111 protein-coding genes, 1 tRNA gene and 2 pseudogenes (2 of these 114 cut by a window edge) are annotated in these 111550 nt (G+C 62.2%); 63 read left to right on the forward strand and 51 right to left on the reverse strand.

The genetic code is table 11. The features are described 5' to 3' along the window. The 4 genes in view from ACSH0F_RS13165 to ACSH0F_RS13180 are tightly spaced (at most 24 nt apart) and all read right to left on the reverse strand, a layout consistent with a single transcriptional unit that may run on beyond the window. On the reverse strand, positions 1-485 hold the 5' portion of the coding sequence (locus tag ACSH0F_RS13165) for a ribose-phosphate diphosphokinase (protein ID WP_435203531.1). The gene continues 406 nt to the left of window position 1, outside the view; the window shows 485 of its 891 coding nt (coding positions 1-485); the start codon lies at positions 483-485; its stop codon lies beyond the left edge, outside the window. After that, positions 482-1993 carry a thymidine phosphorylase family protein gene (locus tag ACSH0F_RS13170; protein ID WP_222553341.1) on the reverse strand — a complete coding sequence of 504 codons (1512 nt, stop codon included), beginning with the start codon at positions 1991-1993 and terminating at the stop codon, positions 482-484. The genes ACSH0F_RS13165 and ACSH0F_RS13170 overlap by 4 nt, the downstream gene beginning before the upstream one ends. Continuing rightward, on the reverse strand, positions 1990-3372 hold the full coding sequence (locus ACSH0F_RS13175) for an MBL fold metallo-hydrolase RNA specificity domain-containing protein (RefSeq protein ID WP_435203533.1): 1383 nt from the start codon (positions 3370-3372) through the stop codon (positions 1990-1992). Before ACSH0F_RS13175 ends, ACSH0F_RS13170 begins: the two co-directional genes overlap by 4 nt. A gap of 24 nt (positions 3373-3396) precedes the next feature. Next, complete coding sequence (locus tag ACSH0F_RS13180; protein WP_435203535.1) at positions 3397-3669, reverse strand: hypothetical protein; 273 nt, start codon at positions 3667-3669, stop codon at positions 3397-3399. Positions 3670-3775: 106 nt separating this feature from the next. Here ACSH0F_RS13180 and ACSH0F_RS13185 point away from each other — a divergent pair, with 106 nt between their 5' ends. After that, on the forward strand, positions 3776-4060 hold the full coding sequence (locus ACSH0F_RS13185) for a metal-sensitive transcriptional regulator (protein WP_435203537.1): 285 nt from the start codon (positions 3776-3778) through the stop codon (positions 4058-4060). A gap of 45 nt (positions 4061-4105) precedes the next feature. On the opposite strand, the gene ACSH0F_RS13190 is transcribed toward ACSH0F_RS13185, so the two are convergent. From ACSH0F_RS13190 to ACSH0F_RS13200, 3 genes are all read right to left on the reverse strand, one after another. After that, entirely contained in the window at positions 4106-4429 is a 324-nt protein-coding gene (locus tag ACSH0F_RS13190; RefSeq protein WP_435203539.1) for a hypothetical protein, read from the reverse strand. A gap of 20 nt (positions 4430-4449) precedes the next feature. Then, entirely contained in the window at positions 4450-4911 is a 462-nt protein-coding gene (locus tag ACSH0F_RS13195; protein WP_435203540.1) for a DUF411 domain-containing protein, read from the reverse strand. 396 nt (positions 4912-5307) lie between these two features. Next, on the reverse strand, positions 5308-6003 hold the full coding sequence (locus tag ACSH0F_RS13200; RefSeq protein ID WP_435203542.1) for a DUF2231 domain-containing protein: 696 nt from the start codon (positions 6001-6003) through the stop codon (positions 5308-5310). A 94-nt stretch (positions 6004-6097) separates the two neighbouring features. Between ACSH0F_RS13200 and ACSH0F_RS13205 the strand changes: the two genes are divergently transcribed. The 7 genes from ACSH0F_RS13205 to ACSH0F_RS13235 are packed head-to-tail and all read left to right on the forward strand — an operon-like array spanning position 6098 to position 11699. After that, a complete protein-coding gene (locus tag ACSH0F_RS13205; RefSeq protein WP_435203544.1) occupies positions 6098-6382 on the forward strand; it encodes a hypothetical protein in 285 nt (94 codons plus the stop codon). Next, positions 6379-6819 carry a Spy/CpxP family protein refolding chaperone gene (locus ACSH0F_RS13210; protein ID WP_435203546.1) on the forward strand — a complete coding sequence of 147 codons (441 nt, stop codon included), beginning with the start codon at positions 6379-6381 and terminating at the stop codon, positions 6817-6819. Before ACSH0F_RS13205 ends, ACSH0F_RS13210 begins: the two co-directional genes overlap by 4 nt. Before the next feature lie 6 nt (positions 6820-6825). Then, on the forward strand, positions 6826-7395 hold the full coding sequence (locus ACSH0F_RS13215; RefSeq protein WP_435203548.1) for an RNA polymerase sigma factor: 570 nt from the start codon (positions 6826-6828) through the stop codon (positions 7393-7395). A gap of 25 nt (positions 7396-7420) precedes the next feature. Next, positions 7421-9268: a copper resistance system multicopper oxidase gene (locus tag ACSH0F_RS13220; RefSeq protein WP_435203550.1), complete on the forward strand. Its 1848-nt coding sequence runs from the start codon at positions 7421-7423 to the stop codon at positions 9266-9268. Next, a complete protein-coding gene (locus ACSH0F_RS13225; RefSeq protein WP_435203552.1) occupies positions 9268-10422 on the forward strand; it encodes a copper resistance protein B in 1155 nt (384 codons plus the stop codon). Before ACSH0F_RS13220 ends, ACSH0F_RS13225 begins: the two co-directional genes overlap by 1 nt. A gap of 13 nt (positions 10423-10435) precedes the next feature. Then, positions 10436-10951, forward strand: coding sequence for a YybH family protein (locus ACSH0F_RS13230; RefSeq protein WP_435203554.1), 516 nt, complete (start codon positions 10436-10438; stop codon positions 10949-10951). 19 nt (positions 10952-10970) lie between these two features. Next, on the forward strand, positions 10971-11699 hold the full coding sequence (locus ACSH0F_RS13235; RefSeq protein ID WP_435203556.1) for a PepSY domain-containing protein: 729 nt from the start codon (positions 10971-10973) through the stop codon (positions 11697-11699). Positions 11700-11820: 121 nt separating this feature from the next. On the opposite strand, the gene ACSH0F_RS13240 is transcribed toward ACSH0F_RS13235, so the two are convergent. From ACSH0F_RS13240 to ACSH0F_RS13250, 3 genes are all read right to left on the reverse strand, one after another. After that, positions 11821-12471 carry a cation diffusion facilitator family transporter gene (locus tag ACSH0F_RS13240; protein ID WP_435203558.1) on the reverse strand — a complete coding sequence of 217 codons (651 nt, stop codon included), beginning with the start codon at positions 12469-12471 and terminating at the stop codon, positions 11821-11823. A 202-nt stretch (positions 12472-12673) separates the two neighbouring features. Beyond that, positions 12674-12943: a hypothetical protein gene (locus ACSH0F_RS13245; protein ID WP_119512645.1), complete on the reverse strand. Its 270-nt coding sequence runs from the start codon at positions 12941-12943 to the stop codon at positions 12674-12676. A 312-nt stretch (positions 12944-13255) separates the two neighbouring features. Then, positions 13256-13549 carry a putative quinol monooxygenase gene (locus tag ACSH0F_RS13250; protein WP_160683805.1) on the reverse strand — a complete coding sequence of 98 codons (294 nt, stop codon included), beginning with the start codon at positions 13547-13549 and terminating at the stop codon, positions 13256-13258. A 672-nt stretch (positions 13550-14221) separates the two neighbouring features. On the opposite strand from ACSH0F_RS13250, the gene ACSH0F_RS13255 reads away from it, so the two are divergent. Next, on the forward strand, positions 14222-15079 hold the full coding sequence (locus ACSH0F_RS13255) for a hypothetical protein (RefSeq protein WP_435203560.1): 858 nt from the start codon (positions 14222-14224) through the stop codon (positions 15077-15079). 259 nt (positions 15080-15338) lie between these two features. Here ACSH0F_RS13255 and ACSH0F_RS13260 read toward each other — a convergent pair whose 3' ends face one another. Continuing rightward, entirely contained in the window at positions 15339-15686 is a 348-nt protein-coding gene (locus ACSH0F_RS13260) for a hypothetical protein (protein ID WP_435203561.1), read from the reverse strand. A gap of 185 nt (positions 15687-15871) precedes the next feature. Beyond that, positions 15872-16339, reverse strand: coding sequence for a cation transporter (locus ACSH0F_RS13265; RefSeq protein WP_435203563.1), 468 nt, complete (start codon positions 16337-16339; stop codon positions 15872-15874). A 67-nt stretch (positions 16340-16406) separates the two neighbouring features. Between ACSH0F_RS13265 and ACSH0F_RS13270 the strand changes: the two genes are divergently transcribed. Then, on the forward strand, positions 16407-16808 hold the full coding sequence (locus ACSH0F_RS13270; protein WP_435203565.1) for a MerR family transcriptional regulator: 402 nt from the start codon (positions 16407-16409) through the stop codon (positions 16806-16808). A 166-nt stretch (positions 16809-16974) separates the two neighbouring features. Here the strand turns inward: ACSH0F_RS13270 and ACSH0F_RS13275 are convergent, their stop codons facing one another. Beyond that, positions 16975-17382, reverse strand: coding sequence for a MerR family transcriptional regulator (locus ACSH0F_RS13275; RefSeq protein ID WP_435203567.1), 408 nt, complete (start codon positions 17380-17382; stop codon positions 16975-16977). A 69-nt stretch (positions 17383-17451) separates the two neighbouring features. On the opposite strand from ACSH0F_RS13275, the gene ACSH0F_RS13280 reads away from it, so the two are divergent. From ACSH0F_RS13280 to ACSH0F_RS13290, 3 genes are all read left to right on the forward strand, one after another. After that, positions 17452-18159 (forward strand): class I SAM-dependent methyltransferase, encoded by a 708-nt coding sequence (locus ACSH0F_RS13280; protein WP_435203569.1) that lies wholly within the window; start codon positions 17452-17454, stop codon positions 18157-18159. Then, positions 18156-18794: a cation transporter gene (locus ACSH0F_RS13285; RefSeq protein WP_435203571.1), complete on the forward strand. Its 639-nt coding sequence runs from the start codon at positions 18156-18158 to the stop codon at positions 18792-18794. Before ACSH0F_RS13280 ends, ACSH0F_RS13285 begins: the two co-directional genes overlap by 4 nt. Positions 18795-19044: 250 nt before the next feature. Next, positions 19045-21003: an FTR1 family protein gene (locus ACSH0F_RS13290; RefSeq protein WP_435203573.1), complete on the forward strand. Its 1959-nt coding sequence runs from the start codon at positions 19045-19047 to the stop codon at positions 21001-21003. 189 nt (positions 21004-21192) lie between these two features. On the opposite strand, the gene ACSH0F_RS13295 is transcribed toward ACSH0F_RS13290, so the two are convergent. The 3 genes from ACSH0F_RS13295 to ACSH0F_RS13305 form a co-directional block, all read right to left on the reverse strand. After that, positions 21193-21630 (reverse strand): hypothetical protein, encoded by a 438-nt coding sequence (locus ACSH0F_RS13295; RefSeq protein WP_435203575.1) that lies wholly within the window; start codon positions 21628-21630, stop codon positions 21193-21195. A 106-nt stretch (positions 21631-21736) separates the two neighbouring features. Continuing rightward, positions 21737-23137 carry a vitamin K epoxide reductase family protein gene (locus ACSH0F_RS13300; protein WP_435203577.1) on the reverse strand — a complete coding sequence of 467 codons (1401 nt, stop codon included), beginning with the start codon at positions 23135-23137 and terminating at the stop codon, positions 21737-21739. Positions 23138-23314: 177 nt separating this feature from the next. Next, positions 23315-24277 (reverse strand): NAD-dependent epimerase/dehydratase family protein, encoded by a 963-nt coding sequence (locus ACSH0F_RS13305; RefSeq protein WP_435203579.1) that lies wholly within the window; start codon positions 24275-24277, stop codon positions 23315-23317. A gap of 346 nt (positions 24278-24623) precedes the next feature. Here ACSH0F_RS13305 and ACSH0F_RS13310 point away from each other — a divergent pair, with 346 nt between their 5' ends. From ACSH0F_RS13310 to ACSH0F_RS13345, 8 genes and pseudogenes are all read left to right on the forward strand, one after another. Continuing rightward, positions 24624-25067 carry a CBS domain-containing protein gene (locus tag ACSH0F_RS13310; protein WP_435203581.1) on the forward strand — a complete coding sequence of 148 codons (444 nt, stop codon included), beginning with the start codon at positions 24624-24626 and terminating at the stop codon, positions 25065-25067. 113 nt (positions 25068-25180) lie between these two features. Further along, complete coding sequence (locus ACSH0F_RS13315) at positions 25181-25531, forward strand: hypothetical protein (protein ID WP_063612670.1); 351 nt, start codon at positions 25181-25183, stop codon at positions 25529-25531. A 117-nt stretch (positions 25532-25648) separates the two neighbouring features. Then, positions 25649-26884 carry a TolC family protein gene (locus ACSH0F_RS13320; RefSeq protein WP_435203584.1) on the forward strand — a complete coding sequence of 412 codons (1236 nt, stop codon included), beginning with the start codon at positions 25649-25651 and terminating at the stop codon, positions 26882-26884. Then, positions 26881-28398 (forward strand): efflux RND transporter periplasmic adaptor subunit, encoded by a 1518-nt coding sequence (locus ACSH0F_RS13325; protein WP_435203586.1) that lies wholly within the window; start codon positions 26881-26883, stop codon positions 28396-28398. Before ACSH0F_RS13320 ends, ACSH0F_RS13325 begins: the two co-directional genes overlap by 4 nt. Then, complete coding sequence (locus ACSH0F_RS13330; RefSeq protein ID WP_435203588.1) at positions 28395-31562, forward strand: efflux RND transporter permease subunit; 3168 nt, start codon at positions 28395-28397, stop codon at positions 31560-31562. Before ACSH0F_RS13325 ends, ACSH0F_RS13330 begins: the two co-directional genes overlap by 4 nt. Continuing rightward, positions 31541-31924 (forward strand): copper-binding protein, encoded by a 384-nt coding sequence (locus tag ACSH0F_RS13335; RefSeq protein WP_435203590.1) that lies wholly within the window; start codon positions 31541-31543, stop codon positions 31922-31924. Before ACSH0F_RS13330 ends, ACSH0F_RS13335 begins: the two co-directional genes overlap by 22 nt. 173 nt (positions 31925-32097) lie before the next feature. Beyond that, complete coding sequence (locus ACSH0F_RS13340; RefSeq protein ID WP_435203592.1) at positions 32098-33636, forward strand: multicopper oxidase family protein; 1539 nt, start codon at positions 32098-32100, stop codon at positions 33634-33636. 12 nt (positions 33637-33648) lie between these two features. Continuing rightward, positions 33649-33893 (forward strand): annotated as a pseudogene (locus ACSH0F_RS13345) (YHS domain-containing protein); the annotation flags it as partial. 653 nt (positions 33894-34546) lie between these two features. Here the strand turns inward: ACSH0F_RS13345 and ACSH0F_RS13350 are convergent. Further along, positions 34547-34620, reverse strand: a tRNA-Gln gene (locus ACSH0F_RS13350). Between the two features lie 193 nt (positions 34621-34813). Between ACSH0F_RS13350 and ACSH0F_RS13355 the strand changes: the two genes are divergently transcribed. Both ACSH0F_RS13355 and ACSH0F_RS13360 read left to right on the forward strand, forming a co-directional pair. Next, complete coding sequence (locus ACSH0F_RS13355) at positions 34814-36022, forward strand: Ppx/GppA phosphatase family protein (RefSeq protein ID WP_435203594.1); 1209 nt, start codon at positions 34814-34816, stop codon at positions 36020-36022. Between the two features lie 205 nt (positions 36023-36227). Further along, positions 36228-36887 carry an RlmE family RNA methyltransferase gene (locus tag ACSH0F_RS13360; protein ID WP_435203596.1) on the forward strand — a complete coding sequence of 220 codons (660 nt, stop codon included), beginning with the start codon at positions 36228-36230 and terminating at the stop codon, positions 36885-36887. Positions 36888-36963: 76 nt separating this feature from the next. On the opposite strand, the gene ACSH0F_RS13365 is transcribed toward ACSH0F_RS13360, so the two are convergent. Continuing rightward, positions 36964-37671, reverse strand: a complete 708-nt coding sequence (locus ACSH0F_RS13365; RefSeq protein ID WP_278328975.1) for a c-type cytochrome — start codon at positions 37669-37671, stop codon at positions 36964-36966. Positions 37672-37802: 131 nt separating this feature from the next. On the opposite strand from ACSH0F_RS13365, the gene ACSH0F_RS13370 reads away from it, so the two are divergent. Together ACSH0F_RS13370 and ACSH0F_RS13375 are read left to right on the forward strand one after the other, a co-directional pair. Beyond that, entirely contained in the window at positions 37803-38696 is an 894-nt protein-coding gene (locus ACSH0F_RS13370) for a prephenate dehydratase (RefSeq protein ID WP_435203598.1), read from the forward strand. Positions 38697-38854: 158 nt separating this feature from the next. After that, positions 38855-39946 carry an OmpA family protein gene (locus ACSH0F_RS13375; RefSeq protein WP_435203600.1) on the forward strand — a complete coding sequence of 364 codons (1092 nt, stop codon included), beginning with the start codon at positions 38855-38857 and terminating at the stop codon, positions 39944-39946. Between the two features lie 127 nt (positions 39947-40073). Here the strand turns inward: ACSH0F_RS13375 and ACSH0F_RS13380 are convergent, their stop codons facing one another. Next, on the reverse strand, positions 40074-41129 hold the full coding sequence (locus ACSH0F_RS13380; RefSeq protein ID WP_435203602.1) for an isoaspartyl peptidase/L-asparaginase family protein: 1056 nt from the start codon (positions 41127-41129) through the stop codon (positions 40074-40076). Positions 41130-41238: 109 nt separating this feature from the next. On the opposite strand from ACSH0F_RS13380, the gene ACSH0F_RS13385 reads away from it, so the two are divergent. The 3 genes and pseudogenes from ACSH0F_RS13385 to ACSH0F_RS13395 form a co-directional block, all read left to right on the forward strand. Next, a complete protein-coding gene (locus ACSH0F_RS13385; RefSeq protein ID WP_435203604.1) occupies positions 41239-42489 on the forward strand; it encodes a mechanosensitive ion channel in 1251 nt (416 codons plus the stop codon). A 99-nt stretch (positions 42490-42588) separates the two neighbouring features. Continuing rightward, positions 42589-43551: an SDR family NAD(P)-dependent oxidoreductase gene (locus ACSH0F_RS13390; protein ID WP_435203606.1), complete on the forward strand. Its 963-nt coding sequence runs from the start codon at positions 42589-42591 to the stop codon at positions 43549-43551. Between the two features lie 52 nt (positions 43552-43603). Then, positions 43604-43897, forward strand: a pseudogene (locus ACSH0F_RS13395) (NrsF family protein); the annotation flags it as partial. Here the strand turns inward: ACSH0F_RS13395 and ACSH0F_RS13400 are convergent. Next, the gene (locus ACSH0F_RS13400; RefSeq protein ID WP_435203608.1) at positions 43779-44780 is read right to left on the reverse strand and encodes a zinc transporter ZntB; all 1002 of its coding nucleotides are present in this window, start codon (positions 44778-44780) and stop codon (positions 43779-43781) included. The pseudogene ACSH0F_RS13395 and the gene ACSH0F_RS13400 overlap by 119 nt on opposite strands. 70 nt (positions 44781-44850) lie before the next feature. Here ACSH0F_RS13400 and ispG point away from each other — a divergent pair, with 70 nt between their 5' ends. The 3 genes from ispG to ACSH0F_RS13415 all read left to right on the forward strand — a co-directional run bounded on the left by ispG (position 44851) and on the right by ACSH0F_RS13415 (position 47339). Beyond that, positions 44851-45993, forward strand: coding sequence for a flavodoxin-dependent (E)-4-hydroxy-3-methylbut-2-enyl-diphosphate synthase (gene ispG / locus ACSH0F_RS13405; RefSeq protein WP_435203610.1), 1143 nt, complete (start codon positions 44851-44853; stop codon positions 45991-45993). A 61-nt stretch (positions 45994-46054) separates the two neighbouring features. Beyond that, the gene (locus ACSH0F_RS13410; RefSeq protein WP_435203612.1) at positions 46055-46588 is read left to right on the forward strand and encodes a retropepsin-like aspartic protease family protein; all 534 of its coding nucleotides are present in this window, start codon (positions 46055-46057) and stop codon (positions 46586-46588) included. Between the two features lie 55 nt (positions 46589-46643). Next, a complete protein-coding gene (locus ACSH0F_RS13415) occupies positions 46644-47339 on the forward strand; it encodes a murein L,D-transpeptidase catalytic domain-containing protein (protein WP_435203614.1) in 696 nt (231 codons plus the stop codon). A gap of 87 nt (positions 47340-47426) precedes the next feature. On the opposite strand, the gene ACSH0F_RS13420 is transcribed toward ACSH0F_RS13415, so the two are convergent. After that, the gene (locus tag ACSH0F_RS13420) at positions 47427-48851 is read right to left on the reverse strand and encodes a L,D-transpeptidase family protein (protein ID WP_435203738.1); all 1425 of its coding nucleotides are present in this window, start codon (positions 48849-48851) and stop codon (positions 47427-47429) included. A 149-nt stretch (positions 48852-49000) separates the two neighbouring features. Here ACSH0F_RS13420 and ACSH0F_RS13425 point away from each other — a divergent pair, with 149 nt between their 5' ends. Beyond that, positions 49001-49888, forward strand: coding sequence for a DMT family transporter (locus tag ACSH0F_RS13425; protein ID WP_435203616.1), 888 nt, complete (start codon positions 49001-49003; stop codon positions 49886-49888). Here the strand turns inward: ACSH0F_RS13425 and ACSH0F_RS13430 are convergent. Then, entirely contained in the window at positions 49885-50034 is a 150-nt protein-coding gene (locus ACSH0F_RS13430) for a hypothetical protein (RefSeq protein WP_305933360.1), read from the reverse strand. The two genes, ACSH0F_RS13425 and ACSH0F_RS13430, sit on opposite strands and share 4 nt — an antisense overlap. Positions 50035-50264: 230 nt before the next feature. Between ACSH0F_RS13430 and acnA the strand changes: the two genes are divergently transcribed. Genes acnA through ACSH0F_RS13450 form a run of 4 tightly spaced genes read left to right on the forward strand, consistent with a single transcriptional unit; the run spans position 50265 to position 54759 of the window. Next, positions 50265-52940: an aconitate hydratase AcnA gene (gene acnA / locus ACSH0F_RS13435; RefSeq protein ID WP_435203618.1), complete on the forward strand. Its 2676-nt coding sequence runs from the start codon at positions 50265-50267 to the stop codon at positions 52938-52940. Beyond that, positions 52937-53359 carry a rhodanese-like domain-containing protein gene (locus ACSH0F_RS13440; protein ID WP_435203620.1) on the forward strand — a complete coding sequence of 141 codons (423 nt, stop codon included), beginning with the start codon at positions 52937-52939 and terminating at the stop codon, positions 53357-53359. Before acnA ends, ACSH0F_RS13440 begins: the two co-directional genes overlap by 4 nt. A 16-nt stretch (positions 53360-53375) precedes the next feature. Then, a complete protein-coding gene (locus tag ACSH0F_RS13445) occupies positions 53376-54092 on the forward strand; it encodes a prolyl hydroxylase family protein (protein WP_435203622.1) in 717 nt (238 codons plus the stop codon). A gap of 49 nt (positions 54093-54141) precedes the next feature. Continuing rightward, positions 54142-54759, forward strand: coding sequence for a hypothetical protein (locus tag ACSH0F_RS13450; protein WP_435203624.1), 618 nt, complete (start codon positions 54142-54144; stop codon positions 54757-54759). 593 nt (positions 54760-55352) lie between these two features. Here the strand turns inward: ACSH0F_RS13450 and ruvB are convergent. The 3 genes from ruvB to ruvA all read right to left on the reverse strand — a co-directional run bounded on the left by ruvB (position 55353) and on the right by ruvA (position 57674). Continuing rightward, a complete protein-coding gene (ruvB, locus tag ACSH0F_RS13455; RefSeq protein ID WP_435203626.1) occupies positions 55353-56378 on the reverse strand; it encodes a Holliday junction branch migration DNA helicase RuvB in 1026 nt (341 codons plus the stop codon). 136 nt (positions 56379-56514) lie between these two features. Continuing rightward, a complete protein-coding gene (locus ACSH0F_RS13460; protein WP_435203628.1) occupies positions 56515-57057 on the reverse strand; it encodes a DsrE family protein in 543 nt (180 codons plus the stop codon). Positions 57058-57068: 11 nt separating this feature from the next. Next, positions 57069-57674 (reverse strand): Holliday junction branch migration protein RuvA, encoded by a 606-nt coding sequence (gene ruvA, locus ACSH0F_RS13465; protein ID WP_435203630.1) that lies wholly within the window; start codon positions 57672-57674, stop codon positions 57069-57071. A gap of 116 nt (positions 57675-57790) precedes the next feature. Between ruvA and aroC the strand changes: the two genes are divergently transcribed. The 3 genes from aroC to ACSH0F_RS13480 all read left to right on the forward strand — a co-directional run bounded on the left by aroC (position 57791) and on the right by ACSH0F_RS13480 (position 60188). Next, entirely contained in the window at positions 57791-58873 is a 1083-nt protein-coding gene (gene aroC, locus ACSH0F_RS13470) for a chorismate synthase (protein ID WP_435203632.1), read from the forward strand. Positions 58874-58931: 58 nt separating this feature from the next. Then, complete coding sequence (locus tag ACSH0F_RS13475; protein WP_435203634.1) at positions 58932-59528, forward strand: septal ring lytic transglycosylase RlpA family protein; 597 nt, start codon at positions 58932-58934, stop codon at positions 59526-59528. A gap of 75 nt (positions 59529-59603) precedes the next feature. Then, positions 59604-60188: a ferric reductase-like transmembrane domain-containing protein gene (locus tag ACSH0F_RS13480; protein WP_435203636.1), complete on the forward strand. Its 585-nt coding sequence runs from the start codon at positions 59604-59606 to the stop codon at positions 60186-60188. Here ACSH0F_RS13480 and ACSH0F_RS13485 read toward each other — a convergent pair. Continuing rightward, the gene (locus tag ACSH0F_RS13485) at positions 60173-60682 is read right to left on the reverse strand and encodes a hypothetical protein (protein WP_435203638.1); all 510 of its coding nucleotides are present in this window, start codon (positions 60680-60682) and stop codon (positions 60173-60175) included. The genes ACSH0F_RS13480 and ACSH0F_RS13485 overlap by 16 nt on opposite strands. 243 nt (positions 60683-60925) lie before the next feature. Here ACSH0F_RS13485 and ahpC point away from each other — a divergent pair, with 243 nt between their 5' ends. From ahpC to ACSH0F_RS13505, 4 genes are all read left to right on the forward strand, one after another. Continuing rightward, on the forward strand, positions 60926-61492 hold the full coding sequence (gene ahpC, locus ACSH0F_RS13490) for an alkyl hydroperoxide reductase subunit C (RefSeq protein WP_435203640.1): 567 nt from the start codon (positions 60926-60928) through the stop codon (positions 61490-61492). 150 nt (positions 61493-61642) lie between these two features. Further along, positions 61643-63232, forward strand: a complete 1590-nt coding sequence (ahpF, locus tag ACSH0F_RS13495; RefSeq protein ID WP_435203642.1) for an alkyl hydroperoxide reductase subunit F — start codon at positions 61643-61645, stop codon at positions 63230-63232. Between the two features lie 203 nt (positions 63233-63435). Continuing rightward, on the forward strand, positions 63436-65652 hold the full coding sequence (gene katG, locus ACSH0F_RS13500) for a catalase/peroxidase HPI (protein WP_435203644.1): 2217 nt from the start codon (positions 63436-63438) through the stop codon (positions 65650-65652). Between the two features lie 328 nt (positions 65653-65980). After that, positions 65981-68074 (forward strand): catalase, encoded by a 2094-nt coding sequence (locus tag ACSH0F_RS13505; protein ID WP_435203646.1) that lies wholly within the window; start codon positions 65981-65983, stop codon positions 68072-68074. Between the two features lie 38 nt (positions 68075-68112). Here the strand turns inward: ACSH0F_RS13505 and ACSH0F_RS13510 are convergent, their stop codons facing one another. The 3 genes from ACSH0F_RS13510 to ACSH0F_RS13520 are packed head-to-tail and all read right to left on the reverse strand — an operon-like array spanning position 68113 to position 70539. Then, positions 68113-68676, reverse strand: a complete 564-nt coding sequence (locus tag ACSH0F_RS13510; protein WP_435203648.1) for a Smr/MutS family protein — start codon at positions 68674-68676, stop codon at positions 68113-68115. After that, positions 68673-69854, reverse strand: a complete 1182-nt coding sequence (gene mltA, locus ACSH0F_RS13515) for a murein transglycosylase A (protein ID WP_435203650.1) — start codon at positions 69852-69854, stop codon at positions 68673-68675. The genes ACSH0F_RS13510 and mltA overlap by 4 nt, the downstream gene beginning before the upstream one ends. A gap of 25 nt (positions 69855-69879) precedes the next feature. Next, positions 69880-70539 carry a Tim44/TimA family putative adaptor protein gene (locus ACSH0F_RS13520; protein WP_435203652.1) on the reverse strand — a complete coding sequence of 220 codons (660 nt, stop codon included), beginning with the start codon at positions 70537-70539 and terminating at the stop codon, positions 69880-69882. Positions 70540-70779: 240 nt separating this feature from the next. Between ACSH0F_RS13520 and secB the strand changes: the two genes are divergently transcribed. From secB to ACSH0F_RS13540, 4 genes are all read left to right on the forward strand, one after another. Next, positions 70780-71310 (forward strand): protein-export chaperone SecB, encoded by a 531-nt coding sequence (gene secB / locus ACSH0F_RS13525; RefSeq protein ID WP_435203654.1) that lies wholly within the window; start codon positions 70780-70782, stop codon positions 71308-71310. A gap of 30 nt (positions 71311-71340) precedes the next feature. After that, positions 71341-72912 (forward strand): murein biosynthesis integral membrane protein MurJ, encoded by a 1572-nt coding sequence (gene murJ, locus ACSH0F_RS13530; protein WP_435203656.1) that lies wholly within the window; start codon positions 71341-71343, stop codon positions 72910-72912. A gap of 4 nt (positions 72913-72916) precedes the next feature. Continuing rightward, positions 72917-73933 carry a tryptophan--tRNA ligase gene (trpS, locus tag ACSH0F_RS13535; RefSeq protein ID WP_435203658.1) on the forward strand — a complete coding sequence of 339 codons (1017 nt, stop codon included), beginning with the start codon at positions 72917-72919 and terminating at the stop codon, positions 73931-73933. Positions 73934-74164: 231 nt separating this feature from the next. Continuing rightward, positions 74165-74812 carry a DUF4136 domain-containing protein gene (locus ACSH0F_RS13540; RefSeq protein WP_435203739.1) on the forward strand — a complete coding sequence of 216 codons (648 nt, stop codon included), beginning with the start codon at positions 74165-74167 and terminating at the stop codon, positions 74810-74812. A 60-nt stretch (positions 74813-74872) separates the two neighbouring features. Here ACSH0F_RS13540 and ACSH0F_RS13545 read toward each other — a convergent pair whose 3' ends face one another. Beyond that, on the reverse strand, positions 74873-75892 hold the full coding sequence (locus ACSH0F_RS13545) for a winged helix-turn-helix domain-containing protein (RefSeq protein ID WP_435203660.1): 1020 nt from the start codon (positions 75890-75892) through the stop codon (positions 74873-74875). Between the two features lie 134 nt (positions 75893-76026). On the opposite strand from ACSH0F_RS13545, the gene ACSH0F_RS13550 reads away from it, so the two are divergent. Continuing rightward, positions 76027-76581 carry a hypothetical protein gene (locus tag ACSH0F_RS13550; protein ID WP_435203662.1) on the forward strand — a complete coding sequence of 185 codons (555 nt, stop codon included), beginning with the start codon at positions 76027-76029 and terminating at the stop codon, positions 76579-76581. Between the two features lie 4 nt (positions 76582-76585). Here the strand turns inward: ACSH0F_RS13550 and dut are convergent, their stop codons facing one another. Continuing rightward, positions 76586-77047 carry a dUTP diphosphatase gene (gene dut, locus ACSH0F_RS13555; protein ID WP_435203664.1) on the reverse strand — a complete coding sequence of 154 codons (462 nt, stop codon included), beginning with the start codon at positions 77045-77047 and terminating at the stop codon, positions 76586-76588. Further along, positions 77040-78839, reverse strand: coding sequence for a bifunctional phosphopantothenoylcysteine decarboxylase/phosphopantothenate synthase (locus tag ACSH0F_RS13560; protein WP_435203666.1), 1800 nt, complete (start codon positions 78837-78839; stop codon positions 77040-77042). The genes dut and ACSH0F_RS13560 overlap by 8 nt, the downstream gene beginning before the upstream one ends. A 116-nt stretch (positions 78840-78955) precedes the next feature. On the opposite strand from ACSH0F_RS13560, the gene ACSH0F_RS13565 reads away from it, so the two are divergent. Continuing rightward, positions 78956-79345, forward strand: a complete 390-nt coding sequence (locus ACSH0F_RS13565) for a hypothetical protein (RefSeq protein WP_435203668.1) — start codon at positions 78956-78958, stop codon at positions 79343-79345. A 6-nt stretch (positions 79346-79351) separates the two neighbouring features. Here the strand turns inward: ACSH0F_RS13565 and ACSH0F_RS13570 are convergent, their stop codons facing one another. From ACSH0F_RS13570 to ACSH0F_RS13580, 3 genes are read right to left on the reverse strand one after another with little or no spacing between them, the layout of a single operon-like run. Next, positions 79352-80143, reverse strand: coding sequence for a hypothetical protein (locus ACSH0F_RS13570; protein WP_435203670.1), 792 nt, complete (start codon positions 80141-80143; stop codon positions 79352-79354). Continuing rightward, entirely contained in the window at positions 80110-81672 is a 1563-nt protein-coding gene (gene ubiB / locus ACSH0F_RS13575; protein ID WP_435203672.1) for a 2-polyprenylphenol 6-hydroxylase, read from the reverse strand. The genes ACSH0F_RS13570 and ubiB overlap by 34 nt, the downstream gene beginning before the upstream one ends. 1 nt (position 81673) lies before the next feature. Beyond that, entirely contained in the window at positions 81674-82405 is a 732-nt protein-coding gene (locus ACSH0F_RS13580; RefSeq protein ID WP_435203674.1) for a class I SAM-dependent methyltransferase, read from the reverse strand. A 225-nt stretch (positions 82406-82630) separates the two neighbouring features. On the opposite strand from ACSH0F_RS13580, the gene mutM reads away from it, so the two are divergent. Then, positions 82631-83446 carry a bifunctional DNA-formamidopyrimidine glycosylase/DNA-(apurinic or apyrimidinic site) lyase gene (gene mutM, locus ACSH0F_RS13585; RefSeq protein ID WP_435203676.1) on the forward strand — a complete coding sequence of 272 codons (816 nt, stop codon included), beginning with the start codon at positions 82631-82633 and terminating at the stop codon, positions 83444-83446. Between the two features lie 27 nt (positions 83447-83473). Here mutM and ACSH0F_RS13590 read toward each other — a convergent pair whose 3' ends face one another. The 4 genes from ACSH0F_RS13590 to ACSH0F_RS13605 all read right to left on the reverse strand — a co-directional run bounded on the left by ACSH0F_RS13590 (position 83474) and on the right by ACSH0F_RS13605 (position 85517). Beyond that, on the reverse strand, positions 83474-83779 hold the full coding sequence (locus tag ACSH0F_RS13590; protein ID WP_435203678.1) for a hypothetical protein: 306 nt from the start codon (positions 83777-83779) through the stop codon (positions 83474-83476). 70 nt (positions 83780-83849) lie between these two features. Continuing rightward, positions 83850-84521, reverse strand: a complete 672-nt coding sequence (locus tag ACSH0F_RS13595; RefSeq protein ID WP_278329064.1) for a glutathione S-transferase family protein — start codon at positions 84519-84521, stop codon at positions 83850-83852. Between the two features lie 87 nt (positions 84522-84608). After that, positions 84609-85052, reverse strand: a complete 444-nt coding sequence (locus ACSH0F_RS13600) for a hypothetical protein (RefSeq protein WP_435203680.1) — start codon at positions 85050-85052, stop codon at positions 84609-84611. 66 nt (positions 85053-85118) lie between these two features. Then, on the reverse strand, positions 85119-85517 hold the full coding sequence (locus ACSH0F_RS13605) for a hypothetical protein (protein WP_435203682.1): 399 nt from the start codon (positions 85515-85517) through the stop codon (positions 85119-85121). A 98-nt stretch (positions 85518-85615) separates the two neighbouring features. Here ACSH0F_RS13605 and ACSH0F_RS13610 point away from each other — a divergent pair, with 98 nt between their 5' ends. Then, a complete protein-coding gene (locus tag ACSH0F_RS13610) occupies positions 85616-86722 on the forward strand; it encodes an S-(hydroxymethyl)glutathione dehydrogenase/class III alcohol dehydrogenase (protein ID WP_435203684.1) in 1107 nt (368 codons plus the stop codon). Then, on the forward strand, positions 86722-86922 hold the full coding sequence (locus tag ACSH0F_RS13615; protein WP_435203686.1) for a hypothetical protein: 201 nt from the start codon (positions 86722-86724) through the stop codon (positions 86920-86922). Before ACSH0F_RS13610 ends, ACSH0F_RS13615 begins: the two co-directional genes overlap by 1 nt. 21 nt (positions 86923-86943) lie before the next feature. Here the strand turns inward: ACSH0F_RS13615 and ACSH0F_RS13620 are convergent, their stop codons facing one another. Beyond that, a complete protein-coding gene (locus ACSH0F_RS13620) occupies positions 86944-87150 on the reverse strand; it encodes a hypothetical protein (RefSeq protein WP_435203688.1) in 207 nt (68 codons plus the stop codon). On the opposite strand from ACSH0F_RS13620, the gene ACSH0F_RS13625 reads away from it, so the two are divergent. Together ACSH0F_RS13625 and fghA are read left to right on the forward strand one after the other, a co-directional pair. Further along, positions 87139-87519 (forward strand): VOC family protein, encoded by a 381-nt coding sequence (locus ACSH0F_RS13625; protein ID WP_435203690.1) that lies wholly within the window; start codon positions 87139-87141, stop codon positions 87517-87519. The two genes, ACSH0F_RS13620 and ACSH0F_RS13625, sit on opposite strands and share 12 nt — an antisense overlap. Before the next feature lie 116 nt (positions 87520-87635). Beyond that, on the forward strand, positions 87636-88478 hold the full coding sequence (gene fghA, locus ACSH0F_RS13630; protein ID WP_435203692.1) for an S-formylglutathione hydrolase: 843 nt from the start codon (positions 87636-87638) through the stop codon (positions 88476-88478). Here fghA and metW read toward each other — a convergent pair. Both metW and metX read right to left on the reverse strand, forming a co-directional pair. Continuing rightward, on the reverse strand, positions 88475-89059 hold the full coding sequence (gene metW, locus ACSH0F_RS13635; protein ID WP_435203694.1) for a methionine biosynthesis protein MetW: 585 nt from the start codon (positions 89057-89059) through the stop codon (positions 88475-88477). The genes fghA and metW overlap by 4 nt on opposite strands. Further along, positions 89056-90123 carry a homoserine O-acetyltransferase MetX gene (metX, locus tag ACSH0F_RS13640; RefSeq protein ID WP_435203695.1) on the reverse strand — a complete coding sequence of 356 codons (1068 nt, stop codon included), beginning with the start codon at positions 90121-90123 and terminating at the stop codon, positions 89056-89058. The genes metW and metX overlap by 4 nt, the downstream gene beginning before the upstream one ends. A 175-nt stretch (positions 90124-90298) precedes the next feature. Here metX and ACSH0F_RS13645 point away from each other — a divergent pair, with 175 nt between their 5' ends. Both ACSH0F_RS13645 and ACSH0F_RS13650 read left to right on the forward strand, forming a co-directional pair. Continuing rightward, positions 90299-91399: a pyridoxal phosphate-dependent aminotransferase gene (locus ACSH0F_RS13645; protein WP_435203696.1), complete on the forward strand. Its 1101-nt coding sequence runs from the start codon at positions 90299-90301 to the stop codon at positions 91397-91399. Then, positions 91396-92301 carry a prephenate/arogenate dehydrogenase family protein gene (locus ACSH0F_RS13650; protein ID WP_435203697.1) on the forward strand — a complete coding sequence of 302 codons (906 nt, stop codon included), beginning with the start codon at positions 91396-91398 and terminating at the stop codon, positions 92299-92301. Before ACSH0F_RS13645 ends, ACSH0F_RS13650 begins: the two co-directional genes overlap by 4 nt. Positions 92302-92304: 3 nt before the next feature. On the opposite strand, the gene ACSH0F_RS13655 is transcribed toward ACSH0F_RS13650, so the two are convergent. Beyond that, positions 92305-93210, reverse strand: coding sequence for an HpcH/HpaI aldolase/citrate lyase family protein (locus tag ACSH0F_RS13655; RefSeq protein ID WP_435203698.1), 906 nt, complete (start codon positions 93208-93210; stop codon positions 92305-92307). Between the two features lie 102 nt (positions 93211-93312). On the opposite strand from ACSH0F_RS13655, the gene ACSH0F_RS13660 reads away from it, so the two are divergent. Further along, entirely contained in the window at positions 93313-94362 is a 1050-nt protein-coding gene (locus tag ACSH0F_RS13660; RefSeq protein WP_435203699.1) for an aldose epimerase family protein, read from the forward strand. A gap of 317 nt (positions 94363-94679) precedes the next feature. Beyond that, positions 94680-95084 (forward strand): hypothetical protein, encoded by a 405-nt coding sequence (locus ACSH0F_RS13665; protein ID WP_435203700.1) that lies wholly within the window; start codon positions 94680-94682, stop codon positions 95082-95084. Here the strand turns inward: ACSH0F_RS13665 and ACSH0F_RS13670 are convergent, their stop codons facing one another. From ACSH0F_RS13670 to ACSH0F_RS13685, 4 genes are all read right to left on the reverse strand, one after another. Next, entirely contained in the window at positions 95085-96014 is a 930-nt protein-coding gene (locus tag ACSH0F_RS13670; protein ID WP_435203701.1) for a hypothetical protein, read from the reverse strand. 8 nt (positions 96015-96022) lie between these two features. Next, the gene (locus ACSH0F_RS13675) at positions 96023-98506 is read right to left on the reverse strand and encodes a fimbria/pilus outer membrane usher protein (protein WP_435203702.1); all 2484 of its coding nucleotides are present in this window, start codon (positions 98504-98506) and stop codon (positions 96023-96025) included. Between the two features lie 3 nt (positions 98507-98509). Further along, positions 98510-99256, reverse strand: a complete 747-nt coding sequence (locus ACSH0F_RS13680) for a fimbria/pilus periplasmic chaperone (RefSeq protein WP_435203703.1) — start codon at positions 99254-99256, stop codon at positions 98510-98512. 121 nt (positions 99257-99377) lie between these two features. Continuing rightward, positions 99378-100013, reverse strand: a complete 636-nt coding sequence (locus ACSH0F_RS13685; protein WP_435203704.1) for a spore coat protein U domain-containing protein — start codon at positions 100011-100013, stop codon at positions 99378-99380. A 356-nt stretch (positions 100014-100369) separates the two neighbouring features. On the opposite strand from ACSH0F_RS13685, the gene ACSH0F_RS13690 reads away from it, so the two are divergent. After that, entirely contained in the window at positions 100370-101038 is a 669-nt protein-coding gene (locus ACSH0F_RS13690; protein ID WP_435203705.1) for a PilZ domain-containing protein, read from the forward strand. A 1295-nt stretch (positions 101039-102333) separates the two neighbouring features. Here the strand turns inward: ACSH0F_RS13690 and ACSH0F_RS13695 are convergent. The 3 genes from ACSH0F_RS13695 to ACSH0F_RS13705 form a co-directional block, all read right to left on the reverse strand. Then, on the reverse strand, positions 102334-104169 hold the full coding sequence (locus ACSH0F_RS13695; protein ID WP_435203706.1) for an AMP-binding protein: 1836 nt from the start codon (positions 104167-104169) through the stop codon (positions 102334-102336). A gap of 275 nt (positions 104170-104444) precedes the next feature. Then, entirely contained in the window at positions 104445-105110 is a 666-nt protein-coding gene (locus tag ACSH0F_RS13700; RefSeq protein WP_435203707.1) for a TonB-dependent receptor domain-containing protein, read from the reverse strand. After that, positions 105064-106725, reverse strand: coding sequence for a TonB-dependent receptor (locus tag ACSH0F_RS13705; protein ID WP_435203708.1), 1662 nt, complete (start codon positions 106723-106725; stop codon positions 105064-105066). The genes ACSH0F_RS13700 and ACSH0F_RS13705 overlap by 47 nt, the downstream gene beginning before the upstream one ends. Positions 106726-106830: 105 nt before the next feature. Between ACSH0F_RS13705 and ACSH0F_RS13710 the strand changes: the two genes are divergently transcribed. Further along, a complete protein-coding gene (locus ACSH0F_RS13710) occupies positions 106831-107484 on the forward strand; it encodes a TetR family transcriptional regulator (protein ID WP_435203709.1) in 654 nt (217 codons plus the stop codon). A 44-nt stretch (positions 107485-107528) separates the two neighbouring features. Further along, positions 107529-108623 (forward strand): acyl-CoA dehydrogenase family protein, encoded by a 1095-nt coding sequence (locus tag ACSH0F_RS13715; RefSeq protein WP_435203710.1) that lies wholly within the window; start codon positions 107529-107531, stop codon positions 108621-108623. On the opposite strand, the gene ACSH0F_RS13720 is transcribed toward ACSH0F_RS13715, so the two are convergent. Beyond that, complete coding sequence (locus tag ACSH0F_RS13720) at positions 108620-109849, reverse strand: acyl-CoA dehydrogenase family protein (RefSeq protein ID WP_435203711.1); 1230 nt, start codon at positions 109847-109849, stop codon at positions 108620-108622. The genes ACSH0F_RS13715 and ACSH0F_RS13720 overlap by 4 nt on opposite strands. 89 nt (positions 109850-109938) lie before the next feature. Here ACSH0F_RS13720 and ACSH0F_RS13725 point away from each other — a divergent pair, with 89 nt between their 5' ends. Continuing rightward, positions 109939-110694 carry an oxygenase MpaB family protein gene (locus ACSH0F_RS13725; RefSeq protein ID WP_435203712.1) on the forward strand — a complete coding sequence of 252 codons (756 nt, stop codon included), beginning with the start codon at positions 109939-109941 and terminating at the stop codon, positions 110692-110694. A gap of 163 nt (positions 110695-110857) precedes the next feature. Beyond that, positions 110858-111550 carry the 5' portion of a glutathione S-transferase family protein gene (locus tag ACSH0F_RS13730; protein WP_435203713.1) on the forward strand. 93 nt of this gene lie beyond the right edge of the window, so only the first 693 of its 786 coding nucleotides appear in the window; it begins with the start codon at positions 110858-110860; the stop codon falls past the right edge of the window.

Raw genomic sequence — 111550 nt, forward strand, 5'->3', positions numbered from 1 at the left:
ACTGCGTCAGGCACGTTCGCCTTGATCCATTCGGCAAGCAGCGGTGCAGTCTCGACGCGCCGCGTGGGGATTTCGAACAACTCGCCAAGCGAATGAACCCGGTGGAGGTGCGGATCGGCAGTAACCAGCCAGTCGATGCTCTCCTGAAGGAAGCGTGCGAATATCGGCGCGCTGACGGCCTGACCGGGAGCGAAGCGCTGGTCCTGGCGCATGTAGGCAAGATAGGGCGCGATGAGGCCGACGGACCTTGCTCCGAACTCCCGCGCAGTGCTGGCTGTAAAGGTCAAAGGGAGCGCGAGGGGGTCTGGTTCGTGCAGGGTCGCGAGGATAGCTACGTCCTGATCGACAAGCTGTTCGGGCAAAGTGACGAGGGTTTCACCGTCGGGGAAATGGTGCAGATCGACCGGGTGGGCATGATTCCCGGTTCGCTCGACAATCTGCGTGGCAAGCGCTTCCATCCCTGGAAAGAAGAGAAGGACGCTCATTGCCCTTCACCAATCGTGAAGGCCGTAGCGCTCGAGCGCGCATAGTCTCTTGCCCAATCGAGCTCGCCCGAGGTTTCGGCGTGGATTTCGTACAGGGGCTCGCCCTGATCGACACGCTCGCCGGGCCGCTTATGCAATAGAACTCCGGCGGTCTTGCGACCGGGCGCGCCGGCAAGTTTGGCGATCCGTGCAATCCTTCGATTGTCGATCTCGGCGATTACACCGCCAACAGGCGCCGTCTCGACCGCATGGAACGGGGCAAGCCCGGGCTCGAAAAAGCCCCCTTGCGCCTCGCAGATAGCGCGAAATTTGGCCTCCGCTGCACCGCTGGCGAGGAGCGTTTCTGCTTGCTCGCGCCCGATCGGCCCATTGCCCTGAGCAAGCTCAAGCAGCGAACCGGCAAGATCGAGCGCACGTTCACGCAAGTCCGAAGGCGCATCAGCCTGTCGCCTCAGGACGGCGAGCACGTCGCGTGCCTCGAGCGAGGGCCCGATACCGCGCCCGACCGGCGCCGATCCATCGCTCACGTGAATGCGCAGATTGAGGCCGAGCGCAGCAGCAACAGATTCCATTCTGGCTGCCAACGACACAGCCGCTTCTGGCGACCGAACCTTGGCGGTAGGTCCCACCGGAATATCGATAAGGACGCGGGTCGAGCCCGCAGCAGCCTTCTTGGACAGGACACTCGCCACGAGTTGACCGTCGCTATCGAAATCGAGCGGGCGCTCGATCCTAATCAGCAAGTCGTCGGCCGGGCTGAGGTCGAGCTCGCCGCCCCATGCAAGACATCCTCCTTCGGCTTCGACTACCCGGCGCAGGTCCGCGATTCTGAGCGCGACGGGGGTCATCACCTCCATGGTATCGGCGGTCCCGGCCGGAGAAGTGATCGCTCGGCTAGAGGTCTTGGGGATGCGAAAGCCCGCAGCCGCAACGATAGCGACCACGATCGGCGTAGTGCGATTGCCAGGAAGGCCCCCCACGCAGTGCTTGTCGAGGATCATTCCCTCGCCCCAGTCGAGGGTTTGCCCTGCATCCTGCATTGCGCGGGTCAGGGCAATTGTCTCATCGACGTCCAACCGGTCTCCCGCGCACGATGCGATGAAGGCAGCGAGGTCTAGATCGGAAAGGCGGAAGGCCAGCACATCTTTGACGATTGCCCGAAAGTCATCTTGCGCCAGCTTTTGACCATAGACTTTCGCGCGAATGGCAGACGTGCTCTCTGCCGGCTCGGCGTGTCCGAAGAAGCCCTCGTCCCCCGGCCGGACACCAAGACTGGTCCAAGCCGAGTTGCTGAGAGCTGCAATGTCCGGCGCGAGCCAATCGGCATCGGTGACCACGTTCAGCGAAGCGATGATCTTCCGTTCACGAAGTGTGATTTCGACCCGGGTTAGTGAGCTGAAGCCCTCCGCCCGGCAGAGGTGGCAATCCTTGTGCATGAAGACGACCGGTTGGCGGTAGGTGTCGATACCGGCACGAACCAGCGGAATGGAGTGAACATTGTCGCTCATTGCGGGGACCTGATCAAAACTCGTTCGAGGTGTTCTGGCACACGGACATCCCAGCCGAGCTCGTGTTCGATCCGGAAACGCAACGCATCTGCGGCATCGGGTTCGCCATGCGTCACATAAGTCATTTGCGGCGGCTTCGCTTTGCCCATCCACGCAAGCAATTCGTCCGCATCCGCATGGCCGGAAAGTCCTTCGAGCTGGATGACTTCAGCACGGATTGGAATATCCTCACCGAAGATCCGGAGCGCGCGCTTCCCGCTAACAAGAGCTGCTCCGCGGGTGCCACCGGCCTGAAAACCGGAGAGCACAATCGCGTTCTTCGGATCTTGGCCGAAGCTGACGACGTGGTGCAGGATGCGGCCGCCGGTAAGCATGCCGCTTGCTGAGACGATTATCTTCGGGCCTACATCCCGGTTGAGCGCCTTCGACTCCTCGACCGTTCGTATACGCACGGCCAAGTCAAACATGGCCCTGCAATCGTCCCAGCTCACTCGATGTTCGCCATGGTGCCGATGATAGATGTCGGTCGCGTTGGCGCCCATGGGTGTGTTGAGATAGACTGGAATGTCAGGGATTTCTCCGCGTTCGCGCAGCCGCGCTATCTGAAGCATAATCCCCTGGACCCGTCCGACAGCGAATGCCGGCACGAGGATTGTCCCTCTCCGGCCAACGACCTTATTGATGACCTCGGCCAGTTCAGCTTCGGCGTCGACAGGCGAATGCGTGCGATTGCCATAGGTCGACTCGATTATGAGTATGTCTGCTCCAGAAAATTGATCGGGACTGCGCATCATCGGGTCTGTCGGTCTACCGACATCGCCGCTGAAATGGAGGACGCGCCCGTCGATGGTCAGCCGTATCGATGCCGCGCCCAGCAGGTGCCCAGCAGGTATAAAGCGCGCCGATATGCGGTCGCCCATATCGAGCGCCGTATCGAACGAAACCGGATCAAAATGCCCGAGCGCGGCCTTCGCATCATCCAGCGTGTAAAGAGGCTGCGGGTCGCGATGCTTCGAAAAGGCCTTGCGCCTTGCATATCGGGCTTCCTCTTCCTGCAGATGCCCGCTGTCGGGTAACAGAAGGCCACAGAGTTCGGTGGTCGACGGCGTGGCGTGAATCTTGCCGCGGAACCCGTTCCGAACAAGCGCGGGTAAATAGCCTGAGTGATCCAGGTGAGCATGCGTAAGGAGCACATCGCTGATGCTTTCCGGCGGTACCGGAAAGGGGTTCCAGTTGCGGAGGCGCAACTGCTTGAAACCCTGAAAAAGACCGCAATCGATCAAGATCCGCCGTCGCCCCTGTTCGACGAGGTAGCGTGAGCCCGTGACAGTCCCTGTTGCACCGAGAAAAGTGAGCGACGGTTGATCTTTCTCTTGCATTGCCCTTGCCTCTATCTCGAGAATTCAGGCGCCCCGCTTGCTGAAGTACCTATACAGCGGGACCGCGATGACGGCGATGTACCAGCCATAAAGAAAGCTGTCGATCGCCCCGGCGGCGAACCCAAGGGGCGTCAACCACTCGAAGCCCGGCAGAAGCGGTGCCCATGCTTCAACCATGTGAAACCTGCCAGGAACCGCGAGGCCGAAGCCTATGCAAATCAGATAGGACGCTAGGAGAAAGACGCTGAGCGTCCATCCCCACACCTTGATGCTCGGAACATCGGACGAATTCGACATGTCGACTCTCCTCTCAATATACTGTAGGGGGGTATAGTATGTGACCTTCGGAAAATCAAGTGTCGTAACGCCTCGGGGGAGATTGGCGCGAGGAGACAAAGCTGGCATGGAACAGCGTATGAAGACGAAGTTCGAGAAAGAGATCGCGCGCATGCGCAGGATCGAAGGCCAAGCCCGTGGCATTGCCAAGATGATGGAAGAGGACCGGTATTGCATCGACATCCTCCAGCAGTTTGCGGCAATGGAGGCCGCCTTGCGCTCAGCCCGCATGGAAGTGCTCAAAATCCACGCGAGCCATTGCCTGGAAGAAGCGGTCAAACTTGGCTCAAAGGATGATCAGCGAACCAAGATCGCCGAACTTATTGCCCTGCTGGAAAAGCAAGCTCGCTGAACTGCTCGCCCAACAGGGCTATGATTTTTGTGTCATGAGGTCGGCTCAACCCGGACCATGACCCTTATGCGCCGCGTGATCTTCTGCAGGTGCTTCCCCAGACGGAGTGTCGCCATCGGGCTTGGCGCCTGACTGATGATCACCCATCATACCATGATCCATCTTGGAGTAGTCCATCACACAGCAGGACATCTTGCCATCCTTGCCCTTCATCATCATGCCCTGCATTTTCATCCCGTTGTGCATCATCTCGCACATCTCGGGCTTTTCACCGGATGCCTGAGCATCGCTTGCGGGCGCCTCGCTTGACTGCGCCAGAGCGGGTCCGGCCAGCGACAGACCTGCGACCAATCCAATCAGTATTTTCATGTTGATTCTCCTCGTCTTGATCAGTTGTAGGTATTGAAGACGGTACGGCCTGATTTGCCGAAAGCGATCACCTGATAGGGTTGGGTCTGGCCGTTCATTTCCATGCCGGGCGATCCAAGAGGCATTCCGGCTACAGCCAGTCCCTCGACGCCCGCAGGGCGCTCACGGAGAAGGCGCGCAATATCGGCTGCGGGGACATGGCCCTCGATTACAAAGCCATCCACCACCATCGTGTGACACGACCGCAGATCATCGGGCACCTGATGCCCGTCCTTGACCGCCGCCATGTCCGGGCTGTCCTGTACGACAACCTCCGCAGAAAGGCCTCCGCGAACATGATCGGCCCAGTCTTCGCAGCATCCGCAACTGGGATCGCGGAACATGGTGTAGCTCGCAGCCTGCGCAGCACCGGTACATGCTGCAAGAAGCATTGCGCCGAGGATCGGAAGCAGGCGACGAATTTCGAAAGCTGGCTTAGTCATGATCGTGCCCCATGGCTTTCATGTCTTCGTCCGACATGCCGGTCATGTCATGACCGGCGTGCGGATCGTTCGTGGCGGATGGTGACGGAGCGGGCGCGGGTCGGGTTGGTGTGGGAGATGCCGCCCCTGTCTTGGGCTTGTCTGGCGTAGTTGCTGGCTTTGGGCTGGACGCCGGCATGTCAGACGACGCCGCGCCGGAATCGTCTCTCTCAGTAGCATTCTCGACTGCAACCGGCGTGGCAATGGTAGTAGCGGGCGTGTCGATTTTCGCCTCGCTCGCCGCGCTCTGATCGGGTGCCGGTTCGGAGGACGCACCGCATGCGGCCAGGCTGGCGGTGATCAGAGGAAGCAGCCCGAAGGTCCGCGTTCGCCTTAAAAGAGTCGTTTGCATATAGGTTACTCCAAACCAAGATGATTGGGGCCGAACACCATTTCACCTCCGTGATAGCCTTGGATAACCAGAGCCACCGCCAGTACGGCAATTACGAAACGGAGTGCCATCCTGCTTCCAGGACGAAATGCCAGCCATGTGGCTAAAATTGCGACAGCTGCGATTGCCGTCCCGTTCCACCGATGAAGAGCGAGTGTCTCCGACCGATCTTCAAGGCGCCAGCCTCCTGCGAACCAGCCAAAGACAGCGGCCGACGCAGCGCCGATGGCTCCACCGGAAACGAGAAAGCGCACGGTGGTTTCAAGTCCCCACGCTGGACGCATGAATAAAAAAAATTCTGCGATCGCAGCCATCAATAGCAGAGCGATGGGGAAGTGTGCCGCGATAGGATGAAGTCGCCCGAATAGGTCCCCCGCCGATGTTATCCTGTTCTCAGCTATCTTTGCCTTGAGAGCCTGTTCCGCGGTCAACTGAGTTGTCGCCGTCGCGGTGGCGGGCTCAGTAATTCCCACGGCCGATGGTTCGCGAACCGCGAAGGGCGCTCCATGCATTTCCGCGTCTCCTTGCATTTCCATCTGGGCCATCTCGGCATCGCTCATGTCGTTCTTGTGGCCATCGTGCGCGCTGGCGGTGACCGGCAAAGAAAGAGCCGCGGCTATGAGAAGGGCGAAGTGCGAACGAAGGATGCGAGAGAGCGTCATGTTCGGTATACGCCCAGCCCTTACGAAGCCCTCGAAAAAAGTTGTGAGGGTCAAATGCGCTGTCTTCGTATAGGTAGCGAAGGAACAGAACCGAATGAACAACCACGAACTCTTAGATCGCGCCTTAGCGGGCCTGGGGAACATGCGCGACCCGTCTGTACCCAACGGTTTCATGGAAGGGGTCTGGGCTCGAGCTGGTCAGTTCGAGGCGAAGGCCTCAGGCCGCGCCCGCTTCGCGTTGTTTGCGGCAATGGCCTTCGTCGGACTCGGTGCCGGTATTGGTTCGACCGCAGCGCCGGCAAGTGCCGAGACTGCAAGCTTCCGTCTCGTAGATGGCGCAGACCTTTCTCCTGCTGCGTTGCTGCACGTCGAGCCATGAAGATCGGCGCATTCCAATTTACGATTGCCGTCCTGATTGCATTGGCGGCCGGGTGTATCGGTGCGTTTGCCATAGGCGAATGGCGCGAAGCCGCGCATCCGCAGACACTGCATGACTTTGTCCACGATGAGCTCGACCTCGACGCTTCACAGAGGGAGCAGCTCGAGCAGCTCGAGGCACGCTTCACCGTCGAGCGAAATGAACTTGAAAGCTCCCTACGCGCAGCCAATGCCAGGCTCGCGGTCGCTATGGACAAGGAGCACGAATACGGCCCCCAGGTAGCTGCAGCCATCGACGATGTGCACGGTCGCATGGGCGACCTACAGAAGGCCACAGTCGGCCATGTTTTCGCCATGCGCGCACTGCTGAAACCCGAGCAAAAGGCGCGTTTTGATCGTCAGGTTTCCTTGTCGCTGACCGGCGAAGCCGACGAATGACCATACGTGCAGGGGCTCGACGACACTATTGAATCCGGCCTCGTCGAAAAGGTCAGGGCTGGCAACAGGACGGCGTTCGGCCGACTTGTCGAACCCCATTTGCCGCGACTTCTTGGGCTCGCCCGCCGAATGCTTGGATCTACGGAAGAGGCCGAGGACGCTCTGCAGACTGCTCTTGCATCAACATGGGTAGCACGAGCCAAGCTGGATCCCGCCAAACCGATTGCGGCTTATCTTACGACCGTAACACTCAACAAATGCCGTGACAGGCTACGACGGCGCAAGGTGGCGCAACTCCTACGCATTGGGTCGTTCGATCCGGAGCTTCCGATTGCCTCTGACGAGCCAGGCACTGAAACCGTGGTTGCCGACCGGCAAATGCTCTATGAAGTTTCACGGGCAATCGAAAGGTTACCAGTCCGGCTACGTGAAGCGCTGGTCCTGGTCGCCGTGGAAGGACGAAGCCACCGCGAGGTATCGCAGTTACTTGGCGTGACGGAGAAGACGGTCGAAACGCGCCTGTACCGTGCCCGTCAGCGCCTGCGCGAAAAAAACTCGGATCTGTTTGAGGCCTAATCGCAGTTCATGCGTAAGGCTGGGTATGAGCACCACGAAACCCACCCAACAATTCGCTTTTGACCGCCGCAGATTTCTTACCCGTAGCGCCCAGGCCGCGACGTTTATGGGGCTAGCGCACACCGCCCCGGCTTGGGCCCGAGGAGGTAATCTGCACGATGGGGCGATCCGCCCCGGTTTCGACGAGGTGTCGGGCCGCGACATCGCTCTGACAATCGGCGAAGGGCCTCGCGTCGTGCAGGGGCGTCGCGGACACGCGATCGCCGTCAACGGCAGCGTGCCGGGTCCGCTGGTTCGCCTCAAGGAAGGTCAGCCGGTTCGGCTCGCGGTCACGAACACGCTCGATGAAGACAGCTCGATCCACTGGCACGGCCTGCTGCTGCCTTTCCAGTTCGACGGCGTTCCCGGCGTCAGCTTCCCGGGGATCAAGCCGGGTGAGACATTCGTTTATGACATTCCCGCGCTGCGACAGAGCGGCACCTACTGGTGGCACAGTCACTCGGGGCTGCAGGAGCAGGCGGGGCACTACGGCCCGATCGTGGTCGAACCCGCCGCAACCGATCCGGTCCAGGCCGACCGCGATTACGTCCTGTTGCTGAGCGAATTCACCCCTCTCCATCCACATACCATCATGGACAAGCTCAAGAAGGGCGAAGGCTACTTCAATTACCAGCAGAATACCTGGACCGACGACTATCCCCTGTCGGGCGAGGACCGCAGGATGTGGGCGCGTATGCGCATGATGGCGACCGACATCCTGGACGTAACGGGCTCGACCTACACCTATCTCGCCAACGGGCGGGGACCGGAAGAAGGTCTGGAATTTCTCTTCACTCCCGGCGAACGGGTGCGCCTGCGCATCATCAACGGTAGTGCCATGACGTTCTTCAACCTTCGCATACCCGGGGTTAAGTTCTGGGTAGTCGGTGCCGACGGCCAGAACGTGCGCCCAGTCGAAGTTGAAGAATTCCAGATCGGCACGGCCGAGACTTACGACATTATTGTCGAGCCGACTGGCGAAGCCCGCACGATCGTGGCCGAAAGCATGGACCGCTCAGGCATGGCTGTAGCGACCTTGGCATCCCGCCCCGGTGCGCGGGCAAGTGTACCGCCCCTACGCGACCCCCCGCTGTTGACGATGGCGGACATGGGCATGAACCACGGGTCGGGCGGAATGGATCATGGCGGTGGCGACATGGCCGGGATGGACCATTCGGCCATGGGCCACGACATGTCATCGCAAGGTGCTGCTGCCGAACCGATGGCGGGCATGGACATGGGCGGCATGAATATGCGTGACACGTCCAAACTGCCTCCCGACGTAAAGGTCGGCCCCGGTATCGATATGGTGTCGATGAACCCGGTTGATCGCATGGGCGACCCGGGCATTGGCCTCGACAAGGTTCCCCACAAGGTCCTCACCTACAAGGACCTGGTTGCGCTAGCGCCGAATGACGATTTGCGCCGTCCGTCCAGGCAGATGGAAATCCATCTGACCGGGAACATGGAACGCTACATGTGGTCGTTCGACGGGAAGAAGTTCAGTGCCGTTAGCGACGATCCCATCCGCTTCGCCTATAACGAACGTGTCCGGGTGAAGCTGGTCAATGACACGATGATGGCGCACCCGATCCATTTGCACGGGCACTTCTTCGAACTGGTCAACGGTGCACCTGCCGATCGCCAGCCGCAGAAGCATACCGTTATCGTGCAGCCCGGTGGCAGCGCCACCTTCGACCTTACCGCCGACGAAGAGGGCGACTGGGCCTTCCACTGCCACCTGCTCTATCACATGCACTCTGGCATGTTTCAGATCGTGACCGTCGCGCCGCGGGGCAATCAGCCCGAAATGAAGCGGGTGGGAGAAGACTGATGCGTTTGCTCTCTGTCATGCTCCTTGCAAGCACCGCCACCCCCGCCATCGCACAGGATCATTCGGGTCATGCGATGCCTGGCGCGCAATCACCTTCCCAGACCGAATGCGAAAAAGAGGCCGCACGCCACCGCGCTATGGGCCATTCGGTGCCTGAGGGGGCGTGTGCGCCCAAAGCGCAACCAACCGAACCTGCGCAGGACGGCCATACCGGCATGGACCATTCTCAAATGGACCATTCCCAGATGGACCATAGTCAGATGCAGGGCATGGACCACTCCACCATGGATCATTCCAAGATGGAAGGCATGGACCATTCCGCGATGGGCCATAAAAACACGCAGCAACCCGAACAGACAACCATGGATCACGGTGCGATGGGGCACGGTACCATGGACATGACACCCATCCCGGAAGGGGCGCCTCCGGCTGCGGCAGGATCGGGTCCGCCACGCGCTGCCGATGCGATCTGGGGTGCCGATGCCATGCGAGCCTCGCGCAATGCCCTTCGCACCGAGAACGGCGGCATGAAGGTGTTCTGGTTCCAGGGCGACCGCGCTGAATATCGCGCGCGAGAAGATAGCGATGGCTATCTTTGGGACGTGCAGGGCTACTACGGTGGCGATACCGACAAATTCTGGTTCAAGAGCGAGGGCGAAGGCGCCTTCGGGGAACAGGTGGAGTCCGCCGAGATACAGGGACTTTGGAGCCACGCGATCGGACCGTGGTGGGATCTTCAGGTTGGCGTCCGGCAGGATCTGACCGGTCCCGAGCGCACCCATGCCGTCATCGGTGTGCAGGGTTTGGCACCCTATACTTTTGAACTCGATGCAGCCGCTTTTCTGTCAAACAAGGGCGACCTGACTGCAAGTGTAGAAGGCGAGCTTGACCAGCGCATCACGCAGCGCCTTCTCCTGCAACCTCGGGCTGAGGTAAGTCTTTCTGCTCAGGACATTCCCGAGCTCGGCATCGGTGCGGGCCTGGATTCGGTCGAACTGGGGCTGCGCCTCCGTTACGAAATCGCTCGCGAGTTCGCCCCTTACATCGGGGTGGAGCAGGAATGGAAAGTTGGCCAGAGCGCGGACTATGCGCGTCTCGCAGGGGAAGATCCCAGCGTGACAAACTACGTCGTCGGCGTCCGGTTCTGGTTCTGAAGAGGGGATTACAATGAAGTTCGGATATTTCGCGGCTGCTGCTGCAGCAGCACTCGCTGCAGTGCCCATTGCGGCACACGCACAGCACGCCGATCACGCTGATCATTCGGCACACGACACACACGGCGAGGCTCAGGACGCGCTTGAGCAAAGTGCGGAAGCCACGCTCGTCGCCTACCGAGACGCCTTGGTCGCACGAGACGAGGCTGCCATGAGAACGCTGTTCGCAGACGATTCCATGGTGTTCGAGAACGGCAAGGCTGAAGGTTCCTTTGCGCACTACATGGAGCATCATCTCGGTCCGGAACTTGGCGAAATCACCGAGTTTACATTCACAAATCCGACGGTGAGTGTCCGGGTGATCGGTCATGCAGCGTTTGGCCATGAAACCTATCGATACCGGATCGCCTTAAAGGACGGTCGCGTGATCGAGCGTGACGGGGTCGCCACGTCGGTCCTGACCCACGAGGATGGGGCATGGAAAATCGTTCAGTATCACTCCTCGTCCCGCGCCCCGCGTCCGAACTGATCAGGCAGTCGATTTTAAAATGGCAATTCAACGGTCGCGTAAGCTTCGGCTGCATATCTTCGGTAGCAAAGTCCACAAATGGCTAGCCGTCTTCGTAGGCGCGCAAGCTCTGTTGTGGATGGCCACGGGCACGCTCATGTCTTATCTGAAGCTCGAGCACGTCCGCTCCGAGCATGTCATCTCGCGCGAACCTGCGCCATTGAGCTCTGACGCGTCACTGCCGGCATGGGCGTCAAATGGCGGAGATCTGCTCTCGGTCACGACAAAAATGGTCAACGCTACACCGATGGTGGAGCTGCGCCGTTCGGACGGCACCGCAAGCCTTCACGACCCTTCCAGCGGACGGCTCCTCTCGCCCCTCTCGCGCGAGACTGCCGAGGCAATTGCCTTGAATGCCTGGTCAGGGCAAAAGACTGTCATTGAGGCGGCGACACCGGTCGCGAAGCCTGTCGGTACCGAATTCAGCGGTCCTTTTCCGGCGTGGCAGGTTCAATTCGGTGATCCGGATGCAACGCGCCTTTATATCGACGCCTCCAATGGCGCCCTACTTGCTGCGAGGAGCGACACCTGGCGCTTCTTCGATTTTATCTGGGGGCTCCACATCATGGATTGGAACGAGAGGCATCGGATAAATAGCTGGTGGTTGCTGTTGTTCGGCATTGGCGGGACCATCATTTCTGTCTCCGGCTTCGTGCTTCTTGCCAATCGCTTTCCTAAAATACGACGGCCTCGCGCAAAACGATCGTAATTGGATGGGTCGGACTAAGCTCTAGCAGGGCGTGCTCTTCTCGTAAGTTGAACGGGCCTCAGACGATCTACGAATGGCCATCAAACAGGCACGCGGGAGCGGATGGAGGAATTTTGGGCAGCTATGCGCCATCCTGGCGCTCGTCCGCTGCATCAGCTCGCAACTGCGGGAACGCTTCTCTGAGAACTCGAATTGCCGACCGAAGGATTATCACTGCCATCATCCCGCCGATCACGATGTCCGGCCAAGGTGAGGAGGTTAGCGCAACTGCGCCCGCCGCGATAAGGACGCCAAGGTTTGAGATCACATCATTGCGCGAACACTCGAATGTGCTCGCCATGTTCACATCTTGCTGCCTAAATCGCCACAGCAGCGATAGACAGACCACATTTGCGATTAGTGCCAATCCGCCGAAAACGAGCATCAAAGCCGATGACGGGGGCACTCCTGTGCTGAGCTTGATCGCGACATTCACCAGAATGCTTAAGCCCAGCAGTAGGATAAGGATACCCTTGAAGACAGCTGCGCCAGCTTTCCAGCGGTCGCCTCGCGAGAGGGCATACAAGCTAACGCCATAAACCAAGGCGTCTCCCAACATGTCAGTGGCATCCGCCATGAGAGCAGCTGATCCAGCAATCACGCCGGCTGCAAATTCGACGAAGAACATCACAGCGTTGATTGACAGCACGATGACCAGGACACGTCGTTGGTCTGCTTGCCTCGCAAGCTTCTCTAGCTCAGTTCCCTTGGATGAACAGCAATCGCTCGACATGGGTTCTAAATGGTCGGTTAGTTCAACAGCCGCAACCGGCTCGTTTACCGTTAGGCAGCTTTTCCCTTTGTTAGGCTTATAGCAGACTGTCGGCTGACGGCCCAGAACTCGCCACGATATGGCAGCTAAACTACCGGCGCCCGAAACCAAGCCGGTCAGACGATTCATACGTCGGATTGGTTCACGGGAATTCTGGTCACTTTCACTGGCCGGGAAATGGGATGACATTGGCGCTATCAAGAAAGGTCGCCATACCTTCATCAGCGACTACCTGCTCGAACGCCCTGAATGCCGCGTCATCATCTGCGAACTGGTCATCCCAAACGATCGAGGTACCCTTCTCATTGACGACTTCGAGGGTCCATTGACCTTCGTCCTCCAGACGAAAAATGTTCACCTCGACAGAAACCCCATCTTTCGATTGGCTACCCGATAGGCCGGAAGTGACAAGGTTAGGGTCGCGTTTGCTCATTTACTGCTGGATATTGCAGAAGGGCATCCGTGTAAATCGCATCGGCGCCGCACAAATGACCGGCGAATTTTGCCGGCAATGTGGCGGGGCATGTCTGGTGTAAAATAAGAGAGGCTACTGGCCGAGGCAGAAACCCAACGGACCGTCAGCTTTGCCCTGTCCGGAGCTTCACAGCCGACATTCCGGAAACGGCCCAAAAATGGCTGGCCATCAACGTGCCTTTACAGCAGTTACACTCGGCAGAAGCGGTTAAACCCACAAGCAGCCGTTGCTTCGACATCAAATCGAAATGACAGGACCGGCGGGCGCGCCCTATTTCGCGGCTAGAAGCGTGAGCTTATGGATCTGAGGCGGCTCGGCGAACAAATCTTCCGCCTTTTCCATTAGTGCAGCAGCCACTTTACCGTCGAGATGAGCCTGTCGATCCTCCTCAGTGTCAAAGGTATCGAAGATGGCGTAAGCGCCGGGGCCTTCTTCGATCGCATACCATGTCAGCGTGCCGGGCTCGTCTTGCACGAGCGGGAGTGCCGACTTGAGGAAAGCAGCGATGTCACTCTCCCTGCCGGGTTTGGCCTTCAAAGGCACGTAAAGAGCTAGTTTGGGCATGATCACCTCCTAGATGGTGCGGCCGGGTAAGTCGGCCAACGCTATAACGAACAAGTAGGTCGAAAGGGGCCCGCGCGCCGACCATGCATTTTTGAAAACGGGGGTTCAGTGTCGGCAACCCGCACTGCGCTTAGAACCGGCGCGGAGGTCACTGCAATCACGGACATAAGGGCGATCACATTCAGCGCGATGCCGCAAATGAACGTCCGCTAAGTCAAAGCTACCGTTCCTTTGGGGAAAGCCAATAATTGCCTGCCGGAAATGAGCGAAGGCTCATAAGAGGCCCCGGCGCGCGAGCGACGAAAGCGACACAAAACCGGTCCCGCGCTTTTGTGGGGCGCACCCTCGGAGAGCGCATAGGGATGTTTCGTGGCGTTTCTCGCGCGTAAATCCCGTGTAAAAGTGGCTTGGCCACTTTTACGGTATTGCGCCAAGGCAAAATGGTTGGGCAGCGTGGGCGTATGCCCAGCACCTTTTTGCACTTCTTGCAGAGATTTCGGGGTCTGTGCCCAATTTCCGGAAGTCCAAATTGGGCACGCAAAATTGGGCACAGACCAGTTGAATAATTCCGGGATGCGACGTTGACGACTGAGGACCTGATCTTCATGCGCCCATGATAATTCGAAGGCCGAGTTATTGCTCGGCGAAGAGCTACACCAGGGGGTTTGGGGTATGTCAACGCACACCGATGAGGCGGCTGATGGCCGCAAGAATGGTCCAAAGAATAATGACGAAAGTGAGAAGGATGCACTGATGGAAGCGACCCATCTGCTGAAGGAAATTCTCATCAGCAAAAGGGGAGAACTGACACCGGAAGCTCAGGCACAAATCGCCCTAAGGTCCGACGAAGAGCGCGGGGCAACACTCGAACGACTTGTGAAAGAACTGGCCCCTCGGGATGTCTCTCCTGCGATGTGGCGGGAATGGCTTTTGGGTGGAGAATCGCCGTTCGGTTCAAGGCGTCTGAAGAAGCCTGTCAAGCTCCAACATGGAGCGGGAAAAGCTATCGCTCGAGGTCCCAAATCACTCAAACCGCATCGCGAGCGCGTAGAGAAAGCGAGAGCCGAGCTGGCACACGCAGAAGAGACGCTTGCGTATCACGAGGCGCTAGACAAAAGCCTGATGGAGGTGTCGGTTTATGACCACTTGGTCAAATTGCTCGGGCCGATATTCGCGATGGGCCCTGCGTGGACAATTATGAGGGCATTGTCTGGTCATGCGTCGGATAAACTCGCCGACGATATGACATGCTTTTATGATGGCAAAGCCAAGGAGAGAGCGATCAGAACGTTCCGCGCAGAATATGCGGAAGAGACTGCCAAGATGCTCATCGGTCTCGATTACTTTTCCGGGATCGAAGAGTTCGAGGACGGGCTTCGGGAAGCCATCAAGGGAGTGGTCGAAGAATTTGATTCCAGGAAAGACTCGGTGGTCACGGATGGTCGTAGGCGGCGTTCTGTGGAGCGTATAATGACCTCGGTTAATCCGGAGGCCCTCGACGGCGCCGACGATTTACTCGGAGGCTTCTAGTTAATGTCCGGATCCTGTGGACCAATGGAAATTTGACGCACTGAATCGATACTGCCTGACTGCTTTGGGGCCGCTAGCGGTCCGTCTGCTTTCAAGCCATTGGGCGTCCGAAGCTGACGTTCCAACCATGCAGTTTTCATACACTCTGAGAGGCGATGGTGGCTCAAAACGCAGATCACGGCTAAAACCGGCGTGCCTAATTCCTATGATGATCACAGCTCTCGGGCAGCGAGCGGCAGAACGTCACGACGACAAAGGATTACTCTACGATTGCGCACGCATTATCAGGTTCAGCGAGGACCCATTCCCCGTCTGACATCGTCAGTTCTGCAGTGTAACGACGATACTCATCCTCTCCCAAGGCAAAGTCGCACGTGAAGTCCGGGTCACCAAAGCCTTTAGATTTACAAAGCCCCTTGTTGGCAGGTTCCGCTTCGGGACACGCTTCCGCCCAAGCGGCGGCGAGCTCCTCGCGCTGCGGGGGTGGAATGGTTGGAGTCAATGGTTCTGCCGTTGCCTGCGTTTCTGGAGCTTCTTCAGAAGCGGGTTGATCCTGAGAACTGCAGGCGGCAACAGCGAGGGCACACACTACGATTGCAAATCGCATGATCAAATTCCTTCGGGTCAGTCAGACATCGAACCATCCAGACCGCTGATTTGCAGCTTGTAGGTTCCGTTACAGGCACGACGAATTTGCCCGCTCCAGGTTCCAGCGAGGGCCCTCTCCTGCATGAGTGTAGATGGTTCCGGTCGCAACAGGTCGTCGCCTCTGTTGAAGCTTTCCTGGGCAGATCACCGCTGCCACAAATGACCAGCGCAGCGACATTGCTGCTCGCGCCTCCTTGTGCGATAACGGAACAGCAGCAGCGCAACGATGACGTTGACGATTAAAGCCAGCGTCCCGATGGCTCCCATCGTCTTCGGGTCGGGGTTCGAACCGATGGCGAGGCCATAGATCGCGTAGCCGATCACCCAAAGGCCGAAGCCCAGCATTGTGGCGGCCTTGAACAGGGCAGCCTTTGCGCGCCAGGCCAGAGCCATACTCGCCACACCGAGACTGATCGCATAGTTCGCCGCATCGCCGAAGAAATCGAGCGCATCGGCCTGGAGCGTGCGGGAGTCGGCCGTGATACCGGCGACGATCTCCACCACGAACATTCCGGCGTTCGCGATCAGGGCGATCCACAGGATCAGCCGCCAGCGCGGATTGTTGTGCGCGCTTGGGTCAGTATCTGGCGTCTGGCAGCACGACTTGCCCATGCCGCTCTCCTTGCAACGTTCGAGTCGCAGGGACATATGCACCTTGTAGCAACTACAAGGTCAAGCGATGCGTATCGGCGAACTGGCGCGAGCCACTGGCACCAAGGCGGAGACGATCCGCTATTATGAGCGCGAGGGTATCCTGCCCACCGCAGACCGGACCGACAGCAACTATCGCGATTATTCGCAGAACCATTTGGCGGCGCTGACATTCGTGCGACGTGCGCGCGAACTCGGCTTCAGCATGGCGCAGGTGCGCGAATTGCTCGCCCTGTCCGACCATGACGACAAGCCTTGCGAGAATGTCGACCAGCTTGTCCGGCAACAACTGAGCGAGGTCGACGGCAAGATTGCCGATCTGACCGCGTTGCGTGAGGAACTACGCCAGATGCTACAACCTTGTGAGGCGGACCGTATTGGCGATTGCCGAATTGTAGAGAGCCTGGGTGCTTTGCGCGCAAGGCCATAGCCAGCGCCGAAGCCCGCTTCTCGAAAACTGCAAACGCCTGGCCGCCTAGTAAGAGAAATTAGCTGGCGGCCGATATGAATTTCGGAAAGGAAAGCGCCAGCAATCTGGGTGGCTGAAGAACAGTGCCTATCCGCGAAGTCGCCAAGCGAAGCGGATCGTTCGTTGCTCAATGTGATGGGGCCTGCGCGATGGCACCAATGATCTGGCAATCGGCCATGCGGCCGCCCTCGCAGTTGGCGGCCACTCTCTCCAGCTCACGCCGCATCAGCATCAGACGAGATATCCTCGCTTCTACAGCGAGAAGATGACGGCGTGCGATCGCAGCCGCCGCTCCGCAATCAAGGTCCGGGTGCTCCGTGAGAGCAATCAGTGACTTCAGCTCCTCCGTTGAAAAACCAAGGTCACGCCCGTTCCGTATGAACGTCAGGCGCTTTACATCCGCTTCGCTATAGGTGCGGCGACCGGAATCGGTACGCGCCGCCTTCGGCATCAAGGCGATATCCTCGTAAAAGCGGATTGTGTTGACCTTGACGCCAGTGCGCCTCGCCAGCTCGCCGATCATCAGCATCGCCATAAGTCCTGATCCTCCAGTGACTGGAGGGTGTATTCTGTGCCTTCTTGAGTCAATCGTCAGGAAGCCCGAATGGACCCCACGAACTTCACGCCGGCACTGGGCTGGCCGCAACTGACCGGCGCATACGATCTCGCCGTCAGAATGCTCACGCGCGAAAAGACATGGCGCTCAGCCCTGCTCGACCAGCTCGCTCCCTCCGGGGACGATGTGATCCTGGACGTCGGCTGCGGCACCGGGACGTTCGCTTTGCTCGTCAAGGAGGCGGTGCCGAACGCGCGAGTTGTCGGACTAGATCCGGATCCCGCGGTGCTGGAGATCGCCGCCGGCAAGGCATGTCAAGCGGGCGTCGAGATCGAGTGGCGACAGGAGTTCGTGCATGAAGCGGATCGATATGGCGACCCCTTCACAAAGGTTGTCTCGAGCCTTGTCTTCCATCAAGTGCCGATGGAGGAGAAGAGGCGCGGGATCGCAGCCATGGTCGGTGCGGTAAGATCCGGCGGCGAAGTCCATATCGCCGACTATGCGCGACAGCGCTTCAGACTGATGCGCGCATTGTTCGGCTTGGTGCAGCGCCTGGACGGGTTTGAGAACACAGAGCCGAACGCTCGCGGAGCAATGGAAGCGATCCTCGCTGATCTCGAGCCTGGCAGCGGCCGCCCGCGCCGGGTCGTCCGCACGCCGACGGGGGAGATAAGCCTGTTTCGCCTCGAAGTAGCACCGGCGTTGCAAAACAGGCTTGCTCCTCCAGTGACTGGAGGTTCTAGAGAGGCGTCATGACAGAATCGAAAGGAGAAACCGGCTGCGGCTGCCACGGCGACACCAATAGAGCTGCCGTCGATCCCGCCTATCGCCGCGCACTCTGGATCGTCGTCATCCTCAATGCCGGGTTCGGGATCATTGAACTGTTTGGCGGCTTTCTTGCGAACAGCCAGGCGCTGAAGGCGGATTCGCTCGATTTCCTGGGCGACGGGTCGATCACCTTTATCGGGCTGCTCGCGCTGGTCTGGTCCGCGTCCACGCGCGCCAAGGTTGCGCTCACCCAAGGCCTATTCCTCGCGTTGCTCGGTGTATGGGTGCTCGGGATGGCCGCATGGCGCGCGATGAACGCCATCCCGCCCGAAGCGGAGCTGATGGGCGGCATCGGGATCGCGGCTCTGGCTGTAAACGTCACGGCTGCTCTCGTCCTGGCCCGCTTCCGGGACAGCGGCGATGCCCAGGCGCGAGCAATTTGGCTGTTCTCGCGCAACGATGCGATCAACAATGTCGCGGTCGTCATAGCCGCCGGCCTGGTCTACTGGCTGGAGAGCGCTTGGCCCGATCTCGTCGTCGCAGCCATCATCGCCATCGTCTTTCTTCACTCGGCCTGGGAGATCATCCGTGGCGCCAGACGGGAGCTTGCGGAGGAACGTTGATGCGCAGAAGACACTTCGCGGCGGAGCCTGAACCTGCGGCTCGTCAGCGCTGCGACACGTGCAACAGCAAGTGTTGCGTACCAACAACCATGCGAATTCGACAGTTATAAGCCGTCGATAGCGACCGCGCCGGGACTTTGGCGAACAGCTCGCATACCGAGCCGCGCCGCCTGGACCGCAGCTGCGTGACCTTGGCTCTGGCCGCCCTTTTGCAATTGATTATCAGTCGCATCGTTTATAAGAGCTTTCCATGTCCGATCGCAGTTTGCCTTTCTGGGGCCGCAATGGCCGAGTGCTTCTCCTCATCGTTGTTCTCCTCCTAAGCGTTGTGGCTTCTGGCGCAGCGCGCGCTGGTGCACCCGGAGTTGCGACTACCTGGCGAATGCTCGACTATGTGGCTGTCGACTATGGGGCAGCGGTTACCGACGGTAAGGTGTCCAACCAGTTCGAATATGACGAAATGATCGAGTTCTCTGCGTCGGTCGCCGAGCGGATCGGCAGCCTTCCGGCCACCCAAAACAAAAGCAATCTCCAGGAACGCGCCAGAGAATTGAGGGAAGCCATTACGGCAAAGCGGCCGGCCGGCGAAGTCGCACAACTGGCGCGTGGTCTTGCCGCCGCCCTGCTCGCGGAACACCCGGTCCCGCTCGCCCCCAACGAGGCGCCTGACCTGACGCGGGCAACAACTTTGTTCGCCCAGAACTGCGCCGCGTGCCACGGATCGGCTGGCGAGTCTCCGCCGTCGCAGCTGATGGACATCGATCCCCCGCCGATCGACTTCACCGATCAGGAGCGCGCGCGGGAGCGCAGCGCGTTCGGGCTCTACCAGGTCATCACCCAGGGTCTTGAAGGCACGACCATGCCGAGCTTTGCTTCCCTCCCGGATCAGGACCGATGGGCGCTGGCTCTCTACGCTGGCGGCATAGCCTTCCCGCACGAAGCAGAAGGCCAGCGCCTCTGGGAGGAGAACGCCGAGATCCGCCGTCTCGTACCTGATCTCGAAGCGCTGGTCGCCTTGACACCAGCGGCGTTGGCGCAGCAGATCGGGGAGGACCGGGCATTTGCCGTCATGGCTTACTTGCGAGCCAATCCGCAGATCGTAGCAACCGCCGAAGGCTCGGGGTCACTGGATTTTGTGCGTAACAAACTGCGCGAAAGCCTTGCGGCATACGAGCGGGGGGACCGCGCACAGGCCAACGAGCTTGCCCTTTCCGCCTATCTCGATGGGTTCGAACCGCTTGAGGCGGTTCTGTCCACTCGGGACGGAGATCTGATGATGCGGGTTGAGCAAGCGCTTAGCGGCTTTCGCGCGAGCATCAACTCGGGTGTTCGACCGGCGGACCTACGCAGCGAGCTCATGGAGATGGATCCACTGCTGGACCGGGCGGAGACCGCCTTGTCGCCCGAAGCGGCGACAGACATTTCGACGTTCCTCGGCGCCTTCACGATCCTGCTGCGCGAGGGGCTCGAGGCGCTGCTGGTGGTGATCGCCATGATCGCGTTTGTCCGGAAGTCGGAGCGAACCGAGGTCATGCCCTACGTCCACGGTGGGTGGATTGCTGCCCTGCTCGCCGGTGTGGTCACCTGGGCCGTTGCGACCTACTTCGTGACCATAAGCGGCGCCAGCCGTGAGCTTACCGAAGGGTTTGGCGCGCTACTGGCGGCTGTGGTGCTCGTCTCGGTCGGCATCTGGATGCATGGGAAAAGCCAGGCCGACGAGTGGCGGCGGTACATCCAGGAAAAGATGGGCAAGGCTCTTTCGCGCCGGTCTGCCTGGTTCCTGTTCGGTCTTGCGTTCGTGGTTGTCTACCGCGAGGTGTTCGAGACGATACTGTTCTATACGGCCTTGTGGAATCCTCAGAACAGCGGGACCGTCCTCGCAGGCGCGCTGTCGGCGCTCGTGGTGCTCGCGGTCGTCGCCTGGGTCATGCTCCGCTACAGCCGGAAGCTCCCGATCACACAGTTCTTCAGGTACAGTGCGTGGCTGATCGCGGTCCTCGCCGTTGTGCTGGCCGGCAAAGGTATCGGTGCGCTTCAAGAAGCGGGAATGCTGGGCGTAACCCTCCTCGAAGGTCTCCCACGGGTCGATTTGATTGGGATCTATCCTGCCGTCGAACCGATTGCTGCGCAGGTGATCACCGCCGGAATCCTGTTTTTCGGGTTTCGGAGCAGCGGAGGCCAGCGAAGAGCTGCCGCAATGCAAGCCTAGTCAAGAAGATGGAATGGCGGCGCTCGGCACATCGGTGCGAGCTTGGCGGGTGCTAATCTGCGCGCGCAGGCTTGTCGCGCGAACGATTACTTTGGATCGGCGCCGTGTCGCGATGAGCTTCCTCTGATGCGGCGTGCAGCGGCCATGGGTTGGCGCGTTGCAAAAAACGAAAAAACGTCGCTTAAATCTCTAGTTCGCTCCCATCCTGCGCGTCATCCACAGCGCCACGGTAGGAACGATGATCCACATGGCCACCGGGACCGCACCGATATTTACGATGGGCATGAGCGGCATGGCCGGACTGTAGGTCCACCCCCAGTCGCTTCGAACGGCCAGCATCTCAATCGCCACCGTGACGCTGAGGCCAATGCTCAGATAGGCAATGAAGCGGGAAACCGGCCACGCGAGCAGCCAGGGAGTCTTTCCGCTGCCGATCGAAGCGCCGAGATACGCTCCCACCATGATTCCGGCATCGCCCAGCGCTGCAAGACCGCAGCGGCGTGCCGCTTGAGCAGGATCAAGATCGCCGCTCTCATAGAAGGGAAGCTGCAGCATTTCCCACGCAAACGCGATGAGCACTCCGAATATCGCCAACCAAAGAGCGGGATGCTCGCCGCGCCAGGTCATTCGTTTTGTATCTCGAGTGCTGCGGTCCAGAGCCAGTGTCTCCTGTTCAAGTTCTAAAGTGCCCGAGAGTTCGATCCCCGGTCCCTGTGCTGCTCGTACAAGCATCTTAAACGACGAAGCGATCCCAGCTCCCGTAATGCTCGTCGCTCCGGCGGCCTCTCGGCAGGCTCAATCCTATCAGCAAAGCTCCGAGCACAGTACCAAAGATGTCGCTCGTGATGCTGGTGCTTCCGTCCATCAGCCAGGGAGCCGCCATCAGCCAGAGACCAAACGCTACGTTCAGAAAACGCAGCGGTCTTGCGACTTCCGCCATCGTTATCACGGCAACCGTGATGACGAGCGCCCCCACCACATGGTCGCTGTCGGCCAGAGGCGGTTCTGTGCCGAGAACGAGCCTTGATAACATCAGAAAAGCGCCGATCAGCACACTGATGGCCAATGTCCAGGGGACCGTGACCCCGCGCGCCGCCGTACCGAGGCTCGCCGCGAACGGCGCATCGAAGCCGGGATGTTTGTCCTTGCTGCCGCCCGGAAGCGCGTCGCCGCGGAAAAAGGAGCGCCAGAACGGTCGGCCGCGCCGCGTGTTGAGAACCAGGAACTGGCCCATCGCGACCAGCTCGTCGAGCGAATAAGGTATCATGATCAGCATCGCGGCGGCCGCCATCAGGCAAATCGTGCAATAGGTGCCGATCATGATCGGCTGGATAATGATGAAGTAAATGCTGATCACGCCAAGGGGCACGACGACGATGCCGAACAGCGTCACCATCCAGGGCATGGTCCGCCAGCGGGCCCTTCCGCCCATGACTCCCATCAGGATCTCGAACATGTAGCTCATCGCACCGATGCCGCCATCGGCCACCGGCCAGGCCTTGGAGACATCGGAAGTGATGATGTATTCGGTGCCATTGAGCGCGCTTGGGGATGCGAAGAACGGCTCCCAAACCCCGTCGATATGGCCCAGCTGGTACGCAGTGAGAATGCGCGAAAGGAAGAAGCCGACGGCACCGAGGATAATGATCGGCATCCGCTGGACATAGGTGGAAGGCGAATAGGTCCAGCCCGGCGGTACGTCGCTGTCGTCCATCATCCCTTCGGGCGCCATTCCCGGCATCATCGGTACAAGGATGGTAAAGGCGATCACCAGCGCGCCGATAAAGGTATCGTTGGCATAGACGGCGGCATCGGGCGTCCAGAATACCAGCGGGGCGCCGAGCAGCCAGATGCCGATACACGTGTTCGCCCATTGAGCCCAGCCTCCGCGCGGCGAAAGGGAAATGGCCGCGAAGATCATGATCGGCACGCCGCTCACGACATCGTTCCAGGCTGTCAGCCAGCTTCGTAGCGCAGGATCCCAGAGATCGCGATCCTCGGTTATGCGCGTGACCGCAGTGGCAAATTCGTTTTGGTCGAAGGTCCCGAAGACAAACGGTGTGGTCGCGGGCCAGAGGCCGAGCAACATCGTGAACCAATGAACCCAGAGCATGTTGAAATGCATCTTGCGCATTTGACCGGAGTGCTCCGCCAGAGCGTCTTCGCTAAGCGGAGCAGGCTCTGCCTCATCGGCTTCATCGAAATGGCTACCGGCCACCCGCGCGGCATTGAGCTTGTTCTCAGCGTACCAGGCGGGCGGATCGGCTTTCAGACCTTCGACGATCCGCGGGAGGGCGGTCCTCAGCCTGTGCTACGGCGTCCAGTCCAGCCTTTCCCGCGCATTGCTGAGATCGAGTTCGTAGTGGTCGTCCGAAATGTCCACCATCCACGGCCGGATGAAAGCCTCTTCGCCAAGCACTTCGTTTTCGACCCAGGCGCCGGTCTTAGCGAGGCCCTTCGGCACCGTGCGCGTCGTCCAGTCCTCATCGTGGATCAGGCGTCCAAGCGACTTTTGCAGTTCGCCATAGGACATCACGTCATCTTCGCCGAGAAGAACCGGCCATTCACTGGGAAGCTCGCTCCGCCGGTCGACGATGCGCTCGATCCCGTCGAGCAAATCCTCAAGGTGCAAATATGGCTGTCCGGTGTCGAGGTCACCGGGATAGACGCGGGCGCTCGGCCGCTTCTCGTAAATTCGCGCGACCTGCTGTGCCAGAAACGCCGAATGGCCTTCATCGTCGTATACGCCCGCAGGCCGCACGAAGACCGCATTGATGTCGCCGCGCTTCTCGCGGATCAACTGCTCGGTGCGGACCTTCGATTCGCGGTAGGGCAGATCCGTGTCCAGCGGCGAGGTCTCGTCGATCAGCCCGCCGCCCTTGATGGGGGCATGGGCCAGCATCGTGCTCACGAACACGAACTGGTCGATTTCGAAATCCTGAAGTGCGTCGAGCAATCGACCGGTTCCCTTGACCGTCACCGCGTCATATTTGGGGTTCGGTTTACCGGTAAGATCGAAATAGGCAGCAAGGTGGACGAAGGAGGCGATCCTTTTGCCATAGGCGGTTCGAACGCGTTCGAAGGCGGCATCGATGCTCGCCTGGTCGGTGACATCGACACAGACGCATTCGGCCTCTGCCGGGGGATGGGGAGCGGCGTCGCGGTCGAATCCGATCACGCGGTATCTCGCTGCAAGCTTCTTTACGATGGCTGAGCCGATATAGCCGCTCGAGCCAGTAACGATCACGACAGGTTTATCGGAGTTGTCAGTCAAGATATGATCCTTGCTTCGACTTTGAACGACCTCACGACCCTTGAGCGGTGCCTAAAAACCTCAATCTAACAGAGTTTCCAACCCGAAAGCGTGCGGGAAAACGCAGTCCTTCTCCGTGTTACGAAATAACGATCGATTTCCCTCACATCGAGAGCAATTTCCGCAGCGAGCGGGCATTGGATTTAACTAACGGCACCCTTCCTGCCGAGCCTCGGGTTTCCTCGGCAGCCGATAATACGGACCAGCGCGAAAGACCAACGACTCGGCTTTGAAATAGGAACACATGGTAAGGGGAGACCGTAGTTCTGTCATATCAAACTACAATTTTCGAAGAGTAGGAGGCGACATGAAGGCCCAAGACGTAATGACATCGAACCCCGCATGCTGCAATCCATCGAGCACCGTGCAAGAGGCAGCTTTACTGATGGTCGATAATGATTGCGGCCAAATCCCCGTTGTCGACGATTCCGGCGCTTTGGTAGGTGTGGTGACTGACAGGGACATCGCCTGCCGGTGTGTTGCCAAAGGCTATTCCTCCGATCAAAGCGTGGAGGAAGTGATGACGTCGTCACCTGTCACTGTCAGCGTCAATGCGAGTGTCGATGAATGCTGCGCCAAGATGGAAGACAATCAGGTTCGCCGGCTTCCAGTGGTCGATGACGAGGGCAAATGTTGCGGCATCGTTGCGCAGGCCGATATCGCCAGAAGTGCAGCCGAGAAGGAAACCGGCGACCTCGTGCGCGAGGTATCGAAGGCCAGTTCGGAGCCAGCTTCGGCGGGATGCTGCTAGTCGCACAAGACTATTGATTTTACGCGGATAAAGCGGACGGGGCGATCTGATCGGTCCCCGTCCGCAATCGCTCGTTACTTGCCAATCGCCTCGCCCCCGACTATCTCGGGCCGGTGAAGTTCATTCGTACCTTGACCTTGATCCTTTTTGGCTTCGGACTCTTTGTCCAGGTTGGAGCGAATGCGGCAGCCCTTCCTCAGATCGAGGCGGCGGAGATGAGCGACTGTGCCGAGATGGCCGATAACGATACATCCACCGATCCGGCAGGACCATGTTCCAGCATGACGCTCGATTGCGTGATTGCCATGAATTGCTTGCCGCCTCTGGCTCTGTCGAATGCGACTGAAATGGAGGGTGCGCCCCTTCGTTTGGTACCGAGCTACCTTGTTTCTGCGGCCCCGTGGTTTGAAACAGATCCACCGCGACCGGAATCGCCTCCTCCAAAACCAATCCTCACCGTCTAGTTTTCCCTGAAGGCGCGTTGCGACTTTTGCGAGACTGACGAACGATGCAGCCGCACGAACCGGTCTTCGCCGGTGCGGCATGTTATGTCGTCAGCTCGCTCTGCACGAGTGAGATTTATGAACTGGCGAATTGGTTGGGTGCCGTTTTCGGCCCTGCTGGTCGCGCAGGCTGCCCAAGCGCAGTCGGTCGGCTATGAAGAAACCCTTGCGGCGGCGCGGGCGGAACAGCCCATGCTTGAAGCGGGCGCTTTGCGTGTACAGGCGAGGCGCGATGCTGCGGACGCAGCGGACGAATTGCCCGATCCACGCGTTCGTGCAGGCGTGATGAACTTGCCGGTCACCGGACCCGCTGCATTTAATCCGTATGCGCAATTGCCGACGCAGCTCGCGGTGGGCATCGAGCAGGAAATTCCCAATCTTGCCAGGCGGCGAGCACGATACGGCCTTGCCGGATCCGAAATCGGTATTGCCGAAGCCCGTCTTGGCTTGTCCGAACGTTCCATCCTCGCCGAGGCCGGGACGGCTTGGATTGGCCTGTATTATGCTCAGCAGCGCCTCGCTCTTGCGCGCGACTCTCTGGACAGCTTAAGGGACTTCGTTCCGGTCGCAGTCAGTGCCGTCGCTTCGGGATCGGCCAGACCTGCCGAAAGCCTTGCGATCCGGCGCGAGCTTCTCGAAATCGAGGATGCCATTACCCGGATCGAGGCCGCGCGCGCAGCCGCGCGTGCCCGGCTGCAGCGATATATCGCCGGAAGCGAGCCCGTCGCTGCGGGGGGCGCTCCCCAAGTTACCGTGGACCCGGAAGAGCTTCGGTTCGCGTTGGAGGCCAATCCGGAATTGCGTCTGGCGGATACCGAGCAGCGACGTGCCGAAGCTGCAGCCGATCTGGCACGCGCTGAAAAGCGACCTGATTTCGGCGTCAGCGTGACTTATGGACACCGTAATCCCGATTTTGGCAGTGTCGTATCGGTCATGGGATCGGTCACTTTGCCAATCTTCACTGACAGGCGGCAGAATCCGCGCATCGCGGCGGCCGAAGCAGACGCTGCTGCCGCCTCGGCCGAGCGCGTCGACCGCCTGAGGGCGATCAGGGCCCGGTTCGAAACCGATCTTGCTGAATGGCGCAGCGCGCTACAGCAATGGGAACGTGCGCGTGACCAGCTTCTCCCGCTCGCGCGCGACCGTGCCGACCTAGAAACCGCCAGCTTCGCTGCTGGACGCGCCGACCTCGTTGAAGTGATCGCGGCCAAATCTGCGCTGGCATTGCTCGAACTCGAGATTCTCGAACGCGAACAGATGGCTGTCGAAGCCGCTGCAACTCTACGACTTACATATGGGGAGGACAGGCCATGAAAGCCGTGTTCGAACGTCTTTCGCCGCGCCAGCGTTCTTATGCAGCGGCGGCGGGTATAGCCCTGATCAGCCTGGGGGCTGGCTACGGTCTGTCGATGCTCGGCGGCGGCAGCGATGGCGGTGACGCCGCTGCCGATGCCGGCTGCGAAGAAGTGCTCTACTGGTACGATCCGATGGTGCCGGATCAGCGCTTCGACGAGCCGGGCAAGTCGCCATTCATGGACATGCAGCTGGTTCCCAAATGCGCGGGCGGCGATGCGCAGGCTGGCGAAGGGGTCAGCATCGATTCCGGAATGGTCCAGAACTTCGGGATCCGCACTGCCGAGGCCGAATACGGCGTGCTGGAACCGGAAACGACGGTGACCGGCACGCTTGCCTACAATGGCAGCGAGGTAGCGATCGTCCAGCCACGCGCGGGCGGCTATGTTCAGCGAACATACGGCCACGCCCCGCAGGATCTGATCTCAAGAGGCGCGCCGGTCGTCGATTTGCTGGTGCCCGAATGGGGCGGCGCCCAGCAGGAATTTCTTGCCGTGGCGGCCACTGGCGACGCGGCGCTTACCAGTGCAGCCCGCCAGCGCCTTCGATTGCTCGGGATGCCGGAAGGCGTGATCTCCTCGGTGGCTCGAAGCGGGAGACCCCAATCGACGATCACCGTCACCGCGCCGCAATCGGGCGCGATTACCTCGCTCGGTGTAAGGCCGGGCATGACCGTCATGGCGGGGCAAAGCCTCGCCGAAATCAGCGGCTACAGTCCGATCTGGCTCGAGGCCGCTGTGCCCGAGGCCCTTGCGGGAAGCGCCCGCGTGGGACAGCCGGTAAGCGCGACGCTCACCGCTTTTCCTGGCGAGCGATTTGCAGGGCGGATCATTGCCATCCTGCCGAGTGCACAGGAGGCAAGCCGGACGATTACCGTGCGCGCGGCGATGCCCAACCCCGGCCTTCGCCTGAAACCGGGCATGTTTGCGCAGGTCACGATCGCTCCTGAACGGCGTGAAGCATTGCTCATCCCGTCGGAGGCCGTGATCCGCACCGGCGAACGCACGCTGGTGATGATCACTCAGGAAAGCGGAGGATACCGACCTGTCGAAGTCCGGATCGGGCGAGAAGCAGGCGGCCGCACCGAAGTTCTCGCGGGCCTCGCGGCAGGCGAGGAGGTGGTTACCTCCGGCCAGTTCCTGCTCGATTCCGAAGCCAGCCTTGCGGGTATCGATGTGCGTCCCATCGATGATGCACCGACGGCTGCCGGTGAAGAAGGCGCACAGGCGCAGGCGGATGCGGACGAGCCGCGCACCTATCGAGCCACAGGTACGATCGAACGCATCACTTCCCGCAGCATTACCTTGCGGCACGGGCCGGTCGAAGCTCTGGAATGGCCAGCCATGACGATGGGTTTTGCCACTGAAGGTCCGGCCCAGGTTCGCGGTTTCCAACGCGGCGACCGGGTGACCTTTACCTTCGTTCAGGCAAACAGCGGACCTCGAATCGTCTCGATCCGGAAGACCGACCAATGATCGCGCGGATCATCGGCAGTTCGATTGCCAATCGCCTTTTCGTGGTTCTGGCGGCGATCGGTCTGGCGCTCGCCGGCTTCTGGGCAGTGCGGACCACCCCGGTCGATGCGCTGCCCGATCTGTCGGACGTGCAGGTTGTCATCCGCTCGAACTATGCCGGGCAGGCCCCGCGTATCGTGGAGGATCAGGTCACCTATCCGCTGGCGACGACGATGCTCTCTGTGCCGGGGGCGAAGACCGTGCGTGGCTATTCGTTTTTCGGCGACAGCTATGTCTATGTGATCTTCGAGGACGGGACCGATCTGTATTGGGCGCGCTCGCGCGTGCTCGAATACCTCAACCAGGTCCAGAACCGCTTGCCCGAAGGCGTCGAGAGCACGCTCGGCCCTGACGCGACCGGGGTGGGATGGATCTACGAATACGCCTTGGTCGACCGGGGCGGCGGGCACGATCTGGCCGGACTGCGCAGCCTTCAGGATTGGTTCCTGCGCTACGAGCTGAAGACTATACCTGGGATCGCCGAGGTCGCCAGTGTGGGCGGCATGGTCAAGCAGTACCAGATCGTTCTCGACCCCTACCGTATGGCCTCCTTCGGAGTGACCCACGGCCAAATCGTGAGCGCGATCCAGGCGGGCAACCAGGAGGCAGGCGGGTCCATCGTCGAGATGGGCGAAGCGGAATTCATGGTGCGTTCGTCGGGTTATCTCGGCAGCCTCGATGATTTCCGCTCGATCCCTCTGCGCGCCGAAGCGGGAGGCGTGCCGGTGACGCTTGGCGATGTCGCCAATGTCCAGATCGGCCCCGAACTGCGCCGCGGTATCGCCGAGCTGAACGGCCAGGGCGAAGTCGCGGGCGGCATCGTCATTCTGCGGCAAGGCGCCGACGCGCGCGGCGCGATCGAGGCGGTGGAGGCAAAGCTCGAACAGCTGCGCGCGAGCCTGCCCGACGGGGTCGAGATAGTCACCACCTATGACCGTTCGCAGCTAATTGACGCTTCGGTCGATAACCTCACCACCAAGCTGATCGAGGAATTCATCGTCGTCGCGCTCGTGTGCCTGTTGTTCCTGTGGCACGCCCGCTCTGCCCTGGTCGCCGTGGTCACCTTGCCGCTGGGCGTTCTGGCAGCCTTTCTGGTGATGCGCTTCCAGGGAGTGAACGCCAACATCATGTCGCTCGGGGGCATTGCCATCGCGATCGGCGCGATGGTCGATGCGGCGGTGGTGATGATCGAAAACGCGCACAAGCACATCGAGCGCTGGACCGAGGACAATCCCGATACGGTCATGTCGGGTGAGGAGCGCTGGCGGATCGTCGCAGACGCATCGAAGGAAGTGGGTCCGGCGCTGTTTTTCAGCCTTCTGATCATCACCTTGTCCTTCCTGCCGGTCTTCACTTTGCAGGCGCAGGAAGGGCGGCTCTTTGCTCCGCTGGCCTTCACCAAGACCTATGCGATGGCGGCGGCGGCGATCCTGTCGGTCACGCTGGTTCCAGTGCTGATGGGATGGCTGATCCGGGGCAAGATACCGCGGGAAGACAGCAATCCGATCAACAAGGCGCTGACCCGTGCCTATCGGCCGGGGCTCGACTGGGTAATGCGGCGTCCGAAAGCGACGCTGGTCATTGCCGGACTGATCTTTGCGACGACGTTGGTACCCTTCACGCGGCTGGGCGGCGAATTCCTGCCTCCTCTCGATGAAGGCGACCTGCTCTATATGCCGAGCGCGCTTCCCGGACTTTCGCCGGGTGAGGCATCGGTTCTGCTCCAGCGGACCGACCGCCTGATCAAGACGGTGCCAGAAGTCGACACCGTTTTCGGCAAGGCGGGCCGCGCTGATACGGCCACCGATCCCGCGCCGCTGACGATGTTCGAGACGACGATCAGCTTCAAGCCGCGTGAGGAATGGCGCGAAGGGATGACGCCTGACAAGCTGGTCGAGGAGCTCGACCGGGTAGTCCGTGTCCCGGGCCTCGCCAATGTCTGGGTACCCCCGATCCGCAACCGCATCGACATGCTCGCGACAGGCATCAAAAGCCCGATCGGGGTCAAGGTCTCTGGCGAGGATCTGGGCGAGATCGAACGCGTGGCGCTTCATGTCGAACAGATTGCCAAGCAAGTGCCAGGCGTCAGTTCGGCGCTCGCTGAAAGGCTTTCAGGCGGGCGCTATGTCGATGTTGATATCAATCGCCTGGAAGCGGCTCGCTATGGGCTCAACATTGCCGATGTGCAGCAGATCGTGTCGGGCGCGATCGGCGGAGCGAATGTCGCGCGCACGGTGGAGGGGCTGGCCCGCTATCCGGTCAATGTCCGCTATCCGCGCGAGATCCGCGACAGCGTCGATGAGCTGCGCAATCTTCTGGTCCTGACCCCTGCGGGACAGCAGATCACGCTTGGCACGGTGGCGGATGTTCGTGTGACCAGCGGTCCGCCCATGCTCAAGAGCGAGCAGGGCCGACCGACCAGCTATGTCTATGTCGATGTACGTGGTCGCGACCTCACCTCGGTGGTGGGCGAGTTGCAGGAAGCGATCGGGGCGGAGGTCGATCTGCCCGCCGGCGTTAGTCTGTCCTATGCCGGGCAGTTCGAATATCTGACCCGCGCCTACGAACGGCTGAAGATCGTCGTGCCGGCGACGCTGGCGATCATTTTCCTGCTACTTTACCTGATCTTCCGCCGCTTCGACGAGGCGCTGCTGATCATGGGCACGCTGCCATTCGCGCTGACCGGCGGGTTTTGGTTACTTTACCTGATGGGATACAACCAATCCGTCGCCACCGCCGTCGGGTTCATTGCGCTGGCAGGCGTGTCAGCGGAGTTCGGCGTGGTCATGCTGATCTACCTGAAGGCCGCGCTGGAACGGCGGGAGGGCGATCTCGATGCCGAGGAGGTATCGGCAGCCATCCGCGAAGGCGCGCTGCTCCGCGTCCGGCCCAAGGCGATGACCGTCGCCGTGATCCTCGCTGGACTTTTTCCGATCCTGATCGGCACTGGCGCCGGATCCGAGGTGATGAGCCGTATCGCGGCCCCGATGATCGGCGGGATGATCACCGCCCCGCTGCTTTCAATGTTCGTACTTCCCGCCGCCTTTCTGATGATGCGGCGGCCCAGGGCCAAACGGTCCAAACCCCTCGAAGGAGAAGAAGAATGCGTATTACAACCCTCGTGACCCTATTGGCAGCGCCGCTGGCTCTCGCCGCGTGCGACTCGGGCGACGATACCGAAGCGATGGACGACACGGCCATGGCAGACGTTCAGATGCCGATGGACGATAGCGACATGCCGATGATGGGATCGGATGGCGCGATACGGACCGCCAGCGCCGAAGGGATCGTCACCGCCATCGACGCCGATGCGGGAACGATCACAGTCGATCACGGCGCTGTCCCCGCGATCGAATGGCCCGCCATGACGATGGGGTTCCAAGCCGACGAACAGCTGCGTCAGGACGTGGCGGTTGGCGACACGATCTCGTTCGACTTCACAACCGGCGAAGGCGGCAACACGATCACTTCGATCACCAAGAAGTAATTGTGAACCGGCCCCGGATCATTTTCGGGGTCGGCACAATAGGAGAAGTACGATGATGAACGGTGACATGCCAGCGGCCATGATGGGGATCATGGGCCTGTTCTGCTTATTGCTGACCATCCTCATGGTGTTGGGCATCGCTGCACTGATCAAATATCTCCGGGGCAGGTAAGATGGACCAGTGGGCGAAGGCATCGGGTCTCAATCGACGCGCATTACTGCGACGGGCCGGCGCAGCGGCGACCGGCCTTGTGGCTCTTCCCTTGTCTGCTTGCGAAGCACGAAATTCGCTGTTTAGCGCCGATGGAGCCGGCGCGAATCCGCTCGCCATTCCGAAGCTCGATCAGGGAATTGTCGAACAAGGCGAGCGGGTCTTTCGACTGTCAATATCCGCTGGGCAGAAGGAATTCGCTCCCGGAGTCGCTTCGCCTACGATCGGAGTGAACGCGCCTTATCTCGGTCCGACATTGGAGATGCGCCGCGGCGAGCGCGTCCGGTTGCATGTCGACAACGGTCTGGACGAGGGAGCCACCGTCCACTGGCACGGGTTCGAACTTCCCGCCGCTGCGGACGGCGGGCCGCACCAGCTGATCCGCCCCGGCGCCCGCTGGAGCCCGTCTTTCGAAGTGCGCCAGCGCGCCTCGCTCTACTGGTATCATTCGCACCTGCATCGCGGCACAGGACCGCAGGTCTATGCTGGTCTTGCCGCACCGATCTATGTCCGTGATGACGAAGAAGAGGCGCTGGATCTGCCGAGCGAATATGGCGTCGATGACATTCCGCTTATTGTTCAGGACCGCTTGCTCGATAGTTCCGGCAGGATCCACTATCCGCAGAACATGCACGCGCAAATGATGGGCGTGCGCGGGGATCGTATCTACGTCAATGGCACGCAAAACGCGGTGTTTGACGCTCGGAGCGGTCAGTTACGCTTGCGGATCCTCAATGGATCGAACGCACGCTTCTACGATTTCTCGCTGTCCGGTGGTCAGACCATGGAGCTCATCGCGAGCGATAGCGGCTTGCTGGATCGCCCGCATGCGGTCCGCTCGCTCAGGCTCGCACCGGGTGAGCGGGCGCAGATCCTCGTCGATCTTTCCGAAGGGCGCCCACTCAGCCTTGTGGCGACCAGTCCGGACAATTCGATGGGCATGATGGGAGGCGACGGCGGCGGTATGATGGGAGGCGGTATGGGCCGACGGCGCGACGATGCCCGGATGGACGAGCCGTTCCGCGCCCTCGATATCAGACCCGCCGGCTCCTCGCCGCGAAGGATTCTTTCGCCGCAGCTTGCCGCGCTCCCAGCACTCAACCCTTCACTTGCAGTGCGAACCCGGCGGTTCGTGCTCGATATGGGAATGAGGGGCGGCGGGATGTCTATAAATGGTGCCAACATGGACATGAATGTCATCAACCAGCGGGTGCCCGTCGACCAGTGGGAGATTTGGGAGATCGCCAATGCCTCGATGATGGCCCATCCCTTTCATATCCATAATGCGCAGTTTCGCGTGATCGATCGCGGCGGCCGCACGCCGCCGCCGCTGGAAACGGGATTCAAGGATACGGTCGTCGTCAATCCGCGCGAGCAGGTGCGCGTGCTCCTGCGCTTCGCGGAACATAACGATCCGGACCTGCCTTACATGTATCACTGCCACATTCTCGAACACGAGGACGCAGGCATGATGGGACAGTTCGTCGTGGTGAAGAGCTAGAAAGGAGTTCGCATGAGCAAGGAGGACAGCGTCATTAAGGGCACAGCGAACGATCCGGTCTGCGGTATGCGCGTTACGGTCGAGGGCGCCAAACAGAGGCCCGCCACGAGGGCTCTGAGCATTATTCCTGTTCATCGCGCTGTCTCGACAAATTCGAGATTGATCCCGAGCTTTATCTCTCACGAGCGCATCTCGACGCGGTGGAGGACTTGCCGACCGGCATGATTTACACCTGCCCGATGCATCCCGAGATACGTTCAACGGAGGGCCATTCGGAGAGGTATTTTATTGAATAGCGCCCCGATCCACGAACAGCCATAGCAATCGATATCGACAATCTCTTCGATACGTCAAACCAACGGGAACGGTTGATGTTTTTCCCGAGCTGTGCCCGGATCAACCGCTAGAGAGTTTCGTGAGCGAAACCGCCATCTGAACTTCGGCATCACGTTGAAGCGCAGCTTCGGCAGCGCCAACACCCCCACCAAGCAGTGTACGCCTCGAGCTTCTAACTCCAAGACGGGTCTCCCTTAAGGGTTTCCGCTTTCGGGCGATTGCGATTAGTTCCCAAATGCCCGGATGGGGGGCGCTTAGCGGACTATCACTGTCTCCGCCCCTCCACGGAGCAGATTGTTCCTTCCGGCGTCGACTGACAAATTGGGATGCCAGCCCCGCACGAGCTCTGCCATTCAATTCGCGCAAATGCGCACAGCCAATTGCCATAAAATATGTCTCAATGCTTCCGAACCGAGCTTCTTTGACGCCTGTTTCATGCTGCATCCTTGCTGCATGGAGCAGCCGGGACCAGATGGTAATCGCTGAAATTACAAGGCGTTAACTGCGCAGCGTTGTGCAGCACGAGTAACGAGGTCACTGCCCACTTAACTAGCTGTTATTGTTAGAAAAAAAATGGATGCCCCGTGAGGATTCGAACCTCAATTGACGGAGTCAGAGTCCGTAGTCTTACCATTAGACGACGGGGCATCGGCGCTCACCGGGCCGCGCAGAATCGCGTGCTGCGCGCGGGAGAGGTGGGCCATCTAGTTTCGCCGCCTGCCGAGGTCAACCCCGCTCCGGCGGCCCCTCTTGCCCCCTTCGCGCTTCACGGCTAGCATCGGCCTCAAGTCCCCGCGCCCGATGGTTGGTGTGGGAAGAAAAAAGAAGAAAGCTCCTTATCATGGCGGACAGTCCTCCGCCGGACATTACAAGGGGGCCAGGACGCAAACGGGGCGACAAGTCCGGCAAGGTAGCCGATTTCCGCTACAAGCGCCCCGCCCGGCCCGACCAGACGAGAGGCGAAGCTCGCCCCCGTGCACCGCGCAAAGGCACAGCCGGATGCGGGCCGACCGCAAATGCCGGACCGAACACGCACCACCGCCAAGCCTATGCCGCGCTCGACCTAGGTACCAACAACTGCCGCCTGCTGATTGCGCGGCCGAGTGGGGCGGATTTCACGGTCATCGATGCATTCAGCCGGGTCGTCCGGCTGGGCGAAGGGCTGGCTGCCAGCGGAAGGCTGTCGGATGAGGCGATGGACCGCACGCTCGCCGCGCTGCAAGTCTGCGCGGAAAAGCTGCGCCGGCGCAATGTCCGCCTGGCCCGTTCGGTCGCGACCGAAGCCTGCCGCCGCGCCGCGAATGGCCCTAAGTTCATCGAGCGAGTGAAAGCGGAAACCGGCATCGTCCTCGACATCATTTCCGCGCAGGAAGAGGCGCGGCTGGCGGTGCTCGGCTGCCATGTCCTTCTCGAAGACGGGAACGGTCCCGCGATCATCTTCGATATCGGCGGCGGTTCGACCGAGCTGGTTCTCGTCGAACCCGGCGGCCCGGTCCCGCGCATCCTCGACTGGTTGAGCGTGCCGTGGGGCGTCGTTTCGCTGACCGATACGGTCGGGCCGTCCGACGGCAGCGAGGAAGGCCGGCTGGAGCGCTATCGCGAAATGCGCCGGACGGTTGCTCGTAGCTTCCGCAGTTTTGCCGAGCGGATCGGCGAGCATACGCGCTCGAACGAGGGTATCCGTCTGCTCGGCACGAGTGGTACGGTCACCACGCTCGCGAGCCTGCATCTCGAACTGCCGCAATACGATCGCCGCGCCGTCGACGGGCTTATCTTGCCCTCGCAGGCGATGCGCGACATTTCCGCGCGCCTCTCGCGCATGAGCGAGGCCGACCGCCGCCAGCTGCCCTGCATCGGCGACGATCGCGCCAATCTCGTGATCGCGGGCTGCGCGATCCTGGAATCGATCCTCGACATCTGGCCTTCGGTCCAGCTCGGCGTGGCGGATCGCGGCATTCGCGAAGGCATCCTGCGCAGCCTGATCGCCGCCGACGCCGATGGCGAACGAAGCCGCGCCGCCATGCAGAAGATGCGGGAGCAGGATGTGTGAGAAGTTCGCAATTCATTAGCGAGGCGGCGGGTCGTGGCGTGTTTGTCGGGTGCGGAAAGCGCATCCGCGCTTTCCTTGCGGCACCGGCCCACTCCCCCACCCGGCCACCCACGGCACTATACTGTTTGGGTGGCCGGGTGGGGGAGTGGGCCGGTGCCGCAAGGGCCGGACGGATGTCCGGCACGCACGCAAAGGGAAAAATATAATGGCCCGCTCCGGCAAGGATCGCGAGACGCGGGTTCGCACGGCGAAGAAACGCACGGCGAGCTCGACCCGCTGGCTGCAGCGCCAGCTCAACGATCCTTACGTCAAGCAGGCGAAGGCGGAAGGATATCGCAGCCGCGCAGCCTACAAGCTGATCGAACTGGACGAGAAATACGGCCTGCTGAATGGCGTAACCCGCGTTGTCGATCTCGGTATCGCGCCCGGTGGCTGGAGCCAGGTGGTGCGCAAGCGCAAGCCAAAGGCACTGATCGTGGGCATCGACCTGCTCGAAGTAGAGCCGATCGAGGGCGTCGAAATCTTCCAGATGGACTTCATGGACGACGATGCCCCGCGCGTTCTGGAAGAGGCGCTGGGCGGCAAGGCCGAGCTGGTGATGAGCGACATGGCCGCCAATACGGTGGGCCATAAACAGACCGATCACCTTCGCACCATGGGCCTGGTCGAAGCCGGAGCCTGGTTCGCGATCGAGAACCTTGCGCCGGGCGGGACGTATCTGGCCAAGGTTCTGGCCGGCGGGACCGACAATGACCTGCTGACCTTGCTGAAAAAGCACTTCAAGACGGTGAAGCATGCCAAGCCTCCCGCCAGCCGCAAGGGCTCCAGCGAATGGTACGTCATCGCCCAGGGCTTTAAAGGCTAGGGTCAAGACCAATCGACCGCAAACGAAAAGGCCCCGCCGAAGCGAGGCCTTTTCTCATCAAATACGAAGCTGGCGCCTAGTCGATCTTGGTCGCCCCTTCATTGTCCCCACCGGCGTTCGCGGCAGGCACCGGCTGATCGGCACTCATGGCGCCAGCCGCCTGCGCGGGATCGGCGGGTTCGCCTTCGACCGCGCCCGGACCTGCGCCTGGCGCTTCGCCGGCAACGTCTTCGCTCTCGACTTCGGGAGCTGCGGGTGCAGGCTTGGCAGGCGCGCCGCCGAAGGTGGACATATATTCCATCACATTGGCGCGATCTTCAGGCTTGGACAGGCCGGCGAAGCTCATCTTGGTGCCGCTAGCGAAAGCGCGCGGGCTGGTGAGCCACTCGTTCATGTTCTCCCAGGTCCACTGGCCGCCCTTTTCGGACAAGGCACTGGAATAGGCGAAGCCCGCATGGCCAGCGATAGCCTTGCCCATCGTGCCATAGAGATTCGGGCCGATGCCATTGGCGCCGCCCTGTTCGATCGTATGGCAGGCGGTGCATTTGGCGAAGACCGCCTCGCCCGCAGCCGCATCGGCGTTGGCCAGAAGTGTGCCGAGATCCGGCCCCGCATCCGCGCCCGCATCGGTTTCCTCGCCCTGCACGAAATAGCCAGGCTCCGCGCCCTCTGGCAGTTCGCCGCTGTCCGCATGGAAATACATGCCCGATGCGATCGAGCTGCCGAGCGCGACGATACCGGCGAAAAGGACCCAGCCGGCGGCGGTGTTGAAACGATCGTCCATTGAGTGCTTGCCTGCGAAAAATCTGTTGGTTCGATGGTTGCGCGCCGCTCTAGTGAAGCAAGCGGGCGCGCGCAAGTGCGCTTCGTGCAATAGCTCTTGAACCGCGCGTGGGCCACCCGTAACGCCGCGCGATGCGCCAATTTGCCAAGCCTGCTCTAGAGATGGTCGATTCCATGCGGTCCGCTGCGGCGGGTGATCCGATGCGCGCTATTGCTTTCGGCGGGGCACCCGGATCGAATTCGCACCAGGCGGCGATGCAGTTCGCGCCCGTGGCGCTGCCGCTACCTTGTTTCAGCTTCGAAGATGCGCTGGAAGCGGTCGACAGCGGTCGTGCGGGCTGCGCAATGATCCCGATCGAGAATTCGCAGCACGGGCGCGTGGCCGATATCCACTTCCTGCTCCCCGAAAGCGGCCTCAAAATCGTCGCGGAGCATTTCATGCGCATTACCCACGCGCTCATGGCGCTGGGCGACGGGCCGTTCGAGGCCGCCTACAGCCACCCGCAGGCGCTTGGACAGTCGCGCCAGTTTTTGGCCGAACGCGAGATCGTGGGCCTCAGCCATGCCGACACAGCCGGCGCGGCCGCCTTCGTGGCGGAAAGCGGCAACCCTTTCATCGCCGCGCTCGCCCCGCCGCTGGCGGCCGATCTCTACGGCCTGAAGATCATTGAGGACGAGGTCGAGGACGCGCACGATAACACCACTCGCTTCGTGGTGCTTGCGAAAGAGCCGCTAGACGCCGCGTCGCTGGTCGGGACACCGGCGGTGACTACCTTCATTTTCGAGGTGAAGAACATCCCGGCCGCGCTCTACAAAGCGCTGGGCTGTTTCGCGACCAACGGCGTCAATATGACCAAGCTGGAAAGCTACCAGAAGGGCGCCAGCTTCGCCGCCACCCAGTTTTTTGCCGACATAGAGGGGGTTCCGGGCGATCCGCGCGTCGATACCGCTCTGGAAGAGCTTGCCTTCCAGACGAACCAGGTCCGCCTGCTCGGGAGCTACCCCCAAGCAAGGAAGCGCGGCTAACGGAAGCCTGCCGAGCGAGAATCGTTCGGCGAGTCGTTTCTGAAGTTCGACGGATCGAACGAAAAACATGCAGATTCTGAAAATAAACGGGAACTTTTTCCTCTTAGGTCCTTTTCCTTCTCGCATTTATTCGTTCGAATAATGATGAGGGATTCACTATGCGCAAGCCAATAATTGTTGCGGCGATCTGCTCCACAGCACTCGCCACGCCTGCCATCGCTCGTGATGGACAGACCTATGTCGAACTCGGTTTCGGCCCGCTGATCGCTGAAGATATCGACGTTCGTGAGATTTCTCCGAACACAGGCACGCCGGCCACGCTCGAGCCGGACGACTTCGGTTACGATGGTGCGATCATCGTCGGCCACGACTTCGGCCAGTTCCGCACGGAAGTCGAAGCTGCATATCGTAACACCGACTTCGACGCCCTTCAGGCCGGTGGCGCCACCTTCGACGGTGGTCTTATCGACGGAGACGTCTCCACGCTCAGCTTCATGGGTAACATCCTCGCGGACTTCGGCCCGGACGATGGCGTCCAGTTCTTCTTCGGCGTCGGTGGCGGTGCCGCGAAGATCGACCCGCGCCTGACGCTCGCCGCTGCTCCGGTAATCGACGGCAGCGACTGGGAGTTCGCATGGCAGGGCATCGCCGGCGTGCGCGCTCCGCTGACCGACACGATCGATGTCGCGCTGCGTTATCGCTACTATCACATCGACGATTTCACGGCTGGCGGTGAGAACGGCTCCAGCGCGTGGAAGGGCGACTTCACGACCCACTCGGTGCTCGGTTCGATCGCGTTCAACTTCGGTGGCGCGACCCCGCCGCCGCCTCCGCCGCCCCCGCCGCCGCCTCCCCCGCCGCCCCCGCCTCCGCCGCCGCCCCCGCCGCCGGAAGCACCCTGTGCGACGGGTCCGTATATCGTCTTCTTCAACTGGGACGAATCGACGATCACGCCGGAAGCGGCATCGATCCTCGACAATGCGGTATCGGCTTACACCAACTGCGGCACGGCAGCAGTCATGCTGGCAGGTCACACCGACACCTCGGGTTCGGCGACCTACAACATGGGTCTGGCAGAACGTCGTAACGACTCGGTTCGCGACTACCTGACCAGCCGCGGCGTACCGGGTGGACGGATCACCAGCGAAGCGTTCGGTGAGAACCAGCTCCGCGTTCCGACCGCAGACGGTGTTCGCGAACTGCAGAACCGCCGGGTGGAAATCACCTACGGTCCGGGTTCGGGCATGTAATCTGGGTTTTCGCCCCAAAGCGAAAACACCGAGAGGGGGCCGGAGCGATCCGGTCCCCTTTTTTGTGGCTCTGTCGCAACGCTGCTTGCGGTCTGACTGCCCGCTACCGGGCTAACCGGCAGACGCGCTATTCTTCGTCGGCGTAGATAGCGACCTCGCGATCGCCAGTGCTGGTCGCCCGACCGCGATACATCCCTGCGGTATTCATCGAATAGAGCGCGTGGGCCTCGGGCGTTACGACAATCACGCCGCCGTCTCCTCCAAGCTGGCCGACATCCGCTATTACCGCGTCGATCTCCTGCTGGCTTTCAGCGTCGGTCAGTTCGACGCCTTCATCGAACGGCGCTCCACCGCGGATTTGCGAGCGGTACATCAATCGCGTGCAAATATCCTTCGCCACCCCCACGCGGATGAAGAACTCGCCCCATCCCGTCGCCGAGACCGCGCACGCGCGATTGTCGGCATAGGTGCCCGCCCCGATGATCGGCGCATCGCCGATGCGGCCCCAGCGCTTGCCGGTCATCCCGCCGGTCGAAGTGCCCGCGGCCATGTTGCCGTCCTGGTCCAGCGCAACTGCGCCGACCGTGCCGAACTTGATATCGACATCGAGCGCGGAAAGCTTGTCCGCCTTCATCCGCTCGAGCGCCTCGCGCCGCGCGTCAGTATCGAACCATTCGGGCGGCATCGTCTCGAGACCCTGCTCGGCAGCGAACTGCTCCGCGCCTTCGCCAGCCAGCATAACATGCGGGCTATCGGTCATGACCTTGCGCGCGAGCAGGATCGGGTGGCGGATGCCGGTCACGCCAGCAACCGCGCCGGCATCGCGGTCCCGCCCGTCCATGATCGAGGCGTCGAGCTCGTGCTCGCCCTCCCACGTATAGACCGCGCCGCGCCCGGCATTGAATTTCGGATCGTCCTCCATCAGCAGGATTGCCGCCTGGATCGCATCGAGCGCGCTGCCGCCCTCGGCCAGCACCTTCGATCCGGCATCTAGCGCGGCCTGCAGGGCGGCGCGATAGGCCGCGTCGCGCTCTGCCGTCATGTCCTCGCGCCGAATGGTCCCCGCCCCGCCATGGATGGCGATCGACCAGCGCGGTCCTTCCTCCTCCGCGCCGGCGGGTGCAGCGACGGCAATGGCGAAGAGGGCGGCGGCGCCGGTGACGGCTCTGGTCAGTCTGTGCATCGCACCGGCTTAGCATGTAGAGTTGTCCACCCGCCAGAGCCTGCGACTTTGTAAAGATGCGCCAACATGTTAAGCTGTGATCGCGAGGGGGAAACTGGGGAGAAATTCAATGCGCATCGGGAATTACCGGTTCGACCAGGAGGTGGCGATGAACGTCATCGAGAAGGTCGGGCTCGCACTCATCGTGCTGGTCATCACCTGGCTGGCCGCGAAGGCCGCCAAATGGGCCTTCGCCAAGCTGGTCGACAATATCTCATTCTTCCAGCGCCACACGGGCAGCGGGACATCGCTGGGCGAGAGCCTCGGCAAGATCGTCAGCCTGCTGATCTGGCTGTTCGGCCTGCTCGTCATCCTGCAGATCCTCGGCCTCGGCGCGGTTGCCGGACCGGTGGACAGCCTGCTGGAGAATATCGTCGACTTCATCCCCAACCTCATCGGTGCGGGGCTGATCTTCTTCATTGGCATGATGGTGGCGCGGATCGTGCGCGACCTGATCATGACGACGTTGCAGACCGTCGATTTCGACAAATGGGCCAATCGCGGAGGCGTCGACAGCGTCACCGGCAACAGCGCCATCAGCAAGACCATCGCGACGATCGTCTACGCGATCATCGTGATTTTCGTGTCGATCATGGCACTCGAAGCATTGAGCATCGATAGCATCAGCGGCCCTGCCAGCTCCATGCTGCAACTGATCTTCAACGCCATTCCCAATATCATCGCCGCGGCGATCCTGCTGGGCATCGGCTATCTGATCAGCCGTTTCGTGGTGCAGGTGCTCAAGGAAGTACTGCCCGGCCTCGGCGTCGATCGGGCGCTGGCGGAAACCGGCATGGTGGGCGAAGGCACCACCGCATCGGGCATCATCGCCCGTGTGGTGCAGGTGGCGATCATCCTGTTCTTCGCTATCGCCGCAACGCGCCTGCTGGGCTTTCCGGAGTTGACCGCAATCCTCGACCAGGTGCTCGAACTTGGCGGCCGGGTGATCTTCGGCGCAGTCGTGATCGCCTTCGGCTTCTTCATTGCCAATCTCCTCGCCCGCCTGATCTCGGGCGACGGGGAGAACGCAACGGCAGCCACGATCGTGCGCTGGGCGACGATCATCCTGTTCGTGTTCATGGGCCTGCAGTTTACCGGCATCGGTGGCATGATCCCGGCCAATGCGCTGACGATCCTGATCGCCGGTGTGGCGGTGGCCGGCGCCCTCGCCTTCGGCCTTGGCGGCCGCGACTGGGCGGCGCGCAAGCTCGACCAGATGGACAGCGATCTCGGCGGAGGCGGCTCTGCCGCAGCACCGAAGCCGAAGCGCAGCCGCAAGGCCGCGCCCAGGGCAGAGGATCCCCTCCCTCCGGGCGCCTGATCGCCAATCGCACCTAATGAACGGGGCGCGGGAATTTCGAATCCCGCGCCCCGTTTTTCGTGTTAGGTCACCTGCCTAGAGATACGAGGAGAGAGCGGCATGAGCGAATTCGGATTTTCCAGCACGGCGGACGAGGTCCTCGAAGGCAAGGATCTGTCGGGGCGCACGGCCCTGATCAAGGGTGGCTATTCCGGCCTCGGCAAGGAGACAGCACGGGCGATGGCAGCCATGGGCGCGCACATCGTTCTGTCGGGCCGCGATGCGGCCAAGCTTGACGATGCCGCGCGAGAGATCGCCGATGCGACCGGCGCGAAAGTCGAAACCCTGGTCTGCGACCTTGCCTCGCTCGACAGCGTGCGCAAAGCCGCGAAAGAAGCGAACGAACGCTTCGACAAGATCGATCTGCTGATCAACAATGCCGGGGTCATGGCCCCGCCGCTGGAGCGGACCGAGGAAGGGTTCGAGCTGCAGTTCGGCACCAATCACGTGGGCCACTTCCTGCTCACCAACCTGCTGATGCCGCTGGTCGAGAAGGGCGATCGCCCGCGGATCGTCAACCTTTCCAGCCGCGGGCACCATTTCGACCACGTCCATTTCGACGACCCGAATTATCAGGAGCGCGATTACGAGAAATGGACGGCTTACGGCCAGTCCAAGACGGCCAATATCCTCTTTTCCGTCGGACTCGAAAAGCGCCTGAGCGACAGGGGCGTGCATGCCTACGCGCTGCATCCGGGCGGCATCCAGACCAATCTCGGCCGCCATATGACCGAGGAGGACATGACCTGGATGATGAACCGGATCAAAAAGATGGCGGAGAAGAGCGGCGAGGAGCCGCAAGGTTTCAAGACCATCCCGCAGGGCGCGGCGACCACCTGCTGGGTCGCCACTACCGACGAGCTGGAAGGCGCAGGCGGCGTTTATTGCGAAGATTGTCACGTCGCCAACCAGGATGACGAAGATACGACCGGCGGGGTGAAGAGCTACGCGATCGATCCCGACAATGCCGACCGGCTGTGGTCCATGAGCGAGGAGATGGTCGGCGAGACATTCGCCTACTGAATTTTTTCGCGAACCCTGTAACCCGGCCCCGTTCCTCGATGCCCCGGTCTCGCTCAATTCCGCAGGTCTCTACACCGGCATCCTTGCCGGATCGATCGGGACTTTCGCCTTTGGCCTTTCGTGCCCGATCGACCCCATGGCGCATCTGGCGAGTTGGCATGTTCTGCCGATCATCGTTTCTGCAGTCGCCGGTCGCCTGATCGACCCGACCCTCGTGCGTTTGCAATCTACAGCCAGCGCAACCGGCGGAAGATCACGATCAGCGCGACGAAGACGAACAGGCATAGCGCCACCACCGCCCAGAACGCATCAGGATCGTCCATCCCCGGCATGCCGCCGACATTGATGCCGAGCAGGCCGGTCAGGAAGCCGAGCGGCAGGAAGATGCCCGCCACAATCGTCAGCATATAAGTCGCGTGTTCGCTGCTCGCGAGGCTGCGGGCGCGGATTTCGTCCTGCAGCACCAGCGCGCTTTCCTTGCTGATGTCGATATCGTCGAGATAGCGGCGCAGGCGCGCGATACTTTCGGCGATCTCGCGGCGGTCGTGTTCCTCGAACCAGTAGGGCGCATCGCGGCTGATCTGCTCCAGAGCCTCGTGCTGCGGCGCCATGTGGCGTTTGAGGCCAAGGCAGTTGCGGCGGATGGTGGAGATCTGCTTGAGCATGCGCTCGGCCTGTTCATCCGGATCGTCATGCTCCAGCTCGTCGAGCACGGCATTCATGTCGACGATCGACTGGCTCATCCGGGTAATCAGCAGTTCCGCGAGCAGCGTGATCGTCGCCCCCGCATCGGGCGGTCCGTTGCCGCGATCGAGCATGGCGACGACCTCGCGCGGGGTCTGCAACGGATGGCGGCGCAGCGTGATCAACCGCCGCCCGTCGCACCATACCTGCATAGAGATCATGTCTTCGGGCTGGGCCCCGGGGTTGAAATTAATCCCGCGCAGCGTCGCTACCAGCGCCTCGCCTTCGGTAAAGGCACGCGGACGAGTGGCGTCACTGGTGAGCAGCTCTGCCGTGGGCTCGGGAATTTGCAACTCGTTCTCGAGCCAGTCCTGCACCCCGTCGCGATTGCGGCAGACGTGCAGCCACATGACCTCGCCCGGCCCCGCCGGTTGCCAGCCTTGCGCTTCCTCCCAGCCAATCGTGCGCGCGCCGCCCTGCCCGTTCAGCACGCGCCCGAACAGCAGCGGAGTGTCGGTCTGGCTATCGTCGGTCGCTTCGCTCATGAATGCGTCATGCCGCAGCGCGCGGCGCTTGTCATTGCCCCTTCCTCATCGGCCCTCTATATCGACACGCATGTCTTCCGTACGCCCTTGGCGCGATATCGAGCGCCGCCAGTCTCGCCAGATCATGGTCGGCAACGTCCCCGTCGGGGGCGATGCGCCGATCACCGTGCAGACCATGACCAATACGCCGACCGAGGATGTGGCCGCGACGATCGATCAGATCCGCCGCTGCGAGGACGCGGGCGCGGACATCATCCGCGTGTCCTGCCCGACCGAGGAATCGACTTCGAACTTCGACCGCATCACCCGCGCGGCCAGCGTGCCGATCGTCGCGGACATCCACTTCCACTACAAGCGCGCCCTCGAAGCCGCGGACAAGGGCGCGGCATGCCTGCGGATCAATCCTGGCAATATCGGCTCGTCCGAGCGCGTGGCGGAGGTCGTCCGCGCGGCCAAGGCCAACGGCTGCGCCATCCGCATCGGCGTGAATGCGGGCAGCCTCGAAAAGGACCTGCTGGAAAAATACGGCGAGCCCTGTCCCGAAGCACTGATCGAAAGCGCACTCGACCATATCAAACTGCTGCAGGACCACGACTTCCACGAGTACAAGGTGGCCGTAAAGGCAAGCGACGTGTTCCTCGCCGTCGCGGCCTATCACGGGCTGGCCGAGGCGGTCGATTGCCCGCTCCATCTCGGCATCACCGAGGCGGGCGGGCTGGTCGGCGGCACGGTCAAGAGCGCGCTCGGTATCGGCAGCCTGCTGTGGGCCGGGATCGGCGACACGATCCGCGTCTCGCTTTCGGCCGAGCCGGAGCAGGAAGTGAAGGTCGGCTACGAGATCCTCAAATCGCTCGGCCTGCGCACCCGCGGCGTGCGGGTGGTGTCATGCCCCAGTTGCTCGCGCCAGGGATTCGACGTGATCCGCACGGTCGAAGCGCTGGAAAAACGGCTCGAGCACATCAAGACGCCGATGAGCCTCTCGGTCCTCGGCTGCGTGGTCAACGGCCCCGGCGAAGCGCGCGAGACCGATATCGGCCTGACCGGCGGCGGAAGCGGCAAGCACATGGTCTATCTCTCGGGCGTGAAGGACCATCACATCGAGAGCGAGGACATGCTCGACCACATCGTGAAGCTGGTCGAGGAAAAGGCTGCGCTGATCGAGGCGGGCGATGCGATCGCCTTCGATCCGCACGCGAAGGAAGCGGCGGAATAACCTCCCTCAGGCGACTGTTCGCTTTACCCGTTTTTAAGCTTGGCCTGCGACGTTCGTTCGTATGCGCGAAGCCCTCTTCTTTGCCATAGCAGCCGGTTCTTTCGTCGCCATCGTGTGGGGCGGCACGGATGCGGATGTGTCTGCGGAAGGCGATGGCGCAGGGATCGCCGAGACAAGGGCCGAAATCGCGCAGGCCCAGGCTGACAAGAGCTATGCCGCCTGGACTTCAGGCGAAACGATCCTGCCGCGCGAAAGCGACGGGCATTTCTATGCCAGCGTCGCCATCAACGGCACGCCGGTGAACTTCATGGTCGATACCGGCGCCAGCATGGTCGCCCTTACCGGCGCGGATGCGCGCGCTGCAGGCCTGTACTGGAACGATGCCGATGTGCGCCCTGTGGCCCAGGGGGCAAGCGGGCCGGTCTATGGCGTGAACGTGCAGCTCGATCATGTCTCGCTCGGCGGTCACGAGGCGAGCAATGTCCACGGCGTCATTGTCCCCGAGGGCCTCGGCGTTTCGCTGCTAGGCCAGAGCTTCCTGCGCACCATCGAGCCGGTCCGTATCGAAGGCGACCGGATGGTGCTCGGCGGGTGACGAACCGACGAATTGTTCATGGTGCCGTTATAGCGGCTCTGCTACATTGGTCTTGATGAGACGGCGCGATCTTCTGACGGGGACGCTGGCAGCGGGTGCAATCGCTGCCGTTCCCGCGCGCGTGTTTGCCCAAGTCAATCCTTATGCGGCACGCGACCGTGTGTTGCTCGAGATCGCGCGCGAACAGCTCGCCCGTGTCGGCGGGGATATCTGGAAGCGGGACATCGTCGGGATCGCCGATTTCGGCGTCCATTCGGCGGAGCGACGGTTCTATTTCGTCGATGTCGAGAACGAGCGGGTGGCGAATTACCATGTCAGCCATGGCGACGGTTCCGATCCGGAGCACGACGGGTGGCTCGACCGCTATTCGAATGTCGAGGGCTCGCACTGCACCAGCCGCGGCGCTTACATGACGCGCAGCTGGTATGTCGGAAAGTTCGGCACATCGATCCGGCTCGACGGGCTCGACCCGACCAATTCCAACGCCCTGCCCCGCGCCATCGTGATGCACAAAGCGGGCTATGCCACGCCCGAGCACGTTGCTCGTTGGGGCCGCCTCGGTCGCTCGAACGGCTGCTTCGCCATGGGGCCGGAGCAGTTCGACCGCGCCCTGATCGACCTGTCGGGCGGACGCCTGCTCTTTGCCGACAGCCTCGGCATCCAGAGCGACGGTCGGCGCGTGGCCTCGCCCGAACTGCTCCGCCGCGAAGGTGGCGGTACCTTCGAACGGACCAATCCGGGGGTCTACTAATGTACCGTCATCCCAGCGAATGCTGGGATCGATTTCAACAATTCGCCAACCTGCAAGCGATCCCAGCTTGCGCTGGGACGACCCACTTTACGTCTGCATATCGTCGATGATCTCGACGGCTTCCTCGCTCGTCTTGCGCGCGCGGTCGCGTTGGCGGGGGGCGTCAAGCGCGGCGAGCACCGGAGCGTCGCGACCGTAGATGTCGGCGAACTTGGTCAGATTGCCGTTCACGTCCACGCCCATGGTAAAATAGGTGATGTAGACCGGCCACTGCCGTTCCATCGCATAGCGCGTGTACTCGCCGCTCTGGGTGATTTCGGAGACTTCCTCCTGGATGCGCGGCAGGTCTTCCTTGCTTTTCGCATTGCCCAGCATCGACATGGTCATCGCCAGTTCGCGAGCACCCTGCACACGGATGCAGCCGTGGCTCAATGCGCGGTTGTCTTGGGCGAACAGGTGGCGGCTCGGCGTGTCGTGGAGGAAGATCGCATGCTCGTTCGGCATGTCGAGCTTCATCAGGCCGAGCGAATTGCCCGGGCCCGGCTGCTGGACCACGGTGACCCAGCCATTGGCGCCCTTGGTCGCCTTGTAGCCATTGGCGCGCGCCCAGCCGGGATTGCCGAGAACCTTCGCGCCCAGACCTTCGCCTTTCACGATCGATTGCGGCACCGTCCAGGTCGGGTTGTAAATCACTGCCTCGACCATCTCAGCGAGCTGCGGCGTCGCGGTGCGGCCTGGTTTGCCGACGACCACGCGGTAATTCTTGATGATCCTGTCGTTGACCGTCAGCCGCAGCTGGTATTCCGGCACATTGGTGAGGAGATACCGCTTGCCGAGGTCCTGCCCCAGCCAGCGCCAACGGTCCATGTTCGCACGGATAAGCTTGCGCGATTTCGCATCGGTGGTCTTGGCCAACTCCTCCTTGAGCCGCGCGTAATCGGGCGCGACAGGATTGAGCGAGGCCAGCGTCTCGGCAATCCGGCCGGTAGCGAGAGCATTCTCGAGCAGCTTGTGCGTCGGGTTGGTGTCGGCATCGGGATCGACCACGAACCACTGCTTGCGCGCCTCCATCGGCGTGCGGCCGTCGCGCAGATCCTCTACCAGCCACACGAAGATTTGGCTGGCGATTTCGTTGAGCGCGGGGCTCTCGCCCGCCGCGATCGCGGACTGCAACGCAGTGCTGTCGTAATCTGCCGGAACCAGCCCTTCGGCTTCGACGGTCGGGATGAAAGCGAGCAGCTTGGCCGCATCGCCGGCGCTCCATTCGCCGACCAGCGAAGGGATTTCCTGCACCACTTCGCCGCTGCGCATGCGGATGTCGCCGAAGGCATCGTTCACGCTCTGCTGTGCATTCATCTCCGGCGCGGCTTCGCGCATGTCGGGCAGCGGCTCGCTCACCTTTTCCGGTTCGGGTGGCAAGAGGTTCTCCGGCGCACTGTCCTGCGCCAGGGCCGAGGTCGCGACGAGCGCTGCGCCGCACGCAGTGCCGATAAGGAATTTCATCTTGGTCATCTGTTCCACCAGTTGCGCCGCCAGTCCCGATTGGCGGACAGCGGCAATATAAGCGATTGCCTGCGACTGTCCAAGAAACTGGCTGTCGAAAGGCTGAACTGGCTCACATTTTGGTGACGAAACCGCGCCCCGCCCCTAGGCAGGCACGGATGAGCGCGTCCGCATCTCCTTTCAGGCCCGTGCTGGCGACCGCTGCCGGTATCGCGATGCTTTCCCTGATGGATGCCTTCATGAAGAACGCCGCACTGGCGATGGGCGCTTATATGGCGGCACTGATGCGGGCGGGGATCGCCTTTGCGGTGGTGGCGCCGATCTGGCTCGCGCTACGCTCCAAATGGCCTGCCCGCGCCGTCATGAGAATCCACCTGACGCGCGGCGCAGTCGGCTCGATCATGGCACTGACGTTCTTCTTCGCGTTGACCAAGCTGCCGCTGGCGGAAACCATCGCGATCTCCTTCGTCGCGCCGATCGCCTCGCTCTACCTCGCCGCGTTCCTGCTGGGCGAGCGCCTGCGGCCGCGGGCCGTTTGGGGGGCAGTGCTTGGTCTCGTGGGCGTATTGGTGATCGTGGGAGGCAAGTTCGGCAGGGGCAATCTCAACGAAGGCACGATGATCGGCCTCGCTTCGATCACGCTCTCGGCGCTACTGTACGCCTGGAACCTGGTGCTCCAACGCCAGCAGGCCTTGGTCGCCAAGCCGCTGGAAGTCGCGACATTCTACATGGGGATTGCAGGCTGCGTCTACCTGCTGGCCGCGCCATTCCTGTTCAGCCTTCCGCCGGCCGAGGCGCTCGACGATGTGACGGCGGGCGCGCTCCTGACGGTAGGCGGGGCGCTGACGATGGCGTGGGCCTATGCGCGGGCCGAGGCACAAGTGCTGGTCCCGCTCGAATATTCAAGCTTCGTCTGGGCCTCGCTCTTCGGCTGGCTTATGCTGGGCGAGAATGTAACGTGGACCGCGGCAGGCGGCGCAGTCCTGATCGTGGCGGGCTGCTGGATTGCAACCACCGGCGTCCGTCCGGAACCTGCTGCCGTCTAGCGGACCGGTCGCTCGGCCGCCGTCGCGGTTTCTTCCGCGAAAGTGAAGGCCGCGGTGAAGCAGCCAGCGACGATAAGCGATCCGGCGACGATCGCCGTACGGATGGTGCGCTTCGTGCGCTGCCGTTTGATGGTTTGCGAACCCATTGATGTTCCCCTTGTGGTCGCAGTGCAAGCGCGTCACGCGCTCCATGCGATCAAGAATGCCATTATTTTGCCTTAATAAGCCCTGAAGCAGCCATTTCGTTCCCGCAATGCTTGCGCTGGAGCACGCATCACCCTTGATTTTTACCCGTTTTGCGCGCAGGTGCGCGGCACATTTGGCCATCCCGACCATTGGTCGTTGACGGCTCTCAACTGAAAGGAATATCGCGCGCATGACCCAGGTCGGCAAGGACACGCTCGGAACCCGCTCCACTCTCACCGTGAACGGCAAGGATTATGCTTACTATTCCTTCGCCAAGGCGGCGGAGAAGATCGGCGACGTGTCGAAACTGCCGTTCAGCCTCAAGGTCCTGCTGGAGAACATGCTGCGGTTCGAAGACGATGGATTCACCGTCTCCACCGACGATGCGAAGGCGATCGCCGACTGGCAGAAGGACCCCAAGACCGGCAAGGAAATCCAGTACCGCCCGGCGCGCGTGCTCCTTCAGGATTTCACCGGCGTGCCTTGCGTGGTCGACCTCGCCGCCATGCGCGATGCGATCGGCAAGCTCGGCGGCGATACCTCCAAGATCAATCCGCAGGTTCCGGTGAATCTCGTGATCGACCACTCGGTCATGGTCGACGAATTCGGCCACCCCAAGGCCTTCGAGAAGAACGTCGAACTCGAATACGCTCGCAATGCGGAACGGTACGATTTCCTCAAATGGGGCTCGAAGAGCTTCGAGAATTTCTCCGCCGTGCCTCCGGGCACGGGCATCTGCCACCAAGTGAACCTGGAGTACATCGGCAAGGGCGTGTGGTCGTCCGAGGACCCCGACGGACAGGCGATCGCCTATCCCGACACCTGTGTCGGCACCGACAGCCACACCACCATGATCAACGGCCTCGGCGTGCTGGGCTGGGGCGTCGGCGGGATCGAGGCGGAAGCCGCCATGCTCGGCCAGCCGATCTCCATGCTGATCCCCGAAGTCGTCGGCTTCAAGCTGACCGGCAAGATGGCCGAAGGCGTGACTGCCACCGACCTCGTGCTGACCTGCGTGCAGATGCTGCGCGAAGTCGGCGTGGTCGGCCGCTTCGTCGAATTCTACGGCGAAGGCGTTGCAAATCTCACTCTCGCCGACCGCGCGACGATCGCCAACATGGCCCCCGAATACGGCGCGACGTGCGGCTTCTTCGGCATCGACGACAAGACGCTGGAATACATGCGCTTGACCGGCCGCGATGAAGAGACCATCGCATTGGTCGAAGCCTATTCGAAAGAACAGGGCATGTGGTTCACGCCGGAGAACGAGCCGGTGTTCACCAAGACGCTCGACCTCGACCTGTCGAAGGTCGTCCCCAGCCTCGCCGGCCCCAAGCGCCCGCAGGACCGTGTCGCGCTGCCGCAGGTGGACGAGCTGTTCAACACCGACTTGAAGTCGATCTACGGCAAGGACCAGCCGCTGCGCGTCGACGTGGAAGATACGCACCACGATGTCGGCGATGGCGATGTGGTCATTGCGGCCATCACCAGCTGCACCAACACCTCCAACCCAGATGTGCTGATTGCGGCCGGCCTTGTCGCCAAGAAGGCGCATGAGAAGGGCCTTAAGCCCAAGCCGTGGGTCAAGACCAGCCTCGCACCGGGTTCGCAGGTGGTTACCGACTACCTCGTGAAGTCGGGGCTGCAGGACGATCTCAACGCCATGGGCTTCGACCTCGTCGGCTATGGCTGCACCACCTGCATCGGCAACTCGGGCCCGCTTGCGCCGCCGATCAGCAAGGCCATCAATGGCAATGATATCGTCGCCGCCAGTGTCCTGTCGGGCAACCGCAATTTCGAAGGCCGCGTGTCGCCCGACGTGCGCGCCAACTTCCTCGCTTCGCCGCCGCTCGTGGTCGCTTACTCGATCCTCGGCACGGTGACGCAGGACATCACCGAAACTCCACTGGGCCAGGACCAGGACGGGAACGACGTGATGCTGGCCGATGTCTGGCCGACCAATCAGGAAATCGCCGAGCACCGCGCAGCCAATATAGACCGGCAGATGTTCGAGAGCCGCTATGCCGACGTCTACAAGGGCGACGAGCACTGGCAGGCGATCAATGTCGAGGCCTCGGACACCTATCGCTGGAACCCGACCAGCACCTATGTCGCCAGCCCGCCGTTCTTCGACGGTATGGAAATGGAGCCCGCTCCGGTCACCGACATCACCGATGCCAAACCGCTGGCGATCCTCGGCGATTCGACCACGACCGACCACATCAGCCCGGCAGGCTCGATCAAGGAAGACTCGCCCGCTGGCGAATACCTTAAGAGCCACCAGGTCTCGAAGGCGGACTTCAACAGCTATGGCTCGCGCCGTGGCAACCACGAGGTCATGATGCGCGGCACCTTCGCCAACATCCGCATCAAGAACGAAATGGTCCCCGGCGTCGAAGGTGGATATACCACCTACAAGGGTGAGCAGATGCCGATCTACGATGCGGCGATGAAGCACAAGGAAGACGGTACGCCGCTCGTCGTCATCGCGGGCAAGGAATATGGTACCGGCTCCAGCCGCGACTGGGCAGCCAAGGGCACTATCCTGCTCGGCGTGCGCGCTGTCATCGTCGAGAGCTACGAGCGTATCCACCGCTCCAACCTGATCGGCATGGGCGTGCTGCCGCTGCAGTTCAAGGATGGCGACACCCGCCAGAGTCTTGGCCTCGGCGCGAACGATACGTTCTCGATCAAGGGCCTCGCCGACTTGACCCCCGGGCAGGACGTCGAAGTGGAAGTCACGCATGAGGACGGCTCCAAGGCCAGCTTCACCGCGCTCTGCCGCATCGATACGGCCAACGAGATGGAGTATTACCGCAACGGCGGCATCCTCCATTACGTGCTGCGCAAGCTGGCCGCCGCGTGATCAGGCAGGCGCTCTTCACCGGTCTGGCGGCGGGGCTTCTCGCCGCCTGTGCCGGTGGCGGAGCGCAGGCCGAGGAAACACAGATCGCAGGTGCCGACGCCGGTGTCCTGACAATCGAGCCGCGCGCGCTCTCAACACGGCTGGAGGCCGGTGAACCGATCCAGCTGATCGATGTGCGCACGCCCGAAGAGTTTGCGGAGGGCCATCTCGAAGGGGCGGTCAATATCCCGCTCGACCGGTTCGATCCTACCGCCCTGCCCGATACGAACGGCGCCAAGCGCATGCTCTATTGCCGGTCGGACCGTCGCTCCGGCATTGCGGCCGACCGTCTAGCGGAGGCTACGGGCCGCGATGCGGTGCACCTCGAGGGCGGCATTCTCGCCTGGGAAGCCGCCGGACTGTCTCTCCAACGCGACTGAGGATAAGCGGCGCGATATGTCGCTTCGTATGCGCCTCGCACAGATCTTCGGCGGCACCACGCCCGACCCGATGGCCGACCCTGGCAAGCTGGCACAGATCGGCGACGAAGTCCGCGCACGACTGGCAGCGAATTCGAACGCCGAGGAGCGCGGCGGGCATAAGGCGGATCTGTTCCTGATCCCCGGTTTCCTGACCGCCGAGCAGTGCGCCAGTCTGGTAGCGATCATCGAAACCCGCTTGCGCCCCTCCACGCTGTTTTCTGAAAGCCAATATCCCTCTGGCCGGACCAGCTCGACGCATTTCTTCGCTATTGAAGCGCCGGAGACCGCAGCGCTGGGCCTCAGGATCGACGAAACGCTCGGCGTCGATCGCAAGCATGCGGAGACGATCCAGGGGCAGCGCTATCTCGAAGGCGAGGAATATCGCCACCATTGCGATTTCTTCCGTAGCGAGCGCCCGCATTGGCGGCAGGAACGGCGGCGCGGCGGACAGCGCAGCTGGTCTGCCATGGTCTATCTGAACGCGGTGGAAGAAGGCGGCGCGACCGAGTTCCCGCGGCTCGGCCTGACTATCACGCCTGAGCCGGGGCTATTGGTCGCCTGGAACAATATGGACCGCAAGGGCCGCCCGAACCGCAATACGCGGCACGCAGCCCTGCCGGTGACGGCGGGCCGCAAATACGTGATTACGCAATGGTATCGCCAAGGCGAATGGAGCCGAAACTACCGTTGAGCCCCGCGCGAAAGATCAGACCCGACCGGCCCCGCGCTTCACCCGGAACTTGCGCCGTCCGAGCACGGCTGCAGCCGCCATCCCGAACAGTGCCATCATCGGCGGCGCAGGCACTTCGGTGCCGCTCGTGCTACCGGTAGTGGAGCCCGAGGTCGAACTGCTGGTGCTCGTGCTGGATGAGCTCGACGTGCTCGAGCTGGTCGAACTCGACGAAGAGCTGCTGGTCGAACTGGACGAACTCGTGCTGGTCGTCACATTGCCCGAAGTCGAGGTACTCGTGGAAACGGCTCCCGAGGTCGAGGTCGAGGTGCTGGTCGACACGTCGCCCGAAGAACTGCTCGACACGTCGCCGGACGAACTGCTGGTCGTCGTCGTGCTGACTTCGCCGGTCGAGGTCGAGACCGCGCCGGTGCTGGTCGATACCGCACCGGTCGAAGTCGAAACTTCGCCGGTGGACGTCGAGGTCGAGCTGGAGCTGCCGCCGGTCGAAGTCGAGGTCGACGTGCCGCCGCTGGATGTGGAGGTCGAGACGTCGATATCGATGTCGGGCAATTCGCCGCCGGTCGTCGTGGTCGAATTGACGACGACGCTGCCGCCGCCGCCACCGCCGCCGAAGAACCCTCCGAAGAAGCCACCACCGAAGCCGCCGCCGTATCCGCCGCCATAGCCGCCCGACGGGATCGAGCGCGCGCCGCCGCCACCGGCGACTACCGGTGCCGCTTCAGGGAGCGGCGGGACAGGCACTGGCACCATCGCTTCGCGATAAACGGGCGGGCAGATATTGTCGGGGTTCTCAGAAGCCAGCGGCGAATCGTACGGCACGCATTCGATCGGGCGGGGAGGAATGGTGCGTGCGACGCGGCGCGGCAGGGTGCGAACGACCGGCTTGGCCTGCTTCACTTGCTTCACCTGCTTGACGGCCTGCGCCTTGTATTGCGGATTGTCGGTGACCGGACGCTCCGCCACATGCACGGCGCCGCCGGCAACCAGCGCACCACCCGCAGCGGTGGCCGACAATTTGGCAAGAGCTGATTTGACCGACATCGACTGCTTCCCTTCGCGGCCCTTCGACCGAGGCCCTTCCCCCTGATCTTGCCGGGCCCCTGTCCGCACCGTTCTGCCGAATCCCGGCTTCGGGTGCGATTCCTTACTTCTTCGGCACCGCAGAGTGGTAATTTCGCTCCGAAAAGCGAGCCTTACACCGGCTGCGTCCCGAATCGGGACCAACGCCCCCGTAATCGTTACAACCGCCGGATAACCCTATTCGTCGAACATGTCGCCTTGCGGGCGGCTGGGCGGCGCGATGCCGAGGTGCTGCCAGCCGCCATCGTTGAGCATGCGCCCGCGCGCGGTGCGGGCGATCAGGCCGAGCTGGATCAGATAGGGCTCTATCACCTCCTCCACCGTGTCGCGCGGCTCGCTGAGCCCTGCGGCGAGTGTCTCCACGCCCACCGGCCCGCCCTTGTAGGTGGTCGCGATCATGGTGAGGTAGCGGCGGTCCATCGCATCGAGGCCGAGGCTGTCGACTTCGAGCCGGGTCAGCGCATCGTCGGCGACCTTCGTTGTCACCGTCGGCTCGCCCAGCACATGCGCGAAATCGCGCACGCGGCGCATCAGGCGGCCCGCGACACGCGGCGTGCCGCGCGAACGGCGGGCGATCTCGCGCGCGCCGCCCTCGTCGATCCCCATGCCGAGCAAGCCCGCCCCGCGCGTGACGACCTTGAGCAACTCGTCCTCGGTGTAGAAATTCAGCCGCACCGGAATGCCGAAGCGGTCCCGCAAGGGCGTGGTCAGCAGCCCCTGCCGCGTAGTCGCGCCGACCAGCGTGAACGGCGGCAGGTCGATCCGCACGCTACGCGCCGAAGGCCCCTCACCGATGATGATATCGAGCGCGCGGTCCTCCATCGCGGGATAAAGCACCTCCTCCACCACCGGATTGAGGCGGTGGATCTCGTCGATGAAGAGCACGTCGTTGGGCTCGAGGTTGGTCAACAGCGCGGCCAGATCGCCTGCCTTGGCGATCACCGGGCCGGAGGTTGCGCGAAAACCGACGCCGAGTTCCTTCGAGACGATCTGCGCCAGCGTGGTCTTGCCGAGGCCGGGCGGGCCGAAGAACAGCACATGATCCATCGCTTCGCCGCGGTTCTTCGCGGCTTCGATAAACACGCGCAAATTCTCGCGCGCGGCCTTCTGCCCTACGAACTCGCCAAGCGATTTCGGCCGCAGCGCCGTATCCGGGTCTTCCGGCTGGCGGTCGGGAGAATGGAGGGGGACGGGTTCGGTCATTCTGCCCTGCACGATCCGGTGCGGTAATCCCAAGCGCCGCCCGCGTCGACGCAGGCATCCACGTTAAGGAAATTCTTGGCTTGCCATCCTGCGACAGAGCCAAGTGCGAAACTCGCAGCCAAGGCGAGGAGTTTTCTCAAAACGGATTTACCGAATAGCCCGCCTGCTGCAGCAGCGCGTGGGCGGTCATGGCGGAGAGCGCCATTTCTACGCCGGGGATCAGGTCCGCCTGCGTGATGCCGTGCGCCGCGGCGCTTTGCCCACAAAGGATCACGCGGACGCCTTCGTCGAGCAGGTCACGGACCAGCGCGTGGCTGCCGTTGACGCCCTCCTTACCTTTCGCTTCCCATACCGGTTCGCGCAGCAAATCAAGCGATGCGCCGCCGTGGACCACCACCGCGACCTGGATGTTCTCCGGATCGACACCGGCTGCGACATGCATGTTGATGAAGCGCGCGGCGCTTTCGATGTGGCGGTTGGCCTTGCCGTCGCTCGCGGCCTCGGCAACGTCGAAGCTGTGCCTGAAAGCGGCATCGGCGGGCAACTCGCCCATCCCCGCGACCGGCGCATGCGCTCCGAAATCCGCGAAGACCGGACCGCGTTTGAAGGCCTCCATGTCCTGTGCCTGTGCCGCCGTGGCCAGAAGCGCGGCTGCTGCCGCCGTGATTGCATATCGCATGGGTTCGACCTTCATCCTGCTGCCCTCTTCAATGCCACCCGTATCAGATCGCCCTCGCTCGCGCCCTCGCCGAGTTCACCCTGAGCCGTTGTGACCGCGCGTGCCGCAACGGCGGGCTTGAAACCGAGATTTTCCAGTGCGCTTACCGCGTCTGCGCTTGCCCCGCTTGCCGGGGTCGCCGGAGCCGCTCCGCCCGTCATGCCGCCGCCGGGCAGCGCGCCCGCCTTGTCTTTCAGCTCGTTGACGATCCGCCCGGCGAGCTTCGGCCCCACGCCCTGCGCGCGGGCCACCGTGGCGGCGTCGCCCTGCGAGCAGGCTTGCTGCACCTCGCCCGTCGAGAGCGCGGAGAGGATCGCCAGCGCCACCTTGCTGCCCACGCCCTGCACCTGGGTAAGCAGGCGGAACCAGTCGCGCTCGGCCGCCTCGGCGAAACCGAGCAAGCGCATGTCGTTCTCGCTGACCTGCAAATCGGTATAGACCGTGCACGCCTCGCCGGTCTCGCCCAGTGCCGCGAGGGTCTTGGACGAACAATGCACGAGGTAGCCGACGCCCGCGACGTCGATCACCGCCCAGTCCGCACCGGTTTCGTCGAGCAGGCCCTTCAGCTTCGCAATCATCCGTTTCTTTCTGCGCTACCGCTACGCTGCATGAGCGCCTTTTGTTCTTGCGACACAAGACAAGATTGGTCCAGCCACAATGGACACCGCCCCACAGTTGCGACAGACAGGCCGTCATGAGCTGGAACACCTTCGGACGGACCTTGCGCTTCACCACCTGGGGCGAGAGCCATGGACCCGCGATCGGCGCGGTGTTGGACGGGTGCCCGCCGGGCATCGCGCTGGAGGAGAGCGACATCCAGCCGTTCCTCGATGCGCGCAAACCGGGGCAGAACAAGTTCACCACCCAGCGCAAGGAGCCGGATGAAGTCCGGATCCTGTCCGGCGTGTTCGAAGGCAAGACGACCGGCACGCCGATCAGCCTGCTGATCGAGAATACCGACCAGCGATCGAAGGATTATTCGGAGATCGCCAAGACCTATCGCCCCGGCCACGCCGACTATGCTTATGATGCGAAATACGGTTTTCGCGACTATCGCGGCGGCGGGAGGTCGAGCGCGAGGGAGACCGCGATGCGCGTCGCGGCGGGCGCGATTGCGCGCAAAGTAGTCGGCGAGGTGGAGATTCTCGCCTTCGTTTCGGAAATCGGCGGCGACCGTATCGATCCGGCGAATTTCGAAGCGGCGGAGATTGCGCGCAACCCCTTCTGGTGCCCCGATGCGGAGGCTGCCAGGCGCTGGGAGCAGCTGGTCGACAATGCGCGCAAGTCCGGCTCTTCGCTCGGCGCGGTGGTCGACTGCGTGGCGCGCGGCGTGCCCGCCGGCTGGGGCGCGCCGGTCTATGCCAAACTCGACGCCGACCTTGCGAGCGGGATGATGAGCATCAATGCCGTCAAGGGCGTGGAGATCGGTGACGGCTTCGATGCCGCACGCCTGACCGGCGAGCAGAATGCAGATGCGATGTCGCCCCCAAAATCAGGAAAGCGCGAGGACGGGCCGGAGTTCGCCGCCAATCACGCCGGCGGTATCGCGGGCGGTATCTCGACCGGCCAGCCCGTCACCTGCCGCGTTGCCTTCAAGCCGACCAGTTCGATCCTCACTCCGGTCGCCAGCGTGGACCGCGAGGGTAACGCAACCGAAGTCCGCACCAGGGGCCGGCATGACCCCTGCGTGGGCATTCGCGGCACGCCCGTGGTCGAGGCGATGATGGCGCTGGTGCTGGCCGACCACAAGCTTCTCCACCGCGCGCAATGCGGGTGAAATGCAAGGATTTCCGCCGATTTCGGAACATCGACTGCGCCTCATTCGCTGGTAAGGCATGAGGGAACAACAGCGCGACTACACAACCGATCATACGCTGCCGACCCGCCGCGAGCGACTGCGGGCCTTTACCAGGCTCAAGTCCCAGCGGCAGCTTCTGACTGGCGGCATCGCCATTCTCGGCGCCGCAGCGCTGATGCTTGGCGGTGCGCTTTGGCAGCAAGACCAGACGCCCGATGTGGTCAAGCTCGGCAAGGGTGTCGCCAGCGTCGATGCGCAACCCGTCGCCGCGCTCGATCCGGTGGCGACAGTGCCATCGGTCGCAGCAAATCCCGATCCGACGCCGTCCGCCTCGGAAAGTCCCATCGGCGGCGGCGACGCAAGCTATTACGGCAGCGAACTGGCCGGCAATCGCACGGCGAGCGGAGAAATCTTCGATCCATCCCGCCTGACAGCAGCGCACCGGACATTGCCGCTCGGCAGCGAGGTTCGCGTGACCAATGCGGGCAACGGCCGCAGCGTCGTGGTGACAATCAACGATCGCGGGCCCTTCCATGGCAACCGCGTGATCGATCTGTCTACTGCGGCCGCGAGTGCGATCGGATTGATCCGGTCGGGCACCGGCCGGGTAAGGCTCGCCTTGCTGATAAACTAGTCCGCAGCTTCGGATAGAAGAGCAGAGCAGTTAGGGCTTGCCAAATCGGCGGCGGCCATGTTGCGGCTGCTCACAATGACATCTTTCCTCAAATCCCGCCCAGCCCTCTGGCTCATCCTCGCGCTGCCCGGCCTGTGGATGAGCTGGCGCTGGATCGCCACGCCCGACGCCTATGGCTATGGCCACGCGATCGGAGATAGCGGCGATTGGGCCGCGTGGCTGCTGCTGCTGACGTTGGCCGTCACGCCGATCCGGCTCGCGTTTCGCAAGCGGAAATGGGCTGCCTGGCTGATGCGGCGGAGGCGAGATCTGGGCGTGGCGAGTTTCGGCTATGCCGCGTTTCACACCGGTATCTATCTCTGGAAAAAGGCCTCTTTTTCCGCCGTGCTGGCAGAGGCGAGCGAAGCATATCTGCTCGCGGGCTGGCTGGCCTTCGCGCTGTTCGTGCCGCTCGCCGTGACATCCAACGACATCGCGACGAGGGCGCTCAAGCGGTCATGGAAGACATTGCACCGGCTGGTCTATCCGGCTGCAGTGCTCGTCTTCCTGCACTGGGTCCTGTCCGCCTTCGATCCGACCACGGCCTGGATACACGTCGGCATCCTCGTGGGGATCGAAGGCGTCAGGATCGTGCTGCAAATGCGTCAGAGAGTGACGTAATTGCGGAAACGAGCAACTTCCGCCTCGTCGACATACTTGCCGATCTCGCGGTCGAATTCGGCCATGTCTTCGTAAGGGCGGTATTCTTCGAATTCGTGGACCATCTTGTCGGTCATGCCGGGGATCAGGCGGATCTGCTCTTCGGTCGCCTCGTTAAGATTTACCGGCACGAACACGCGCTCGCGAACGGTGGCGGCCTGCTCTTCGGTGAGGCTTTCCATCAGCACCGTGTTGAAAGCGGTCACGTCCGCATAGGGCTGGCCAGCGACGATCGCTGCCGCCAGGTCTTCGGAGATGCCTTCGACGCCTGCGAGATCTTCGGCGGTTGCCGTCCCGGCATCGATAACGGTCTGGGTATCGGCAGCTTCGACCGTTTCCATCTGGGCCGGCGTCGTCGCGTCGTCCGTGATTACCGTGTCTTCGGCTTCGCCCGAGCAGGCTGCGAGGGCGAGGGTGCTGCCGGCAACGGCGGCGGCGAAAGCAAATTTACGCATATCGAATCCTTCTTATTGCGATGCATTCTCATTATCAGCGGATTGCAGGGTCGGCTAAGGAATTCTCGAAGAATTCGGCGATTGCGCAAATCGCAATGAAATCGCACCTCTGTTGCACTTTTCAAAAGTTCCAATCCTGTGATTGATAATTCCGATGCTCGCAATCGCAACTTATCGCTTTTGTGCATCGCACCACGGCCTATCTGACACCCATCAGTTTCAACCCCACAACGGAGACAACCCATGGGTATCATCGGAAGCCAGATCAAACCGTTCACCGCCACCGCCTTCAAGGCCGGCGAGGATTTCTACGACGTCACCGACGAGGACGTGAAGGGCAAGTGGGCCGTGTTCTTCTTTTACCCGGCCGACTTCACTTTCGTCTGCCCCACCGAACTCGAAGACCTCGGCGAGCAGTACAACATGCTCCAGAAGATGGATGTCGAAGTCTATGCCGTGTCGACAGACACGCACTTCAGCCACAAGGCCTGGCACGACACGTCGGACAAGATCGGCAAGTTGAACTTCCCGTTCCTCGGCGACCAGAACCACGTCCTTGCGCGCAACTTCGACGTGCTGCGTGAAGGCGTCGGCCTTGCCGATCGCGCGACCTTCGTCGTCGATCCGGACGGCGTGATCCAGATCATGGAGCAGACCTGCGAAGGCGTCGGCCGCAATGCCAACGAACTGGCCCGCAAGATCAAGGCCGCGCAGTATGTCCGCGCCAACCCCGGCCAGGTTTGCCCGGCCGCGTGGGAAGAAGGCAGCGACACGCTGGCCCCCTCCCTCGATCTTGTCGGCAAGATTTAAGCCGGCAACCGCATACGCGCTCCCGTACCTCCTAGAAGGAGCGCGATAAGAGCCCGAGCCCCGCTCGGGTCGCTGGAAGGCCCGGGGCATCCTCCCCCCAATCCCCGCCCCGGGCCTTTTCCATTTTTCTGACCTTTCTCGGAGAACACCATGCTCGACGACACGATGAAACAGCAGCTCACCACATATCTCGCCAATTTGCGGGAGCCGGTGGAGCTGGTCGCGTCGCTGGGAGATGACGACAAATCGCGCCAGACGCGCGAATTGCTGGAAGAGATCGCCAGCCTGCACGACAAGGTCGTGGCGAGCTTCGACGGGACGGACGACCGCAAGCCCAGCTTCGTCATCCGCCGCGCGAGCGATGCGGAGAAGTGGGTGCGCTTTGCGGGGCTACCCATGGGGCACGAGTTCACTTCGCTGGTACTCGCGCTGCTGTGGGCCGGTGGTCACCCGCCCAAGGTCGATGCCGATCTGCTGGAGCAGGTCCGCGGCTTGGAAGGCGACTTCAATTTCGAAATGTATTTCTCGCTGAGCTGCCACAACTGCCCCGATGTGGTGCAGGCGCTCACGCTGATGGCGCTGGAAAATCCGCGCATCACCGCGACGCTGATCGAGGGCGGGACCTACCAGGACGAGGTCGACGCGCGCGACGTGATGGCTGTGCCGGCAACCTTCCTCAACGGTGAGCCCTTCTACAATGGCAAGATGGAGCTGGCCGAAATCCTCGCCAGGCTCGACACCAATGCCGATGCGAAGGCCGCCGAGAGGCTGGCCGCCAAGGATCCGTTCGAAGTGCTGATCGTGGGCGGCGGTCCGGCAGGCGCGGCGAGCGCGATTTACACCGCTCGCAAGGGGTTCCGCACGGGTATCGCGGCGGAACGCTTCGGCGGCCAGCTGCACGACACGCTCGGTATCGAGAACTTGCCCGGCACCGCCTATACCGAAGGGCCCAAGCTGGCGGCGGACCTGGAACGGCAGATCGGCGAGAACACCATCGACCTCATGAACCTCGCCAAGGCCGTGAAGCTGGTCCCGGCGAAAACCGAGGGCGGACTGCATACGGTCGAACTAGGCAATGGCGCGAGCCTGAAGGCGCGCAGCCTGATCCTCGCGACCGGTGCGCGCTGGCGCAATCTCGGCGTTCCGGGCGAAGCCGAGTATCGCAACAAGGGCGTGGCCTATTGCCCGCATTGCGACGGCCCCCTGTTCAAGGGCAAGCGCATCGCGGTGATCGGCGGCGGGAATTCGGGCGTCGAGGCGGCGATCGACCTTGCCAAGATCGTCGACCACGTCACGCTGATCGAATATGACGACAAGCTGCGCGCCGACGAGGTCCTGCAGGCCAAACTGCGCAGTCTCTCCAATGTCGAGATCGTCACCAGTGGCCAGACCACCGAGATCACCGGCGACAATGGCAAGGTGAACGGCCTGGTTCTCAAGGATCGCACAAGCGGCGACGAACGGCGCATCGAACTCGAAGGCGTGTTCGTCCAGATCGGTCTCGTGCCGAATACCGAATGGCTCAAGGATTCCGGCCTCGAACTGACTGAGTTCGGCGAGATCGTCACGGACGAGGAAGGCCGCACAAACCTGCCGGGCGTGCTCGGCGCAGGCGATGTGACGGATGTGCCGTACAAGCAGATCGTCGTCGCCATGGGCGAAGGCTCGAAGGCGGGCCTCTCCGCTTTCGACTACCTGATCCGCACAGAGCCTGCCGAGGAAATCGCGAAGGCCGCTTGAAGCGACCGGCGACCCGAAGCAAAAGCGCCGTCATCCCAAGCGGATGGCGGCGTTTTCGTATCTGGTGACACGGCCCATCGCAAAATCGCCCCAGCCAATCAATTTGAACCGTTTAATCGATTGGACGGATTACCGGCCCGTGTTCACAGTGCTTCCAATCTCGGACGGGAGACCGAGTCTTTATACAAGAGGAGAGCACTTACATGGACGCCAAAACCGGAGATATCAGCGGCTGCCCCTTCACCGGAGACAGCGGAACCCGCGCCCTCTTCGGCCGCCGGAACCGCGATTGGTGGCCCGACCAGCTCGATCTCGAAATCCTGACCGAAGGCGGCCGCGCAGCCGACCCCATGGGCGAGGATTTCGATTATTGCGAAGCATTCAACGCGCTGGACTACAACGCGCTGAAGCAGGACCTGACCGACCTGATGACCGACAGCCAGGAATGGTGGCCGGCGGACTATGGCCATTACGGCCCGTTCTTCATCCGCATGGCGTGGCACGCGGCAGGGACCTATCGCACCGGCGACGGACGCGGTGGCGGCGGCAGCGGCCAGCAGCGCTTCGCCCCGCTCAACAGCTGGCCCGACAACGGCAACCTCGACAAGGCCCGCCGCCTGCTGTGGCCGATCAAGCAGAAATACGGCAAGCACATCAGCTGGGCCGACCTCTTCATCCTCACCGGCAATGTCGCGATCGAAAGCATGGGTGGCCCCGTGTTCGGCTTCGGCGGCGGCCGCAAAGACGTATTCGATCCCGAAACCGTCTATTGGGGCACGGAAGAAAAATGGGTCGATACCGGCGCCGAAACCCGTATCCATCCCGATGAGGGCCGCGCGCTCGAAAACCCGCTCGCCGCGATCCAGATGGGCCTTATATACGTTAATCCCGAAGGCCCGGGCGGCAATCCGCACGATGCCGAAGGCATGGCGCGCGACATGCGCGAAACCTTCGCCCGCATGGCCATGAACGACGAGGAAACCGTCGCGCTCACCGCCGGCGGTCATGCGTTCGGCAAGTGCCACGGCGCGGCACCGTCCGACACCTTCAGCAGCGCGCCCGAGGGCGAAAACCTGCACCGCATGGGCTTCGGCTGGCTGACCGACCCGGACGAAATCGGCAAGGGCCACATAACCACATCCGGCATCGAGGGCGCGTGGACGCCGAACCCGACGCAGTGGGGCAACGACTATTTCCGGCTGCTGTTCAAATACGACTACGAGCTCACCAAGAGCCCTGCGGGAGCACACCAGTGGACGCCGATCGACCCGGAAGAGGCCGACATGGCGCCCGATGCACGGGACCCGAACAAGAAGGTCCCGACCATCATGACGACGGCCGACATGGCCTTGAAGCGCGATCCGGAATATCGCAAGATTTCGGAACGCTTCCTCAACGACCAGTCGGCCCTCGACGACGCTTTCGCTCGCGCGTGGTTCAAGCTGTGCCACCGCGACATGGGCCCCAAGGTCCGTTACCTCGGCCCCGAAGTGCCGAGCGAGGACCTGATTTGGCAGGACCCCGTGCCCGCCGGAACGCAGGTCTCGGATGGCGATCTGTCCGCCTTCAAGTCGAAGGTCCTCGACAGCGGCCTCACGGTTCCGGCGCTGGTCAAGGCTGCCTGGGCCTCGGCCTCGACCTATCGCAATTCGGACCATCGCGGCGGCGCGAATGGCGCACATATCCGCTTCGACGAACTGAAAAACTGGAAGGTCAACGATCCCGAAGAACTGGGCGAAGTCCTCGCCAAGCTCGACGAAATCCGCGGCGGTATCTCGATGGCCGATGCCATCGTCATCGCAGGTTCGGCTGCTGTAGAGAAAGCAGCGAAGGATGCAGGCTTCGACATCTCCGTCCCCGTCACCACCGGCCGCGGCGATGCGAAGCGCGAAGACTTCGATGCCGAGAGCTGGGAGCCGCTGGAGCCGTTTGCCGATGGCTTCCGCAACTACCTCAAGACGAAGGCATCGGTGAAGACCGAGGACATGCTGATCGACCGGGCGCACCTGCTCGGCCTCAGCATCCCGGAAATGACCGTGCTGGTCGGCGGGATGCGGGCGATGGGTGCGGTGAGCAAACATACGCAGCACGGCAACAACATCGGCGTGCTGACCGAGACCCCGGGCAAGCTCGACAATAGCTTCTTCCGGAACCTGCTCGGCATGGGCGTGATCTGGGAAGTGGTCGACGAGAGCGGTGACGAAGAATTCGTCGGCACCTGCCGCGAGACCGGCAATACTCTGTGGCACGCCACCCGGACCGACCTCGTCTTCGGCTCCAACTCCCGCCTGCGTGCAGTAGCGGAAGTCTATGCCGAGAACGGCAATGAAGAGAAGTTCGTGAAGGACTTCGTGGCGGCATGGACCAAGGTCATGGATGCCGACCGCTTCGACCTGACTTACGCCAAGTACCACGGCTGATGCGACTGCGGACGGAGCGGTGCTCGACCCCCGAGATCGCTCCGTCCCAGTCGTTCGATGGGCGGGCGATTAAAACTTACCATTCCACTCATCGCAGCCCAGGAACGCTTTGACATTTGATATGTCCTCGTTCATGGTCACCCCATAGACGGCCTAGCTGGTCGTCCACCGAGAGCCCCCGACTGCAGGTCGGGGGCTTTTTTATTGATATTTGTTTGATTACGTCATGTTTCCAAGGGTTGGTGGAACGAAGGCACCAACGCTCCGTAAGTCTCGAGTCGGGAGGTCACTCTCGGACGCACCGACTACCTGAACTGGAGCAACAGACATGACCGACAAATTTGCGCTGTCCGATGGTGGCGTTAACCACCAGAAGCCGAAGGGCGACGACGATGTGATGACGACCGCGCAAGGTCATCCGATCGCGGACGACCAGAACTGGCTGACCGCTGGTCCGCGCGGGCCGCAACTGCTTGAAGATCAGATTGCGCGCGAGAAGATCTTCCATTTCGACCATGAACGCATCCCTGAACGCGTGGTCCATGCCCGCGGATACGGAGTGCACGGCCACTTCGAGCTGAAGAAGGCGATTCCGCAGTATTCGCGGGCAAGGATCTTCAACGAAGAGGGCGTAAAGGTGCCTACCTTCACGCGCTTCTCGACCGTGGCAGGCAACAAGGGTTCGCCCGATCTGGCGCGCGATGTGCGCGGCTTCGCGACCAAGTTCTACACCCAAGAAGGCAACTGGGACCTGGTGGGCAACAATATCCCGGTCTTCTTCATTCAAGACGCGATCAAGTTCCCGGACCTGATCCATGCCGCGAAGCCCGCGCCCGATCGCGGCTTTCCGCAGGCGCAGACCGCGCACGACAATTTCTGGGATTTCATCAGCCTCAGCCCCGAAGCGATGAACATGGTTATGTGGATCATGTCCGACCGCGCAATCCCGCGCTCGTTCCGGTTCATGGAAGGTTTCGGCGTGCACACCTTCCGGCTGGTTAACGAGAAGGGCGAGAGCCACTTCGTCAAGTTCCATTGGAAGCCGAAGCTGGGCCTGCAATCGGTCATCTGGAACGAGGCGCTCAAGGTCAACGGGATGGATCCCGACTTCCATCGCCGCGACATGTGGGATGCGATCGACGCTGGCGACTTCCCGCAGTGGGACCTGGGCATCCAGGTCTTCGACGAAGAATTCGCCGAGCAGTTCGAATTCGACGTGCTCGACGCGACCAAGATCATTCCCGAAGAGCAGGTGCCCGTCGAGATTATCGGTACGCTGACGCTCGACGCCAATGTCGACAATTTCTTTGCCGAGACCGAGCAGGTGGCCTTCTGCACGCAGAACCTGGTGCCCGGCATCGACCATTCGGACGATCCGCTGCTGCAGGGACGCAACTTCAGCTATCTCGACACGCAGCTAAAGCGGCTCGGTGGCCCAAACTTCACACACCTGCCGATCAACGCGCCTAAGTGCCCTGTGCGCCACTTCCAGCAGGATGGCCACATGGCGATGACCAATCCGAAGAGCCGCGTGAATTACGAACCCAATAGTTGGGGCGATGGCGACGGTGCCGAGGAAGATCGCGGCCCGCGCGCTTGCCCGATGAGGGGGTTCCAAAGCTACGAGGCCCCGGTGGAAGGGCCCAAGATGCGCGTGCGCAGCGAGACCTTCGCCGATCACTACAGCCAGGCTCGCCAGTTCTACGTTTCGCAGACCCCGGTCGAGCAGACGCACATGGCGAACGCGCTGACTTTCGAGCTGTCCAAGGTCGGTCGGATGAGTATCCGCAAGCGGATGATCGGCCACTTGCGCCATATCGACGAAGGACTGGCGCAAGAGGTGGCCGACGGGATCGGCCTTCCCGAACTGCCCGAAAAGGTACCGGCGGCGCGCGACCCGATCACCGACCTGGCCGAAAGCCCAGCGCTTTCGATCCTCAAGAACGGTCCCGGTAACTTCAAGGGTCGCAAGCTGGGCATCTATATTGCCGACGGGGCCGATGCGGATGTAGTCAAGGCGCTGAAGGAAGCCGCGACCAGCGCTGGCGGTATGGTCGAAATCGTGGCTCCACACGTGGCCGGGGCCAAGTTGTCCGACGGCGAAATCATGGAAGCCGACGAGAAGATCGATGGCGGTCCATCGGTTACATACGATGCGGTGGCGGTCGTCATGAGCGAGGCTTCGGCCAAGCGCTACAACACCGACAAGCCGAGCATCGACTTCGTCAATGACGCCTTCGCCCATGCGAAATTCTTCGCTTACGTCCCCGCCGTTAAACCGCTCTTCGAAACGGCAGGCGTATGGAACTGGATGGACGACGGCTTTGTGGACGTATCCTCCGGCAAGGACGCGGCCAACGCCTTCATCGAGAAGTGCGGCGAGCTGCGCTTCTGGGACCGAGAGAGCGTGAAGCAGGACTGAGTACACCGGAGGGGCGCGGTGCGAGTGCTGCGCCCCTTTTAGCGTCCCCGCTTGAGAACGATATACAGCGCGCCGTCGCCACCGTGGCGCTGGTGCGCGCGGCGGACGGCGGCGATGGCGGTGTGGTGGCTCGACGCGGCCAGCCAGTCGAGCACCTTGGCGCGAATGACGCCACGAGAAGCACCGCGATCCGCCGCCGCGACCGGACGGGATTTGCCCGTGACGAGCAGGATGGTGCGCATGCCCAGGGCGCGCGCCTGCGCGACGCCTCCCATCAGCCGGTCGTAGGCGGCGTCGAGATTGTAGCCATGCAGGTCCAGGGTCAGATCGGGCTGGAGCGCGCCGGATTTGAGCCGCCGGTCCCAATGCGAATCGAGGTTTCCCGGCGACGAAGGTTTCGGCTGAGCGCGAGGCGGAGCCGCTACAGGCCGCGCAGGTTGCTGTTTGCGAAGTTTCGGCTGTTTGGGAGGCGGAGGCGGAGGCGGAGGCTTTGCAACTTCGGGTTCGGGCCGGGCAATAGCAGGATGGATGGGCGTGACCGTTGCGGCCAGTTTTTCCCAGGCTTCGCTTTCTTCCTCGCTCAGGCCCCGCGGGGCGCTCACCGGTTCTGCAGGCGGGCGGTGGTGCCGCGGGGCAGCAGAACGATGGCTTGCCCGCGCCCGCTCATGCCGCCGGCGATCCGCCGCGCATCTTCGCCATTGCCCCAGAAGGTGTCGAAGCGGTTGGCGCCCTTGATCGCGCCGCCCGTGTCCTGCGCGATCCACAAGCCGTCGGCCTCGTTGCGGTCGAGGTCGAGGAACACCGGTGCGCCCAGCGGCACGAATTTGGGATCGACCGCGACCGACGACTGGCCGCGCACCGGCACTTCCAGCGCGCCGAGCGGGCCGTCGGTGTCGAGCTCGCGGAAGAATATCCAGCTCTTGTTGAGGTTCATCAGCGCTTCGCCCTCGGCCGGGTTTTCGCGGATGTACTGCATGATCCCCTGCATCGAGCCGGAGTATTTGCCGGGTCCGTCGCCCAGCAATCCGCGCTCACGCATAACGCTGCCGATGCCGACATATTCGCGGCCGTTCTGCCCGGCATAGCCGATCCGCATCAGCGATCCGTCGGGCAGGCGCAGCAGGCCGGAGCCCTGAATCTGCAAGAAGAAGAACTCGACCGGATCGGCGGCCCAGGCAATTTCCAGCCCGCGATTGGCGAGTGCGCCGGCGACGATTTCGGAGCGTTCGTAGAACGGCACGAACTTGCCGCTCGTGTCATAGCGGCCGAGCGGCGGACGACCCGTGCGCTCGCTTTCCGGCATATCGTCCGGCCAGGCGCGCTCCAGCTCGGGCGGCATCTTGTAGACCGGTACGTCGTAGCCGGGCGCGCGGGTCCGGCTGCCGCGAATCTCCGGCTCGAAATAGCCGGTAGCGAAGGCCGCGCCATCGCCGATCCGCACGGGCTCGAAATAGCTCGAAAAGAATCGGCTCGCGTCACCGAGCGGCCAGCCCGCTGCCGCCTCGCATGCCGGACGCCAGTCCTCGCGCTGCGTCAGACCGCTCTGGTCGGTGCGTGCAAGAAGCTTGGGGCAGGATTCGCGGAAACTGGCGAGCGCGCCGCTCGCATCGCTGCCCGAAAAGCCGAGCCCTGCGATCTCCGGACCACGCTGGATGCCGGCAAGTGCGGCGCTGGTCACCGCGCCCGGGGGCGTGGGCCTGACAGTAGGCGAAGAGGAAGGAACCACACTGACGCAGGCGCTCAGCAGCGCGCTCGCTGCAAGGATCGTCCAGCCGCGCATTGTGCCCTCCCGCAGGTTCGGCCGGTCAGGCCTGGTCGGTTTCGTCGAGAATCCAGTCGGGCGAGGACGCATCGACATTGCGCGAGAAGGTCCAGACGTCCCGGCTCTCCACCGCATCGTCCAGCGACCCGGCGATGACGTTGCCATCCTTGTCGCGCGTCACGGCAGCGATATCGGCCACGAACAGCACGGCGATGCGGGCGATGCGGCCATCGAGTTCGGCGCTGCGAACGCTCGCGTCCTCGATCCGGATCAAGCGATTTTCCAGCGTCTCGCCTGCTTCGTCACGCGCGTCGATCGCACCGGCGAAGCTTTCGTAGACGTCGTCGTCGGCCAGCTCGCGCAGGGTTTCCTTGTCGCCCTGCCAGAACGACTCGAGCACCATGCCATAGGCACCCTTGGCCCCTTCGAGGAAGGCCAGCAGGTCGAACTGTGGATCGGCGCTGGCGATGGCACGAATGCCGGCCTCGTTGGCAGGCACGCGATTGTCGGTGGATCGCAGCGCAACCGGCGGCGTGGTGGCGCGCGGCGCTTCGACCTCGCGCCGCGCATCGCCTGCATCGCTGCGATCGAAACGGTGCGGGATCACCTCCTCCTCATGCTCTGACCGGCGGCCAAGCACCGAATAGAGACGCAAGCCCAGGAAAGCTGCGATCATGGCGAGGATGACGATTTCGGTAATCACAATATGGTTGTCCGCTTGACCCTTGGTGTTGGGAATGTCGCTGAGGCATTCCTGCCCTAGATAGGTACAAATTACAAACCGGCAATGTTCCCACGATGAACGCGATTCCTCGCCGGGTGCGGTCTGCGGCGGCGGATTGCCCCCCGCCCCGGCACCTGCTAGGCGCGCGACCTGTAGCGGATCGGCTCCCGAAGCCCGGTTCGCGAGACCATTCCGAACCAGAATCGAAAGACTGACATCATGGCCGACGAAGGCGACGTTCTCACCGACCTCAACCCCGATCACGCAGCCGGCGCGAACGGTGCCGACAATTCGCCTGCCGTCGGGCTCATCTCGCAATATGTGAAGGACCTTTCGGTCGAGAACCCGAACGCGCCCGCGTGCTTCCAGTGGAACGAGCAGCCGCAGCTCGACGTGCAGTTCAACATCGGGTCCGAACCGGCCGGCGACGACGTGCATGAAGTGGTGCTCAAGGTCACCGCCACGGCGAAGACGGGAAAGGGCAATCTCTACCTCGTCGATCTCGAATATTGCGGCCTCGTCGGCATTCGCAACCTGCCCGACGAACATGCGCACGCCTTCATGTTCGCCGAGGCACCGCGCCTGCTGTTCCCCTTTGCGCGCCGCGTCATCGCCGATGCCGTGCGCGATGCCGGTTTCCCGCCGCTGGTGCTCGACCCGATCGATTTCGGCGGCATCTACCAGCAGCAGCTCGCCCAGCGGGCGCAGGAACAGGGCGCAGGCGCTCCGGCAACGACCGGCGACGCCTGAGCGCGCCCGGCCTGAGGCGGAGGCTCTGACGTGAGCCTGCTCAAGCACGTCGGAACGATCGGCGGGCTGACCATGGTCAGCCGCGTTGCCGGCATGGCGCGCGAGATGATTTTCGCGCGTGTTCTAGGCGCGAATGCCGTGACCGATGCCTGGTTTCAGGCCTTCATCATTCCCAACGTCTTCCGCCGCCTGTTCGCGGAAGGCGCGTTCTCTGCCGCCTTCGTGCCGATGTTCTCCAAGCGGTTGCATAGCGACGGCGGGATCGAGGACGCGCGCAGTTTTTCCGACGACGTGCTGAGCGTCTTCCTGCCGGTGCTGATCGCCCTGTGCGCTGTGATGATGCTGGCCATGCCGTGGGTCATCACGCTGCTGGGCGATGGCGACGCTGATCCGGCGACTTTCGCGACGGAAGTCGATTTCGCGCGGATCATGTTCCCCTACATCCTGCTGGTCAGCCTGGTCACGCTGTTCACCGGCATGCTCAATTCGGTCAGCCGCTTTGCGCCGGGCGCGAGCTTTCCGATCCTGCTGAACCTTGTGCTGATCGGCGCGTTGCTGTTCGGCGAATATGCCATGTCCAGCTGGGGATGGACCATCGAGCAGGTCGGCTACAGCCAGGCCTGGGCGGTCACTATCGGCGGTGTGGTTCAGCTCGTCTGGCTCTACGTCTGGACGCGGGTGGAGGGCTTCCGCCCGAAGCTGCTGTGGCCGCGGATCACGCCGGAGGTGAAGCGCCTGTCGATCATCGCGCTCCCGGCGGCGATCGGCGGCGGGGCCTACCAGATCAATACGCTGGTGCAGCTCTACTTCCTCAACCAGCTGGATAGCGGCGCGATCAGCTACATGAATTATGCCGACCGGCTGAACCAGCTGCCGCTCGGCATCATCGGCATCGCACTGTCGACTGCGATCCTGCCCACGCTCTCGCGTTTTGTCGGGGCCAAGAACAAGGAAGGCACCGACCGGATCCAGTCCGACGCGATCGAGCTGTCCATGCTACTGACCATACCGGCAGCCGTCGCGCTTGCGGTCTGCGCCGTGCCCTTCGTGACGATGATCTTCCAGGGCGGTCGCTTCAGCCTCGAACAGGCGGAGCTGACCGGACAGGTGCTCGCTATGCTGGTGCTCGGCCTGCCTGCCTATGTGCTGGTCAAGGTGCTGGTGCCGAACTTTTACGCACGATCGGACACCCGCACGCCGGTCTATGCCGCGTTCATTTCGCTGGCGGTGTTCGTCGTCATGAACTTCGCGCTGATTGCCGATTACGGCGTGGTCGGCGTCGCCCTCGCCAGCGTGGTAGGGGCGTGGATCAACGTCGCCTATCTCTACATCGTGCTGGTGAGGCGCGGCTATTACACGATCCCGCTGAAGCTGGTCGGCCGCATCGCGCGGCAGCTCGTCGCCGCCGCCGCCATGGGCGCCGCCTTGTGGTTCGCGCGCGATTTGCTAACCGGCTGGTATTCCGCCGGCCTGTTCCAGCGGATCGGCGCCCTGCTGGTGCTCGTCGCCTGCTCGGCCGTCGTCTATTTCGGCGTCGCCTTCGCCATCGGCGCGATCGACAAGCAGCGCATCGCCGCCCTGACCAAGAAGAGAGAACCCTGATCCCATGCGTGTAGTCTCCGGCATCCAGCCCACCGGAAAGCCGCATCTCGGCAATTACCTCGGCGCGATTGTCAATTATGTGAAGCTGCAGGATGAGGCGAATGCGGCGGGGGGCGAGTGCTTCATCTTCCTCGCCGACCTTCACGCGATCTCGCAGCCTCACGACCCGGCGGAGCTGACGCAGAACACGCGCGAGATGGTCGCCACGCTGGTCGCCTGCGGCGTCGATCCGTCGAAAGCGGTGCTCTTCAACCAGGCGCAGGTTCCCGCCCATGCCGAACTGCAATGGCTGCTCAACGGCACCGCCCGCATGGGCTGGCTGAACCGGATGACGCAGTGGAAGGACAAGGCGGGCAAGAACCGCGAGGGGCAGAGCGTGGCTTTGTTCACCTATCCCGTGCTGCAGGCTGCCGACGTGCTGCTCTACCAGGCCACGCACGTGCCCGTAGGCGAGGACCAGAAGCAGCATCTGGAGTTGGCACGCGACATCGCGCAGAAATTCAACAACGATTTCTGTGCCGAGGATGCGCCGCTCTTTACCCTGCCCGAGCCCTATATCCCGCCTGCCGCAGCGCGGATCATGAGCCTGCGCGACGGGACGGCGAAGATGAGCAAGTCCGATCCCTCCGACATGAGCCGCATCAGCCTGACCGACGATGCCGACACGATCATGAAGAAGGTCAAAAAAGCCAAGACCGATCCCGAGCCCCTGCCCGATAACGAGAAGGAACTCGAAGGCCGGGCAGAAGCCCAGAACCTCGTCGGCATATACGGCGCGCTCAGCGGCCAGAGCGCGGCCGAAGTGCTGGGCGAATTCGGCGGACAGGGCTTCGGCGCTTTCAAGCCTGCGCTGGGCGAGGTGCTGGTAGAGACGCTGGCCCCGATCAATGCGCGCTTCCTCGAGCTGAAGGACGACGAGGAAGCGCTCGACGCGATCCTTGCGCGCGGCGCTTCGCAGGCCCGCGAGGCCGGGCGCGATACGCTCACCGCTGCTTATGCGGCGCTCGGCCTGGTGCGCTAGGCGAACCTCAACCCCCTGCGATTGCACAACAAATGTGAATCTTGGTATTCAAACCGGGTTCACATCCGCTCGTCTACACCCAAGCACACTAACCGGCAGTGTGTCTCGGGGAAGCGGCGGGCTGCGCATTCAATCGCAATCGTGATACATTGCATGTCCGTTCGAAAGGGACTGAGTATGACTGACCTGAAAAAAGGTTGGGGGCGCACTCTTAAACTCGCCTCCGTGCCGATGATCCTCGCAGGCCTTGCCGCCTGCGCCACCCCGTTCAAGGCGGACGTGCAGCGTTTCCAGACGCAGTTGCCCGCGCCGCAGGGCGAGACCTTCTATGTCGTCGCCGACGATCCCGCGCTGGCCGGCGGGCTCGAGTTCGCGCAATACGCCGATCTCGTGGAAGCGCAGATGAACCGCCTCGGCTATGCCGAAGCGCCGTCAGCCGAGGCTGCCAGCCTGCTGGTCCGCTTCGATTACGGCGTCGACAACGGCCGCGAGCGTGTGCGCTCGACCGGTTTTCGCGATCCGTTCTACGATCCGTGGTACGGCTATCGCGACCCGTTCTTCCGTTCGCGGCTCTCCTATTACCGCCCGCGTCATTTCGGCAGCCGCTGGGGCTTCGGCTTCTACGATCCGTGGTTCGGCGGCCCCGAAATCCGCAGCTACACGGTCTACACCAGCGGGATCGACATGAAGATCGACCGCGCCGTTGATGGGCAGCGACTGTTCGAAGGCAAGGCGCAGGCCATGTCGACCTCGAACCGGCTGCAATATCTCGTGCCGAACCTGGTCGAGGCGATGTTCACCGACTTCCCAGGCAATTCGGGCGAGACGGTGCGGATCTCGATCAAGCCGGAAGAGAAGGTCGTCCGCCGGATCGACTGACACAATCCCCATCTGGGGTTTAACGGGAAAGGGCGGCTTGCAGAGACGCCCTTTCTTGTTTCAGCGCCGTTTCAGGACAAACAGTCCCGTTGCTATGGCCAGAACGAATACGGCCCCCTCGCTAATGGCGGTGGCAAGGTGCGCGGTCGGGCCAAAGGTGCTTTCGCCGAAAAGTGCGCCGATGCTTTCAAGGCGAAGCTGCGTGTCGCCGAGGCTCTGCTGGAGCGCATAAAGGCTGCCGCCGAGCAGGCGACCGCCGCCGATGTCGATCAGCAATCCAGCCACAAGCCCAAGCACCATGGCGACAGATGCGAGGCGCGCTGCAGGCGAAGCGTCGTCGCGTAACACGAGCCAGCCTGCCAGCCCTGCAGCCGCGCCGAGGACGAGGCCTTCGTAAATCCCGGTCACCCGGCCAAGCGCTTCTCCGGTCAGCAGGCCGATGCCGTCGCGCCCCAATGTATTGCCGAGAGCGCCAGCCATGATGCCGCCCGTAATCGCTCCGGCTATGACGGCCGCATCGGCTCGCCCGCGCCATGCAATGGCGGCTGCCATGCCGAGACCGATCGCGGCCCCGGCCAGCGTCCCGAGCGCGCCGACCAATGCCGCCAGAACGACAATCGTCGCGCCGTCCCCCGTGCCGGCGAGCGCACCGTAGAACGCCCCGCCCAGCACTCCGGCGAGAGCGCCCGATACGGTGCATGCCCCCGCGACGCGTCCGGCGATCGACGATCTCCGTGCTGCCGACTCCGGGGCGTCTTCTACTGCGACTTCGGCCAGGAAACGGTAGCCGTGCTTCGGCACCGTCTGGATATAGCGGGGGTTGCCGGCGTCATCGCCCAAGGCGCGCCGCAGGGTGCGAATGCACTGGGTCAACGCCTCGTCGGTAACCGGGATGCCGCGCCAGACCTCGTCCATGAAGCGGGTTTTCGACACCAAGGCTCCGGCATTGGCGACCAGCAAGGCCAGCGCGTCGAAATAGCGGCTGCCAAGCTCGACCGGATCGCCTCCGCACCGCAACTGGCGGTCCGCCAGGTCGAGCTCGAAATCGCCGAAATGCACGCTGTCCGATTGCCGCTCCATGCGCCCCCTTTCGCATTGCGCTTTATGCCATGCGGACGGGGTGAGGAAGGTTTTCAAGCATTGCTCACCAATTGCTCATGCCGCTCAGACGGGTTTCACGGCAGCTATCCGGCATTGCAAGCATAGGAGCCGAGATGAACGACCGAGCAAACGCAAGACACGATTGGCTGAACGGATGGCGCATAGCCGGATGGGGCGCGGCGCTGGCCTTGCTGGCCCTGCCCGCTATCGCCATGCAATTCACCGACGAGGTACACTGGACGCCGCTGGACTTCAGTTTTGCGGCGGTCCTCCTTTTCGCATTAGGCACTGGCCTCGAGTTCGCAATCCGATTTGGCGGCAGAACGCCGAAGGGACTCGGCATCGCTATCGCGTCCGTTGCGGGCTTCCTGACGCTGTGGGCGAATGCCGCAGTCGGCTTCATCGGAGCAGAGAGCGAGCCGGTGAACGCCGGCTTCACAGTACTGGTCATCGGCGGGGCGCTGTTGAGCCTGATTGTCCGCTTTCGCCCTGCGGCCATGCGCTGGATTATGGCTATCATCGCAATCGGCCAGCCCGTGCTGGGCGTCGCAGCACTCCAAGTGATGCCCGGTCACGCCATCGAGTGGGGTGTGCTTCTGGTATTCGCCGCGATATGGAGCGCTGCGGCATTTTGTTTCGACCGGGCCCATCGCCGGGCGGCGCATTAAGGGATCAGTGCAGGCGCTCGTGCCCGCCGGTCGAACCGAAGCCGCCGGAGCCGCGCGCGGTATCGTCCAGTTCCTCGACCTCGTCCCATTCGGCCTGCGTCACCGGAGCCAGCACCAGCTGCGCAATGCGGTCGCCGCGGGCGATGGGAAAATCGTCCGTCCCGTGATTGATCATGATGACCTTCAGCTCGCCGCGATAGTCGCTGTCGATCGTGCCGGGCGTATTGGGCACGGAGATGCCGTGCTTGAGCGCAAGGCCGGACCGCGGCCGGACCTGGATTTCGTAACCGTCGGGGATCGCGACCGCGAGGCCGGTAGCCACGGCATGCCGCTGGCCTGGTTTCAGCGTAACGGCCTCGGCCGCCACCACATCCATGCCCGCCGCGCCATCGGTGGCATAGGCCGGCAGGTCGAGATCTCGTCCATGGGGCAGGCGCTTGATCCGTACCCCGATGCGATCAGTCATTATCCCCGTCACCCTCTCCATTGAGGGCTTCTGCTGCCATGCGGACGAGCTCGCGCGCAACCTCTTCCTTGGGCATTTCGGGCAGGCTTTCCACACCGCTGGAGGTGACGACATGGACCTGGTTCATGTCGCCGCCCATCACGCTTTCGCCTTCGGAGAAGCTGACGTTGTTGGCGATGATCCAGTCGGCGCCCTTGCGCTTGCGCTTGGACTTGGCGTTCTCGACGACGTTCTCCGTCTCGGCAGCAAAGCCGACCAGCAGCGGCGGACGCTTGCGCCCGGCGGCCACGCTGGCGAGGATATCCGGATTTTCGGCGAGGATCAGTGCAGGCGGCGCGCTGCCGCGCTTCTTCATCTTCTCGGTCGCGACGCTGCGGCTCTTCCAGTCGGCCACGGCGGCGACCATGAAGGCGGCATCCGCAGGCAGGGCGCGGCGCACTTCCTCGGCCATATCCTCTGCGGTCTCGACATCCACGCGGTCGACCCCGATGGGCGTCGGCAGGTGCACGGGCCCCGTCACCAGCGTGACGCGCGCGCCCGCGGCGGCAGCCATGGCGGCAATGGCGAAGCCCTGCTTCCCGCTCGACCGGTTGGCGATATAGCGCACCGGATCGATCGGCTCGCGCGTCGGGCCGGCGGTGACCAGCACATGCTTGCCGTATAGCGGGCGATGTTCGGGATCGGGATCGAAAGCAGCCTGACCTGCCAGCGGCGATTCGTCGAAGCTGACCGAAACGCTCTCGGCTTTCACGTCGAGCGGCTGCGGGGCCGACCGCATATCCTGCCTGGCAACGGTGTGGTTGAGAGCTTGCGCGTCGATCGGCGGCGCAGCCGAGGCCCCGCCCTTGCTGGCGAGCAGCGAGGACGCAGCACCCGGATCGAAGGCGATTTCTTCTTCCGGAAGATCTTCGAGGAGGTCTTCCTCTTCAGCGACCGGTTCATCCTCCCGCTCCGCTGCGAATTCTTCCTCGATTTCCTCGTGAGTGCGCTGCTTGGTGCTGCGCGGAATGATCATCGACAGCAGTCCGCCAAGGCCGCCGCCGCTCTGTTCGACTTCCTCTTCGGCTTCGGGCTCGAGCGCCTCGAAGATATCGCCCTCTGCTTCGGGCTCTTCCCAAACGTCGTCTTCGACCGGCGCGGCAAGCTGCGCAGCGGCGGGCGCGGGCAATTCGGGCACGTCGATATCGAGGTCGAGCTCCTCGGCAATGCGCGCAAGGATCGCGGCAGGCTCGGGCAGGCGCCCGGGACCGAATTCGCCGCAGGCCATCGCGCCCTCGTCCGGGTCCATCACCGCGACACCGGCCTGGCGGAGCCAGTCGGCATTGCGCTGGGTTGCCGAATGCTCCCACATCCGCACGTTCATCGCAGGCACGGTCAGCACCGGCTTGTCGGTGGCAAGGATAAGCGTGGTTGCCAGATCGTCGGCGATGCCGGCGGCCATCTTGGCGAGCAGATCAGCCGTCGCCGGGCACACGACCACCAGATCGGCCTCGCGGCTCAGTTGGATATGGCCCATCTCGACCTCGTCCTTGAGATCGAACAGCGAGGTATAGACCTTGTTCTCGCTTAAGGCAGCGAGCGCCATGGGAGTGACGAATTGCTGGCCGCCTTCGGTCAGCACGCAGGTCACCTTGCCGCCCGCCTTGCGGATCATGCGCACCAGTTCGCAAGACTTGTAGGCGGCGATACCGCCCCCGATCACGAGCAGGATGTGCGGCCCGCTCACGTCGGCATCCCGCTCGCTGGCTTGGCTCGCGCCTGCGTGGGCGCGGATCGGCGAATGCATTCCCATCGTGTCATCAAGCGCTAGCTAGCGCCCCCCGTTCGTCATGGCCAGCGCGCAGCGCGGGCGGATTGCGGGATTACGCGTAGCCGCCTATGGTAAAGAAAGGGGAAACGGAGGGACCGATGCATGTCATCCTGAGCGCAATCATCCTGATACTGGCGATTATCGATCTGGTGATCGGCACGGGTTTTCTCGTGAATCCCGCCACGTCGGGCGCGGATTTCGGCCTGTCGGTCGCGAGCACGCATGGCAGTTCGACCCTGCGCGGGGACATGACCGCCTTCTTCTATATCAGCGCATTGTCGATGGGCTGGGGTGCATGGCGGCGACGCGGCGATGTGCTGCTGCCCGCGCTCGGCCTGTTCCTCATCGCCTTCACCGGCCGGTTCATCAATCTCGTGATCGAGGGGCCGTACGAAGGCTGGATGGTGCCGATGGGAGTCGAGGCGCTGCACATCGCCGTGCTCGCCTATGCCATAAAGCTGTGGGGCTGGCCGAAGCATTCGACTTGATGCGGCTCAGCGCGCCGATCTGACGAGCGAGCGCAGCGCCATTGGCAGGAATGCCAGGCCGACGAACATGGCCGGGGCGACGACCGCGCCCCAGTAGAAGTTGTTCTCCCGACCAGCGAGCATAAAGGCGAGGCCGTAGCCGAGATAGAGGAACGTACCGGTCGTCCCGGCGGGCGATTTCCACCCTGCCCAGCCGAGCGCGACCAGCATCCCCGCCCATAGCTCGTGCAGCACGAAAAAGGCGCGATTGAGGCCGAGCGAGCCGCCCATGAGCATGAGCGCAGTCCCGAGGATCCGGACGCGAGCACCGCCCGGCTCGTCGCCCAGCCTGCGCCACCACGCCCAGACGGTGGCGAACAGTAGGGCGATCGCCACAACGATCATGCCGGTCTTGCCAAGCCAGGCGTGGATGTAGGCGAGCGTCGGCAGGCGTACCGTTACGCCGGGTCGCAAGGGATAATCGCTCGCGCGCTGTTCCTCGATGATGAAGTCGTAATAGCTCTCGCCGCCCCCGATCCGCCCGATCACGCGGTCGTAGAACGCGAGATCCTTATCGCGTTCGGGCCTTGCGTCGGGATCGGTCGGTGCGTTTTCGCCGGGCTGCGACATTTCCGGCACTTCCGCAGGCGCGCCATTCTGTGTCGCCGTGAGCGGAGTGAGCGCCGCCAGCACCAGCAGCACCGCCACGACCGCCAGAAGCACGCGTGCAGGCCATGGGCCCCAATGCGTGAAGCGGTCCCATGCGGGCGCCGCTGCGCCGTCCGTCAGCCGATCAGTCCCTGCGTCACTGCCGCCCATGCAGCCAGACCCCCTCCGAGTGCCGCCAGCACATAGCCCGGCCAGCCGCGTCCGCGCTCCTTGCGTTCGCGCCTTTCCCACATCAATTCGATATCGGGCAGCGGCGGCGGTTCGGGCGCGCCGCCCTTGGGCGGGAAGCGATCCTCGATCCGGCGCACGAGGTCCGGAATGCGCAACAGTGTTTCCGTGTCAGTGCGAATGCGGTCGGCAATGGCGGCTTCGGGGCCCAGCTCGTCGCGAATCCAGCTGCGAACATAGGGCGCGCTGGTATCCCACATATTGATGCCGGGATTGAGCTGCGTCGCGATGCCTTCGACCATCACCATGGTCTTTTGCAGCAGCAACAGGTGCGGCTGAGTCTGCATGTCGAAATCGCGGGTGATGGCGAACAGCCCGTCGAGCATTTGGCCGACCGAAAGCTCGCTCACCGGCTTGCCGCGCATCGGCTCGCCCACCGCGCGCAAGGCCGTCGCGAACTCGTCGACATTGTGATAGCTCGGCACATATTGCGCTTCGAAATGGATTTCGGCGACGCGGCGGTAATTGCCGGTCGTCAGGCCGTAGAGGATTTCCGCCAGCCACATGCGCGCCTGCCGGTCGATCCGGCCCATGATGCCGAAATCGATCGCGGCAATGGTTCCGTCCGGCTTCACGAACAGGTTCCCCTGGTGCATGTCTGCGTGGAAGAAGCCGGCGGCGATGGCCTGCTTGAGGAAAGCCAGCACAAGGCGGCTGGCCAGCTCGTTCGCATCGTGGCCCGCAGCGCGGATCGCCTCGGTATCGCTGATCTTGACGCCGTCGATCCAGTCGACCGTCATCACCCGGCCATTCGTGCGGTCCCAGTCGATGCCGGGGATCTCGTAGCCCTCGGTGCCGACCATGTGCTCGGCCAATTCAGAGGCGCTGGCAGCCTCGCGCCGCAGGTCGAGCTCGCGATTGGTCCAGCGCTTGAAATTGGCGATGACGAGGCGCGGACGCAGGCGCGCGGCCTCTCCGCCGAAGCTTTCGAGATGGGCGGCGGCCCATTCGTAGGTCGCGATATCCTTGGCGAACCGCTCGCGCACGCCGGGGCGCAGGACCTTGACGGCGACCTGCCGACCCTCGGTCGTGACCGCACGGTGGACCTGCGCGATGGAGGCTGCGCCGACGGGCGCGGGGTCGAATTCGGCATAGAGGTTCTCGAGCGGCTGCTCGAAGCTCGACTCGATGCTCTGGCGGATCAGCTCGAAGTCGACCGGCGGGAGATCGTCTTGCAGCTTGAGCAGATTGCGCGCCGCATCCTCGCCGACCAGATCGGGGCGGGTGGCGAGGGTCTGGCCCAGCTTGATGGCAGCCGGGCCGATCTCGCGGAAAGCCCCGGCGTAATCCGGCTCGCGCGACTTCATCGTGCCGATGCTGAAGATGCCGATCAGGCGCTTGACCGGAACCGGCGTATTGGGATCGTTCTGGATGCCGCGCAGCGCACCGTGACGCGCAAGGATGCGCGCCCACTTGCCGAGCCGGAGAATGTGAGTGAGCGGTCTCGCCACCCTAAACCTTCCACCCCGAATGGATGTTCACCGCACCGCCGAGGATCGATTCCACCCGCGTATTCTCGAACCCTGCATCGCGGATCATCGCTTCGAATTCGGCAGGCTTGGGAAAGCGGCGGATCGATTCGGCGAGATAGCGGTAGCTGTCCTCGTCATTGGCGATCGCCTTGCCTAGTCGCGGCATGATCTTGTGCGAATAGAGGTCGTAGACGTCCTTGAAGCCTGGCCAGTCCGTCTGGCTGAATTCGAGGCAGAAGAACCGTCCGCCGAATTTCAGCACCCGGTGCGCCTCGCGCAGGGCCCTGTCGATGTGGGTGACGTTCCGGATGCCGAAGGCGATGGTATAGGCGTCGAAGATGCGGCTGGAGAAGGTCAGTTCCTCGGCGTTCTGACGCGACCACACGAGCCCGTCGATCCCGCGCTCCATCGCGCGTTCGATGCCGACGTCGAGCATGTCCTGGTTGATGTCGCTGACGGTCACGCTCGCGCCCCGTTCGGCCAAGCGAAAGGCGATGTCGCCCGTGCCGCCCGCCATGTCGAGGATCGCCTCGCCCTCCTGCGGCTTCACGCCCGCGACGAAGCGGTTCTTCCAGAGGCGGTGCATGCCGCCCGACATGGCATCGTTCATGATGTCGTATTTAGCGGCGACGCTGGAGAAAACCTCGCCCACGCGGCCGGTCTTCTCGGTCGCGTCGATGTCTTCGTAGCCGAAGGAAACGGTGTCGTTCATGGCGGTGGGCTTTAGGGAGTGATTGCGGGCTAGTCTATGAGTTGGTTTTCTGCGTGCGGAAAGCGCATCCGCGCTTCCCTTGCTGTTCCGTCCCGCTCCCCCTCCCGACCACCCATAGAATACCGTGCCGTGGGTGGTCGGGAGGGGGAGCGGGACGGAACAGGGCGCAGCGACCGCAGGGAGCGAATAGACGCCACTAAGACTCCCTGTTACTCGACCCTCACCATGCCCGAACTCCCCGAAGTCGAAACCACCGTCCGCGGGCTTGCGCGGTTTCTCGAAGGCGAGACCATCACGCGCGTGACCGTGAACCGGCCCGACATGCGCCGCCCCTTCCCTGCCGGTCTGGTACAGGCGCTGACCGGGGCGAGCGTCACGCATCTCACGCGCCGGGCGAAATACGGACTGATCCACACCAGCCGCGACCATGCGATGGTGTTCCACCTCGGCATGAGCGGGCGCTGGCGGATCGACCCGGAGGCCGAGGACAAGCACGATCACCTGATCCTGGAGACGGCGCACAACCGCTTTGCGCTGAACGATCCGCGCCGCTTCGGTTCGGTCGACCTGATGACAACACAAGAGCTGGTGACGTGGAAGCCCTTCGCTGCGCTGGGGCCGGAGCCGCTGGGCGATGCGTTGACCGCTGAGCACCTGCGCGAGGCGACGCGCGGGCGCAAACAGGCGATCAAGCTGCTGCTGCTCGACCAGCGGATCGTGGCGGGCCTCGGCAATATCTACGTCTGCGAGGCGCTGTGGCGCAGCGGGATCAGCCCGCGCAAGGCCGGCGGCAAGGTGACCATGCCGCAACTGCGCCGCCTCGTCCCGGCGATCCGCGAGGTACTCGAACAGTCAATCCGCGACGGCGGCAGCACTTTGCGCGATTTCGCCCAGCCCGACGGCAATCTCGGCTATTTCGCCACCCGCTTCCACGTCTACGGCCGCGAGGGCGAGGCCTGCCACCACGAGGACGGCGGCACGATCCGACGCATCGTGCAGGGCGGGCGCAGCACGTGGTTCTGCCCGGTTTGTCAGAGGTAGCGCAACGAGCGCCCAATCCCCTGGCTATTATGCGTTGTTCGGAATTTCATCCTGATAAACGATGATGGAACTGCCTTCTTTAAGCGCATGAGTTGCGGCAGCACGAAGCGTTTCGTCAGCAATTTCAGCGGTGTCGGTCGACACTTCCTTGGATCGTTTAACCTTAACGAATTGCCATCCTTGTTTTTCTACGCAATCTAGGGCGGGTCGCCGAGATTCATCTAAGTCATCTTCCCGAACGAAAACTAGAAGGGCGTGTCTTGCGCCTGACCGATATTGGCACTCAGTGCCAGCGACCGCTTCCATTAGAAACATAAAAAGCGAAGCCTGCATCACTGCTCCAGTCTATCGAGTTTTCGTACTGTATTGGCCGAGGTTACAGCGAGCCTGTAGAAACAAGGGCTCACAAATCCAGCGCCGCATACTCGCGCGGCGGGGGCAGGCCTTCCATCTTCTCGGCGAGCAGCGGGCGGAAGCTCGGGCGGCTCTTGATCACCATGTACCAGTCGTGCGCCTGTTCGTGGCCCTTCCAGTCCATCGCGCCGAGATATTCCACCACCGAAAGCTGCGCCGCGCAGGCGAGGTCGGCGAGGCTCAGCGTCGGCCCCGCAAGCCACTGGCGCGTGTCCACCAGCCAGTCGATATAGTCCAGGTGGCCGTGCAGCAGGCGGCCCATCTGGCGCAGCACCTGCGCATCGGGCGACTGGCGCAGGACGATGCGCTTCTTCATCTTTTCGTGCAGCGCGGGCGCGGTGACGTCGGCATAGAGGTTTTCGTCGAACAGCGCGACCAGCCGGCGGATTTCCGCGCGTTGCAACGCCGATCCGTTGATCATCGGATTGCGGTCGACCGTTTCCTCCAGCAGCTCGCAGATCGCGCGGCTGTCGGCGAGCGCGATGCGGCGGTCGGGATCATGCAGCACAGGGGTGCGGCCCGCCGGGTTCAGCTGCCAGAACTCGTCGCGCCCTTCCCATGGGTTCTCGCGCACCAGCTCATAGGCGACGTTCTTCTCGCTCATGAGCAGGCGCAGCTTGCGACTGAAAGGACACAGGGGGAACTGGTAGAGCTGCCACATCGGTCCCCCGCTCATGCACCAGTGCGAGTCGCGCGTCCACCACGGCGGCGCGCGAAGACCCTAAATTTCCAGTGGATCGGTGGCGGTTCAGTCCTTCGGGAGCGCTTCACGCATCCGGCGGGCCATGTCGCGCAGCGCGGGCGTCATTTCGGACAGCCCTTCGGCAAGCCCGCCCATCGCCTGCATGGCGCGGGGTACGACGACGGCGACTTCCTCGCTCAAGCGGCCCGCATCGGGTGCGACCTTGCGCAGGGTGAGGTCAGGATCGATTTCCTCGGCCTTCTCCCCCGCCATGTCGGCCGCGGCCTTGGCCAGCGGAGCGATCGGCAGGTCGAGCAGCACTTCGGTCATGGTCTGGAGCATCAGCGCCATATCGCGCTGCCGCTCGGGATCGCGCATCTCGTCCGCCATGTCGGCGAGCGGCAGGGTTTCGGGCGAAGCGTCCACGTCCGGCGCATCGTAATCCTGCGCGGCGGCAGGAGCGGCAGTCACCGCGAACGCGGCGGCAAGAGGCAGGATGGCGTTACGCATGGTCATTCCCCGAAATTACGTCGCGCGGTGTTTACCGCATTCGCACTGAGTCTGCCATGAACGGGCTCAGACGCCCGAGGCTTCCAGCAGCAGCAGGCAATTCGGCATCATCGCCTCGCGCGATTCCAGCCCTTCCTGCATCAGCGTCATCGTGGTTTCGAAGGCAAGCTTGTTCGCCTGTTCGCGGGTGAGATCGTGATCGTCCATCAGCCCCGCCATCGTCCGCACGAAGAATTCGCGCCCGCGCGGCTCCATCGCGGGATAGGCGGCGGCGCGCGCATCGCCTTCCGCCTGGCCCTTGGCGATCAGTCCGAATGCGACTCCGCAGCGCAGGCTGCTGCGCTGTTCGAGCGTAAGGGTGGGCAGCGCGGCTTCGGCAGTGGCAGAGGCAGCATCAAACGCATCTTGCGCGGCGAGCGGGAACGATGCGAGGGCAAGGCCGGCGGCGAGAAGCAGTTTCGTCATGCCGCGGCTCTATATCCCCTCGCCTGAATGGCGGGCAACCGTGCTTGCGGGGCCCCGCCGCTTTGCCTAGGTCCGCAGTCGAACAGGAGACACGAATTATGAAAACCCGCGCCGCCGTAGCCTTCGAAGCGAAACAACCGCTCGAGATCGTCGAACTCGATCTGGAGGGCCCCAAACCGGGCGAGGTGCTGGTGGAAATCATGGCAACCGGCATTTGCCACACGGACGCTTATACCCTCGACGGGCTGGACAGCGAGGGGCTTTTCCCCAGCGTGCTCGGCCACGAAGGCGCCGGGATCGTGCGCGAAGTTGGCGCGGGCGTCACCAGCGTGACACCGGGCGACCACGTGATCCCGCTCTACACCCCCGAATGCCGCCAGTGTAAAATGTGCCTCAGCGGCAAGACGAACCTGTGCCATGCCATCCGCGAGACGCAGGGCAAGGGGCTGATGCCGGATGGCACGAGCCGCTTCAGCTACAAGGGCGAGACGATCTACCACTACATGGGCTGCTCGACCTTCTCGAACTTCACCGTGCTGCCCGAAATCGCCGTCGCCAAGATCCGCACCGACGCGCCGTTCGAGACCAGCTGCTATATCGGCTGCGGCGTCACCACCGGTGTGGGCGCGGTGGTGAATACGGCGCAGGTTAAGCCGGGCGACAATGTCGTCGTCTTCGGCCTCGGCGGGATCGGCCTCAACGTCATTCAGGGCGCCAAGATGGCGGGCGCGGACCGCATCGTGGGCGTCGACATCAACCCTTCCAAAAAGGAATGGGGCGAGAAGTTCGGCATGACCGATTTCGTCAATCCCAAGGAAACGAAGGACGTGGTCGCGCATCTTGTCGAATTGCTGGACGGCGGGGCGGACTACAGCTTCGACTGCACCGGCAATACCGATGTGATGCGCCAGGCGCTCGAATGCTGCCACAAGGGCTGGGGCACCAGCATCATCATCGGCGTGGCCGAAGCGGGCAAGACCATCGCGACGCGCCCGTTCCAGCTCGTTACGGGCCGGAACTGGCGCGGCACCGCCTTCGGCGGAGCCAAGGGCCGCACGGACGTGCCCAAGATCGTCGACTGGTACATGAACGGCAAGATCGCCATCGACCCGATGATCACCCACACGCTCAGCCTCGATGAGATCAACAAGGGTTTCGACCTGATGCACGCCGGCGAAAGCATCCGGGCGGTGGTGGTCTATTGATGGTGGAGAAGGTCGTCCTCGCCGACAAGTTCGCCACCTTCACCGAGTATTGGGCGCCGCGCATCGTCGCTCGTTACGAAGGGCACGAAGTCCGCATCGCTAAGCTCGACGGCGAATTCGACTGGCACAGCCATACCCATGACGAGCTCTTCCTGTGCATCTCCGGCGAGCTGGAGGTCGAATCCCGCGACCGCACCTAAAAGCTGCTGCCGGGCGAGCTCTTACTGATCGAAACGGGCGAGGATCACCGCCCCGCCGCGCGCAAAGGGGAAGTCCAGCTGCTGATGCTGGATCCTGCCGAAGCGCCGAATACGGGCGATCCGGACACGGCGACTGTCGCGGTCGACGCCTGACTGCTTGCGCAGTCCGAAGGTCCCATTAAGGTAGCGAATCGAAACGTAAAGGAGAGAGAATATATGTTCAGTCACGTCATGCTGGGGGCCGACGATATCGACGCCTCGAAAAAGTTCTACGACGCCTGCTTCAAGGCGCTCGGCGGCAGCGAAGGCCAGATCGATCCCAAAGGCCGGGTCATCTATATGCACAATGGCGGCATTTTCCTCCTGACCAAGCCCATCGACGGCCAGCCTGCCAGCTGCGGCAACGGTTCGACCATCGGATTTGCAGCCTCGAGCGAAGACATGGCCGACGCTTGGCACAAGGCGGGCAGCGAGAATGGCGGAACGGAGATCGAGGATCCGCCGGGCATTCGCGAAGGCGCGGGCATGAAGCTCTACCTCGCCTATCTGCGCGATCCGGCCGGCAACAAGGTTTGCGCGATGTATCGCCCGGGCTAAGGGCAACCGATCATATCGTCCCGCACAGGGGTGCTTTGGGCGCAGCGGTTCTTGGCCGGCTGCGCCCTTCGCGTATTGGGGCGAGCCGAAAAGACTATACGACAGGAAATTCACCCATGCCGCTCGACTATCTTTCGCAGAACAGGGCCTACGAGGGCGAGCAATTCGTCTGCTCCCACCAATCGCGCGAGACCGGGAGGGAGATGACCTTCTCGGTCTATGTCCCGCCGCACATGCCGGGGATCAAGCTGCCGGTGCTGTGGTATCTTTCGGGCCTCACCTGCTCGCATGAAAACGTCACCGAAAAGGGCGAGTACCGCCGCGCCTGCGCCGAAAACGGCATCGTCTTCGTCGCGCCCGACACCAGCCCGCGCGGCGAGGATGTGCCCGATGCGGCGGACGAATACGATTTCGGCAAAGGTGCGGGCTTCTATGTCGATGCGACGCAGGAACCGTGGGCGAAGCACTACCGCATGCGCAGCTATATCGAGCAGGAACTGCCCGAGGTGATCGCGGCGGAGTTTCCGATCGACATGGAGCGTCAGTCGATCACCGGCCATTCTATGGGCGGCCACGGCGCACTCACCATTGGCTTACGCAATCCCGACCGCTTCCGCTCGGTCAGCGCGTTCAGCCCGATCGTCGCGCCGAGCCAGGTGCCGTGGGGCGAAAAGGCACTCGGCCGCTATCTCGGCGAGGACCGCGCGGCATGGCGCGAATACGACGCGGTCGCGCTGATCGAGGACGGCGCGCGGCTCGACCACCTGCTGGTCGATCAGGGCACGGCGGACAATTTCCTCGAAGAGCAGCTCAAGACCGGCGCCCTCTCGATGGCCTGCGCCAAGGCTGGAATGAGCCCCGAAATCCGCATGCAGCAGGGTTATGACCACTCCTATTACTTCATCTCGACCTTCATGGCCGAGCATGTGGCGTGGCATGCGGAGCGGTTGGGCGCCTAACGCGACAACTCGAACACCGCGAACTCCGCACGCCCGTTCGCCCCAGCTCGGCCGAGCTGCCGCTCGCCAGCAAAGAACCATTCGCGTTCGATGCGCGCGCCCTTTTCCTTCGCGAGGTCGCGGAAGTCTTTCACCGTTACGTGATGGATATTCTGAGTCGCGTACCAGCTGACCGGGATCGCGCGCGTCACCGGCATGCGGCCGCCGAACATCAGCGCGGCGCGGGTGCGCCAATGGGCGAAGTTGGGGAAGCTGACGAAGGCGCGGGTGCCGACGCGGAGCAGCTCGTCCAGCATACGGTCGGGCCGCGCGGCGGTCTGCAGCGTCTGGCTGAGAATCGCGTAGTCGAAGCCCCTGTCGGGATAGTCGGCGAGGTCGCGGTCGGCATCGCCCTGCACCACGCTGAGGCCCTGGCTCACGCAGCGTTCGACGCAGTCGCCATCGATCTCGATCCCGCGCACGTCGCAGTCTTTCTCGCGCAGCGCCATCATCAGCGCCCCGTCGCCGCAGCCGATATCGAGCACGCGGCTGCCCGGCGATACGTGACCGGCGATGACGGCAAGGTCTGGGCGAATGCTCATCCCAGGAATCCCCCGATCACGCGGTCGAGCGCAGGCACGTCGAGCAGGAAGCTGTCGTGGCCATGCGGCGCGGTGAGCTCGACGAAGCTGACTGCCGCGCCCGCCGCATTGAGCGCGTGGACGACATGGCGGCTTTCCGCTGTGGGATAGAGCCAGTCGCTGTCGAAGCTGACGAGGCAGAACCGCGCCTGCGTTCCGGCAAAGGCATTTGCCAGCTTGCCGCCATGCTCCTCGGCAAGATCGAAATAGTCCATCGCACGGGTGATGTAGAGGTAGCTGTTGGCATCGAAACGCTGGGTGAAGCCGCTGCCCTGGTAACGCAGGTATGATTCGACCTGGAAATCGGCATCGAAACCGAATGTCTTTGCCTCCCGATCCTGCAGGTTCCGCCCGAATTTCTCGGTCAGCGCCTCTTCGCTGAGGTAGGTGATATGCGCCGCCATGCGCGCCACGGCGAGGCCGCTGTCGGGTGCCTCGCCAGCATAGTAATCGCCCTGGTCCCAGCGCGGGTCGGCCATGACCGCCTGCCGCCCGAGCTCGTGGAAGCCGATGTTCTGCGCCGAGTGGCGGCTGGTCGAGGCAACCACCAGCACACGGCTCGCGCGCTCCGGCCAGTTGGCCGCGAGGCTCAGTGCCTGCATCCCGCCCATCGATCCGCCGACCACGGCGTGTAGCGTCTCGATCCCCAGCGCGTCGAGCAAACCGACATGCGCGCGCACCATGTCGCGAATGGTGATGACCGGAAAGCGCATGGCGTAGGGCTGTCCGTCCGAAGCCTCGCTCGCCGGGCCGGTAGAGCCCATGCAGCTGCCGATGACATTGGGGCAGATGACGTGAAAGCGATCCGTATCGATGGGCTTGCCGGGCCCAACCATCCGCTCCCACCAGCCGGGCTTGCCGGTGATCGGGTGCGGGCTTGCGACATACTGGTCGCCGGTCAGCGCGTGGCACAGCAGGATGGCGTTGGAGCGGTCTTCGTCGAGCGCGCCGTAAGTTTCGTAGGCGATTTCGACACGCGACAGCTCGCCCCCGCCGTCGAGCGGCAGCGGATCGGGCAGTGTCAACGTTTGCGAGGTCCTGCTCAAACGAAGCCTTCATTCGCCAAAAAGAACGGTGGTTGGCGGTACCCGCCAGCTTCGCTACCGACAAGCTCAGCACGAAGGGATTTAGAACTCAGCGCTCTAACCGTTCGCCCTGAGCTTGTCGTAGGGCCGTAATTCTTTATGGCGCAGACGCAAGATGGCAGACCGTCCTACCCTGAAACCGTGGATCGAGGCGATCCATGCCTATGTGCCCGGCAAGTCGAAGGCTGCCGACGGCCGCCCGCTGGTCAAACTGTCGGCTAACGAAAACCCTTTGGGCTGCAGCCCAAAGGTGATCGAAACGCTCGCTGGCGGACACCAGCCGAACCTCTATCCCGATCCCGACGCCACGCAATTGCGCGAAGCCATCGGCGCGCTGCACGGCATCGATCCGGCGCGGATCGTCTGCGGTACTGGCTCGGGCGAATGCCTCCACGGCGCAGTGCAGGCCTTCGCCGGGCCGGGCGACGAGGTCCTCTTTTCGCGTTATTCCTTCTCGCTCTACCCGCTGCTGGCGCACAAGGTCGGGGCCGAGGTCGTGCTGGCCGAGGACAATGACTACGCGCCCGATGTCGACAACATCCTCGCCGCCGTCACCGGGCGGACGCGCGTGGTGCTGCTCGACAATCCGAACAATCCCATCGGCACCTTCCTGCCGCGCGCCGAGGTCGAGCGCCTGCATGCCGGCCTGCCGAAGGATGTGCTGCTGGTGGTCGACCAGGCCTATGCCGAATTTCTCCCCGAGGGCGAAGACGACGGCGGCATGGATCTCGCTGCGCGGCATGACAACGTGCTGGTCACCCGTACCTTCGCCAAGGCCTATGGAATCGCGAGCGAGCGCGTAGGCTGGGCGACCGGGGCGCCGCACCTGATCGATGCGCTGAATCGCCTGCGCGGTGCATTCAACGTGACTGCTAGCGGGCAGCGAGCTGCACTGGCCGCCCTAGCGGATCAGGATTTCGTTGCGAAATCGCGCGATGCCAACGCCGCTGCCCGCGCGCGCTTCGTCGATCAGATCGCCGCGCTCGGCAACCACGGGCTGCGCGCCCTGCCGAGCGAGGCCAATTTCGTCTTGGTCGTCTTCGAAGGCGACCTCGAAGCCTCGGCTTCCCTCGATGCGATTGCCGAGGCTGGCTATGCCGTCCGCCACCTGCCCGGGCAGGGCCTGCCGCAAGCGCTGCGGATCACCGTGGGCACGCCGGAGCAGATGGGTGCGATCGCCGCCGTCCTGCGCGACCTGTGCGGAGAACCCGCGTGAGCATCGAGCGGATCGCCATCATCGGCCTTGGCCTCATCGGCGGCTCGATCGGCCTCGCCCTGCGCGAGATGCTACCCGCCATCACCACCACCGGATGGGATGCAGACCCGGACGTTCGCCGAAGAGCATCGGAACGCGGCCTGGTCGGCACCGTCTGCGACAGCCCCGACGACGCAGTGTGCGACGCTCAGCTCGTCATCCTCTGTGTGCCCGTCGGCGCAATGGGCGCTGCGGCGCAAAGCATCGCGGGCGCGCTGCCGCCCGGTGCGATCGTCAGCGATGTCGGCTCTTCGAAGCATAGCGTCGCGCAGGCCATCGCGAAGGCGCTGCCCGATGCCGTGGTGGTCCCGGCTCACCCCGTAGCGGGGACGGAAAAGAGCGGCCCCGAAGCGGGCTTTCCCGAACTCTTCCGCCACCGCTGGTGTATCCTGACACCAGATGACAGCACCCCCGCAGAGGCGGTCGAGCAGATCGCAAATATCTGGCAGGGGCTCGGCGCGAAGGTCGAGATCATGGAGCCTGCGCATCACGATCTCGTGCTCGCGGTGACTAGCCATATCCCGCACCTCATCGCCTATACGATCGTCGGCACGGCCAGCGATCTGGAGGACGTGACCCGCGGCGAGGTGATCAAATATTCTGCGGGTGGCTTCCGTGACTTCACCCGCATCGCTGCCAGCGATCCGACCATGTGGCGCGATGTCTTCCTGACCAATCGCGACGCGGTGCTGGAAGTCCTCGGGCGCTTCACCGAGGACCTCACCGCCCTCCAGCGCGCGATCCGCAATGGCGACGGCGACACGCTGTTCGAGCTGTTCGAGCGGACCCGCACCATCCGCCGCTCGATCATCGAGGAAGGGCAGGACGATGCGCGGGCCGATTTCGGCCGCTCCGACCACTAGCGTCTAGTCGGACCCCTTACCGACCTGAGCCAGCAATTGCTGCGCCCGCGAGAGATGTGGCCGGTCGAGCATGCCACCCTTCCAGCCGATCGTGCCCGCGCCGGGATTGGCAGCGAAGATCGCGACGATCTCCTCGGCTTCGGCAATGTCCTCCGCGCTTGGCGTGAAGGCCTCGTTAATGACCTCGACCTGCGCCGGGTGGATCGCCAGCATGCCGCGAAAGCCCGAGCGGCGGACGGTCTCCGCGCGCGACTTCAGCCCATCCAGATCACGGAAGTCGGCCTGGATCGTCTCGATCGCCGGAACCCCTGCCGTTGCCGCGCCCAGCAGGCAGAGGCTGCGTGCCAGCTCGTAGGTAAAGGCAAAGCTGCCGTCGGGATTGCGATTGCTCGCCGCCCCGATGCTATCGGCGAGGTCCTCCGCCCCCCAGGTCAGCGCAACCAGCCGCGGGGCGCCCTTGAAGTCGCCGGCGTGGAACATGCTTTCGGCCACTTCGGTCAGCAGCACGATAACCGGCGTCGAGCCGAGCTCGATATCGTTCGCCGCCTCCAGCGCGGAGAGATATTTGTCCAGCGTCTCGACGTCTTGGCGGCCGTAGGCCTTGGGCAGCATGATCCCGCCTGGCCGCCCCGGCATCACCGCCGCAAGATCGTGCAGCGTATACGGCCCGTCGAGCGGATTGACCCGCACGAAAATGCCCTCGCGCTTGTCCGGATGCGCGTCCAGATAATCGCGGATCATGCCGCGCGCCGCAGCTTTGTTCTCCGGCGCGACGGCGTCCTCGAGGTCGAAGATAACGACATCGGCATCGCCATCGGCCGCCTTGCCCATCTTCTTCTCACTGTCCCCCGGCGCGAATAGCCATGACCGCATCTTCATCGCGAATGCCTCTCTTGTTTTCCCGACCATGCAGCACACTGTTTGCGCCTGTTTTTCAAGCCACAGCTCCTTTTCGCCCCCATCCGCACTTCGCGCTTGTCGTTGTGCAGGTGATCTGCTGCGCTGGTAGGTATGGTACGAAAGCAGTTCTTCGAGACCCTGCCTGACGGCCGCGATGTCCATAGTTGGCGGCTGGAAAGCGCGGATGGCGCGGGGCTGACGGTGATGGACCTCGGCGCGACGATCCTGTCGCTCGAGGTAGCCGATCGCAGAGGCGAACTCGCGGACGTAGTCCTCGGCTACGACAGCGCCGCGACCTATCTCTCCGATCCATACTACCATGGCGCGGTCATCGGACGCTTCGCCAATCGCATCGCTGGCGCGCGCTTCGCGCTGGACGGACGCACTTACGATCTCGACGCAAACCAGCCGCCGAACGCCCTGCACGGCGGACACGAGGGGTTCGACAAGCGCATCTGGAGCGCGGAGGCTTGCACCACAAGCGAGGGCGACGGCGTGCTTTTCACTTTGGACAGCGCGGACGGGGACGAAGGATACCCCGGCAATTTACGCACCACCGTGCGCTACGTCTGGACCGAGGATAACCGGCTCGTCATCGACTACACGGGGGAAACCGACGCGCCGACACCATTTAACCCGACGCAGCACAGCTACTGGAATTTGGCTGGCGCGGGCGCGCCCAGCGTGCTCGACCACGTCCTCGAGATTTACGCCGATCATTATCTTCCCGTAGCGCCAGACCTGATTCCGACCGGCGCATGGGCCGATGTCGCATCGACGCCGTTCGATTTCCGCAAGCCCAAGCCGGTCGGCCGCGACATTGACGCCCCGGACGCGCAGCTCGCGCTCGGCCAGGGCTACGATCACTGCTTCGCGCTAAACGGCGCCGGCCTCCGAAAAGCGGCCGCGCTGTTCGATCCTGCCAGCGGTCGCCGCATGACGGTCCATACCGACATGCCCGGTCTACAGCTCTTTTCCGCCAACTTCCTCGGCGACAAGCCGATGGGCAAACACCGGAAAAACTACGTCCCTCGCAGCGCCGTCGCACTGGAGACGCAATTCTTCCCCGACAGTCCCAACCAGCGGCACTTCCCCGACACGATCCTGCGCCCCGGACGCAGCTTCGCAAGCCGGACGATCTACGCGTTCGACTGCGTTTAAGTTTGAAATTGAGAAAAATGGTGCCCCATAGACGACAAAAAGGGCACTCAAATTGTTGGGAAATTTCTTTAAGGAGACTTTGATTTCACTTCAGCATCAATTCAACGGCGGCTACGGGCCGACAACTGACTGACCGGGTGTGGCGAAGTGGGTCGCGAAACGGAGGCTCCATTACATCCCATGTTAAGGAATTGGGCAAAGGGCGCGGATGGCGTATAGATTGAATGACTGCATCCCATTTTCAGCAAAGGGCGAGATCTCCAAATATACCGTATATTTAGGTTTCCTAATTATAAATTCGGGCAAAGGAGAAGATCATGCTTCGCTTTGCCCTGTTTGCTGCCGTTCTGGCTTTTCCCTCCGCCGCCAAAGCCAATCCAGGCGCGTCGGCTGGGATGCGCATTTCCCTAAATATCCCAGAGGTTTGCCAGCTAGAAGCGTCTATCGCCTCGGTTGATCGGGAAAGCGGGGTTACTACGGGTAATGTGTTCGAGATGTGCAACGCCAGCCATGGTTTTCGCGTGATCGCGTCGCATCGTACATTGGCGGCAGGAGAAACTGCGCGCATCGTTTACGCCGGACAAGCGAGCCCGCTTGCGCCAACCGGCCTTACCGATATTTCTGTCCGCCAGGGTCCTGGAGCGAAAAAGGTGCCCTTCGTCGTTCAGGCGCAGGGCTTGCGCGAGGAACTGGCGATCAGCCTTGGAATTACGGCCCTTTGATCAAAGGGCACTGACTGTCAGTGTTATCCGGTCGTTGTACCGTCCCGCCGGAACTGAAGCCGGCGGAACTTCCAAACTCATCGGGCGGGTGTTCCCTGAACGAGGAGTAGGAGCAAGATAAGTGAAGGCGCTGATACCAGTAAGATCGACTTGCGCCCCGTCGAAGTAAAGACGATAGGGAATCTCGCTGCCGAAATCGACGTGCGCCAGGTTACCCGAATTGGCGGAAGCGACGTTCACCAAATAAGGCGCGGTACTGAAAATGCGCGCGCCAAACGGTTGTGACCGCGTCTGCTCGGACGTTGACAGTGTGCCGAGATCGATCCGTGCTCCGGATCCGAAGCCGCCACCGATCACTGCGCCTACGAATCTGACTGAGACTGTGGCTGGAATGAGTATGGTGATCGTGAGGTTGGTCCGGTCGACAAGCGCCCCGTTCTGGTCGAACAAAAGCAGTTCCAGCCGATCAGTGTAAGTCCCTGCCGTCAAACCCCACTCGGTAGGTACTTGCAGGTCGAACGGGACCGACCGCCCTTGCGGTCCTACTGGCGCATTTGCGATCTTCACGTCGCTTAGCGAAGTACCGCCGGCCGAAGGGTCCTGGAGAATCTCGATTTGCGACTGTCCGGGCGCCCTGAGATTGTATTCGGGAAAATTCGGATCGACCGGGCCCGTCAGACGCGAGACTCTGATCGTCGCCGGGCAAGGCTTTCCAGCAGCACTGCGTCCGGCGTTGCTGTCGTCTCCGAGTGATTTTCTTATACGCACCTGGAAATTGTCGACGCTCATCGCGCCGGGGGCAATCTCGACGCCGCTAACTACCACCGATTGGTCGGCGCTCGCGAATTCGGGCACGCATTCGGCTGCCATCAGCGATGTGGGCATCGCGGCGAGCGCGACTGGGGTCAGGACTAAGTTCAACTGTCTCATATCGTCTCCTAGTCGCTTTTCGTCGGTACTCGAACCGTCCCCAACCGAAGAAGGCCCGTGATTTCCATCGGCACCTCTATCGTGAACTCCTGCCCCGTATCATTGAGGCGCACGACATAGGTGCGACCCGGAGCCAGCCCGATCACTCCGAAGCGGCCGGCGGAGTTCGTGAAGAATGGCTGCGCTTCGAAGCCTTCGTCGTCGACCGAAGTGATCCGTCCGACCATGAGCGCGGCCGGTTCGTCGCCCGATTGCAGGAAGCCAACTGCACTTACGAACCGGTCGTTGCCAACGACGAATTCGAAACCGCTTCGGTATGGCGGATCGACACGGGCCACACCCGTCCCGATGTCGTAGCCAGCTTCGAGCGAGTCGATATCGTATCGCACGTCCTGCGTATTATAGGATGAGAGGCGGCTGACCACCGCCGCCCCCAATGGTCCGCTGGCGGCTTCGTATGCGCCGCCAGTGAGGCTGCGTCCGGTAATAACGTCGGTGCCCCGGAGCGTTTGATGGGGACGGGCGAGAAGGAATGAGTCCTGGATCGGACGACCGATACCAAATGCGCCATCCGCTACCGCGAAGGATGTGCCGAGTTGCAGTCTGGCGGTCCGGTTATCGGTGACTCCACCAAGGTCCGGTCCCGAAGTTGCAAGCGAGGCGCGCGCCTCGAAACGATTGGATATGTAATCTACTACCCCGTCCAGCGATGTGCTGCCGTCGGACGATTGCGCATTGATCGAATAGCCTAGCGATCCGACATTATTGGTCAGGCTGCGTGACAGCGTAGCGCGCGCCAACTTGCGTCTGCTCTGGTAACTGGCATCAGCCCGATGCCGCCCCCCGAAGAAGTATGAAACGGACGCGCGTACCCCAAAGTTTCGACCGAACGCCGAACCCGTCCCGTACTCTACCCCGGCGGTAAACCGCAGGTTGTGTCTGGTAGAATGTGATATGTCCGCGAAAACGGTGCTCTGGTCACCCGCTCCCGATCGCGAGAGGTAATTAGCACCGCCTAGGATCGAAGTGCGCGGGGAAAGTGATTTGCTGAAGATTGCATTGAGCGAAAGGCTCTCGAGGCGGAAATCGGTCAGATCGCTCACGGTCCGGAAATTGTCACTGTTGTAATCGAAACTGACCGAAAAACGGATCGCTTCTGGGCCGGTACCTGCGACGAGACGGTATCCACCCCGCACGGCGAAGCCAGTGCCATCGCCCGAACTCACCGCGCCTTGCAGATCGAAGCTGCCAGGGATTACCTGAGGCACAAAGCGTGTTTCTGCCGAAACCACCTGCACGTCCTGCGAAGCTTGGAAGCCGCCCCCGAGGATCAGCGTATCGTTCAAAGCTTTGCGGTAATGCGCAATTGCTACGGGATCGTCCGAATACCGTGGTTGCAGGTCCAGTTCCGTCGCCATCACCCCGGCCGCGAAGGTGTATTCGTCCTCCCCGGCCTCGAGTTCGATCGGCTCGAAGAAATAGTCGAAGCGCGTCACCTGTTCACGCCCCGTTGCGTCCCGAACGACCAGTTCGACGTCGTTAGATCCCGCCTGTATTGGCAGATCTTCGAGACTGTAAGTGCCGGGCTGGAGATCCAGCGTCTGATATGAAGTGCCGTTGACGATGACCTCCACGGTGGAAGGGGAGGTCAGCAGGATCTGCCGTCCACCCAGATTTACGACTGGCGCAAACGGGTCAAAAACGCGGCGGCTTTTTTCTAGAGCGACCCCGCCGATGAAGGGGGTCTGCAACGTACCGGTATTGGTCAGCCGAAGATCGCCCGCGCTCCATCGTCGATAGGTTTCAGGCTGGTCGTAGACCGCTCTTAATGCCCGTCGGTAGGGACGATACTGGCCGTTCAGTCCTTCGGCGAGTCCGCCGTCATATTCGAGAACGACGTTCCGATAGCGGGCTGCACCGGAAAGAAAGATTTCGGGTGGTCCGAGACCGCCGGTGTCCCGGTAGATCAGGTTTGCGCTGGCATTAAGATAGGCGCTGAAATTTGCCGGCTCGATCGTCGGCAACTCGGGCTCGGCGGACTCTTGGCGTCCTCTCAGCGGTTCGATAGGGCGGTAGGTCGCCTCGATCGCCTGTACCACAAGTTCTAGGCGCGACATGTCGAAATTGATATCGAATCCTGCAGTCGCCAGTTCCGACGAAGTGACGAAAGGATTCCCCGCTATTGCTTCGCGGAGGCGGACGACGCCCGCATCGTTCAACAGTCTCGAGAGTTGGGTGGTCAGCGACTGGCTTTCGATAGCGGCCGTTCCATCGGGCTCCACCTGAACGAGTACGTCCCCCAGTACACGACCATTCCATACTAGCGGTACCGACATGTCGATCGAACGCGATTGCCGTCCGGCAGCCGGTTCCGTCACCGACTGCGCAACCATTTCGTTGGCGCGCGCACCATAGGGCAGGCCCAGACAGGCGGTTATCAGTGCCAATCGGCTGACCCCGGCGATCAGGCCGGCGGATTTGCCCCCGATCACGGATCAGCCCCCCAGAGTAACGGTAAGGCCTTCCTCTGCCATTGGCCTTTCTGTCGGAATGAAGAACGACCGGAACCGCTCGGGGGCAACTACTCCGACGCCGATCAGCTTCGCCATCTGCTCCGGCGTCAGCTGCATGCTGACCGCGCTTCCATCCTCGGCCTGGCCGCGGATCTGCCACGGCAAGGTTCCTGCGGTGAAGTACCGGGTGCCGCGATTGGCCAGCCGCACCTGGATGCCTGGCTGTTCACCGTTCATCACGGCAGCCACCTTGTCGACCACCGGCTCTGGGGCGCTCCCGTCAGGTATGACATTCACCAATACATTGAAGTTGACGACAACCTGGACTTGCGACTGACCCGGCGAAACTTCCACCGGCACCTGCCTGACCTGCATGTAGTAGACTTCGGATTTGGCCAGCTCAGGATCGCCAACGTACTGCACACGGAATGCTTGTTGCGAGTTGGCAGGCACTACGATTTGGGCCGGGAAAACGAGAAAATCGTCGTCCGCCGGAAATAATTCCAGTTGCCCGTCTTCGCTGATCACACCGCGGAACATCTGGACTTCCACCGGAAACTCTCCGGCCCCGGGATTGGTGAGCTCGACCCGCGCGATGGACTCCCTGCCGAACGGTTCGACATCGACGACCATCGGCGAAATACGGGCTGCCTGTACAGGCAGCGGTGTACTTGCCAGCAAAGCCGCGCTCAGTACGGCGAGAAGATATCTGATCACTGCAACCCCCACTCGATCCTTCGCCGCTCCGGCGCACGGTCCGCACATTGATCCCTATCCCTCAATGTGCGGTAAACGCAGAAAAAAGGGGAACCGAAGCTCCCCCTTTTCTTTTCAAAAGGCTCGTTCAGCCTCAGATCGCGCCGAGCGTAATCACGGCGGTGTCTACATAAGCGCCGGCTACTGGACGCTTCTGAGTATCGTCACGGTCGATGTAGACCTTCAGGTTGGCATCGTCGTGGAATGCGCCGCCAGGAGTGACGGTCGGCGAGGTGCCGGTGCCCTTGGTGCGGTAATCGAGCTTGCTGAAGCTGCCATCGTTCGAGGTCAGCTCGATGCGGTAATGGATCAGGTTGGTGAAGTCCGCGGCATCGTTCGCTGCAAGGCTTGCGCCGGCAGCATTCAGCAGACCGTTGTTGGCGGTGGATTTCGCAGCGATCTGCGCGGCGTAGTTGCAGCTCACATAGATGTTCTGCGTTCCCGAATCGGCATTTTGCGAACCGTTCTTCAAGAGCAGCGCATTGGCACCAGCGCCTTGGTTGATGTTGACAGAAGCAAATTCGAATGCGGCAGGCGCTTCGATGCTGCATTCGTCAGCTACGGTGGCACTGACGTCGAGAGTGGCGGAGTCGGTAGCGCCGGCAAAGGCAGGCGACGAGATCATAGCGGTAGCCGCGACAGCGACCAGAGCAAGCTTCTTCATAAGGTACTTCCTTTCAGACATCAAAGCGAGAACAGTGCTTAACACTGCCGTTAAGTGCGAACCCAAAAATACAACTCCCGTGAAAGGAAATTGCCAGAACTCCGTCTTTTATATCTGCGGAGCGCATCAAACGCGCAGTCTTATGATTCAGCTAAGTTTTTCTGCAGAAGATTTCCTGCCTGCCCACTCCGAATCGTCGTCCTGCGATGCAACTGACTTAACAAAGTGTTAAGCTCAATGTAAATGCTCAAGGCGTTGTGTTTTGGGGAAATGTTTCACGATGGCACACTTGCCCTCCGCCAACATAAAGAGAAGGCTTAACGGTTGTTCAGCTCGCTTAACAAAAGTTTAGTTCCCCGTAGCGAATTGAGGCTACGCGCAGGACATGGTAGGCCCGCACACTTCTAGACGGGATGGCCATCATGACAGTCGGCAGAGGAGCCAAGTCGCGCAGTTCGCGGCGTCACACCTTACAACTGCCGATCTCGATTATCTCCGGAGAAGGACCGACACTTCCCGGCAGCATTCTCAACCTGTCACGCGAGGGTTGTCTGCTCTCAACGCTCGAATATCTATCGCCTGGTCAGTCGGTGACCATGCAGATTGCCCCGCGCGACGAGCATCCCATCGAGGCTTCTGTAGCGTGGTCTAGCGACACGCTCTATGGCTGTACCTTCGTCACTCCACTCTCAGAGGCCCACCTTTCGGACATCCTGCGTGTCAATTCCGTTAGTCCCACCGAGTTCACTTCATCCGAAAGTGTTCTGGCCAAGCTTCCCGAGGCCTTGCTGGCTGCGCGTCAGGCCTCGGGCTACACCACGACCGAACTGGCTCGACATCTCGGGGTCAGCAGGCCGACCCTTTGGGCTTGGGAGAGCGGCCGTGCGACCCCTTCTCACGAAAATCAGCAGTCGGTGCTCGACTTTCTAAGGCGATCGCAGTTTCCCACTCTGGAAACTCGGGAAAGCACGGTGGCGCCGGACAACGGTGTTGATGTGTTGTTTCAGGAAACGATCGCTGCCTCCCGACGCGATCTTGCCCACAAGCTCGGTCTTGAGGAAGATCAGATTCGTATTTTGATCAAATTTTGAAATGCCATCTTGCAAAAAGCGTAAAGGGTTTGGTTACTTACCCGAACGACGGCTTTCAATACTTCCCTCATGATGCCCGTCGTCGAGACGATCCGATCATCATCGCTTCGCGAATTTCATGCGACAACGGGGAAAACGGCGCGCTCCACCGCATAGCCGCGCGGCTCAGCAGAAACTAAAAATCAACCGGCAGTCCGGTTCATCAAAAGCAATTCTTCGGTTTTCTAGCAAATCTCGAGGGTCCGTAATGGGCGAGCGAAGCTGATTTGGCGGACTTTGCTCACAAAAAATTTCTCAGCAATCAGGACTGGGGTGGTCAAGAATTAGCGGTTTTGTGCGGTTCATGAAATGTGGTGCCGCTTAGACGACAAAAATGGGCACTCAAAACACTGGGAAATTTTGGTCACTCGCCCTTAGGCCGCCAAGGTGATTTGCCCAGCAGTGCTTATTGAGAGTGAAGCGACGGCATTCGTGATCAGCCTATGGCGGCACCACCTGCAACTGGTGCACAATTTCTGGCCATGGATTGGAAGGGTCTGAGGTGAAAGGATGCCTCAAGAATGAAAGACATATTGACCTGAACCGATAGGCGCGTTGCGATCCTTGGTATTGAAGCCTCAGCCTTGGGTATTGGGAGCTATCCGATCGAAGTCGGCATGACGCTAGTTGAGGGTGCGCGAAAACCGATCAAAACCGGGGCCAGGATTATCCGTACGACACCTTCGTGGAAGAGCGGTACTTGGTCCCCGGCATCGGAGGCAGTCCACGGCCTTTCGGTCGAAACTCTCAATCAGCACGGTCATGATCCAAGCGAGGTTTGTGATTGGCTCAATGCCCTCCTCGGGCAGCACGTGATCGAGGCTACGGATGCTCCCAGATACGATCAGGACTGGCTCGACAGGTTATTCGACGCAGCGGGTCAGGAACAGCGTTTCACGACCTATCACTTCGCAGTGCTTACTCACGGCTTCAGTGCAGATCAGCATAGCCACCTGGCTTATCTGTTGCGGCGCTCACCAATGCCTCATCGCGCAGCGCCTGACGCCTTACGGCTAGCCACCAAATTGATAGAGGCTCACTTGGGCGACCCTCCACGTACCGCACCGAAGGATCCGACAACATCCGATTAAGGCGGCCCCTGCCCGTTTCCAATCAATAACGGCAAGAATGGGGCCGCTAGCAGACAGTGAAATACAGAAAGCTGTCGAACGATTAGCAACCGCGTTCTAGATCATTTCTGGAAATCGACAAATGCAAACCATTTCGTTCGCGAGCTTGAGTCTTGCGGCCGAAGATTAGGATATTTTCAGGACAAGAGGCGAACCTTCATCCGAGTACAGCGCGACCGCCTCTGCACATTGGGAGAGAACCGCGCCTTGGTTGATGTAGCCTTTGTCGGTGATCTCGCCGGCATCGAGCGAGGGCGGCTCCGTCAGGAGCACCATGCTTCTGACCTTCCGCGAATGGCCGCCGGCCTGTGCGTTGAAGGCGGCAAGTCTCGCGGCGATGGCGTTTGCGAGAATTGCGAGGCCGGCAGGGCCGCTTTTGGTCACGTATTTCTGAGCAGCTGCAGGGTTGGGCCAAACTAACAAGCCGATATCCTCCCGGTCCTGACCGGCAATTACGCAATCATGTAAGAGCGGACTGCATGCAGTCACTAGTTCCGGCCTGAGCGTGCCGACCGAAACCCATGTCCCGGTCGAGAGCTTGAAATCTTCGGTCACGCGGCCGTCGAAAACCAGCCCGCGATCGGGATCACCCTCGTCGAGGAAGCCGGCCGCATCTCCCAACCGGTAGAAACCCTCCTCATCGAACGCTTGCGCATTCTTCTCTGCGTCGTCCTTGTAGCCCGCCGTGACCGAGGCGCCCTTCACTCGCACCTCCATCTTCTCGCCATTCGGAACGAGCTTCAGCGTGATACCGGGCATCGGTAGGCCGATCAGGCCCACGCGATCTACTTCCCAGTGCACCATGGTGATGCCTTGCGTTTCCGTCGCGCCGTACATCGTCGTGATCGGGATCCGCTTGCCGGTTTCTGCAATGGCGAGTGCCTGCAGCCGGTCGTAGAGGTCGTCCGACAGTGTAGCCCCGCCGTAACCGAGCGATATGACATTCTTGAAGAAGGAGCCCCGCAATTTTTCGTCCTGTTCCACGGCATCGGCAAGCATGGCGAAAGCCATAGGCGCAGAGCCAAAGACGGTTGGCGAGATCTCGTAGAGGTTCTTGATCGTCGTCTCGAACATGCTTGGAACCGGCTTGCCCTCGTCGAGATACATGGTTCCCCCCGACCACATGCAGCCGTTGAAGAAGATGTTGCCGCCGCTGATGTGGCTCCATGGCATCCATTCCAGCGTGACGGGGGGATCGCGCTCGTCGCGGCTCTCTTCCCCGAGACCTTCCTGCCCTGCGATCACCGTCGTCATCATGCCGTGCGTTTGCGGCACGCACTTCGGCATTCCGGTCGAGTCCGAAGTGAACAGATATTTGCCGACTGTATCGGCGCCGATCGCCGTGACACGTCGATCGACTTGCGAGGTTGGCTCGAGCCGGCAAAGTTCGGTGAAATCGACTGTCCCTTCAGGTCTGCCGTCGCAGGTCACCACCACAAGATCGGGCGCCGCTTCCCGAAGCCGAGCCAGAGCGGAGGAGTGCAATTCACCCTCCTTGGCCAACACTGCCTTCGCGCCGATTTTTCGAAAGCAATGCAGAAGTTTTTCATGGTCCTGCGACATCAGCGAATACGCCGCGCTGACAGGAGCGATAGGGACGCCTGCGGTATAACAACCGAGCATCAGCAGTCCGTGTTCGGGTGACTTGCCCGAAATGACCATGACCGGATCATCGGCCCCGAAACCGCGATCGATCAGCCACTGGGCAATAGAGTCCGCGGAGGTTCTCGCTTCTGCCCAAGTGACACCGGTCCATGGTCCATGACCCGGCTGGCGTTGAAGGAGGAACGATCGGTCGGGATGCGCCTCGCTCCGTTCGCGGAAGATCGCTGCGAGGTTGTCAGGAACGTCCGCTGGATTGTGGCGGGACCAGATCAGGATCGATCCGTCATCGCGGCGCTCCACATCGGTTGCAGGTCGCTTCTGAGGAAGCGGGCTGTAGGGCGGCTTGGCCTCAGTCATAAAGTCGCTCCCGGCACCGCGGATGAGCAAATACGGTGCCGGAAACCATTCCTTGTCAGAAGCGGAAGCGAACTGTCGCGCCGTAACTCGCGCTGCGGCCCGGGAAACGGACCGCGGTGTTCGCGTTCGTGGCGGCCGAAGCCCAGTAGTAGGTGTCGGTGACGTTGCGCCCCCACAGCGAGGCTTCCCACGCACCGTCCAGGTCATAGACCGCCAGACTTGCATTCAGGATGCCATAGCTGTCGATTGCGAGGGGCGCGAAATCCTCGATCGAACTATGTCGATGACTGATAGCGCCCGTTGGCGATTGCCCTCAGGCCAAGCCCTGCCGTGATCGGCGTGTCGTAGGTGATCGTCGCCGCGCCCGAGAATTCCGGACTGTAAGGGAATTCGAAGCCATCGTAATCGAGCGGCTGGCCCGCGGCGTTGATACCCTGGTAGCCAACGATTTCCGTCTGCAGCCAAGTGCCAGCCAATGCGAAAGTCAGTTCGTCGGTTGCGAACCAGGTCAGATCGCCATCGATCCCGTAGGCGCGCGATTCCGGGATGTTGTCGAGGCGCAAGAGCGTCGTGTAGATCAGGTCGGCGAAGTAGACCGCGAGCTGCTTGTCGACATAATCATAATAGAAGCCGGCTAGGTTCAGGTTGAATGAGTTGTTGGCCAGCGCCAACTTCGTTCCGATCTCGTAGGCGGTCAGCTGCTCCTGCCGCGCAGGACGGTTCTGGGTCGCGATATTTGCCGCATTGACCGGTGTCGACCCCGATTCAAGACCGCGTGAGACCGACGCATAAAGCAGCGTGTCGTCATTCGGCTCCCATGTCAGGGCGCCGCGCCAGGCAACATTGTCTTCATCGAGCTTCGACGTGACGGGTCCGAATGAAAGCGTGTCGACATCAAAGGTATTGCACTCGTTCTCCGATAGGCGGAACGATTGCGCCATAGTTCACGAAGAAAAAGAAACGGTTGAACAGGTTTACGTTGGGCAGCATCGAGCCATTGAGATCGCGCGAGCAGCCCTCGTAATCCTGCGTGTCCTTGGTGTAGCGAACGCCGGTTGTCAGCGTGAGCGCGGGCGACAACTCCCAATCGGCGCTGGCAAAGACACTCATGGTCTCAACATCGAATTCCGCTTCGTCCCGATAAGTGCGGAACGAGGTGAGGACATCGTTGATCGAGTAAGGCGCATAGCCTTGCGCGGCGAAAAACTGGTAGATGCTGGCACCGCCGAGGGCGTCCTGCGGCGCGAGGATCAGAGCCCGGATTGCGCCGACATTGGCGTTCTGGCCGAGCAATGTCTGGTTGGTATCGATCACCTTGTCGTTGGCGTAGTAGCCGCCGACCACCCATTCGGCCGGCCCGGTCGTGCCCTGGAACCGGATTTCCTGCGATAGCGACTCGACTTCGCCCTCTGCATGCTGGCTGAGGATTTCGTATGGCGCACCGCTCCAGTCATAGGCGGCGTCGCGTTTGACCCAGTTGTAGCCGGTCAGAAAGATGAAGCTGATATCGGGCGCGAAATCGAACTGCAGCATCCCGCGTAGCCCGACGAAATTGCTGTCTTCGGCATTGGGCTGGTCGATCCCGGCTCCCCGCCCAATGTCCTGCGCCCGCGCATCGAGCGGCTGCCAGTCGGCCGTATCGCTGGTCCAGTTGTCGGCATTCGCGGCGACGTAGTCCGCAAGGCTCGGCGCATTGAACAGGCTGAAAAGCGCGCCGTTGGCCGGATCGGTGTTCGGGGTGAAACCGACCGCTTGCGCCGCCAGCGTATCGGATTTGTTGATCCAGAAATTGCCGGCCAGCTCGATCCGCATGTCCGGCGCCGGTTCGGCGGCGAGGGTCAGGCGCCCGCCATAGCGTTCCACCTCGCCCTGGGTCTCGTCGCGGCTGATGCTCTTCTGCCAACCGTTCAAGCTGCGTTCGGTACGCCATGCGGCGCGAACCGCGACTGCATCGCCCACCGGGATGTTGAGATGGCCTTCGGTATTGAGGGTTTCTTCGGTGCCCAGTTCCACGGCGACGCTACCGTTGAAAGCGCCGAATTCGGGCTTGGCGGAGATGAAGTTCACGAGGCCGCCGGTGGTGTTGCGCCCGTAGAGGGTACCCTGCGGACCCTTCAGTACCTCGACGCGGTTGAGATCGAAGACCGGCCCACTGTTCATGAAGGGATAGGCGAGCGCGACCTCGTCCTGATAGGTGCCGACGGTCGACGTCGCCGAAAGGTTGATCGTTTTGAAGCCGATCCCGCGCAGCGTGTAGATCGGAATGCCCTGATAGCCGCGCGACACGTTGAGACTGGGGACGACGACCTGAAGGTCTTCGGTAGAGTTGACCTGGAGCTTGTCGAGCTGTTCGCCCGAGAACGCCTGGATCGATACGCCGACGTCGGTGATCGCCTCTTCGCGGCGATTGGCCGTCACGATAATTACATTGCGATCGGCACTGGATTTGGCTGCGGCGGCTTCGTCACCGGCGGATTGCGCCACTGCGAGGGTCGGCACCCCGATCGCAAAACCCGCCACGCCACAGGCGAGAAAGCCCTTCGTTATCCTCATCATCGATCCTCTCCGCTATGACCCCTTCAAGGGCTTTTATCACTTCTGATAACTTATCAGGACTGATAATATTGGCAAGCGCAATTGCCTTGCGACAGGGAAAGCCCCATGAAGGCGGTGATGAACCGGGCGGGATCGAACACTGCGGCGAAGCAGATGCCGAAGGGCGCCATCCGCGACACGCTGCTCAAAGCGGCGAGCTCGCTGATGCGAGAGCAGGACACGGTGGATATCGGCATTCTCGACATCGCGGCGCGCGCGCAGGTCAATCACGGGATGATCCGCTATTATTTCGGCAGCAAGGAAGGCATGATGCTGGCCTTGCTGGACCGCGATGTCGGGGTGCGGATCAGGCAGCTAGCGGCCCTCTTACGTCTGAATGTCACGCCGACCGAACGGATGCGCATCCACTTGGAAGGGATCCTCGATACCTATTACCAGATCCCGTATCTCAATCGCCTGATCCAGCTGATGGTGCGCGATGCCACGCCCGAACGTGTCCATCATATCGCCGAAGAACTGCTCAAACCCATCGCTAACGCGCAGCAGCGCATCATCAAGGAAGGGATTGCCGCCGGCGAATTCCGCAAAGTCGATCCCAAGCTTTTCTATTTCAACACGATCGGTTCGGCAGACGGCCTCTATGCCAATCGCTTTACGCTCTCGGCCGTGTTCGGCGGGATCGCCGCGGCCGACGACGCACTCCATGCGCGCTATAAGCGGCAGACCGTAGAGACCCTGATGGCGGGGCTTCTCATTTAATTATCAGACTTGATAATTTCGCGACGGACGGCAAAGGTACGCGCATGGATCTCAAACTCGACGAGCAACAGGAACTGCTCAAGCAATCGCTCGACCGCTACCTCGAAAAGACGCTGCCTTTCGATGTGCGCCGCGAACAGAAGGCACAGGGGCGCTTCGTGGCTTTCTGGAAGCGGCTGGAAGCCGAGCTGGGTGTCGCAGCGGCCGGTAATACGGAGCGGTCAGGAGGCTTCGGCGGCGGCGCCGAAAGCGAGATGATAATTTCCGCCGCGCTAGGCCGCGCTCTTGCGGTTACGCCCTACATCACCTGCCAGGTCCTGTCGGCGAACCTGCTCGACGTGCTCGGAGAACATGAGCTGGCCGGACGGATCGCCGCTGGCGAGCTGCTTGTTACGACCGCAATTGAGGAACCACAAACGCGCGGCAACGTAAGACATATCCGCATGCGTGCCGAACGCGATGGAACGACTTGGCGGCTGACCGGGACCAAGCTGGTCGTCGACTTCGCTGCCGAGGCCGACCTAATCCTTCTGCCTGCAAGAGCGGACGACGGAGAGTTCGCGCTGTTCGCGGTCGATCCGGCGACCCTCGGCAATGCGCTCAAGTCCTTCGCTCTAATCGACGACACGCCCTCTGCAGACATTGTGTGCCAAGGTTTCGAACTGGCTGAAGACGCGTGTCTGGCGACTGGCGATGCAGTGCTGTGGGCGCTGGAGACGGCAGTGGCCCGCGCGCTCGCCGCCATCTGTGCCGAAGCCTCGGGAATTGCGTCGGTAATGGTCGGCGACACGGTGCAGTATACCAAGGAACGCGAACAGTTCGGCGTGCCGATCTCGTCCTTTCAGGCGCTGCAGCACCGCATGGTCGACATGTGGTCGAAGGCGCAGGAGATCGAGGCGGCGTCGCTGCTTGCCGCGCTCAAGGTCGACGATCCGGCCGCCATTTCGGCGGCCAAGGCGACCGTGGGCGATGCCCTGCGCCTGATCGGTCAGGAGGCCGTCCAGCTGCATGGGGCGATGGGGCTGACCGAAGAACTGCGCGTGGGCCACTATTTCAAGCGCGCGACGGTGATCGAAAACCGGCTCGGCACGGCGGCGGACCACGTCGAACGATACCGCATGCTGCGGCAGATCGCCTAAAGTCCTAGTACCGCCTTGGCGAGGATGTTGCGCTGGACCTCGTTGGAGCCGGCGTAAATCGAGCCGGCCCTTTCGTTGAGGTAGCGCAGCGGCGCGATCGCCTGCCAATTTTCGCCCGACACATAGCTATCTTCGGGCGGCTCGTAGCCGGGTATCTCCGCACCCGGCCGCGTGGGATGGGGCTGGAACACGGTGCCGCTCGCCCCCGCCGCCTCGAGGGCCAGTTCGGTCAGATGTTGTGCCAGTTCGGTGCCCATGATCTTCATCAGTGAGGACATCGGGCCCACGCTCTCGCCGCGTCCGGCCGACGAAAGCAGCTTCAATTCCAGGACTTCGAGAACGTCGATGCGGATCATCGCGCGAGCAAGGCGCTGGGCGAAGTCGCCGCGTTCCAGCAGGCTTTGCCTGCCTGCCTCCTGCGACCTTGCATGGGCTTCGATTTCCTTCGCCCTGATCTTGAGCCCAGCCGAATAGGCCGAGCCTCCGCGTTCGAACTCGAGCAGATATTTCGCCACGCTCCAGCCATGGTCGACCTCGCCGATCACGTTTGATTTCGATACGCGGACATCATCGAAAAATACCTGGTTCTGCACCGTCTCGCCCGACAGCATGGTGAGCGGCCGTACCGTGACGCCGTCCTGATCCATCGGGACGAGGATGAAGGTGATGCCCTGCTGCTTACGCCCCTCGCTGCTGGTACGCACGAGGCAGAAGATCCAGTTGGCTTCCTGCGCGTGCGTGGTCCAGATTTTCGAGCCGTTGAGGATGAAGTCGTCGCCTTCCGGGACTGCGCTCATCTGGAGTGCGGCGAGGTCCGATCCCGCGTTGGGTTCGGAGTAGCCCTGGCAGAAGAACACCTCGCCGGTCAGGATGCGGGGGAGAAAATAGTCCTTCTGCTCCGGCGTGCCGAACGCGGCGATGACATGGGCGACCATGTGAATGCCCATGGGCGAAAGCGAGGGCGCGCCGGCTTTCGCTTTCTCGTTCGCATAGAGATAATGCTGCGCGACGCTCCAGTCCTTGCCGCCATGTTCGACCGGCCAGTGTGGCGCGGCAAGGCCGGCCGCATGCAGTTTTTCCTGCCAGGCCATCGATGCTTCATGGTCGGGATAGACACTGGTCGCATTGTGACCCGCGTCGCGGATGTCGTCGGTCAACGCGCGCTCGAGCAATTCTGCGATTTCGGAGGCGAAAGCTGTGTCTTGCGGGGACCAGTCGAGGTTCATGGGATATCCGTTTGCCGAAGATTATCAGGTCTGATAACATGCTTGGTGCGCAGGTCAAATATGCGCGGAGCATGTGGAATGGGGAAGTCATGAACGAACACGCTTCGATCACCAAGACGGCAGACAAGACTTACCAGAAGAGCACGACGCCGACGAAATTCGATTTCACAAAACCCACCGGCGAGCCCGCCTTCCACGCGCCGGACTCCATCCATTGGCGGATATTCAAGAACAGCATCGCCATGGCGATAGGCGGGGTTGCCGCCGTGCTTCTCGAATTCGCCGATGCCCGCATCCGCTCGGGCGTGTGGGATCACTCGGTCTATCCTGTCGATCCGATCGGTCGGTCGAAGCGTACCGGCATGGCCGCGATGCTGGGCGTTTATGGCCCGCAGAGTATGGCGCGAAAAGTGATCGCAGGTGTGGGACGGATGCACGCCAAGGTCTCCGGCGAAACTCCCAGCGGAGAGGCCTATACCGCGCTCAATCCGGAACTGCTCGACTGGGTCTCGGCGACCGCGCAATACGGTTTCCTGACCGCCTACGATCGGTTCGTATATTCGCTGGGGGCGGAGGAAAAGCATGCCTACTGGACTGGGGGCGACGAGGTGGCAAAGCTCTATGGCGTGACCGAAATCCCTCATTCCGAGAGCGAGTTTCTCGCCATGATGATCCGGCTGGTACCTCGCTTTGCACCGCACCAGATCAACAGCGACTTTCTCGATATCGTGTCCTCGGGCAAGGCACGTCCCGAAATTCCCAAATTCATTCACAAAGCCCTGGCCCGTGCTGCGGTGGACATCCTGCCGCCGATCGTGCGCGAGAAGCTTGAACTTGGCCCATAATGGGACCTGGCCTGGCCAGAACGGCAACTCGTGCGCTTCGTCGGGCGGCAGGCAGACAAGAAGGTCGAACCGGAACGCCCCGCATATCAGGCAGCGCTTCGGCTCGGCCTTCCGGGCGATACCGCCTGGCATCGCTGACAAGACCTCCGAACCGGAAAACGCCATGATCCTGCTCTACGAACACCCGCTTTCGCCCTATGCGCAGAAAGTGAAAATCGCGCTCGACGAGAAGGACTTCGGCTACGAAACGCGCGTGCCCGACGGAATCGGCGTGGGTGGCGCGCAGGGCGAGTTCGCTGCCGCCAGCCCGCAGCTGGAAGTCCCGGCCTTGATCGACGGCGAGACCACGCTGTTCGATTCGACAATCATTTTGGAGTATATCGAGGACAAGTGGCCCGATCCTGCACTGCTGCCGATCGACCCGGCAGAGCGCGCGCTGCAGCGCCTGATCGAAGACATGCTCGATACGCATTTCGAAGCCATTATCTGGGGCCTCGGCGAGCTGCACTGGTTCAAGCGTGGCAAGGGCGACCTTGTAGGAAAGATGGAGCGTGCGGCGAAGGAGCAAATCGCGGCCTACCACCGCTGGCTCGAACAGCAGCTCGGCAATGCCGAATGGTTCGCCGGTGACCGGTTCGGCTGGGGCGATCTCAGCACCGCGCCTTACATCAATGGCGCCGCCGGTTTCGGTTACGAGCCGCCGCAAGGCTCGCGGCTCTCCGACTGGCTCGGGCGGGCGAACGGGCGCGCCTCCGTCGCCTCGGCCAACGCGGCAGCGGTTGCGGCCATGAGCGGCATGGAAAATATCGCGGGTGCGGTCGATGCAGGGATGTTCAGACGCGAGTATCGCGAGCGC

Origin of the sequence: Qipengyuania sp. 902, assembly GCF_051195295.1 — a bacterium.
Classification (GTDB): Bacteria; Pseudomonadota; Alphaproteobacteria; order Sphingomonadales; family Sphingomonadaceae; genus Qipengyuania.

Coding starts and splice junctions, on each gene's coding strand:
- ACSH0F_RS13170 (WP_222553341.1), bottom strand. CDS start 1,993: ATGAGCGACAATGTTCACTCCATTCCGCTGGTTCGTGCCGGTATCGAC.
- ACSH0F_RS13175 (WP_435203533.1), bottom strand. CDS start 3,372: ATGCAAGAGAAAGATCAACCGTCGCTCACTTTTCTCGGTGCAACAGGG.
- ACSH0F_RS13180 (WP_435203535.1), bottom strand. CDS start 3,669: ATGTCGAATTCGTCCGATGTTCCGAGCATCAAGGTGTGGGGATGGACG.
- ACSH0F_RS13185 (WP_435203537.1), top strand. CDS start 3,776: ATGGAACAGCGTATGAAGACGAAGTTCGAGAAAGAGATCGCGCGCATG.
- ACSH0F_RS13190 (WP_435203539.1), bottom strand. CDS start 4,429: ATGAAAATACTGATTGGATTGGTCGCAGGTCTGTCGCTGGCCGGACCC.
- ACSH0F_RS13195 (WP_435203540.1), bottom strand. CDS start 4,911: ATGACTAAGCCAGCTTTCGAAATTCGTCGCCTGCTTCCGATCCTCGGC.
- ACSH0F_RS13200 (WP_435203542.1), bottom strand. CDS start 6,003: ATGACGCTCTCTCGCATCCTTCGTTCGCACTTCGCCCTTCTCATAGCC.
- ACSH0F_RS13205 (WP_435203544.1), top strand. CDS start 6,098: ATGAACAACCACGAACTCTTAGATCGCGCCTTAGCGGGCCTGGGGAAC.
- ACSH0F_RS13210 (WP_435203546.1), top strand. CDS start 6,379: ATGAAGATCGGCGCATTCCAATTTACGATTGCCGTCCTGATTGCATTG.
- ACSH0F_RS13220 (WP_435203550.1), top strand. CDS start 7,421: ATGAGCACCACGAAACCCACCCAACAATTCGCTTTTGACCGCCGCAGA.
- ACSH0F_RS13225 (WP_435203552.1), top strand. CDS start 9,268: ATGCGTTTGCTCTCTGTCATGCTCCTTGCAAGCACCGCCACCCCCGCC.
- ACSH0F_RS13230 (WP_435203554.1), top strand. CDS start 10,436: ATGAAGTTCGGATATTTCGCGGCTGCTGCTGCAGCAGCACTCGCTGCA.
- ACSH0F_RS13235 (WP_435203556.1), top strand. CDS start 10,971: ATGGCAATTCAACGGTCGCGTAAGCTTCGGCTGCATATCTTCGGTAGC.
- ACSH0F_RS13240 (WP_435203558.1), bottom strand. CDS start 12,471: ATGTCGAGCGATTGCTGTTCATCCAAGGGAACTGAGCTAGAGAAGCTT.
- ACSH0F_RS13245 (WP_119512645.1), bottom strand. CDS start 12,943: ATGAGCAAACGCGACCCTAACCTTGTCACTTCCGGCCTATCGGGTAGC.
- ACSH0F_RS13250 (WP_160683805.1), bottom strand. CDS start 13,549: ATGCCCAAACTAGCTCTTTACGTGCCTTTGAAGGCCAAACCCGGCAGG.
- ACSH0F_RS13255 (WP_435203560.1), top strand. CDS start 14,222: ATGTCAACGCACACCGATGAGGCGGCTGATGGCCGCAAGAATGGTCCA.
- ACSH0F_RS13260 (WP_435203561.1), bottom strand. CDS start 15,686: ATGCGATTTGCAATCGTAGTGTGTGCCCTCGCTGTTGCCGCCTGCAGT.
- ACSH0F_RS13265 (WP_435203563.1), bottom strand. CDS start 16,339: ATGGGCAAGTCGTGCTGCCAGACGCCAGATACTGACCCAAGCGCGCAC.
- ACSH0F_RS13270 (WP_435203565.1), top strand. CDS start 16,407: ATGCGTATCGGCGAACTGGCGCGAGCCACTGGCACCAAGGCGGAGACG.
- ACSH0F_RS13275 (WP_435203567.1), bottom strand. CDS start 17,382: ATGGCGATGCTGATGATCGGCGAGCTGGCGAGGCGCACTGGCGTCAAG.
- ACSH0F_RS13280 (WP_435203569.1), top strand. CDS start 17,452: ATGGACCCCACGAACTTCACGCCGGCACTGGGCTGGCCGCAACTGACC.
- ACSH0F_RS13285 (WP_435203571.1), top strand. CDS start 18,156: ATGACAGAATCGAAAGGAGAAACCGGCTGCGGCTGCCACGGCGACACC.
- ACSH0F_RS13290 (WP_435203573.1), top strand. CDS start 19,045: ATGTCCGATCGCAGTTTGCCTTTCTGGGGCCGCAATGGCCGAGTGCTT.
- ACSH0F_RS13295 (WP_435203575.1), bottom strand. CDS start 21,630: ATGACCTGGCGCGGCGAGCATCCCGCTCTTTGGTTGGCGATATTCGGA.
- ACSH0F_RS13300 (WP_435203577.1), bottom strand. CDS start 23,137: ATGCGCAAGATGCATTTCAACATGCTCTGGGTTCATTGGTTCACGATG.
- ACSH0F_RS13310 (WP_435203581.1), top strand. CDS start 24,624: ATGAAGGCCCAAGACGTAATGACATCGAACCCCGCATGCTGCAATCCA.
- ACSH0F_RS13320 (WP_435203584.1), top strand. CDS start 25,649: ATGAACTGGCGAATTGGTTGGGTGCCGTTTTCGGCCCTGCTGGTCGCG.
- ACSH0F_RS13325 (WP_435203586.1), top strand. CDS start 26,881: ATGAAAGCCGTGTTCGAACGTCTTTCGCCGCGCCAGCGTTCTTATGCA.
- ACSH0F_RS13330 (WP_435203588.1), top strand. CDS start 28,395: ATGATCGCGCGGATCATCGGCAGTTCGATTGCCAATCGCCTTTTCGTG.
- ACSH0F_RS13335 (WP_435203590.1), top strand. CDS start 31,541: ATGCGTATTACAACCCTCGTGACCCTATTGGCAGCGCCGCTGGCTCTC.
- ACSH0F_RS13340 (WP_435203592.1), top strand. CDS start 32,098: ATGGACCAGTGGGCGAAGGCATCGGGTCTCAATCGACGCGCATTACTG.
- ACSH0F_RS13355 (WP_435203594.1), top strand. CDS start 34,814: ATGGCGGACAGTCCTCCGCCGGACATTACAAGGGGGCCAGGACGCAAA.
- ACSH0F_RS13360 (WP_435203596.1), top strand. CDS start 36,228: ATGGCCCGCTCCGGCAAGGATCGCGAGACGCGGGTTCGCACGGCGAAG.
- ACSH0F_RS13365 (WP_278328975.1), bottom strand. CDS start 37,671: ATGGACGATCGTTTCAACACCGCCGCCGGCTGGGTCCTTTTCGCCGGT.
- ACSH0F_RS13370 (WP_435203598.1), top strand. CDS start 37,803: ATGCGCCAATTTGCCAAGCCTGCTCTAGAGATGGTCGATTCCATGCGG.
- ACSH0F_RS13375 (WP_435203600.1), top strand. CDS start 38,855: ATGCGCAAGCCAATAATTGTTGCGGCGATCTGCTCCACAGCACTCGCC.
- ACSH0F_RS13380 (WP_435203602.1), bottom strand. CDS start 41,129: ATGCACAGACTGACCAGAGCCGTCACCGGCGCCGCCGCCCTCTTCGCC.
- ACSH0F_RS13385 (WP_435203604.1), top strand. CDS start 41,239: ATGCGCATCGGGAATTACCGGTTCGACCAGGAGGTGGCGATGAACGTC.
- ACSH0F_RS13390 (WP_435203606.1), top strand. CDS start 42,589: ATGAGCGAATTCGGATTTTCCAGCACGGCGGACGAGGTCCTCGAAGGC.
- ACSH0F_RS13400 (WP_435203608.1), bottom strand. CDS start 44,780: ATGAGCGAAGCGACCGACGATAGCCAGACCGACACTCCGCTGCTGTTC.
- ispG (WP_435203610.1), top strand. CDS start 44,851: ATGTCTTCCGTACGCCCTTGGCGCGATATCGAGCGCCGCCAGTCTCGC.
- ACSH0F_RS13410 (WP_435203612.1), top strand. CDS start 46,055: ATGCGCGAAGCCCTCTTCTTTGCCATAGCAGCCGGTTCTTTCGTCGCC.
- ACSH0F_RS13415 (WP_435203614.1), top strand. CDS start 46,644: ATGAGACGGCGCGATCTTCTGACGGGGACGCTGGCAGCGGGTGCAATC.
- ACSH0F_RS13420 (WP_435203738.1), bottom strand. CDS start 48,851: ATGACCAAGATGAAATTCCTTATCGGCACTGCGTGCGGCGCAGCGCTC.
- ACSH0F_RS13425 (WP_435203616.1), top strand. CDS start 49,001: ATGAGCGCGTCCGCATCTCCTTTCAGGCCCGTGCTGGCGACCGCTGCC.
- ACSH0F_RS13430 (WP_305933360.1), bottom strand. CDS start 50,034: ATGGGTTCGCAAACCATCAAACGGCAGCGCACGAAGCGCACCATCCGT.
- acnA (WP_435203618.1), top strand. CDS start 50,265: ATGACCCAGGTCGGCAAGGACACGCTCGGAACCCGCTCCACTCTCACC.
- ACSH0F_RS13445 (WP_435203622.1), top strand. CDS start 53,376: ATGTCGCTTCGTATGCGCCTCGCACAGATCTTCGGCGGCACCACGCCC.
- ruvB (WP_435203626.1), bottom strand. CDS start 56,378: ATGACCGAACCCGTCCCCCTCCATTCTCCCGACCGCCAGCCGGAAGAC.
- ACSH0F_RS13460 (WP_435203628.1), bottom strand. CDS start 57,057: ATGCGATATGCAATCACGGCGGCAGCAGCCGCGCTTCTGGCCACGGCG.
- ruvA (WP_435203630.1), bottom strand. CDS start 57,674: ATGATTGCGAAGCTGAAGGGCCTGCTCGACGAAACCGGTGCGGACTGG.
- aroC (WP_435203632.1), top strand. CDS start 57,791: ATGAGCTGGAACACCTTCGGACGGACCTTGCGCTTCACCACCTGGGGC.
- ACSH0F_RS13475 (WP_435203634.1), top strand. CDS start 58,932: ATGAGGGAACAACAGCGCGACTACACAACCGATCATACGCTGCCGACC.
- ACSH0F_RS13480 (WP_435203636.1), top strand. CDS start 59,604: ATGACATCTTTCCTCAAATCCCGCCCAGCCCTCTGGCTCATCCTCGCG.
- ACSH0F_RS13485 (WP_435203638.1), bottom strand. CDS start 60,682: ATGCGTAAATTTGCTTTCGCCGCCGCCGTTGCCGGCAGCACCCTCGCC.
- ahpC (WP_435203640.1), top strand. CDS start 60,926: ATGGGTATCATCGGAAGCCAGATCAAACCGTTCACCGCCACCGCCTTC.
- ahpF (WP_435203642.1), top strand. CDS start 61,643: ATGCTCGACGACACGATGAAACAGCAGCTCACCACATATCTCGCCAAT.
- katG (WP_435203644.1), top strand. CDS start 63,436: ATGGACGCCAAAACCGGAGATATCAGCGGCTGCCCCTTCACCGGAGAC.
- ACSH0F_RS13505 (WP_435203646.1), top strand. CDS start 65,981: ATGACCGACAAATTTGCGCTGTCCGATGGTGGCGTTAACCACCAGAAG.
- mltA (WP_435203650.1), bottom strand. CDS start 69,854: ATGCGCGGCTGGACGATCCTTGCAGCGAGCGCGCTGCTGAGCGCCTGC.
- secB (WP_435203654.1), top strand. CDS start 70,780: ATGGCCGACGAAGGCGACGTTCTCACCGACCTCAACCCCGATCACGCA.
- trpS (WP_435203658.1), top strand. CDS start 72,917: ATGCGTGTAGTCTCCGGCATCCAGCCCACCGGAAAGCCGCATCTCGGC.
- ACSH0F_RS13540 (WP_435203739.1), top strand. CDS start 74,165: ATGATCCTCGCAGGCCTTGCCGCCTGCGCCACCCCGTTCAAGGCGGAC.
- ACSH0F_RS13545 (WP_435203660.1), bottom strand. CDS start 75,892: ATGGAGCGGCAATCGGACAGCGTGCATTTCGGCGATTTCGAGCTCGAC.
- ACSH0F_RS13550 (WP_435203662.1), top strand. CDS start 76,027: ATGAACGACCGAGCAAACGCAAGACACGATTGGCTGAACGGATGGCGC.
- dut (WP_435203664.1), bottom strand. CDS start 77,047: ATGACTGATCGCATCGGGGTACGGATCAAGCGCCTGCCCCATGGACGA.
- ACSH0F_RS13560 (WP_435203666.1), bottom strand. CDS start 78,839: ATGGGAATGCATTCGCCGATCCGCGCCCACGCAGGCGCGAGCCAAGCC.
- ACSH0F_RS13565 (WP_435203668.1), top strand. CDS start 78,956: ATGCATGTCATCCTGAGCGCAATCATCCTGATACTGGCGATTATCGAT.
- ACSH0F_RS13570 (WP_435203670.1), bottom strand. CDS start 80,143: ATGGGCGGCAGTGACGCAGGGACTGATCGGCTGACGGACGGCGCAGCG.
- ACSH0F_RS13580 (WP_435203674.1), bottom strand. CDS start 82,405: ATGAACGACACCGTTTCCTTCGGCTACGAAGACATCGACGCGACCGAG.
- mutM (WP_435203676.1), top strand. CDS start 82,631: ATGCCCGAACTCCCCGAAGTCGAAACCACCGTCCGCGGGCTTGCGCGG.
- ACSH0F_RS13590 (WP_435203678.1), bottom strand. CDS start 83,779: ATGCAGGCTTCGCTTTTTATGTTTCTAATGGAAGCGGTCGCTGGCACT.
- ACSH0F_RS13595 (WP_278329064.1), bottom strand. CDS start 84,521: ATGTGGCAGCTCTACCAGTTCCCCCTGTGTCCTTTCAGTCGCAAGCTG.
- ACSH0F_RS13600 (WP_435203680.1), bottom strand. CDS start 85,052: ATGCGTAACGCCATCCTGCCTCTTGCCGCCGCGTTCGCGGTGACTGCC.
- ACSH0F_RS13605 (WP_435203682.1), bottom strand. CDS start 85,517: ATGACGAAACTGCTTCTCGCCGCCGGCCTTGCCCTCGCATCGTTCCCG.
- ACSH0F_RS13610 (WP_435203684.1), top strand. CDS start 85,616: ATGAAAACCCGCGCCGCCGTAGCCTTCGAAGCGAAACAACCGCTCGAG.
- ACSH0F_RS13615 (WP_435203686.1), top strand. CDS start 86,722: ATGGTGGAGAAGGTCGTCCTCGCCGACAAGTTCGCCACCTTCACCGAG.
- ACSH0F_RS13625 (WP_435203690.1), top strand. CDS start 87,139: ATGTTCAGTCACGTCATGCTGGGGGCCGACGATATCGACGCCTCGAAA.
- fghA (WP_435203692.1), top strand. CDS start 87,636: ATGCCGCTCGACTATCTTTCGCAGAACAGGGCCTACGAGGGCGAGCAA.
- metW (WP_435203694.1), bottom strand. CDS start 89,059: ATGAGCATTCGCCCAGACCTTGCCGTCATCGCCGGTCACGTATCGCCG.
- ACSH0F_RS13645 (WP_435203696.1), top strand. CDS start 90,299: ATGGCAGACCGTCCTACCCTGAAACCGTGGATCGAGGCGATCCATGCC.
- ACSH0F_RS13655 (WP_435203698.1), bottom strand. CDS start 93,210: ATGGTCGGGAAAACAAGAGAGGCATTCGCGATGAAGATGCGGTCATGG.
- ACSH0F_RS13660 (WP_435203699.1), top strand. CDS start 93,313: ATGGTACGAAAGCAGTTCTTCGAGACCCTGCCTGACGGCCGCGATGTC.
- ACSH0F_RS13665 (WP_435203700.1), top strand. CDS start 94,680: ATGCTTCGCTTTGCCCTGTTTGCTGCCGTTCTGGCTTTTCCCTCCGCC.
- ACSH0F_RS13670 (WP_435203701.1), bottom strand. CDS start 96,014: ATGAGACAGTTGAACTTAGTCCTGACCCCAGTCGCGCTCGCCGCGATG.
- ACSH0F_RS13690 (WP_435203705.1), top strand. CDS start 100,370: ATGACAGTCGGCAGAGGAGCCAAGTCGCGCAGTTCGCGGCGTCACACC.
- ACSH0F_RS13695 (WP_435203706.1), bottom strand. CDS start 104,169: ATGACTGAGGCCAAGCCGCCCTACAGCCCGCTTCCTCAGAAGCGACCT.
- ACSH0F_RS13700 (WP_435203707.1), bottom strand. CDS start 105,110: ATGGCGCAATCGTTCCGCCTATCGGAGAACGAGTGCAATACCTTTGAT.
- ACSH0F_RS13705 (WP_435203708.1), bottom strand. CDS start 106,725: ATGATGAGGATAACGAAGGGCTTTCTCGCCTGTGGCGTGGCGGGTTTT.
- ACSH0F_RS13710 (WP_435203709.1), top strand. CDS start 106,831: ATGAAGGCGGTGATGAACCGGGCGGGATCGAACACTGCGGCGAAGCAG.
- ACSH0F_RS13715 (WP_435203710.1), top strand. CDS start 107,529: ATGGATCTCAAACTCGACGAGCAACAGGAACTGCTCAAGCAATCGCTC.
- ACSH0F_RS13720 (WP_435203711.1), bottom strand. CDS start 109,849: ATGAACCTCGACTGGTCCCCGCAAGACACAGCTTTCGCCTCCGAAATC.
- ACSH0F_RS13725 (WP_435203712.1), top strand. CDS start 109,939: ATGAACGAACACGCTTCGATCACCAAGACGGCAGACAAGACTTACCAG.